General features: G+C 70.7%; 101 protein-coding genes, 4 tRNA genes and 2 pseudogenes (2 of these 107 running past the window's edge). 53 read left to right on the top strand and 54 right to left on the bottom strand.

The annotated features are described in order from the left end of the window. On the bottom strand, positions 1-815 hold the start of the coding sequence (locus ACFU97_RS02840) for a transglycosylase domain-containing protein (RefSeq protein WP_384249966.1). It extends 1,600 nt beyond the left edge of the window; only the first 815 of its 2,415 coding nucleotides appear in the window; the start codon lies at positions 813-815; its stop codon lies beyond the left edge, outside the window. 204 nt (positions 816-1,019) lie between these two features. Here ACFU97_RS02840 and ACFU97_RS02835 point away from each other — a divergent pair, with 204 nt between their 5' ends. The 4 genes from ACFU97_RS02835 to ACFU97_RS02820 all read left to right on the top strand — a co-directional run bounded on the left by ACFU97_RS02835 (position 1,020) and on the right by ACFU97_RS02820 (position 5,033). After that, positions 1,020-1,820 carry an ABC transporter permease gene (locus ACFU97_RS02835; RefSeq protein ID WP_384250299.1) on the top strand — a complete coding sequence of 267 codons (801 nt, stop codon included), beginning with the start codon at positions 1,020-1,022 and terminating at the stop codon, positions 1,818-1,820. Next, positions 1,813-2,634 carry an ABC transporter permease gene (locus ACFU97_RS02830; RefSeq protein WP_384249964.1) on the top strand — a complete coding sequence of 274 codons (822 nt, stop codon included), beginning with the start codon at positions 1,813-1,815 and terminating at the stop codon, positions 2,632-2,634. The genes ACFU97_RS02835 and ACFU97_RS02830 overlap by 8 nt, the downstream gene beginning before the upstream one ends. Before the next feature lie 74 nt (positions 2,635-2,708). Further along, on the top strand, positions 2,709-3,707 hold the full coding sequence (locus ACFU97_RS02825) for an ATP-binding cassette domain-containing protein (protein WP_384250297.1): 999 nt from the start codon (positions 2,709-2,711) through the stop codon (positions 3,705-3,707). Positions 3,708-4,160: 453 nt separating this feature from the next. Further along, complete coding sequence (locus ACFU97_RS02820) at positions 4,161-5,033, top strand: DUF1707 domain-containing protein (RefSeq protein ID WP_384249962.1); 873 nt, start codon at positions 4,161-4,163, stop codon at positions 5,031-5,033. Positions 5,034-5,049: 16 nt separating this feature from the next. On the opposite strand, the gene ACFU97_RS02815 is transcribed toward ACFU97_RS02820, so the two are convergent. Further along, on the bottom strand, positions 5,050-6,384 hold the full coding sequence (locus tag ACFU97_RS02815; protein WP_384249960.1) for an SGNH/GDSL hydrolase family protein: 1,335 nt from the start codon (positions 6,382-6,384) through the stop codon (positions 5,050-5,052). A gap of 220 nt (positions 6,385-6,604) precedes the next feature. On the opposite strand from ACFU97_RS02815, the gene ACFU97_RS02810 reads away from it, so the two are divergent. Both ACFU97_RS02810 and ACFU97_RS02805 read left to right on the top strand, forming a co-directional pair. Continuing rightward, complete coding sequence (locus tag ACFU97_RS02810; RefSeq protein WP_384249958.1) at positions 6,605-7,972, top strand: DUF445 domain-containing protein; 1,368 nt, start codon at positions 6,605-6,607, stop codon at positions 7,970-7,972. Between the two features lie 74 nt (positions 7,973-8,046). After that, positions 8,047-9,555: an MFS transporter gene (locus tag ACFU97_RS02805; protein WP_384249955.1), complete on the top strand. Its 1,509-nt coding sequence runs from the start codon at positions 8,047-8,049 to the stop codon at positions 9,553-9,555. 271 nt (positions 9,556-9,826) lie between these two features. On the opposite strand, the gene ACFU97_RS02800 is transcribed toward ACFU97_RS02805, so the two are convergent. Both ACFU97_RS02800 and ACFU97_RS02795 read right to left on the bottom strand, forming a co-directional pair. Further along, on the bottom strand, positions 9,827-10,129 hold the full coding sequence (locus ACFU97_RS02800; protein WP_384249952.1) for a hypothetical protein: 303 nt from the start codon (positions 10,127-10,129) through the stop codon (positions 9,827-9,829). Between the two features lie 111 nt (positions 10,130-10,240). Next, entirely contained in the window at positions 10,241-11,047 is an 807-nt protein-coding gene (locus ACFU97_RS02795) for an alpha/beta fold hydrolase (protein WP_384249950.1), read from the bottom strand. 62 nt (positions 11,048-11,109) lie between these two features. On the opposite strand from ACFU97_RS02795, the gene ACFU97_RS02790 reads away from it, so the two are divergent. From ACFU97_RS02790 to ACFU97_RS02775, 4 genes are all read left to right on the top strand, one after another. Next, complete coding sequence (locus tag ACFU97_RS02790) at positions 11,110-11,535, top strand: MarR family winged helix-turn-helix transcriptional regulator (RefSeq protein WP_384249948.1); 426 nt, start codon at positions 11,110-11,112, stop codon at positions 11,533-11,535. Positions 11,536-11,629: 94 nt separating this feature from the next. After that, positions 11,630-12,445: a hypothetical protein gene (locus ACFU97_RS02785; protein WP_384249946.1), complete on the top strand. Its 816-nt coding sequence runs from the start codon at positions 11,630-11,632 to the stop codon at positions 12,443-12,445. Next, positions 12,442-13,458, top strand: coding sequence for a hypothetical protein (locus ACFU97_RS02780; protein WP_384249945.1), 1,017 nt, complete (start codon positions 12,442-12,444; stop codon positions 13,456-13,458). Before ACFU97_RS02785 ends, ACFU97_RS02780 begins: the two co-directional genes overlap by 4 nt. 7 nt (positions 13,459-13,465) lie before the next feature. Beyond that, positions 13,466-13,954 (top strand): hypothetical protein, encoded by a 489-nt coding sequence (locus ACFU97_RS02775; RefSeq protein WP_384249942.1) that lies wholly within the window; start codon positions 13,466-13,468, stop codon positions 13,952-13,954. Positions 13,955-13,956: 2 nt separating this feature from the next. Here ACFU97_RS02775 and ACFU97_RS02770 read toward each other — a convergent pair whose 3' ends face one another. Next, positions 13,957-14,466, bottom strand: a complete 510-nt coding sequence (locus tag ACFU97_RS02770; RefSeq protein WP_384249940.1) for a GNAT family N-acetyltransferase — start codon at positions 14,464-14,466, stop codon at positions 13,957-13,959. A gap of 394 nt (positions 14,467-14,860) precedes the next feature. Here ACFU97_RS02770 and ACFU97_RS02765 point away from each other — a divergent pair, with 394 nt between their 5' ends. Together ACFU97_RS02765 and ACFU97_RS02760 are read left to right on the top strand one after the other, a co-directional pair. After that, entirely contained in the window at positions 14,861-15,259 is a 399-nt protein-coding gene (locus tag ACFU97_RS02765) for a hypothetical protein (protein WP_384249938.1), read from the top strand. A gap of 34 nt (positions 15,260-15,293) precedes the next feature. After that, positions 15,294-15,782: a hypothetical protein gene (locus tag ACFU97_RS02760; protein WP_384249936.1), complete on the top strand. Its 489-nt coding sequence runs from the start codon at positions 15,294-15,296 to the stop codon at positions 15,780-15,782. Here ACFU97_RS02760 and ACFU97_RS02755 read toward each other — a convergent pair. The 6 genes and pseudogenes from ACFU97_RS02755 to ACFU97_RS02730 form a co-directional block, all read right to left on the bottom strand. Then, a pseudogene (locus tag ACFU97_RS02755) lies at positions 15,774-15,968 on the bottom strand (DUF397 domain-containing protein); the annotation flags it as partial. The gene ACFU97_RS02760 and the pseudogene ACFU97_RS02755 overlap by 9 nt on opposite strands. A 6-nt stretch (positions 15,969-15,974) precedes the next feature. After that, positions 15,975-16,223 (bottom strand): annotated as a pseudogene (locus ACFU97_RS02750) (Scr1 family TA system antitoxin-like transcriptional regulator); the annotation flags it as partial. A gap of 92 nt (positions 16,224-16,315) precedes the next feature. Then, on the bottom strand, positions 16,316-19,462 hold the full coding sequence (locus ACFU97_RS02745; protein ID WP_384249934.1) for a DUF3427 domain-containing protein: 3,147 nt from the start codon (positions 19,460-19,462) through the stop codon (positions 16,316-16,318). A 202-nt stretch (positions 19,463-19,664) separates the two neighbouring features. After that, complete coding sequence (locus tag ACFU97_RS02740) at positions 19,665-20,675, bottom strand: SEC-C metal-binding domain-containing protein (protein ID WP_384249932.1); 1,011 nt, start codon at positions 20,673-20,675, stop codon at positions 19,665-19,667. Positions 20,676-20,742: 67 nt separating this feature from the next. Further along, complete coding sequence (locus ACFU97_RS02735) at positions 20,743-21,984, bottom strand: MFS transporter (RefSeq protein ID WP_384250294.1); 1,242 nt, start codon at positions 21,982-21,984, stop codon at positions 20,743-20,745. A gap of 55 nt (positions 21,985-22,039) precedes the next feature. Beyond that, positions 22,040-23,512, bottom strand: coding sequence for a beta-1,6-galactanase (locus ACFU97_RS02730; protein ID WP_384249930.1), 1,473 nt, complete (start codon positions 23,510-23,512; stop codon positions 22,040-22,042). Positions 23,513-23,810: 298 nt separating this feature from the next. On the opposite strand from ACFU97_RS02730, the gene ACFU97_RS02725 reads away from it, so the two are divergent. The 6 genes from ACFU97_RS02725 (at position 23,811) to ACFU97_RS02700 (ending at position 30,762) form a co-directional block, all read left to right on the top strand. Beyond that, the gene (locus ACFU97_RS02725) at positions 23,811-24,602 is read left to right on the top strand and encodes a class E sortase (RefSeq protein WP_384249928.1); all 792 of its coding nucleotides are present in this window, start codon (positions 23,811-23,813) and stop codon (positions 24,600-24,602) included. Positions 24,603-24,737: 135 nt separating this feature from the next. Beyond that, positions 24,738-25,049 (top strand): hypothetical protein, encoded by a 312-nt coding sequence (locus tag ACFU97_RS02720; RefSeq protein WP_384249926.1) that lies wholly within the window; start codon positions 24,738-24,740, stop codon positions 25,047-25,049. Positions 25,050-25,060: 11 nt separating this feature from the next. Then, entirely contained in the window at positions 25,061-29,446 is a 4,386-nt protein-coding gene (locus ACFU97_RS02715) for a polymorphic toxin type 28 domain-containing protein (RefSeq protein WP_384249924.1), read from the top strand. Positions 29,447-29,527: 81 nt separating this feature from the next. Next, positions 29,528-29,944: a contact-dependent growth inhibition system immunity protein gene (locus tag ACFU97_RS02710; RefSeq protein ID WP_384249922.1), complete on the top strand. Its 417-nt coding sequence runs from the start codon at positions 29,528-29,530 to the stop codon at positions 29,942-29,944. A 4-nt stretch (positions 29,945-29,948) separates the two neighbouring features. Then, complete coding sequence (locus ACFU97_RS02705; protein ID WP_384249920.1) at positions 29,949-30,446, top strand: Imm50 family immunity protein; 498 nt, start codon at positions 29,949-29,951, stop codon at positions 30,444-30,446. Continuing rightward, complete coding sequence (locus ACFU97_RS02700) at positions 30,436-30,762, top strand: hypothetical protein (protein WP_384249918.1); 327 nt, start codon at positions 30,436-30,438, stop codon at positions 30,760-30,762. Before ACFU97_RS02705 ends, ACFU97_RS02700 begins: the two co-directional genes overlap by 11 nt. 106 nt (positions 30,763-30,868) lie before the next feature. Here the strand turns inward: ACFU97_RS02700 and ACFU97_RS02695 are convergent, their stop codons facing one another. After that, entirely contained in the window at positions 30,869-32,284 is a 1,416-nt protein-coding gene (locus ACFU97_RS02695) for an MFS transporter (protein WP_384249915.1), read from the bottom strand. A gap of 70 nt (positions 32,285-32,354) precedes the next feature. On the opposite strand from ACFU97_RS02695, the gene ACFU97_RS02690 reads away from it, so the two are divergent. The 4 genes from ACFU97_RS02690 (at position 32,355) to ACFU97_RS02675 (ending at position 35,129) form a co-directional block, all read left to right on the top strand. Further along, a complete protein-coding gene (locus ACFU97_RS02690) occupies positions 32,355-32,906 on the top strand; it encodes a winged helix-turn-helix transcriptional regulator (RefSeq protein ID WP_384249913.1) in 552 nt (183 codons plus the stop codon). Between the two features lie 56 nt (positions 32,907-32,962). Then, positions 32,963-33,295 carry a DUF6412 domain-containing protein gene (locus ACFU97_RS02685; RefSeq protein WP_384249911.1) on the top strand — a complete coding sequence of 111 codons (333 nt, stop codon included), beginning with the start codon at positions 32,963-32,965 and terminating at the stop codon, positions 33,293-33,295. 114 nt (positions 33,296-33,409) lie between these two features. Continuing rightward, the gene (locus ACFU97_RS02680) at positions 33,410-34,144 is read left to right on the top strand and encodes a YidC/Oxa1 family membrane protein insertase (RefSeq protein WP_384249909.1); all 735 of its coding nucleotides are present in this window, start codon (positions 33,410-33,412) and stop codon (positions 34,142-34,144) included. 127 nt (positions 34,145-34,271) lie between these two features. Next, positions 34,272-35,129 carry a fumarylacetoacetate hydrolase family protein gene (locus ACFU97_RS02675; RefSeq protein WP_384249906.1) on the top strand — a complete coding sequence of 286 codons (858 nt, stop codon included), beginning with the start codon at positions 34,272-34,274 and terminating at the stop codon, positions 35,127-35,129. A gap of 99 nt (positions 35,130-35,228) precedes the next feature. Here ACFU97_RS02675 and ACFU97_RS02670 read toward each other — a convergent pair whose 3' ends face one another. Further along, positions 35,229-35,732, bottom strand: a complete 504-nt coding sequence (locus tag ACFU97_RS02670; RefSeq protein WP_384249905.1) for a heme-degrading domain-containing protein — start codon at positions 35,730-35,732, stop codon at positions 35,229-35,231. Further along, complete coding sequence (locus ACFU97_RS02665; protein ID WP_384249902.1) at positions 35,729-36,802, bottom strand: Gfo/Idh/MocA family oxidoreductase; 1,074 nt, start codon at positions 36,800-36,802, stop codon at positions 35,729-35,731. The genes ACFU97_RS02670 and ACFU97_RS02665 overlap by 4 nt, the downstream gene beginning before the upstream one ends. Positions 36,803-37,025: 223 nt before the next feature. On the opposite strand from ACFU97_RS02665, the gene ACFU97_RS02660 reads away from it, so the two are divergent. From ACFU97_RS02660 to ACFU97_RS02620, 9 genes are all read left to right on the top strand, one after another. Beyond that, positions 37,026-38,072, top strand: a complete 1,047-nt coding sequence (locus ACFU97_RS02660) for an ROK family protein (protein WP_384250292.1) — start codon at positions 37,026-37,028, stop codon at positions 38,070-38,072. Between the two features lie 40 nt (positions 38,073-38,112). Next, positions 38,113-38,883 carry a transposase family protein gene (locus ACFU97_RS02655; RefSeq protein ID WP_384249899.1) on the top strand — a complete coding sequence of 257 codons (771 nt, stop codon included), beginning with the start codon at positions 38,113-38,115 and terminating at the stop codon, positions 38,881-38,883. 237 nt (positions 38,884-39,120) lie between these two features. Next, positions 39,121-39,939, top strand: coding sequence for a hypothetical protein (locus ACFU97_RS02650; protein WP_384249896.1), 819 nt, complete (start codon positions 39,121-39,123; stop codon positions 39,937-39,939). A gap of 46 nt (positions 39,940-39,985) precedes the next feature. Next, the gene (locus tag ACFU97_RS02645; protein WP_384249893.1) at positions 39,986-40,741 is read left to right on the top strand and encodes a GntR family transcriptional regulator; all 756 of its coding nucleotides are present in this window, start codon (positions 39,986-39,988) and stop codon (positions 40,739-40,741) included. Positions 40,742-40,896: 155 nt separating this feature from the next. After that, the gene (locus ACFU97_RS02640; protein ID WP_384249890.1) at positions 40,897-42,021 is read left to right on the top strand and encodes a TIGR03364 family FAD-dependent oxidoreductase; all 1,125 of its coding nucleotides are present in this window, start codon (positions 40,897-40,899) and stop codon (positions 42,019-42,021) included. 17 nt (positions 42,022-42,038) lie between these two features. Continuing rightward, a complete protein-coding gene (locus ACFU97_RS02635) occupies positions 42,039-42,737 on the top strand; it encodes an HAD family hydrolase (protein WP_384249887.1) in 699 nt (232 codons plus the stop codon). A gap of 108 nt (positions 42,738-42,845) precedes the next feature. Beyond that, positions 42,846-43,625 (top strand): HAD-IIA family hydrolase, encoded by a 780-nt coding sequence (locus ACFU97_RS02630; protein ID WP_384249884.1) that lies wholly within the window; start codon positions 42,846-42,848, stop codon positions 43,623-43,625. Between the two features lie 199 nt (positions 43,626-43,824). Next, positions 43,825-44,349: a hypothetical protein gene (locus tag ACFU97_RS02625; RefSeq protein ID WP_384249882.1), complete on the top strand. Its 525-nt coding sequence runs from the start codon at positions 43,825-43,827 to the stop codon at positions 44,347-44,349. A gap of 4 nt (positions 44,350-44,353) precedes the next feature. Next, the gene (locus ACFU97_RS02620; protein WP_384249879.1) at positions 44,354-45,019 is read left to right on the top strand and encodes a class F sortase; all 666 of its coding nucleotides are present in this window, start codon (positions 44,354-44,356) and stop codon (positions 45,017-45,019) included. A 282-nt stretch (positions 45,020-45,301) separates the two neighbouring features. Here the strand turns inward: ACFU97_RS02620 and ACFU97_RS02615 are convergent, their stop codons facing one another. Beyond that, positions 45,302-46,072, bottom strand: coding sequence for a GAF and ANTAR domain-containing protein (locus ACFU97_RS02615; RefSeq protein ID WP_384249876.1), 771 nt, complete (start codon positions 46,070-46,072; stop codon positions 45,302-45,304). Between the two features lie 159 nt (positions 46,073-46,231). Here ACFU97_RS02615 and ACFU97_RS02610 point away from each other — a divergent pair, with 159 nt between their 5' ends. Continuing rightward, complete coding sequence (locus tag ACFU97_RS02610; protein WP_384249874.1) at positions 46,232-47,239, top strand: glycoside hydrolase family 6 protein; 1,008 nt, start codon at positions 46,232-46,234, stop codon at positions 47,237-47,239. Positions 47,240-47,246: 7 nt separating this feature from the next. Here the strand turns inward: ACFU97_RS02610 and ACFU97_RS02605 are convergent, their stop codons facing one another. From ACFU97_RS02605 to ACFU97_RS02590, 4 genes are all read right to left on the bottom strand, one after another. Further along, on the bottom strand, positions 47,247-49,184 hold the full coding sequence (locus tag ACFU97_RS02605; protein ID WP_384249871.1) for a galactose oxidase-like domain-containing protein: 1,938 nt from the start codon (positions 49,182-49,184) through the stop codon (positions 47,247-47,249). Continuing rightward, positions 49,181-51,187, bottom strand: coding sequence for a glycosyltransferase family 2 protein (locus tag ACFU97_RS02600; RefSeq protein ID WP_384249868.1), 2,007 nt, complete (start codon positions 51,185-51,187; stop codon positions 49,181-49,183). The genes ACFU97_RS02605 and ACFU97_RS02600 overlap by 4 nt, the downstream gene beginning before the upstream one ends. A 317-nt stretch (positions 51,188-51,504) precedes the next feature. Beyond that, positions 51,505-52,221 carry a FadR/GntR family transcriptional regulator gene (locus ACFU97_RS02595; protein ID WP_384249865.1) on the bottom strand — a complete coding sequence of 239 codons (717 nt, stop codon included), beginning with the start codon at positions 52,219-52,221 and terminating at the stop codon, positions 51,505-51,507. Between the two features lie 185 nt (positions 52,222-52,406). Further along, positions 52,407-52,480: transfer RNA gene (locus tag ACFU97_RS02590), tRNA-Lys, on the bottom strand. Between the two features lie 188 nt (positions 52,481-52,668). On the opposite strand from ACFU97_RS02590, the gene ACFU97_RS02585 reads away from it, so the two are divergent. The 5 genes from ACFU97_RS02585 (at position 52,669) to ACFU97_RS02565 (ending at position 58,169) form a co-directional block, all read left to right on the top strand. Further along, positions 52,669-53,976 (top strand): peptidoglycan-binding protein, encoded by a 1,308-nt coding sequence (locus ACFU97_RS02585; protein WP_384249862.1) that lies wholly within the window; start codon positions 52,669-52,671, stop codon positions 53,974-53,976. 99 nt (positions 53,977-54,075) lie between these two features. Next, positions 54,076-55,185 (top strand): SPFH domain-containing protein, encoded by a 1,110-nt coding sequence (locus tag ACFU97_RS02580; protein WP_384249859.1) that lies wholly within the window; start codon positions 54,076-54,078, stop codon positions 55,183-55,185. Between the two features lie 96 nt (positions 55,186-55,281). Continuing rightward, positions 55,282-55,887 carry a lytic polysaccharide monooxygenase gene (locus ACFU97_RS02575; protein WP_384249856.1) on the top strand — a complete coding sequence of 202 codons (606 nt, stop codon included), beginning with the start codon at positions 55,282-55,284 and terminating at the stop codon, positions 55,885-55,887. A gap of 151 nt (positions 55,888-56,038) precedes the next feature. Then, on the top strand, positions 56,039-56,518 hold the full coding sequence (locus tag ACFU97_RS02570; RefSeq protein ID WP_384249853.1) for a hypothetical protein: 480 nt from the start codon (positions 56,039-56,041) through the stop codon (positions 56,516-56,518). Between the two features lie 34 nt (positions 56,519-56,552). Continuing rightward, positions 56,553-58,169: an AMP-binding protein gene (locus tag ACFU97_RS02565; RefSeq protein WP_384249850.1), complete on the top strand. Its 1,617-nt coding sequence runs from the start codon at positions 56,553-56,555 to the stop codon at positions 58,167-58,169. 205 nt (positions 58,170-58,374) lie between these two features. Here the strand turns inward: ACFU97_RS02565 and ACFU97_RS02560 are convergent. The 6 genes from ACFU97_RS02560 to ehuB form a co-directional block, all read right to left on the bottom strand. Beyond that, a tRNA-Lys gene (locus ACFU97_RS02560) sits at positions 58,375-58,448 on the bottom strand. A gap of 87 nt (positions 58,449-58,535) precedes the next feature. Continuing rightward, a complete protein-coding gene (locus ACFU97_RS02555) occupies positions 58,536-59,294 on the bottom strand; it encodes an IclR family transcriptional regulator (RefSeq protein ID WP_384249847.1) in 759 nt (252 codons plus the stop codon). Between the two features lie 222 nt (positions 59,295-59,516). Further along, on the bottom strand, positions 59,517-60,293 hold the full coding sequence (ehuA, locus tag ACFU97_RS02550; protein ID WP_384249844.1) for an ectoine/hydroxyectoine ABC transporter ATP-binding protein EhuA: 777 nt from the start codon (positions 60,291-60,293) through the stop codon (positions 59,517-59,519). 10 nt (positions 60,294-60,303) lie between these two features. Next, positions 60,304-60,954 (bottom strand): ectoine/hydroxyectoine ABC transporter permease subunit EhuD, encoded by a 651-nt coding sequence (gene ehuD / locus ACFU97_RS02545; RefSeq protein ID WP_384249841.1) that lies wholly within the window; start codon positions 60,952-60,954, stop codon positions 60,304-60,306. Beyond that, positions 60,951-61,673, bottom strand: coding sequence for an ectoine/hydroxyectoine ABC transporter permease subunit EhuC (gene ehuC / locus ACFU97_RS02540; RefSeq protein ID WP_384249838.1), 723 nt, complete (start codon positions 61,671-61,673; stop codon positions 60,951-60,953). Before ehuC ends, ehuD begins: the two co-directional genes overlap by 4 nt. Beyond that, on the bottom strand, positions 61,670-62,575 hold the full coding sequence (gene ehuB / locus ACFU97_RS02535; RefSeq protein ID WP_384249835.1) for an ectoine/hydroxyectoine ABC transporter substrate-binding protein EhuB: 906 nt from the start codon (positions 62,573-62,575) through the stop codon (positions 61,670-61,672). Before ehuB ends, ehuC begins: the two co-directional genes overlap by 4 nt. 47 nt (positions 62,576-62,622) lie before the next feature. On the opposite strand from ehuB, the gene ACFU97_RS02530 reads away from it, so the two are divergent. Next, the gene (locus ACFU97_RS02530) at positions 62,623-63,117 is read left to right on the top strand and encodes a DUF3830 family protein (RefSeq protein ID WP_384249833.1); all 495 of its coding nucleotides are present in this window, start codon (positions 62,623-62,625) and stop codon (positions 63,115-63,117) included. On the opposite strand, the gene ACFU97_RS02525 is transcribed toward ACFU97_RS02530, so the two are convergent. Both ACFU97_RS02525 and ACFU97_RS02520 read right to left on the bottom strand, forming a co-directional pair. After that, entirely contained in the window at positions 63,098-64,495 is a 1,398-nt protein-coding gene (locus ACFU97_RS02525; protein WP_384249831.1) for an amidase, read from the bottom strand. The genes ACFU97_RS02530 and ACFU97_RS02525 overlap by 20 nt on opposite strands. A 22-nt stretch (positions 64,496-64,517) precedes the next feature. Continuing rightward, positions 64,518-65,471, bottom strand: coding sequence for a D-2-hydroxyacid dehydrogenase (locus ACFU97_RS02520; RefSeq protein ID WP_384249828.1), 954 nt, complete (start codon positions 65,469-65,471; stop codon positions 64,518-64,520). Between the two features lie 187 nt (positions 65,472-65,658). Between ACFU97_RS02520 and ACFU97_RS02515 the strand changes: the two genes are divergently transcribed. From ACFU97_RS02515 to ACFU97_RS02505, 3 genes are all read left to right on the top strand, one after another. After that, complete coding sequence (locus ACFU97_RS02515) at positions 65,659-66,456, top strand: aspartate/glutamate racemase family protein (RefSeq protein ID WP_384249825.1); 798 nt, start codon at positions 65,659-65,661, stop codon at positions 66,454-66,456. Then, positions 66,453-67,184, top strand: coding sequence for a decarboxylase (locus tag ACFU97_RS02510; protein WP_384249823.1), 732 nt, complete (start codon positions 66,453-66,455; stop codon positions 67,182-67,184). The genes ACFU97_RS02515 and ACFU97_RS02510 overlap by 4 nt, the downstream gene beginning before the upstream one ends. Before the next feature lie 78 nt (positions 67,185-67,262). Beyond that, positions 67,263-68,354 (top strand): LLM class flavin-dependent oxidoreductase, encoded by a 1,092-nt coding sequence (locus ACFU97_RS02505; protein ID WP_384249821.1) that lies wholly within the window; start codon positions 67,263-67,265, stop codon positions 68,352-68,354. A gap of 282 nt (positions 68,355-68,636) precedes the next feature. On the opposite strand, the gene ACFU97_RS02500 is transcribed toward ACFU97_RS02505, so the two are convergent. Further along, positions 68,637-70,502, bottom strand: coding sequence for a putative bifunctional diguanylate cyclase/phosphodiesterase (locus ACFU97_RS02500; RefSeq protein ID WP_384249818.1), 1,866 nt, complete (start codon positions 70,500-70,502; stop codon positions 68,637-68,639). Positions 70,503-70,815: 313 nt separating this feature from the next. Between ACFU97_RS02500 and ACFU97_RS02495 the strand changes: the two genes are divergently transcribed. Continuing rightward, positions 70,816-72,093: a M6 family metalloprotease domain-containing protein gene (locus ACFU97_RS02495; protein ID WP_384249816.1), complete on the top strand. Its 1,278-nt coding sequence runs from the start codon at positions 70,816-70,818 to the stop codon at positions 72,091-72,093. A 125-nt stretch (positions 72,094-72,218) separates the two neighbouring features. On the opposite strand, the gene ACFU97_RS02490 is transcribed toward ACFU97_RS02495, so the two are convergent. From ACFU97_RS02490 to ACFU97_RS02460, 7 genes are all read right to left on the bottom strand, one after another. Next, positions 72,219-72,292 (bottom strand) — tRNA-Lys (locus ACFU97_RS02490). Beyond that, a complete protein-coding gene (locus ACFU97_RS02485; RefSeq protein WP_384249813.1) occupies positions 72,283-72,876 on the bottom strand; it encodes a bifunctional DNA primase/polymerase in 594 nt (197 codons plus the stop codon). The genes ACFU97_RS02490 and ACFU97_RS02485 overlap by 10 nt, the downstream gene beginning before the upstream one ends. Before the next feature lie 121 nt (positions 72,877-72,997). After that, complete coding sequence (locus ACFU97_RS02480) at positions 72,998-73,363, bottom strand: hypothetical protein (RefSeq protein ID WP_384249811.1); 366 nt, start codon at positions 73,361-73,363, stop codon at positions 72,998-73,000. 232 nt (positions 73,364-73,595) lie between these two features. Next, positions 73,596-74,933 carry an AAA domain-containing protein gene (locus tag ACFU97_RS02475; protein ID WP_384249809.1) on the bottom strand — a complete coding sequence of 446 codons (1,338 nt, stop codon included), beginning with the start codon at positions 74,931-74,933 and terminating at the stop codon, positions 73,596-73,598. Continuing rightward, a complete protein-coding gene (locus ACFU97_RS02470) occupies positions 74,930-76,519 on the bottom strand; it encodes a hypothetical protein (protein WP_384249806.1) in 1,590 nt (529 codons plus the stop codon). The genes ACFU97_RS02475 and ACFU97_RS02470 overlap by 4 nt, the downstream gene beginning before the upstream one ends. Next, complete coding sequence (locus ACFU97_RS02465; protein WP_384249804.1) at positions 76,510-77,670, bottom strand: hypothetical protein; 1,161 nt, start codon at positions 77,668-77,670, stop codon at positions 76,510-76,512. The genes ACFU97_RS02470 and ACFU97_RS02465 overlap by 10 nt, the downstream gene beginning before the upstream one ends. Continuing rightward, complete coding sequence (locus ACFU97_RS02460) at positions 77,621-78,568, bottom strand: phosphatase PAP2 family protein (RefSeq protein WP_384249801.1); 948 nt, start codon at positions 78,566-78,568, stop codon at positions 77,621-77,623. Before ACFU97_RS02460 ends, ACFU97_RS02465 begins: the two co-directional genes overlap by 50 nt. Positions 78,569-78,777: 209 nt before the next feature. Between ACFU97_RS02460 and ACFU97_RS02455 the strand changes: the two genes are divergently transcribed. After that, the gene (locus ACFU97_RS02455; protein WP_384249799.1) at positions 78,778-79,374 is read left to right on the top strand and encodes a histidine phosphatase family protein; all 597 of its coding nucleotides are present in this window, start codon (positions 78,778-78,780) and stop codon (positions 79,372-79,374) included. A gap of 32 nt (positions 79,375-79,406) precedes the next feature. On the opposite strand, the gene ACFU97_RS02450 is transcribed toward ACFU97_RS02455, so the two are convergent. Next, positions 79,407-80,882, bottom strand: a complete 1,476-nt coding sequence (locus ACFU97_RS02450; protein ID WP_384249797.1) for a hypothetical protein — start codon at positions 80,880-80,882, stop codon at positions 79,407-79,409. 289 nt (positions 80,883-81,171) lie between these two features. Between ACFU97_RS02450 and ACFU97_RS02445 the strand changes: the two genes are divergently transcribed. Both ACFU97_RS02445 and ACFU97_RS02440 read left to right on the top strand, forming a co-directional pair. Further along, positions 81,172-81,609 carry a hypothetical protein gene (locus ACFU97_RS02445; protein ID WP_384250291.1) on the top strand — a complete coding sequence of 146 codons (438 nt, stop codon included), beginning with the start codon at positions 81,172-81,174 and terminating at the stop codon, positions 81,607-81,609. A 48-nt stretch (positions 81,610-81,657) separates the two neighbouring features. Further along, positions 81,658-82,527, top strand: a complete 870-nt coding sequence (locus ACFU97_RS02440) for a spermidine synthase (RefSeq protein ID WP_384249794.1) — start codon at positions 81,658-81,660, stop codon at positions 82,525-82,527. Positions 82,528-82,600: 73 nt separating this feature from the next. Here ACFU97_RS02440 and ACFU97_RS02435 read toward each other — a convergent pair whose 3' ends face one another. Continuing rightward, a complete protein-coding gene (locus tag ACFU97_RS02435) occupies positions 82,601-83,116 on the bottom strand; it encodes a hypothetical protein (protein WP_384249792.1) in 516 nt (171 codons plus the stop codon). A 110-nt stretch (positions 83,117-83,226) separates the two neighbouring features. Here ACFU97_RS02435 and ACFU97_RS02430 point away from each other — a divergent pair, with 110 nt between their 5' ends. From ACFU97_RS02430 to ACFU97_RS02420, 3 genes are all read left to right on the top strand, one after another. Beyond that, positions 83,227-83,931, top strand: coding sequence for a response regulator transcription factor (locus ACFU97_RS02430; RefSeq protein ID WP_384249790.1), 705 nt, complete (start codon positions 83,227-83,229; stop codon positions 83,929-83,931). After that, a complete protein-coding gene (locus tag ACFU97_RS02425; RefSeq protein WP_384249787.1) occupies positions 83,928-85,304 on the top strand; it encodes a sensor histidine kinase in 1,377 nt (458 codons plus the stop codon). Before ACFU97_RS02430 ends, ACFU97_RS02425 begins: the two co-directional genes overlap by 4 nt. A 161-nt stretch (positions 85,305-85,465) precedes the next feature. Continuing rightward, the gene (locus ACFU97_RS02420; protein WP_384249785.1) at positions 85,466-86,926 is read left to right on the top strand and encodes a cellulose binding domain-containing protein; all 1,461 of its coding nucleotides are present in this window, start codon (positions 85,466-85,468) and stop codon (positions 86,924-86,926) included. Between the two features lie 177 nt (positions 86,927-87,103). Here the strand turns inward: ACFU97_RS02420 and ACFU97_RS02415 are convergent, their stop codons facing one another. The 4 genes from ACFU97_RS02415 to ACFU97_RS02400 all read right to left on the bottom strand — a co-directional run bounded on the left by ACFU97_RS02415 (position 87,104) and on the right by ACFU97_RS02400 (position 91,894). Further along, positions 87,104-88,543, bottom strand: coding sequence for a GH1 family beta-glucosidase (locus ACFU97_RS02415; RefSeq protein WP_384249782.1), 1,440 nt, complete (start codon positions 88,541-88,543; stop codon positions 87,104-87,106). A gap of 107 nt (positions 88,544-88,650) precedes the next feature. Then, complete coding sequence (locus ACFU97_RS02410) at positions 88,651-89,550, bottom strand: carbohydrate ABC transporter permease (protein ID WP_384249780.1); 900 nt, start codon at positions 89,548-89,550, stop codon at positions 88,651-88,653. Then, complete coding sequence (locus ACFU97_RS02405; RefSeq protein ID WP_384249777.1) at positions 89,547-90,575, bottom strand: carbohydrate ABC transporter permease; 1,029 nt, start codon at positions 90,573-90,575, stop codon at positions 89,547-89,549. The genes ACFU97_RS02410 and ACFU97_RS02405 overlap by 4 nt, the downstream gene beginning before the upstream one ends. Next, the gene (locus ACFU97_RS02400; protein WP_384249775.1) at positions 90,572-91,894 is read right to left on the bottom strand and encodes an ABC transporter substrate-binding protein; all 1,323 of its coding nucleotides are present in this window, start codon (positions 91,892-91,894) and stop codon (positions 90,572-90,574) included. The genes ACFU97_RS02405 and ACFU97_RS02400 overlap by 4 nt, the downstream gene beginning before the upstream one ends. A 395-nt stretch (positions 91,895-92,289) precedes the next feature. On the opposite strand from ACFU97_RS02400, the gene ACFU97_RS02395 reads away from it, so the two are divergent. After that, positions 92,290-93,345, top strand: coding sequence for a LacI family DNA-binding transcriptional regulator (locus ACFU97_RS02395; RefSeq protein ID WP_384249773.1), 1,056 nt, complete (start codon positions 92,290-92,292; stop codon positions 93,343-93,345). A gap of 25 nt (positions 93,346-93,370) precedes the next feature. On the opposite strand, the gene ACFU97_RS02390 is transcribed toward ACFU97_RS02395, so the two are convergent. From ACFU97_RS02390 to ACFU97_RS02370, 5 genes are all read right to left on the bottom strand, one after another. Further along, on the bottom strand, positions 93,371-93,868 hold the full coding sequence (locus ACFU97_RS02390; RefSeq protein ID WP_384249770.1) for a GNAT family N-acetyltransferase: 498 nt from the start codon (positions 93,866-93,868) through the stop codon (positions 93,371-93,373). A gap of 67 nt (positions 93,869-93,935) precedes the next feature. Continuing rightward, a tRNA-His gene (locus tag ACFU97_RS02385) sits at positions 93,936-94,008 on the bottom strand. Positions 94,009-94,112: 104 nt separating this feature from the next. Then, positions 94,113-94,715, bottom strand: a complete 603-nt coding sequence (gene orn, locus ACFU97_RS02380) for an oligoribonuclease (protein WP_384249768.1) — start codon at positions 94,713-94,715, stop codon at positions 94,113-94,115. Between the two features lie 109 nt (positions 94,716-94,824). Continuing rightward, complete coding sequence (locus tag ACFU97_RS02375) at positions 94,825-96,066, bottom strand: helix-turn-helix domain-containing protein (RefSeq protein ID WP_384249765.1); 1,242 nt, start codon at positions 96,064-96,066, stop codon at positions 94,825-94,827. A 378-nt stretch (positions 96,067-96,444) separates the two neighbouring features. Continuing rightward, positions 96,445-96,777, bottom strand: a complete 333-nt coding sequence (locus ACFU97_RS02370) for a hypothetical protein (protein ID WP_384249763.1) — start codon at positions 96,775-96,777, stop codon at positions 96,445-96,447. A 369-nt stretch (positions 96,778-97,146) separates the two neighbouring features. Between ACFU97_RS02370 and ACFU97_RS02365 the strand changes: the two genes are divergently transcribed. Together ACFU97_RS02365 and ACFU97_RS02360 are read left to right on the top strand one after the other, a co-directional pair. Further along, entirely contained in the window at positions 97,147-97,674 is a 528-nt protein-coding gene (locus tag ACFU97_RS02365) for a universal stress protein (RefSeq protein ID WP_384249761.1), read from the top strand. A gap of 150 nt (positions 97,675-97,824) precedes the next feature. Further along, a complete protein-coding gene (locus ACFU97_RS02360) occupies positions 97,825-98,391 on the top strand; it encodes a GPR1/FUN34/YaaH family transporter (RefSeq protein WP_384249758.1) in 567 nt (188 codons plus the stop codon). Between the two features lie 95 nt (positions 98,392-98,486). On the opposite strand, the gene glmS is transcribed toward ACFU97_RS02360, so the two are convergent. Further along, the gene (gene glmS / locus ACFU97_RS02355) at positions 98,487-100,304 is read right to left on the bottom strand and encodes a glutamine--fructose-6-phosphate transaminase (isomerizing) (protein WP_384249756.1); all 1,818 of its coding nucleotides are present in this window, start codon (positions 100,302-100,304) and stop codon (positions 98,487-98,489) included. 30 nt (positions 100,305-100,334) lie between these two features. Continuing rightward, positions 100,335-100,592, bottom strand: a complete 258-nt coding sequence (locus ACFU97_RS02350; RefSeq protein ID WP_384249754.1) for a hypothetical protein — start codon at positions 100,590-100,592, stop codon at positions 100,335-100,337. Between the two features lie 174 nt (positions 100,593-100,766). Between ACFU97_RS02350 and ACFU97_RS02345 the strand changes: the two genes are divergently transcribed. Then, positions 100,767-102,332, top strand: coding sequence for a purple acid phosphatase family protein (locus ACFU97_RS02345; protein ID WP_384249752.1), 1,566 nt, complete (start codon positions 100,767-100,769; stop codon positions 102,330-102,332). Positions 102,333-102,379: 47 nt separating this feature from the next. On the opposite strand, the gene ACFU97_RS02340 is transcribed toward ACFU97_RS02345, so the two are convergent. Then, a complete protein-coding gene (locus tag ACFU97_RS02340) occupies positions 102,380-103,270 on the bottom strand; it encodes a DUF4429 domain-containing protein (protein WP_384249749.1) in 891 nt (296 codons plus the stop codon). 83 nt (positions 103,271-103,353) lie between these two features. Between ACFU97_RS02340 and ACFU97_RS02335 the strand changes: the two genes are divergently transcribed. After that, positions 103,354-104,961: a beta-N-acetylhexosaminidase gene (locus tag ACFU97_RS02335; protein WP_384249746.1), complete on the top strand. Its 1,608-nt coding sequence runs from the start codon at positions 103,354-103,356 to the stop codon at positions 104,959-104,961. A 77-nt stretch (positions 104,962-105,038) separates the two neighbouring features. Here the strand turns inward: ACFU97_RS02335 and ACFU97_RS02330 are convergent, their stop codons facing one another. The 5 genes from ACFU97_RS02330 to ACFU97_RS02310 all read right to left on the bottom strand — a co-directional run. Next, complete coding sequence (locus ACFU97_RS02330; RefSeq protein WP_384249744.1) at positions 105,039-106,808, bottom strand: IucA/IucC family protein; 1,770 nt, start codon at positions 106,806-106,808, stop codon at positions 105,039-105,041. Continuing rightward, positions 106,805-107,353, bottom strand: coding sequence for a GNAT family N-acetyltransferase (locus tag ACFU97_RS02325; protein ID WP_384249742.1), 549 nt, complete (start codon positions 107,351-107,353; stop codon positions 106,805-106,807). Before ACFU97_RS02325 ends, ACFU97_RS02330 begins: the two co-directional genes overlap by 4 nt. Then, positions 107,350-108,645, bottom strand: coding sequence for a lysine N(6)-hydroxylase/L-ornithine N(5)-oxygenase family protein (locus tag ACFU97_RS02320; RefSeq protein ID WP_384249739.1), 1,296 nt, complete (start codon positions 108,643-108,645; stop codon positions 107,350-107,352). The genes ACFU97_RS02325 and ACFU97_RS02320 overlap by 4 nt, the downstream gene beginning before the upstream one ends. Then, positions 108,629-110,095 (bottom strand): lysine decarboxylase DesA, encoded by a 1,467-nt coding sequence (gene desA / locus ACFU97_RS02315; RefSeq protein ID WP_384249737.1) that lies wholly within the window; start codon positions 110,093-110,095, stop codon positions 108,629-108,631. Before desA ends, ACFU97_RS02320 begins: the two co-directional genes overlap by 17 nt. A gap of 128 nt (positions 110,096-110,223) precedes the next feature. Further along, on the bottom strand, positions 110,224-110,310 hold the 3' portion of the coding sequence (locus ACFU97_RS02310; RefSeq protein ID WP_384249735.1) for a siderophore-interacting protein. It continues 747 nt past the right edge of the window; only the last 87 of its 834 coding nucleotides appear in the window; its start codon lies beyond the right edge, outside the window — the gene reads right to left on this strand; it ends in the stop codon at positions 110,224-110,226.

The following is a 110,310-nucleotide window of genomic DNA, read 5'->3' as shown; positions in this document are numbered from 1 at the left end:
CCGTCCAGGACGTAGTTCCAGCGGGCCACCGCCGAGACCTTGTTCTCGGGGTGCGCGACGACGTCGTACTCGCTGGGCGCGTTGACCAGCGCGGCGAGGTAGGCGGCGTGGGCCGCGTCGAGATCGGTGGCGTCCTGGCCGTAGTAGGCCTGGGCGGCGGCCTGGATGCCGTACGCGTTGCGGCCGAAGTAGCTGGTGTTGAGGTAGCCCTGGAGGATCTCGTCCTTGGACTTCTCCCGGTCCAGCTTGATCGAGATGAAGAACTCCTTCACCTTGCGGGTGACGGTCTGCTCCTGGCCCAGGTAGTAGTTCTTGACGTACTGCTGGGTGATCGTGGAGCCGGACTGCTTGCCCTTGCCGGTGGCGGTGTTCCAGGCGGCGCGCACCATCGCCTTGGGGTCGATCGCGGACTCGATGTAGAAGTCGCGGTCCTCGGCGGCCAGCACGGCGTGCTGGGCGGACTTGGAGACCTGCGCGAGCGAGACGTTCTCGCGGTTGACGTCGCCGTCGCGGGCGATCTGCGAACCGTCCGCGTACAGGTAGACGTTGGCCTGCTTCATGGCGAGGGCGTTGGCCGGCGGGATCTTGACCAGGGAGTAGCCGAGGTAGAACAGGCCGATCAGCAACAGGACGCCGATGACGAAGGTGCCCAGCACCATGCGCCAGGTCGGGATCAGCCGCCGCCAGCCCGTCCTCCTCGGGCGCTTCGGGCTGCCGTCCCCCGCTCCCGCCCCCGGGGCCTGGGCCTCGGCCGCCTGCGGCTCTCTCGGTGCCCAGCCCTGGGCAGGCTGCTGCGGCTGCGGCTCGTCGCTCATGTCGTGTACCGGACTCCTGTTTCGCGTCGTACGTTCCTGTACGCCCTCGTACGCCTTCTGCGCCCCCTCTTGAAGACTCTCGCACCATGCGTTCCGTTCCCGGATCGCGGCACGCGTCCGGCCCCGAAAATGCGTGGCGTGCGTCACTACCAGCGGACTAGGCTCCTGCGCTTCGGTGTCGAGAGGTCCGGGAGGTTGACTGACGTGGGCTCGGGACGGTTGTACGTGGCCGTCGCGGCGGGCGGTTTCAGACGGTACGCGACGTATCGGGCGGCCACGGCCGCAGGGGTGTTCACCAACACCGTCTTCGGACTCATCCTCGTCTACACGTATCTGGCGCTGTGGGACGAGAAGCCGCACCTCGGAGGGTACGACCAGGCGCAGGCGGTCACCTACGTGTGGCTCGGCCAGTGCCTGTACGCGACGCTCGCCATCCAGGGCGGCGGGTTCGAGAAGGACCTGATGGACCGCATCCGCACCGGGGAGATCGCGGTCGACCTGTACCGGCCGGCCGACCTTCAACTGTGGTGGCTGGCGGGCGACTTGGGGCGCTCGGTGTTCCAGATGCTGGGGCGCGGTGTGATTCCGTTCACGTTCGGCGCGCTGTTCTTTCCGATGGCGCTGCCGGCCGGCGTCACCACCTGGGCGGCGTTCGCGGTGACCCTCGTCCTGGCGATGGTCGTCAGCTTCGGCATCCGCTATCTGGCCGCTCTGAGCGTCTTCTGGCTGCTGGACGGCATGGGCGTCAGCCAGGTCCTGATGATCACCGGCATCTTCTTCTCGGGCATGGTGCTCCCGCTGAACGCCTTCCCCGGAGCGCTCGGCGAGATCGTCCGCGCGCTGCCGTGGGCGGCGCAGCTGCAGATGCCGGCCGACGTGCTGATGGGCGAGACCGATCCGCTGCGGGCGTACGCCTTCCAGGCGGTGTGGGCGGTGGTGCTGCTGGCCGCGGGCCGGCTGCTGCAGTCGGCGGCGACGCGGCGGGTGGTGGTGCAGGGTGGCTGAGACGAACCGCCTGCGCGAGGGGCTGCGGGCCTACCGGCTGATCGCTGGGATGTGGGTGCGCTCCTCCATGACGTACCGCACGTCCTTCCTGGTCACGGTGTGCGGCAACCTGTTGGTGACCGGTCTGGACTTCGTCGGCATCCTGCTGATGTTCTCGCAGGTGGACCGGCTCGGCGGCTGGACGCTGCCCGAGATCGCCTTCCTCTACGGCCTCTCGGTGACGTCGTTCGGCATCGCGGACCTGGTGCTCGGCTCGATGGACGTGCTGGGCGCCCGCATCCGCGACGGCTCCTTCGACAGCCTGCTGGTGCGGCCCGCGCCGGTCCTCGCGCAGATCGGCGCGGACCGCTTCGCGCTGCGCCGCCTGGGCCGGATCGTCCAGGGCACGCTGGTGCTGGGCTGGGCGCTGGTCTCGGTCGACGTCGGCTGGAGCGCGGCGAAGGTGCTGCTGGTGCCGGTGATGCTGGCCAGTGGTGCGCTGATCTTCTGCGCGGTGTTCGTGGCGGGTGCGTCCTTCCAGATCCTCGCGCAGGACGCGGCCGAGGTGCAGAACGCCTTCACCTACGGCGGCACCACGCTGCTGCAGTACCCGCCGACGGTGTTCGGCAAGGACTTCGTGCGCGGGGTGACGTATCTGCTGCCCCTCGCCTTCGTGAACTGGGTGCCGGCCTGCTTCGTGCTGGGGCGGCCGTACCCGCTGGAGCTGCCCTCCTGGGCGGCCTTCGCGCCGCCCCTGGTGGCGCTGTTGTGCTGTGCGCTGGCCGGCCTGGCGTGGCGGGCGGGCCTGGGGTCGTATCGGAGTACGGGGAGTTGAGCGTGACAGAGCGGGCGCTGATCGAACTCGACGGCGTCGAGAAGGTCTTCGACGTGCGCCGCAGGACGGGGTTCATGAAACGGGAGCGGCGCGAGGTGCGGGCCGTCGACTCCCTCTCCTTCACCGTCGCGCGCGGCGAGATGGTCGGCTACATCGGGCCGAACGGCGCCGGCAAGTCGACGACGATCAAGATGCTCACCGGCATCCTCACGCCGAGCGGCGGCCGGCTGCGGGTCGCGGGCATCGATCCCTCGCGTGAGCGGATGCGGCTCGCGCACCGCATCGGGGTGGTGTTCGGGCAGCGTACGACGCTGTGGTGGGACCTGCCGCTGATCGACTCGTACAAGCTGATGCACCGCATGTACCGGATCCCGGACGCCCGTTACCGCGAGAACCTCGACCGCTGCGTCGAACTCCTGGAACTGGCCGACCTGCTGGACGTCCCCGTCCGGCAGCTCTCGCTCGGCCAGCGGATGCGCGGGGACATCGCGGCGGCGCTGCTGCACGACCCGGAGGTGCTCTACCTCGACGAGCCGACGATCGGTCTGGACGTGATCTCGAAGGCCAAGGTGCGGGGTTTTCTGCGGGAGTTGAACGCCGAGCAGGGCACGACCGTCCTGCTCACCACCCACGATCTGCAGGACATCGAGCAACTGTGCTCGCGCGTGATGGTCATCGACCACGGGCGCTTGATGTACGACGGTCCGCTCGCCGGGCTGCACGAGGTGGGGGAGAGCGAGCGGATCCTGGTGGTGGACCTGGAGCGGGAGGCGGCGCCGATCGAGGCGGCGCCCGCGCGGGTGGTGAAGGTGGAGGGGCCGCGGCAGTGGCTGGCGTTCCCGTCCGGCGAGTCGGCGGCCGCACTGGTCGCCCGGATCGCGGCGGAGTACCCACTGGCGGACCTCTCGGTACGGGAGCCGGACATCGAGGACGTGATCGCCAGGATGTACGCGGGCGCGGACCCGGGGCGGGGCGAGGCGGCGGAGCCGAGGCGGGCCGGGACGGCGGAGCCGGGGCGGAGGGGGATGGGTGAAGGGGATCGGGCGGAGGCGGCGGAGCCGGGGCGGACGTAGGCGGCGGATTCGGGGCGGGCGGGGGCGGCGGAGCCGGGGCGGACGGGGATGGCGGAGCCGAGGCCGGCCGAGAGGACGGAACCGCCGCCGGGAAGGCGGATCCGAGGCCGACGGGGAAGATGGATCCGAGGCCGGCGGGGGCGGCGGAGCCGGGGCGGCTGGAGCAGGCGGATCTGAGGCCGACGGAGAGGGCGGATCCGAGGCCGGCGGAGAGGACGGAACCGGCGCCGGCGGAGCAGGCGGAGCCGAGGCGGCCGGAGAAGACGGATCCGAGGCCCGGCAGAGAGGACGGAACCGGGGCCGGCGGAGCAGGCGGATTCGGGGCGAGCGGGAATGACGGAACCGGGGCCGGCGGAGAAGTAAGGAACCGGGGCCGGGGGGGAAGTTGGATGTGGGGTGGGTGGCGATGCGGTCTCGTAGCCTCCGGCCGGGGGAACTCGTAGGCTGCTTTCCATGACCGATGACGCCGCAGTCCCCGAACTCCGGGCATCCGACGCCGACCGTGAGCGAGTCGCCGAGGTCCTGCGGGACGCCCTCGCGGAGGGCCGTCTCGACATGGAGGAGTTCGAGGAGCGGCTGGAGGCCACCTACAAGGCCCGGACGTACGGCGAGCTGACGCCGATCACCCGCGATCTGCCCGTCGGCCAGGTCGCGCCGCCGCCCGCCGTCTCGCTCACCAAGGAGCCGGTGGCGAGCGGCAGTTGGGCCGGACGGATCGTCGGCGGCGAGGGCTCCTCGACATGGGCGGTCGCGGTGATGTCCGGGTTCGAGCGCAAGGGCCGCTGGACCGTGCCCAAGCAGTTCACCTGCGTCACCTTCATGGGCGGCGGCGAGCTCGACCTGCGCGAGGCGAACTTCGCCGACCGCGAGGTCGAGATCAACTGCGTCGCGATCATGGGCGGGGTCAACATCATCGTGCCGCCCGGCGTCGAGGTCGTCGTCCGCGGCATCGGGATCATGGGCGGCTTCGACCACCGGGAGTCGGGCGTGCCCGGCGAGCCCGGGGCGCCCCGCGTGATCGTGAACGGCTTCGCCTTCTGGGGCGGCGTCGGCATCGAGCGCAAGCTGACCAGGGAGGAGCGGCGCCGCCTGAAGGAGGAGCGCCGCCAAGGGAAGCTGGACCGCAAGACCTCGATGCGGGAGCTCCAGGCGGACTACCGCGACGACCACCACGACGACCACGACGCGCACCGCGGGATGCTGGGGGGCCACCGCGATCCGCTGCGGGACCGGCACGAGGAGCGCCGGGAGCGGTACGAGGAGCGGCGCGAGCGGCACCGGGAACGCCGCGAGGAGCGGCACCGCCGCCACTACGGCGACTACTGAACCGCCGCCGCCCGCCTCAGAGTTCGGCCGGCGCCGCGCCCTTCAGATCGTCCAGGTCGAAGACGTCGGCCATCTTCGCGTACCCCTTGTCGCTCGGGTGGAGATGGTCGCCCGAGTCGTAGTCGGAGCGGAGCCTGCGCGGGTCGTACGGGTCGCGCAGCGCCCTGTCGAAGTCGACCACGGCGTCGTAGACCCGGCCGGAGCGGATCTCCGCGTTGACCCGCTGGCGTACCGCCTCACGGGCCGGGGTGTAGCCGCGGTGGCCCTCGAAGGGCATCAGGGTCGCGCCGACGACCTTGATGCCGCGGGCGTGGGCCTCGCGGACCAGGGTGCGCAGTCCGGCGAGGATCTTGTCCGGGTCGGCGAGCTGCGGGTTGCGCAGGATGTCGTTGACGCCGAGGTCTACGACGACGACCTTGACGTTCGTCCGGGAGAGCGCGTCGCGGGAGAAGCGCAGCAGGCCGCTGGGGTTGTCGGCGGGGCGGCCGAGACCGTCGGCGAGGACCTGGTTGCCGCTGATGCCCTGGTTGACGACGCTGTAGCGCGGCAGGTCCTGGCCGGACCCGATCGCCGAGCGCAGCCGCTGCGAAAGGACGTCCGTCCAGCGGTGGTTGGCGCCGAGGCTGGACGTTATGCCGTCGGTGAGGGAGTCGCCGAAGGCGACCACGGTGCCGTCCGACTCGTTGCTCAGCACGTCCAGCGCGGTGAGGTAGCGCCAGAACGGCGTCTGCTCGGTGTACCGGCTGCCGGTCACGTCCTCCGTCAGGTCGCCGGTGGCGACGTAGGACATCTGGCGGGCGTGCGGGTGGTAGGTGACCGGGCCCGAGGAGCTGGGGGAGTAGGTGGTGACCAGCACGTCGCTGCCCTGCGGGATCGCGATGCGGACCGCGTCGCTCAGCACCTGCCGGCCGGCCGGGATGACGACCGCGGTGCTGCCGCCGAAGGTCAGCCGCCGCATGGTGTCGGCGTTCGCCGCCGCGGTGCCGGAGGTGACGGCCACCGCGATCGAGGCGTGCGTGACGGTCAGCGGCGACTGGCCGTAGAGATTGGACAGCGTGATACGGGCACTCGTACCTCCCACGCTCGCGTGCACGACGTTGCGCACCGAGCGTCCCGCCATGCCGGTCGTCTCGGTGCCGGGCTCGGCGCCCGCCGGGGACGCCGACCAGGAGCCGACCCAGATGCCGGTGGAGGCGGGGGCGGCGGAGTTGTGCGGGGCGCGGCCTCCGGCGAAGGTGCTGCTGCTGTTGCTTCCGTCGTCAGCCGCTACACCGAGGTATATGGCAGCCGAAAGGCCCACGATCACGGCGATGATCGCGGAAAGCAGGGCATAACCGTGACGCCTGGTCATGCGGTGCGGGTCTCCTCGGGCGAGTGGGAGCCCGAGGCTCCGATGTGATCACCCCATGATGCGTCATGGGATGAGGGGTAGTTGAACCGGACCCCCCTACGGGCCACCGGAGTTCATGACGAACTTCCCCGTCCAGACAGACGCCGGGAACTCTCGTTCCGTTCCAGGAGTCGGTCAGGAAGGGACAATGTGTGCAGGGGATCACGAACGGGTGGAGTGGATGGAACGTACGAATCGTGAAGAAACGGGTGAGCGTGCCGTGCAGGAGGGTGCCCGCCCGGCCGCGGCGGGCCACCAGAAGGCCCCCGCCGCGGCCGCACGCGCGATGACCACCTTCAGCGCCGCCGACCAGGAGAAGCAGCGCGGGGTGCGGCGCATGAAGCTCACCGCGACCGGGCTGCTGCTCTTCGTGGCGGTGGTGTACGTCCTCGCCAAGTGGGCGGAGAACTCCGGCGCCGGCGCCTGGGCGGGCTATGTCGCCGCTGCCGCCGAGGCCGGCATGGTCGGCGCGCTCGCCGACTGGTTCGCGGTCACCGCGCTATTCCGCCACCCCCTCGGCCTGCCCATCCCGCACACGGCGATCATCCCGACGAAGAAGGATCAGCTGGGCGTCTCCCTGGGCGAGTTCGTCGGCGAGAACTTCCTCTCCGAGGACGTCGTACGGCAGCGGCTGCGCGCCGTCGGCATCGGCAGCCGGCTCGGCGCCTGGCTCGCCGAACCCGAGCACGCGGACCGGGTCACGGCCGAGTTGTCGGCCGCCCTGCGGGGCGCGCTGACCGTGCTGCGCGACTCGGACGTGCAGGCGGTGGTCGGCGAGGCGATCACCCGGCGCGCGGACGCCCAGGAGATCGCGCCCGGCATCGGGAAGATGCTGGAGAAGATCGTCGCCGACGGCGGTCACCGCCGGGTCGTCGACCTGGTCGTCACGCGGGCGCACGACTGGCTGGTCTGGCACGACACCGAGATCATGAACGCCGTACAGGGCGGCGCCCCCGGCTGGACCCCCCGTTTCGTCGACAAGAAGGTCGGCGAGCGGGTCTACCGGGAGCTGCTGCGCTTCGTCACCGAGATGCGCGACATGCCCTCCCACCCGGCCCGAGGTGCCCTGGACCGCTTCCTCGGCGACTTCGCCTCCGACCTCCAGTCCGACACGGACACGCGGACGCGGGTGGAGAGGCTGAAGGGCGAGGTGCTGGGCCGGGGCGAGGTGCAGGACCTGATCGCCTCCGCCTGGACCGCCGTACGCTCGATGATCGTCTCGGCGGCCGAGGACGAGCGCAGCGAGCTGCGGCTGCGCGTGCGGGCCTCGCTGCTGTCGCTGGGGGCGCGGATGGCCGTCGACCCCAAGCTCCAGGACAAGGTGGACCACTGGGTGGAGGGTGCCGCGGTGTACGTCGTCACCACCTACCGCAAGGAGATCACCTCCCTCATCACGGACACCGTGGCGGGCTGGGACGCCGACCACACGACGAAGAAGATCGAGGCGCACATCGGCCGCGACCTGCAGTTCATCCGGATCAACGGCACGGTGGTCGGTTCGCTGGCCGGCCTGCTCATCTACACGGTGTCGCAGGCGCTGGGAGCGTAGCGGGGGCCGGGTGGGGCGTAATCCGGCCCGCCGCGGGCACCCGATCGGGGTTCCACTCGCCGAGGAGGGAGCCCATGACGACAGCCGAGGCCGCGAGCGGCCGCACCATCACCACGAACATTCCCGCCCGCCTGGACCGTCTGCCGTGGTCGCACTGGCACTGGACGATCGTCATCGGGCTCGGCACCGTCTGGATCCTCGACGGCCTGGAGGTCACGGTCGTCGGCAACATCGCCAGCCGCCTGTCGGAGCCCGGCAGCGGTCTGCCGATCAGCTCGGGCCAGATCACCGGTATCGCGGCCGCGCTGTACGTGGCCGGCGCCTGTGTGGGCGCCCTGTTCTGGGGCCGGCTGACCGACAAGTGGGGCCGTAAAAGGCTGTTCATGATCACGCTGGCGGTCTATCTGGCCGCCACCGCGCTCACCGCGCTCTCCTTCTCCCCCTGGTGGTTCTTCACCTTCCGCTTCCTGACCGGCTTCGGCATCGGCGGTGAGTACGCGGCGATCAACTCGGCGATCGACGAGCTGATCCCCGCCAAGTACCGCGGCCGCGTCGACCTGATCATCAACGGCAGCTTCTGGCTGGGCGCGGTCGGCGGCTCGCTGCTGTCGATCGTGGCGCTGAACACCGGCATCTTCCCCAAGGACGTGGGCTGGCGGCTGACGTTCGCCCTGGGCGCCGTGCTCGCGGCGGTCATCCTCCTGGTGCGGCGGCACGTCCCGGAGAGCCCCCGGTGGCTGCTGATCCACGGCAGGGACCGGGAGGCCGAGGAGATCGTCACCTCGATCGAGGAACGGGTGGAGGCGGACAGGGGCGAGCGGCTGGCGCGGCCCGAGGGCGAGATCACCATCCACCAGCGGCGCGGCGTCAGCTTCGTGGAGATCGCCCGCACGCTGTTCGCCGACTACCGCAAGCGCTCGGTCCTCGGCTTCTCGCTCTTCATCGGCCAGGCGTTCCTCTACAACGCGATCACCTTCGGCTTCGGCGCGATCCTGACCACGTTCTTCAAGGTCCCGTCCGGCAACACCGGTTACTACTTCGCCGTCATCGCGGTCGGCAACTTCTGCGGCCCGCTGCTGCTGGGCAAGTTGTTCGACACGGTCGGGCGCCGGGTGATGATCTCCGGCACGTACCTGCTCTCGGGCCTGCTGCTGTTCGGCACGGCCTGGCTGTTCGACCGGGGTTCGCTGAACGCCACGACGATGACCGCCTGCTGGTGCGCGGTCCTGTTCTTCGCCTCGGCCGGCGCGTCCAGCGCCTACCTGACGGTCTCCGAGATCTTCCCGATGGAGACCCGGGCGATGTCCATCGCCTTCTTCTACGCCCTCGGCACGGCGGCCGGCGGCATCAGCGGCCCCCTGCTCTTCGCGGACCTCACCAGCACGGGCAAGGTGGCCGACACGGTCCTGGCCTTCGAGATCGGCGCGTCCCTGATGTGCGCGGCGGGCCTGGTGGCGGCGTTCCTCGCCGTGAACGCGGAGCGCCGCTCGCTGGAGGACATCGCGAAACCACTGACAGCCGCGGCGAGTTCCCTCCGGGGGAAGGGCCAAAGGGAACCGGGGTCCAAGCCGGCTACGGCGTAGAGGCGGAGAGTGCGCAGCCTGCGAGGTGTCTTGCCTGCCGGGTGCGGGTGCGGGTTCGGGGGGTGCCGGGGGCGGCTTCCCGCTCCCCGCACAGCCTGCGGGCATTCGTGCCGCCCACGGCGGCACGGGTGGGCGCAGGCGGCACCCCGCAAGCGCCGGGTCGGGCACCTTGCCGGTGCACTGCCGCGGGCGGCACGGACTCGGTGCCGGGCCGGGCACCCGTCCCGCCCAGTGCAGCAGACATCACCCACGCGGCGCGCCGCCGAAAAGCTCACGCGTGCCGATCAGCCACAACCCAAGCGGCCAGCGCCATCGCCCCGGCGACCCCGAACACCGCAGGCCACGCCCCCACCTTCTTGGCCAGAGGATGCGACGCCCCGAAGGCGGCCACATACCCCGCGCTCAACGCCCCCGCAGCCACCCCACCGGCCCGCTCCCGCCACTGCGAAGCCGCCGTCGCCCCGGCCACGGCCAGCACGAACCCACCCAGCTCCCGCTTCCTGGTCCAGCGGGCGACGCCGTACCCACCGACAAGCCCACCCGCGGCCACCGCCGCACTGGGAATCCTGGCCATGCCTGCCTCCTGCCGTTCTGACGGATCCGCCCCGAGGCTAATCCCCCCTCGCCCGGCCCCGCAGGCAGGGGTGGCCATCACGCCGGCCCGCCCCCACCGCTGCCACGGCTGTCAACCGACACCGCCGCCCCCACCGGTCCACCGCAGATGCTCGTCAATGAGCCCGAACGTCACCTCCGGCTGCTCGATCTGCGGAAGATGCCCGGCCTTGGGCACCACCTCCAGCCGCCCGTCCGCGAACGCCCCGGCGTAGCCGGCCCCGTACCCGGGCGTCACGATCCGATCGCTCTCCCCCCAGATCAACAGCGCGGGCACCCGCACCCGCCCCAGCCTCCGCAGCAACTTCGGATCGTGCATGTACGGCTCCCCGGCAAGGACCCGCATGGTCGCCATGTTGCCCTGCCGCACGGCGAGTTGATCGGCGGGCAACGAGGCGGGATCGACGTAGTACCGATCCGGCTCGTGCCACGACAACTCGAACGCCGCACGGGGCTCGAGCGCGAAGTAGTCCGCGATCGGCTCGCCCTCCACCCGCACACCGACGGCGTCGACGAGCACCAGCCCGCTGATCCGCCGCCCACCGTCCCGTACGGCCATCTCGGCGGCGATCCACCCCCCGAGCGAGGACCCGACGACGAGGACGTCCTCCAGCCCCCGGTCCTGAAGCAGATGCAGATACGCGAGGGCGAGATCGTCGACACCGGTGAGCCACTCGGGCCGCGGCGTGCCGTCCCAACCGGGATGGACCGGCACCAACGTATGGGCGGTAGGGGCCAGATGCTGGGCGATGCCCGCAACGGTGGCGGGCCCGCCACCACCGTGCAGCACGAGTACAGGACGGCGGCCGGTCCCGGAACCGGCCTCGGACAGGGTGAGGGGCAGGTCGGCGTACACCTGCGAGATGTGATCTGTAGGCATGCCGACCACTCTAACTAAATATGCTTATATAAGCTAGCTTAGTTTCGGGATAAGCTAGCCCCATGCACCCTGACGCCACCGCTGACCTGCAACTCCTCGGCCGCGCGGTCAAGCAGACCCAGTACCGCCAACACCGCGCCCTGGACAGCGCGTTGACGGCCATCGGCACGACCCTCGCCCAGTGGGACGCCCTGCGCGCGATCAGCCGCACCCCGGGGGCGTCGGCGCGCGACCTGGCCGCAGCCACCTTCCAGACGGAACAGGCCTTCGGCACCCTGGCCGGCCGCCTCACCGCCCAAGGCCTGATCGAACGCCGCCCCGGCCACGGCCGCCGCATCGAGCACCACCTGACCCCGTCGGGCGAACGCACCCTGAAGGCCGGCCACAAGGTGGCGGACGAGGTCCTTGCAGAACACTTCGCCCCTCTCCCCGAACAGGACCGCGCAACCCTGCTGGACCTCCTGCGACGCCTGAACGAGACGCCGTAGCCGGCGAAGAAGGCTTTCGCCCTTTGCACCCACTCCACGACAGCCCCACCGGGTCCTCCACGCCCACCACTCGGGCCACCCCCTCATCCCCGTGGTGAACACCACCAGCTACACGGTGGCGCCCTGGGTCGAAGAACTGATCAAGCTCGCCCCGCTGCTCCTGGCCGGACTGAGCCTGAAGATCCGTCGCCAGTGGGGCCTGACCGACTTCGTGCTGCTGGGCGCGGCCCTGGGTGCCGGCCTCGGCCTCCTCGAAGCCGTACTCCGCTACGGCCTCGACGCGCACCGCGCCATCCCCCGAGGGGGCGGCTGGGTGATCCCCGACAGCCTGTCCCCGCCGTATGTACCGTCCCTGGGCCAGGGGTTGACGTCGTGGCTCCCGGCGCCGTTCAGCCAACTGGACGTGGGCGGCGCACCGGCCACGGACACCTTCTCCCATCTGGTCTTCACCGCGATGACAGGCTTCGGCGCGGGCCTGCTCTGGCGCGCACGCGGCAACCTGCGCCTGCTCGCCGCAGGCCCGATCGCGGCGGCGATGGCGTACCACACGGTGAACAACTACGCCGTCCAGCACCCAACGAGCCGCGCCACAGACTGGGTTGAAACCCTGGACGGCAAAGCGTGGGCGGCCCCGCTCGTCTGCCTTGCCCTCGCGATGCTGGTCGACGTCCGCCAACTCCACCGCGGCAAGCGCACGGTGCCCGGCATCCTGCTCACCACCGAACGCACGGACGGCGACGGCCTGGCCGCCCTCCTCCGCTACGCGACATGGCGCCTGCCATGGAGCCTACGAATAGCCCTCCGCTACGTCGCCGTACGACGGGCTGTGCTCTACGCCACGGCAGGCTCGACGGAACCGGCGGACACCGCTCAACTGCGCGGCGCGATCGCCGGCTCACGTCCCGGATGAACGAGTCGGACAACCAACAGGCCTGGCAGACGGTCGATTTACGTACCCTGCTGAAGCAGGCGCGGGCCGCACACACCACCCGGCACCGATGGCTCTACCTGATCCCCTGCGTGCTCGTCCTCCCCTTCTTACTCTTCCTGGTCGTCGGCTCTTTCAAGTCCACGGCCGGCCTCCAGAAGTTCTTCAGCACCGGCGCGGGCCCGAACATCCTGCTGGGCCTCGGCATTGCGGCGCTGGCCTGGATCGCCTACCCGCTCACGACGTTGCTCCGCACCTGGCGATCGACCACGGCCCACCCCCTGGCCGAGATGGTGGCAGCGCACCGCTTCCGCCTGGCCACTGCCCTGGGCTCCGCCACCACGGGCACCTTCCTCCTCTTGCACAGCCTGGGCACCGCGGGCCCTGCCGCCCCCACGATCCGCACGTACCACCTCCTGGACGCCCTGAACAACTTCCTCACCTACCTCGGCTTCGCCCTCCTCCTCCTCTCCCTCCTGGCCTTGTTCCCCCCGGGAGGCCTGGCCCTGGCGGGCGGCGGAGCGCTCGGCACGCTGACAGCCGAGGCCGCCCTCAATGCCGGCATCCTGGGCACGGTCGGTCTGGTGCTGATGGCGGTTGGCGCGAGGGGAACGGCTGCGGGTGGCCCGAGCGGTGGGCGTGAGGGACTTCCGCAGTGGTTGCGCGACAAGTGGAATGAAGGGCGTGGGTTCAACAAGGAGAATTGGCATCGCTACCCGGCCAACGAGGTCTATCTGGAGAACGGTAAGGTGCTGGACTCGTACCGTCCCGGAAAGGAGATCGTGTCGCGTAAGCAGACCCAGATATCAAAGATCTCCAAGGATACCTTTACCGGCTACTTGCGTGAGTTCACCCAGAAATATAAAGAGGGTACGAAGGTGCCCGACACTCCCAAGGCGCGCAGAGAGTACCCGAAGCTCATCGGTAAGCCCCTGAGGGGTCGCTACCATCTGGAAGTCCCGGTGCAGTCGGAGCCTGTGCCGGGTGCGGGCTGAAGCCGTCATGATCTGGACCTACTGCGAGCGGTGGAACCGCCTCACTGAGACGCCCATGAGCCCGTTGACCCCTCAGGACGCCCAGGCTCGCCACATCTCCGGCGAACTGTACACCGCCGTGGCATCCCCGGCGGAGCACTCATCTCCTGAACTGCGCGTGCACATTCGTCTGGAGACCGGATATGCCGCGGTGATCTTTATGGACGGCCATGGTCGCGATTCCTTGGAATACACGTTCTCGCTCATCAATGAATCACTCTTCCTCGAAACCGCAACATATTACTCCTACGGAAACTCGCAAGAGCGGGGCGGATACGCCGATGCCGAGTACATGGAGTCGTACGATTTCACTCCTGACGGCGTCATGGAGAAAACGGTGGAATCCGGCGGAAACGAATCCAGCGAGAGTCGCCAGGGTGTCGACGTCTCATCCAACTGGGAGTCCGTTCCGAATTTCGGTGCCTACGATGCGCTGATTCGACGGGACCGGGCTTAGCGCTACGCCCCGGCGAGGGGCTTAACATACCGATGGCACGGAACGGGAATCGGCCCGTCGGGCCCTTCCGCCGGATAGCCGAATGCCCCCTCGTCGACCCAGCCTTGCCGCTCGTAGAACCGCCGCGCCCGAGCATTACCGGTGGCCACGGCCAGCCACACCCGCTCGTGCCCCTGCTCCCACCCGAGCCGCTCGGCGCACGCCAGCAGCGCACCCGCGACACCCGAGCCGCGATGGGCGGCCGCCACGTACAGCTGCTCCACCTCGTCCTCGACCACCATGACGAACCCCGCGACGCCCCCCTCGACAACTGCGATCGTCGTATCCGAGACCCGCTGGGCCGCCCGGACCGCGAACGACTCAGGCGTTCGCACAGCGACCAGCACATCCGGCACATGCCCGAGATGGCCGTCACGCCATCCGTCACGCCAGATCTCCGCGACGGCCACGGCGTCGCCGGGCTCCGCGGGCCGAAGGGTGATCGGCTGATGGTCGGGTTCGGGCCTGGGCATGGGCCCAGGCTAGCCAGACGCTGACCGGAAGAGTCCGGAGTATGACCTTTTCCCTCAGTTCTTCCTCAACTTCGTTGTGATCCCCACGTGCAGGTCTGCAAGATCGCTTTGCCACGGCCTGCCGTGGTGGATCGCGTCTGTCTGACCAACAGCGCAAACGAGTAAATGCACAACATCAAAGGGGAACACCGACGTGAGATCGTCGACAGCCATACGTCGTGGGGCAACGGGGGCTCTACGAGGGGGAGTGGGGCTGCGGGCCGCCGCCGTGGTGGCCACCACAGCAGTTGCTCTAGGGGTGACAGCGCCTCTGGCAGAGGCGACGGAGGCGCACAACTCAGTGTCGCCCGTGACCGTGTCCGTGCAGAGGGCCGAAGCGGCAGAAGCCTCGGACTTGACGTTCACCGCGGCCGACGTGCGCGACCTGATCCAGCGCATCAGGGCGGACGGGGGCGCGGACACCGCTCAACTCGCGCAGTTCGAGGCCTACGCCAACTCCCTGGAAGGCAAGCCGCCGAGCAGGCCGATGCAGCGCTTCGGCTGGAGCACCATCGTCCGCAAGCTGGTGGTGGCCGGCTTCCGGCACGGCGGCGTGTGGATGGGCAAGGTACTCAAGCACGTCTCGCCGAAGGCGGGCCGTTACGCCTCCAGGTACGGCAACAAGATCGCCGACGCCATCGACGCGGTCGAGAACTGGGGCGAGCACGCGCTGACACTGGCCCTGATGAGGGCCGGGCTGCCGTCGGACGTGGCCGGCGACCTGGCCAAGGCGATCATTCTCGTTGCGGCCTAGATCCCCTGGCAGGGGCCCGACGGAGGTGATGAACATGGCGTACGACGCGGACGACGAACCGTCGACCGCGGGCGAGAAGCGCCTCGCGGGAGCCGTCGTAGGCGGACTGGTCCTGCTGGTGACCGCGCTGGTGGGGCTGCTGTTCCTCCTGGTGCTGCTCGTCACGGTGGCGGTGTTCCCGGAGGCGGTCGAACTCGACGGCCTGTCCTCGCTGCTGTGGGCCCTGCTCCTGCTGGCCCCCTGCTCCGTGATCGCCACGGCCGTCACGGTGCCGGGGCGACGCCTGGTGCGCACCTGGCTGGCAACGTCCCCCATGGTGGCTCACCTCTCGGACGCGGCCTTCGCCTGGCTGTCGGCCTTTCTCGTAGGCGTGATGCTGCTCGAGTGGACGCCGGGCGTGCACGCTCACTCGGTGCTCCCGGCGGTGGCGGTGGCCACGGTCGGCCTGGCCGTGGACCCGATCGCCGAGCGACTGGGCAGGGGCAGGGCGAAGGAGCGGCGGAGCGACAGGCCCTCAAACTGAGAGGCGCACCCGCCAGCAGCCGTGGACGCGAATCGACCGCACTCTCGGCATGTTCACGGTCTCGATAAGGGTCTGCCAAGCCTCCCGGCTGATGGTCAGTATGGGCCCGCTCCGCCCCTTCGAGTCCCGTACGAGGACGTCGTCCTCGCTACTCGCGCACTCTAGACACTCGGTCCCGCTCCCACCGCTGTAGGAAGACTCAAGATCGAGTGCCTGTGCGCTGAGGTACTCGAGCGCCAACCCATAACGCTCCAGTTCTTGCCGCTTCTCCATAAACAGGCCACCACCGAGCAAGTCCACGTAGACGAGGTTGAGTTCGGGCACGGGGCCGCGAAGAACAGCGAATTTGCCCACCGTTGCGGCATGCGCGCCTGATGAGAAGGGCAGCATCTGCACGGTGATGTGGGGGCGCTCCGATAGCGCGAGCAGCTGATCAAGCTGGTTCGGCCACTGGCTGAGAGCCCATGGCTGTGATGCCGAGGAAGCCTTGGACCGAGCTCAGACGCGCTTCGAAGGGCAGGTCAAGGATGCCGCTACCCGGTCGCAATGGCCGAGTACGTCCACACGTCGGCCGGGAGTTCGTGCTTGAGATCCCATGTGATCGCCATCGGCTTGCTTCCCGTGTGCTTTACGTATGTGGCCGGGCCCAGGAACATCCAGGGCTCGGACTTGCCGATGGCGTTGGACTTGTAGCGGCGCAGGAACAGCAGGACGTGGCTGCCTCGTCGGGCGTGGTGCTGGTAGCGCAGGCCGGTGGGAGACGTCGCGGGTGTGGTGCTCTGCGACTCCCAGTGGAAGCGGGTGGGGCTGATCGCGTAGTCCTTGTAGCGGACGGTGGGGGAGAAGTCGCGTTCGTTCTTCTCCAGCGTGATCAGCAGGGCGTCCGTCTCGATCTCGTCGACCCAGGTGACGCCCTGGCTGAAGACGCCGGGCATCTGTCCGCCCAGTCGCGCCACACCGAGTGCGGAAAGGACTTCAGAGCGGTTGTAGGCGCTGTGGATCTTCAGCGGAAGATGGCCGAGTGGCCCGTCCAGCGGGATGGGGAAGTGGTCGGTCCGATCGAGGACGTACGAGAGAACCTGCTGGAGTTCGTCGCGGACCAGGCTCTGAGCACGCAGCGACTCCAGGCCCTCCCGGTAACTGGAGAAGCCGCCCGCCTTGTCCCACAGGTTGAAGAAGAGCATGCGGGCGTAGGCCTGGTCGGCCGGTGAGAGGGAGTCGTAGTCGGGGGCTTCGTCGGAGAGCAGTTGCAGGTAGGTGCGGGCGCGCTCGGGATCGTCTACATGCAGGAAAGAGTGCACTCGCTTGAGGAGGTCCTCCTCGCCAGGCTGCGGGGCCGCCTTGATGACTCCCGCTCTGCGCAGGACCTTGGTCCAGGAGTTGTCGCTCTTGTAGAGCTCCTTGATGTCTCGCCGGCTCTCGCGGAGGTAGGCGCCGAGCTTGGGCGTGCTGTAGTCCCGGACCTCTTTCGCCAGCGTGTTGATGGTGGCGTTGAGCTGGGTGCGGATGTTGTTCAGGACAAGGTCCTTGGACTTTCCCTCCAGGAGGATCTGGCAGCCGGAGGGCAGATGGGGGAAGTCCCGCTCGATGCTGTCGACCAGGCGGTTCCTGGACAGGTTCGTCAGCGCCCGGAACTGCTCCTCGAACCGGAACTCCGCCCGGTGCTGTCCGATGAAGTCCAGCACCGTCAGCACGGGTTTGTTCGGTGTGCGGCGCAGGCCGCGCCCGAGCTGCTGAAGGAAGACCGTTGCGCTGTTGGTCGGCCGCAGGAGCAGCAGCGTGTCGACGTCGGGGATGTCCAAGCCCTCGTTGAACAGGTCGACCGAGAAGATCACTTGGATCTTTCCGTCTCTGAGCTCGCGAAGCTTCAGCTCTCGCTCTGCCGGTGAGGAATCGGCGTCGAGGGCCGCGGTCTGGAACCCCGCCTTGTTGAACTGCCGGGCCATGAAGTGCGCGTGTTTCTTGGTCACGCAGAACCCCAGGGCCCGCATGGCGGCGGGATGGGAGATCTTGTCCCCGACCTGCTTGATGACGATGTGGGCCCGGGCGTCGCTCGCGGTGTAGACGTTGTCGAGTTCATCCCGGTCGTAGGAGCCGGCCCGCCAGCTGAGCTGGGTCAGATCCGTGCCGTCGGGGATGCCGAAGTAGTGGAAGGGGCACAGGAGGTCGGCTTCGAGAGCCTCCCAGAGCCGCATCTCGGCAGCGATCCGGCCGTCGAAGAACTCGTCCTGCACATTGAGGCCGTCCATCCGCTCGGGTGTCGCGGTGAGGCCCAGCAGTTCGGCCGGCTGGAGGTGCTGGAGGACACGGCGGTAGGTGTTCGCGGTGGCGTGGTGGAACTCGTCGATGACGATGACGTCGAAGTGACCGGGATCGAGTTGTTCCAGCCGCCGGAGGTTGAGGGACTGAACGCTCGCGAACACGTGGGTCCACTCGCGGGGTTCCTGGCCGTTGTAGAGCAGCTCACCGAAAGAGGCGTCCGCGAGTACCTCTTGGTAGGTGCGCAGCGACTGTTTCAGGATCTCCTTGCGATGGGCGACGAAGAGCAGCCGAGGCAGCTTTCCGCCTTGCCGGTCACGCATGGCGCGGTAGTCCAGGGCCGCCATGACCGTCTTGCCGGTACCGGTCGCGGCAACCAGGAGGTTCTCGTGGTGATCGCGGATCTCGCGCTCGACGCGGAGGCGCTCCAGCATGTCCCTTTGGTGCGGGAAGGGCTGGACCTCGAGACCGGAGAGGTTGATCTTGAGTTCGTCGCCGGTTCCGCTGCCTCCCGCACGCCTGAGGGCCTCGGAGAGTCGGTCTCCGTCCTCATCAGGGTCGTACGTCTCGAAGGCGGGGTCATCCCAGTACGCGTCGAAGGTGGCCTCGAACTTGTCCAGCACGCGCGGTGTGGCGACGGATGACAGGCGTACGTTCCACTCCAGGCCGTCGAGCAGCGCGGCCTTGGACAGGTTGGAGCTGCCCACGTAGGCCGTGTTGAAGCCGGTCTCGCGGCGGAACAGCCAAGCTTTCGCGTGCAGCCGCGTCGACCGGATCTCGTAGTTGATCCTGACGTCCGCGCCGAACTCCCGGACGAGACGATCCAGCGCGTACCGGTCGGTGGCTCCGATGTAGGTCGTCGTGATGACCCGGATGCGAACGCCCCGCTCCCTGGCCGCACGGAGTGCATCCTCCAGCACCCGTATGCCATGCCACTTGACGAACGCGCACAGCAGATCGATGCGGTCGGCCGTGGCCAGCTCCGCGCGCAGCTCGGCACCCAGGTTCGGGTCGTCCGGGGCGTTGGTGATCAACGCGGTTTCGGAGAGCGGGGTGAGGGGGCGGATCGCGTAGACGCCGGGCGCCTCCCGTTCGGCGAGGGACAGGAGCTGGCGCGGTCCGTCGGCGATGACGTGGCCGGTCTCGTCCTCGTCCGGGTCGGGCGCACTGGCGGCCAGGGACTGCATGATCTGGTTGGCGACGGTCACCTGCTTCGTGGGCGGTAGCCGAGCCAGGCGGCGTCCCACGGCCTCACCGATGTGCCGGGCCAGCACATGCGGGGCCGACTCCGCACTGACCTCCGCGTCGACGGCTTTCCAGCCCGCTGCTTCCAGTCCCTCTATCTGGTCGAGCAGATCACGTGTGACGAGCTTCTCGTAGACGCCCGCCTTCGGCTGCGTCGGGTCCCCCGATTCCGCCACGACCGCTCCTTCGATCCCTCGCGCTTGATCTTCCGCGTCGATATGGATCTGTTTTAACAGGAGCCACTGACAAACAGTTCTGGGTACCGGAATTCAAAGGGCCGCCGTTGCCCGCCCGCTTCTCGGTACGAGGGAGAAGCGGGCGGGCGGCCCGTAGGAAGCGGCGGTCTGGAGGACGCCAGCGGCAGGTTGGGCGGTGGCGCTACGCCCCGTGGCAGGCCTCGTACGCCCGGCCCGACCCGCACCAGCACACCGCCCCCCGCTGCGGCGGCCACTCCTCCGCCCGCCCCCGCGCCGCCAGGGTCGTGGCGTACTGCGGGAGGAGGTCTACCTCCGCCGGGGACGAGGCCTCCGAGGCTGCGAAGGCCTCGTACGACGGGACCGTGCCCGTCACGATGCCCAGGTTGGGGGTGCCGGAGGCGGAGAGTTCGCGCAGGGACGCCTCTATCGTCGCGAGGTGCTCCTCGTGAGAGGGGTACTCGGCCGAGAGGGTCGGGTACGCCTCCAGCAGCTCGGCCAGTTCCGGTGCCGGCCAGTGGAGGACCGCCACCGGGAACGGGCGGGACAACGCCTCGCGGTAGGCGCCCAGTTCGGCCTGCAGGCGGGAGATCTCCGCGGCCAGTTCCTGGGGGTTGTCGGAGCCCAGCGACCAGACGCGCTTGGGGTCGTGGAGCTCGTCCAGCGGGACCGGGGCGGAGTGGAGGGTGTCGGCCAGGATGTCCCAGTCGTCGTGCTCCGCGCCCAGCATGCGCCGTACGCGATGGCGGCCGAAGAGGAGCGGGTGGGTCGCGTACGGGGGCTCGGGCACGTCCGAGAGGAGGAGCGTCGCGCCCTCCGTGAACGTCTCCTGCGCCGTCTCCAGCTCGTCGTGCGCCTCCAGCGCCTCCGCCACGATCACCCAGGGCGCGGGGTCGCGCGGGGCCGCCGCGCGGACGCCGTCGATGATGGCGCGGGCCTCGGCCTCGTGGCCGTACTCCCACAGGTTCGAGGCCTTCAGGGCCCGTACCAGATAGGGCTTCTCCAGGCCGTCCGCGGAGGACAGCAGGCGGTCGTAGAGCGTGGTCGCGGCGGGGCGGTCGCCGGCCAGCTCCAGGTGGGCCGCGGCCTGGAGCAGCAGGGCCTCGGCGTCCTCGGGGTACAGGCCCGCGGTCCGCTCCAGGCGGGCCGCTTCGGCGGTGTGGTCAGCGTTCTCGGCTGGCGTGTCGGGGCGCATGAGGGAAACCGTACTGCCGATCAGTGACAAAGAAGAGGCACGTGCTGGTCAGCAGTCCGTTCGCCACTCAGCCCCCATGATCTCCGGTTCGTGCCGCGTCCCTCGCCGTGAAGGCCATCGTCACCAGGCCCGACAGGACGACGGCCGCTCCCACGTAGAGCGGGGCCGTGTAGCCGAGGCCCGCGCTGATGGCCAGGCCGCCCAGCCAGGCGCCGAGGGCGTTGCCCACGTTCGAGGCGGCCACGTTGGCGCTCGCGGCCAGCGGCACTCCCCGGGCGTGGTCGGTGACCCGGGTGATCATGCCGGGGACGGGCGCGAAGCCGAAGACGCCGGTGAGGAAGACCAGGATCACGGAGGCCGTCGGGCTGGTCGCCAGCAGGCCGAATGCCGCGAGGGTGGCGGTCAGGGCGGCCAGGGACACCAGCAGGGTGGCGTCGCGGTTGCGGTCCGCGCCCCGGCCGCCGAGCAGATTGCCGAGTACGAGACCGCTGCCGTAGACGACCAGCAGCCAGGCCACGTCCGTTTCCGAGAAGCCGGTGACCTCGGTGAAGGTGTACGCGAGGTAGCTGAACGCGCCGAACATGCCGCCGTAGCTGAGCGCCGTCGCGGCGAGGGTCAGCCAGACCTGGCGGGGACGCATGGCGCGCCATTGGGTGCGGAGTGCGCCTCGTGAGCCGGTCCGTGGTGAGCCACTGCTTCGTGAGCCGCTGCCCCGTGAGCCGGTGCCTCGTGAGCCGGTCCCGGGGGCCGCCGGATGCGTTCCCGCCCAGGCCGGGACCAGTACGGCGATCGCCGCCACGGCCATCACGCCGATCCCGGTGATCGCCCAGAACGTGGCGCGCCAGCCCCACTTGTCGCCGACGAGGGCGCCGAAGGGGACGCCCAGCACGTTCGCGACGGTGAGGCCGGCGAACATCACGGCCACCGCTCTCGACGCCCGTTCCGGGGCGACCAGACGGCGGGCGACGAGCGAGCCGATGCCGAAGAAGGAGCCGTGGCAGAGAGCGGCGACGATCCGGCCGGCGAGCATGACCTGGTAGTTCGGGGCGAGCGCGGAGAGCAGGTTGCCGAGGACGAAGAGCACGACGAGTCCGGCGAGGACCGGTTTGCGGGGCAGCCCGGCCGTCGCGGCGGTCACCGCGATCGCGCCGACCGCGACGGTCAGGGCGTAGCCGGAGATCAGCCATCCCGCCGCGGCCTCGGACACGGAGAGGCTGCGGCCCACCTGCGGGAGCAGCCCGGCGATCACGAACTCGGTCAGGCCGATCCCGAAGCCGCCGAGGGCGAGCGCGGCCAGCCCGGCGGGCATCCGTGCGGGACCGGGTGCACCGGTGACGCGCACCACCTCCGCTTCGGTGCCGATGTCAGATCACGACCCCGTCTATCTGCAGCGTCTGCACGGACTTCGCCGCGAACGGCACCGCCACCGTCTTCCCGCTCAAGTGCGTGTCGGAGTACGCCTTGTACAGGTCCCCGCCCGTCGTCACCGTGTTCCAGCGAGGCACGAGCCCGCCCGAACCGCCGCTCACCGTGGTGAAGCTGGCGAGACTGAAGGTGAACGTCTGTGCGGAGGACGAGGTGTTGGCCGCCACGATCACCAGGCGCTTCGCGCTCGCGTCGTAGGCGGCCGCCGCGTAGCTCACACCTGTGTCGAGGATCTTCATGCCAGGGCGGATGTGGCGGCTGAACTGCGCCATGACGTAGTACTTCGTCGTGATGGCGCCCGGCTGCAGCGTGTTCGCGTCGTAGGCGATCATCGCCCAGTTCGAGGACGGGTCCATCACCTGCCAGTAGACCCAGGCGGTGGGGTGCAGCCAGCGGAAGTCGTAGAGCAGGTTGCCGGCGAGTGTGAGGCCAGTGCCGTCGTTGTCGCCGGTCTCGGAGTTCCACAGGGCCTTGCCGGCCGTCGTGACGACGTCGGTGTAGAGCAGGTCTCTACGGCCGCCCGAGCCCTGGTAGCCGTGGACGTTGACGCGGTTGACGTAGCCCTTCGTGGCCGAGGAGAAGGAGCCCCACGTCGTACGGGCCAGGTCGTAACTGGTCTCGTCCGAGGCCGAGATCTTCGTGCCCGTCAGGCCGCGCTTGTCCAACTCGCTGCGCAGATAGGGGAGTACGGCCGACTGGACGGTGGCGTCCATGTGGCAGCCCTCCTGGGTGCCGGTCGCCGTCCACCACGAGGACGAGGGCTCGTTGAACGCCTCCACCGTCGCGAAGTTCACGCCCCAGTTGTTCTTGGCGTAGAGGGCCACCGCGGCGAGGTGGGAGGCGTGCTGGCGGTAGTTCCAGGACTGGAGGTTGTTGCCGCCGTCGGCGGCGCCGGACGGGTTGTGGTTCAGGCACATCCACCACATGGGGGAGTTGGCGAAGAGCTCGGTGGTGGCGCCGCGGGCCACCGCCTTCGTCAGCATCGCGCGCTGGGTGGCGTCCGCCGTCCACTTCCAGGCCGAGGAGGTGGGGTCCTCGTTGTTCCAGTCCTGCCAGTAGCCCTCGATCTGCTTGAAGGCGGGGATGTTGGGGGAGGCGGCCATGCTCTCGCCGTTCACGCTGTTCGAGCTGCACGCGCCCAGGTTGTAGCGGGCGATGTTCAGGCCGAGGCCCGGGAGTGAAGTGCCGTTGTACGTCGTGGACTTGGTGGTGAAGAAGATGTCGGCGAAGTCGTCCCGGGCGCCGAAGACGTTGGCCCACCAGGCGAGGGAGGTACCCCAGCCCTCCCAAGTGCCGTACGACGTGCCGGGGTTGACCGAGATCGTGGCGTCCGCGCGTGCGGTTCCGGTCGCCAGGGCGCTGCCGAGGAGGGTGCCGCCCGCTGCGGTGAGCAGGGTTCTGCGTCGGATCATGACTTCTCCGCTTCGCTGCAGGTCCCGTTCATGACAGTCGTGCCAGTCGTGCCAGTCGTGCCAGTCGTGCCAGCTGTTCCGGTCGTGCCAGGAGGAAGCATCGGGTGTGGTGCGTGGGGTTGTCGAGGGTTCTGACAGGGCTTTCTAAAACCAATGTACGAAGTCCCGAACGGGTGGGCCCTCACCGGCTGAGACGCGCCTGAGGGGCGTACGGGAGGCGTACGAGAGGCGTACGGGCCTGGTGACTTGAAGGCGCTGCCCTTATCGTGCGGGCGGCCTGGTGTGAGGAGGCGTACGGATGCGCGTTCCGGTCGTGCAGCACAGCAGCAGGCGGCGGCTGGCCCGGCGCCGGCGGGTGTGGTGGACCGGGGGCGAACTCCTCGTCACCGCGGGCGTCGTGCTCCTGCTCCTGGTCGTCCAGCAGCTGTGGTGGACGAACCGGGAGGCGCGGCAGGGGGCCGAACGGAAGGTGCAGTCGCTGGAGCGGCAGTGGGGTTCGGGCGGTTCCGGCGACGACGCATCCGCCGCGCCGGCACCGTCCTCGTCACCCACGTCGTCATCCGGGCAGCACGCGGACACCGCCGCCGACTCCAGTCCTCAACGGCCCGCCACCACCCGGCAGTCCCGCCCCACCTGGTCCCAGGCCTATGCGATCCTCACCATCCCCCGCCTAGGCCTCCGCGTCCCCGTCGCCGAGGGCGTCAGCAAGCCGAACGTCCTCAACAAGGGGTACGTCGGCCACTACGTCGGCACCCAACAGCCGGGCCAGGCAGGCAACTTCGCCCTCGCGGGCCACCGCAACACCCACGGCGAACCCTTCCGGTACATCAACCGGCTGCGGACGAAGGACGTCGTGCGGGTGGAGACCAGGAGCGCCACGTACACCTACGTCGTCGACAAGACGCTCCCGCAGACGTCGTCCCGCGACTCCGGCGTCGTACGCCCGATCCCGCGCTCGATCGTCAAGCCGCGGTACGGGTACAGCGAGCCGGGCTACTACATCACCCTGACGACGTGCACCCCGGAGTACACGTCGCGGTATCGGCTGGTGGTGTGGGGGAAGCTGGTGTCGATGCGGCCGCGATCCTAGTCGGCGTCGTTGTCGATCTTTACTCGCCCTTGGTGTCTGCCATACCTCTGGGATAACTGCTCTCCCTAGTGTCGTGGGGTTGGCATGTGCACAGAGTGAAGCGATGGATGTACGGGGTTCGGGGGGTGGGTTCGGGTGTCGGACCTGAAGAAGGAAGCGACGTCGATGCACAAGGCGGCGTCGGGGCTGCGTGGGGTGGGGCATCACACGGCGAAGCCGTTGCAGCAGTTCGAGGCGCAGTCGCACGACCTGGGGGCGTTGGGGGCGTTGGGCTCGCTGCTGGGGGCGAAGGGCGAGATCGAGAAGGGCATGACCACTCTGGTCAAGCTGGCCAAGCAGCTGGATGAGGAGTGGGAGGCGGAGGCGAAGCTGATCGGTGAGGTCTCCACCGCGTTCGATCTGCTGGATGTGTTGATCGCGGCCGCGGCCCGGGACGGGAAGGGCTGAGCGGCAGCGTCATGGTCGATCTCAACCCCTTGCACTACGTCAACAAGTTCAACCACATGTTCGGCGACAGTGTCGCCAGCGGCCTGGAGTTTTTGGGCATCTCGGATCCGGCGGTGGACCCGGACGGGGTGCGGGAGATCGCGAAGAAGTGGCGGCACCTGGCCAGTGGCCTGGACGACGCCGCGGAGGCTTCCCGCAAAGCGCTGGCGGATGTGGAGTGGGACGGCAAGGCGGCCAAGGCGTTCAACAAGCGCTCCAAGGCGGCCCGTAAGCAGGCCACGGAGATGGCGCATTCGCTGCGCGAGGGCGCGAAGGCGCTGGACGACTTCGCGGACAAGGCGCACGAGTTGCTGTCCGAGATCGGCGTGATGCTGGCGGAGATCGCCGAGTTCGAGATCGCCGGCCTCGCGCTGTCGATCCTCACCGCGGGTGCCTCCGAGGTGGCCTCGACTTTGATGGCGGGCGAGCGGGCGCTGAAGGTGGTGGCGCTGATCGGCCGGATCGAGGAGGAGGGCACCGCGCTGGGTTCCGTGATCCGCGGGGTCATGGAGGTCATCCGGGGCATCGAGCGGGCCCTGAAGGCGCTCAAGGAGATCCGCGGCGTCGCCGAGGTGGCCAGGATGGCCAAGGGCGGCGCGGAGTTCTCCGCCTTCGAGACGCTGCTGAAGGACCCGGGCGCGTTCAAGGACCCGGGCAAGCTGGCCGGGATCCTGGCCGAGGGCGCGGTGATGGGCGTCGGCTTCGGCGTGCTGGGCAAGGCGCTGGGCAAGGGGCTGAAGGCGCTGGGGCCGGCGGCGCTGGCCAAGCTGAGCAAGTCGCTGGGCATGGACTGCGCGGCCTTTGAGCGGCTGAAGCTGAACCCGGGCTTCGACAAGCTGCCCGCCTCGGTGCGCAACATGGTCAAGAAGTTCGTGCGGGACCCGATCGACGTGGCGACCGGCGACATGGCCCTGCCCCGCACCGACGTGTCCCTGCCGGGCGTGCTCCCGCTGATCCTGCAGCGCACCCACCTGTCCTCCTACCGCTTCGGCGGCTGGTTCGGCCCCTCCTGGGCCTCCACCCTGGACCAGCGGGTGCAGGCCGACGACGAGGGCTTCGTGTTCGCGGCGGCGGACGGCGCCCGCCTGTGCTTCCCGCCGCTGGACCCGGCCGGCAGCGACCCGGTGCGGCCGCTGACCCCGGGCTCCCGCCTGATGCTGTCCTGGGACACCGAGACCGACGGCGCGCTCCGCGTCAGCGACCCGGACAGCGGCCTGACCCACGTCTTCCACTCCCCGGTCGCGGCAGCCGGCGACACCGCCGTCGACCTGCCCCTGCAGCACATCACCGACCGCAACAACAACCGCATCACCATCGTCTACGCCGAGAGCGACATCCCCTCCGCCGTCGTCCACTCCGGCGGCTACCACCTCGCCCTCGACCACGACCCGGCCCGCTCCCGCATCACCGGCCTGCGCCTGCTCGACCCGGCCCACCCGGACCGCCCCGGCACCACCCTGCTCACCTTCGGCTACGACGAACACGGCCACCTCAGCGAGGAGTACAACTCCTCCGGCCTGCCGATGCGTTACACCTACGACGCCGACGGCCGCATCACCTCCTGGAGGGACCGCAACGACACCACCTACTGGTACCGCTACGACGACCAGGGCCGCGTCATCGCCACCGGCGGCACCGCCGGCGCCCTCGCCTCCACCCTCACCTACGACGACACCACCCGCACCACCCACGTGACCGACTCCCTCGGCCACGTCCGCATCTACGAACACAACGAACACCTGCGCCTGATCCGCGAAACCGACCCACTCGGCAACGTCACCACGCAGGAATGGAATGACAGAAACCAACTGTCGTCGGTGATCGACCAGTTGGGTAACGTCACCGAGCTCAGCCACGACGAACTCGGAAACCTCGTCAAGGTCGTGCGCGCGGACGGCCATGCGACCAGCGCCGCGTACAACGCCCTTGGACTGGTCGAAAGGGTGACGGACCAGGACGGAGCCGTCTGGCAGCAGACCTACGACGAACGCGGCAACAGAATCGCTGTGACTGACCCGAGCGGAGCGACGACTCGCTTCGCCTACAACCGCTTCGGCCATCTTGTCTCGGTCGCCGATGCGTTGGGCCACGACACCTCCGTACAGTGCGACACCGCCGGGCTTCCGCTCCAAATCCAGGACCCGCTGGGCCATGTCACCGGATTCGAGCGCGATGCCTTCGGCCGCACCATCGTGGTCAGGGATCCTCTGGGGGCCGCAACACGCTTCGAGTGGACCGTCGAAGGACTGCTGGCGCGACGCAGCATGGCCGATGGCGGCACGGAAACCTGGAACTACGACGGTGAGGGCAACTGCCTCACCCACACCAGTCCTCTGGGTGCTGTGACCCGCCTCGAGTACGGCCACTTCGACTTGCCCGTGTGCCGCATCGACCCTGACGGAGCGCGCTACGAGTACGCACACGACACGGAACTGCGCCTTGCCGCCGTCACCAACCCCGCCGGGCTCACATGGCATTACGAATTCGACGCCGGAGGCCGTCTGATCTCCGAGACGGACTTCGACGGGCGCACGCTCGCCTACAGCCACGACGCTGCGGGCCGTCTGGTCAGCCGCACCAACGCACTCGGGCAGACGACCCGCTTCGAGCACGATGCCCTCGGCCGAGTGCTCCGCAAGGACTCCGCGGGCCGGCTCACCACGTACTCCTACGAGCCCGATGGCCGGCTCTCCAGCGCCGTCGGCCCGGACGTGACGCTGCTGCGCGAGTTCGACCGGGGCGGGAATCTGACGCTCGAGACGGTCAACGGCCGGACGTCTACTTTCACGTATGACGCCCTCGGACGTAAGACGAGCCGGACCACGCCCAGTGGAGCTGTCAGTACCTATGCGTACGACGCCGCCGACAACCTTGTACATCTCGTGTCCGCGGGGCGGACCATCGCCTTCGAACACGACGGGTCGGGCCGAGAGCTCGTGCGCCGCATCGGCGGGGCGATCACCGTGACCAGCGTGTTCGATGAAGTGGGGCGTCTTACCGGCCAGGCCACGACGCGACCTGGCAGCGGCCAGACCGTGCAGGAACGCAGCTACACCTATCGCGCCGATGGCTATCTGGTGGGCATGGACGACCGCCTGAACGGCAGCCGCCAGTTCACGCTGGACGTCGGTGGCCGTGTGACCGAGGTCCGGGCGGCGGGCTGGACGGAACGCTATGCGTACGACGAGGTCGGCAACCAGATCACAGCGGAATGGCCCACCGCCCAGCCGGGGCACGAAGCCACCGGTTCGCGCACGTACCAGGGAAATCGCATCGCACGGGCCGGAAACGTGCGCTACGAACACGACGGTCAGGGGCGCACGACGCTTCGGCAGAAGACCCGGCTGTCCCGCAAGCCCGATACATGGCGCTACATCTGGGATGCCGAAGATCGCCTCAGCTCAGTCGTCACACCGGACGGCACCACATGGCGCTACCTGTACGACCCTCTGGGGCGCCGCACGGCCAAGCAAAGGCTCGGACCGGACGGCACGAGTGTGGTGGAGCAGGTCGATTTCACCTGGGATTCGAGCACCCTGTGCGAGCAGACCACGGCGGTCGAGGGGTCTCCTCAACGGATCACCCTCACCTGGAACCACGACGGGCTGCAGCCGATCGCACAGGTCGAATCGCTCACCGCCGCCGACGCGCCCCAGGAAGAGATCGACTCCCGCTTCTTCGCGATCGTCACCGATCTGGTGGGATCGCCCGCGGAACTACTCGACGAGGACGGTGCCGTCGCCTGGCGCTCTCGATCCACACTCTGGGGGAAAACATCGTGGACGACGAACAGTACGGCGTACACCCCACTTCGGTTTCCCGGCCAGTACTACGACCTCGAAACCGACCTTCACTACAACTACTTCCGGTACTACGACCCTGAGTGTGCGAGGTATCTCACTCCCGACCCGCTGGGCCTGATCCCTGCCCCGAACCCCCATACCTACGTCCACAACCCTCTTACGTGGACCGACCCTCTGGGTCTTGCTCCTGAGTGCCGTGAACTGGGGTTGCGTACAGAGGCGATGGACGCGATCAAGAAGTTGGAGAACATCAAGAAGGATCCTGTCGGCGAAATCAATTCGCAGCCGAATCACAACCATTACAGCGCTGCGCGACGCGAGGCGCGGGGTGAAGTCGTTGCGCGGAAGGCTGACGGCACGCCCTTCGATCACATTCAGGACCTCAAGCAGGCGCGGAACGGTTTGAACAATGTTCGTGAGGCTCTTGAGAGGGAGATCAAGAATCCACCGGAGTCGATGACGGAACGCGGCATGAACGTGCTGTTGAAAAAGCGAAAGGAAGCCATCGAAGAGCTTGACCGCCTCAATGGTTTCCTGCATTCCATAGGTCACTGACAACGGCGTTGTAGCGTGAGCGCATCTGTTGAGACGCAGCAACCCCCTGCGCCTGACGAGCAAAACATGAAAGGACCGACGATGCCCCAGTCCGTCGACCGCACCAAGTCCCTGGAGCAGCTGGAGGGGCAGCGGTGGCCGGACCCGCCCGCGGAGACGACGTCGCTGGTCAGGACGGTTCACGAGTGGCGACGGCGGCCCGTGGGGACCTTGGAGCCCCATGAACTCGCCCGGATGATCGGGCAGGACGTCGGCCTGCCGTGGCTGCTTCCGCTCGCGGTGGAGATCCTGCGGGAGAAAGCGCCGGCGCAGGCCGCGGGCGGGTTCTACGACGACGACCTGCTGTACGCGGTCGTGACCCGGAGCCCCGGGGTGTGGGCGGCCGACCCCGAGCTCGCCCGTGAACTCAAGGCGGCGGTCTCCATGCTGACCAACCTGTCGCGCTACGTCAGGCCGGAGGTCGACGCATTTCTCGCCGCCCTGCCCGATGGGGTGTGAGCCCGTGTCCGTCGAGAGCCGCCTGGTGAATCCGGAGATTCTTCAGGCGCTCTACGGCACCATTCCCGCGCTCAGCGGTGTCGCCGTCAGGTCCGTCAATCTGAACCCCGTCGGGCCCGGCGTCACGCTGCGCGTCGACCTGCCGTCGTTTCCGGGGTCCGCGCCCCAGGAATGGCTCGACGCGGGCGTGGACGCGGTGCAGTGCCAACTCGGCTTTCTGGACGTGCGGATGGTCTCCCTCACCCGGTGGTCCCCGCCGACGACGGGTGACGTCAGGATGGAGCCGTACGGCGGTCAGAGGCGGATGCGCGTCGGCGTCGAGGGGAGCGGGGTGGCGTTGGAGTTCGAGTGCCACGACCTCGCGACGGTCGGTCATGTCAGTGCGTTCAGGATGGGGGCGGACGGCACGGACGGTGGGCCCCACTGCTACGTCAACAAGGTGGATGCGCGACTGTACGAGTCCCTCCCGGGAACCGAGGAGTTCACGTTCTATGGACGCTGACTGGCGGCGCCTGGTGCGTTCGGCCGACTGCCGTGTCTTCTACGTGCACTTCGACGAGCGTGACAACTCGGCGACGCTGGGTGTCGAGACGCGTGATGTGGAGGCCTGTCTCGTTTTCACCGGGCTGACAGGGCTTCGGGTCACCGGCTGGGGGCACGAGGAGGCCGGGCGGATCGAGGTGGCCGCTCGGGACGGACAGTTCGTCGACGTGCTGCTCGGGTCCGAGGCTTCCGGCATCGGCTTCCGGGCCGCCGAGGTCCGTCAGGCGAAGTGGCGTGCCCGTCCGACCCACCCCGGGCAGCCCGTGAACGCCTGACCCCTGCCCCCCCTGATCCCCGATCCCTGACCCAAGACCCGAGACCCGAGACCCGAGACCCAAGGCCCAAGATCCAAGACCCCTGATCAATCCCTGACCCCTGAGGTCAGGCCCGCTCCCGCAGCACCAGCACCGCCACCGCCGCCAGGGCGGCCAGGCCCGCCGACACCACCATGGCGATGTCCGCGCCGTGCGCCAGGCCGCCGCCCGACGACGTCGCGATCGCGATCGTCAGGGCCACGCCCGCGCAGGAGCCGATGTAGCGGAAGGTCTGCTGGGCGCCGGAGCCCATGGCCGCGCGGGCCGCCGGGACCGACTCGACGGCGAGGAGCGGGAGCGCGGCGTTGAGGAGGCCGCTGCCCGTTCCGGCGATCAGGAAGCCCGGGAGGAGGCGGGTCCAGGAGTGGGCGTCCAGGGCTCCGAGCATGGTGAGGACACCGGCCGCGTGCAGGACGAAGCCGACGGCCAGCTGGTGGCGGGGCGAGACGCGGCCGGCCAGGCGCTTGGACTGCAGGGCGACCGTGAAGGACAGGCCGGACCAGAGGAGGAACAGCCAGGCCGTGTCCATCGCGGACAGGCCGAGCGTCTGCTGCAGCAGGGCCGGCAGGAAGCTGAACATGCCGATCACCGCGAGACCGGTGAACAGGCCGCCCGCGGACGACGCCAGGAAGCGGGAGTGGCGGAGCAGGCCGAGGTCGATCATCGGCGTGGCCGTGCGGCGCTCGACGAGGGCGAAGACCGCCAGGAGGATCACCGTCGCCAGGAGCAGCAGGCCCACCTGCGGTCGCAGCCAGCCGTCCCGGCCCAGGGTGAGGGCGGCGACCAATGCCACAAGCGCCAGGCCGAAGGTGAGGGCGCCCGGTACGTCCGGGCGGCCGCCGCGCGGCGAACGGGACTCCGTGAGTCTGCGGGTGCCGAGGGCCGCCACGAGCAGCGCCGCCGCGCCCAGTACGCCGTAGGCCACCCGCCAGTCGGAGAACGCGCCGGCCACGAGCGGGCCCGCGGCGATGCCGCCGCTGACGAACGCTCCCCACACACCCGTCGCGTGCAGCCGGCCGCGCGCTGTCGGGAAGGCGTGCACGATCAGGCCCAGGCTGCTCGCCAGGATCGCCGCGCTCGCCGCGCCCTGCGCGATGCGGGCCAGCGTGAACAGCCAGGTGGAGGAGGCCAGCGCACCGAGGGCCGTGGTGATGCCGAGGGTGAGCGTGCCGGCCAGGAAGATGCGCCGGCGGCCGTAGTCGTCGGCCAGGCTGCCGGCGACCAGGAGGAGCGCGGCCAGGCCGAGCGGGGTGCCGTTCAGGAGCCATGCCTGGGCGGACAGCGGGGTGTGCAGGGCGGCCGCGGTGTCCGGGAGCGTGACCACCGGCGCGGTGTACGTCATCAGTGTCACGGCGGTGGCCGCGCTGGTCAGGGCGAGGGTCGCCCGGGGATGCGCGGGCGCCTGCGTGGTGTGTGCACGGGACGCCTCGGGTGTGGACGGCGCCTCGACCTCAGTGAGGGTTCGTTCATTGAACCTAGCCATGTCCGGGACCTTACCATGTTTAGGTTCGTTCATTGAACCAAGTTCGCGAAAAATGGTTACAGTGGACGGCATGGCATTGGGCAAGGACTACGCGACACAGCAGTGCTCCATCGCTCGCGCGCTGGAGGTCGTCGGCGAGCGCTGGACGCTGCTCGTCATCCGCGACGCCCTCTACGGCGTGCGGCGCTACAACGACTTCCTCGTCCACCTCGGCATCCCGCGCGCGGTTCTCGCCGCGCGCCTGCAGACGCTGACGACGGAGGGCCTCCTCGAGAAGCGGCGCTACCAGGAGTCGCCGCCGCGGGACGAGTACGTGATCACCGAGCGCGGCATCGCCCTGTGGCCCACGCTGCGCTCACTCGGCGTGTGGGGCCGCGAGCACTTCGGCGAGACCAAGCTGCGCACCTTCCGGCACGCGGACTGCGGCACCGAGCTCGGCTCGTACGGCGAATGCCCCGTCTGCGCAACCGTCGTACCCGTCGAGGACGTCCTCATGGAGCCGGGGCCCGGACTCGACGCGGACCCGACGGATCCGGTCAGCCGGGCGCTGCTCAGGCCCAAGCGCCTGCTGGAGCCGATCGAGGCCCCCGTCGAGCGGGCGGCCGAGAAGGATCCTGTATAACCGACGGCAGGGCCCGTGCAAGCGGGCCGGCGAAACAGCGGGGAGAGGGGGCGGTCATGATCGGCAGTCGGATGTCGCGGCCGGTCCGGACGTCTCTGCGCCCCGCCGCCGTGCTGCTGCTCCTCGTCCTCCAGGCCGTGCTGCTCGCCGACACCGGCAGCCTCACGGCCACGGTCGCGCTCGCCGCGACCGCCGCGGCGGGGTCCGCGCTCGCCGTCTGCGCCCTGCTCGCCGCGCGCTGCGTTCCCGTGGTGCCGCCCACCCGCGTGCGGACGGCCATCCGCGACCGAGATCGCCGTACGGCCTTCCTGTCGCAACGCGACCCGGACGCGCGGGGCCGCACCCGCCCCCGAGCTCCTGGATCCGCCCTTCCGGCGACCGCCGCGTAAGGCACGCAGTTCAGGCAGCTCGCGCAGTTCACGCAGCCCGTCTTCCGGCCGTGCCCGCGCCGGTCGTCATGCCGCCGTCACCCCATTCCGGCATGACCCTCGGAGGGCTCACCCATGTCCGTTTTCCCGGCTTTCGCGCATCTCGTCGAGCAACTCGCCGATCTCATCCAGCCGCTGTTCGGCGCCACCGCGGCGGCCGCCGCGATCGTCCTGTTCACCGCTCTCGTACGGCTCCTCGTCCATCCCCTGTCCCGGGCGGCCGCCCGCGGGCAGAAGGCCCGCACCGCGTTGCAGCCGAGGATCACCGAGCTGCGCGCCCGGCACAAGGACGATCCGCAGAAGTTCCAGCAGGCCCTTCTCGCGCTGCACGCCGAGGAGAAGGTGTCGCCGCTGTCCGGGTGCCTGCCCGGGCTGCTCCAGCTGCCGGCGTTCTTCCTGCTGTACCACCTGTTCTCGAGCGCCACGGTCGGCGGGGAGCGCAACGGCCTCCTCGCCCATCAGCTGTTCGCCGCGCCTCTCGGCGGGCGGTGGGCGGACGCGCTGGCCGGCGGCGGGGCGTTCGGGGCGGCCGGGCTCGTCTACCTCGGGCTGTTCGCGGTCGTCGCGGCGGTGGCGGCGTTCAACTTCCTGCGGGTGAGGCGGACCATGGGCGCCACCCCCGCCACCGCCATCGTCGAGGGCGTGGCGGCCCCGGAGCAGCTCCCCGGCGCCGCGGCCATCGGGAAGATCGCGCCGTACCTGTCCTTCTTCACGCTCGTCACGGTGGCCGTAATACCGCTGGCGGCCGCACTGTATGTGGTGACGAGCACGACGTGGAGCGCGGTCGAACGGGCCGTTCTCCACGGCTAGCGGGCGCGGTTACGGTCCAGTCCGTGAACCGGGTATTGCGGACTGGACGCCGAGCTTGGAGGATCGACCAGTCCTCCGATGGCTGCACCCATCGGTCGGGCGCCCGCGATCGAGGGAGACTGTGATCATGAAGCTGCTGCGAGTCGGTACGGCGGGAACGGAGAAGCCCGCGCTGCTGGACGCCGAGGGGGTTCTGCGGGACCTCTCCGGTGTCGTGCCGGACATCGACGGAGCGCTGCTCGCCGACACCGCGGCGCTCCAGCGCATCCGTACGGCCGCCGAGGCCGGGGAGCTGCCCGCGCTGGACGCGACCGGGCTGCGGGTGGGGCCGCCGCTCGGGCGGATCGGCAAGGTCGTGTGCATCGGGCTGAACTACCACGACCACGCGCGCGAGACCGGCGCCGAGCCGCCCGCCGAGCCGGTGATCTTCTTCAAGGCCGCGGACACGGTGGTCGGGCCGAACGACACGGTGCTGGTGCCCCGGGGCTCGTCGAAGACCGACTGGGAGGTCGAGCTGGCGGTCGTCATCGGACGTACGGCGCGCTACGTGGAGTCGGCCGAGGAGGCGCTCGCGCACGTCGCCGGGTACGCGGTGGCGCACGACGTCTCCGAGCGCGAGTTCCAGATCGAGCGCGGCGGCACCTGGGACAAGGGCAAGAACTGCGAGACGTTCAACCCGCTCGGGCCGTGGCTGGTGACGGCGGACGAGGTCGCCGATCCGCAGAACCTGCCGCTGAAGCTCTGGGTCAACGGCGAGCTGAAGCAGAACGGCACGACCGCGGAGCAGATCTTCCCGGTGGCCGAAGTGGTGCGCTACGTCAGCCAGTTCATGACGCTCTACCCCGGGGACGTCATCAACACCGGTACGCCCGCGGGCGTGGCGATGGGGCAGCCCGAGCCGAAGCCGTATCTGCGGGCCGGGGACGTCGTGGAGCTGGAGATCGAGGGACTGGGACGGCAGCGGCAGGAACTGAAAGACGCGTAGGCGCTCCGCCCGGGGGAGCGGGGAACCGCGGTCGTCCGTCGACCGCGGGTCGGATGCGGCTTGTCGCGCAGTTCCCCGCGCCCCCCGAAGGCGCTGCGGTCAGGCCTTCCTGAGGAACTCCTCCAGGGCCTCCACCACGAAGCGGTGGTCCGCCAGTTGGGGCAGGCCGCTGACCGTCACCGCGCCGACGACGCCCACGCCCTCGACGTTGACCGGGAACGAGCCGCCGTGGGCCGCGTAGGTGTCGGGGTCCAGGCGGGAGGATTCCTCGAAGGTCGTGCCCTTGGCGCGGAAGCGGGCGCCGACCAGGTAGGAGGCCGAGCCGTAGCGCTCGACGACGCGGCGCTTGCGGGCGATCCAGGCGTCGTTGTCGGGCGTCGAGCCCGGCAGCGCGGCGTGGAAGAGCTGCTGGCCGGCGCGGTGGATGTCGATGGCGAGCGGCGCCTGGCGCTCCAGGGCCATCTCCACCAGGAGCGAGCCGAGGGCCCACGCGTCCTCGAAGGTGAAGCGGCTGAAGACCAGATGGCGTTCCTGGGCCTCCAGTTCCTCCACGGAAGGAGTGATCTCCGGGTGGAACTTGGGCGTGATCTCGTGGTGCGTCACAGCGTCACCGCCACTCCGTCGCGGGCCGAACGGCGGGCCGCCTCCAGGACGTCGAGGGCGGCGGCCGCCTCGAGAGCGGTCACCGGGTTGGCGCCGCCGTCGAGGAGAGCCCTGGTCACGGCCGCATAGTACGCGGGGTAGTCGCCGGGGAGCGTCGGTTCGGGACGGCCGCCGCCGGTCACCGGGGACTCCCCGGCACCGACCCGGCCCCACAACTCCTCGGCCTCCGTGCCCCAGTCGGCCGCCGTGCCGGGCCGCCGGCCCTCGCGCAGGGCCGCCTCCTGCGGATCGAGGCCGTACTTGACGTAGCCCGCCCGCGAGCCCAGCACCCGGAAGCGCGGGCCGAGTTGGGCGGTCGTCGCGGAGACGTACAGGTGGGAGCGGACGCCGCCGGCGTGCGTGAGGGCGATGAAGGTGTCGTCGTCCGCCTGCGCGCCCGGGCGGCGGACGTCCGACTCGGCGTAGACCTGGGTCGCGGGGCCGAAGAGGACCAGGGCCTGGTCCACGACGTGGCTGCCGAGGTCGTAGAGGAGACCTCCGATCTCTTCGGGGTCGCCCGACTCGCGCCAGCCGCCCTTGGGTTGCGGGCGCCACCGCTCGAAGCGGGACTCGAAGCGCCACACGTCGCCCAGCTCGCCCTCGGCGAGCAGCTTGCGCAGGGTCAGGAAGTCGTTGTCCCAGCGGCGGTTCTGGAAGACGGACAGGAGCAGACCGCGGTCCTCGGCGAGGGCGGCGAGCGCACGCGCCTCGGCCGCGGTGCCGGCGATCGGCTTGTCCACGACGACCGGGAGACCGGCCTCCAGGGCGGTGGTCGCCAGCGGGACGTGCGTCTTGTTCGGCGACGCGACGACGACGAGGTCCAGCTCGGCGGCGCGGCCGAACAGCTCGTCGGAGGTCGCCGCGACGCGTACGTCCGGGAACTCGGCCAGGGCCTGCTTCTGCCGCTCCGGGTTCGAGGTGACGACCGTGTCGAGGGCGAGGCCCTCGGTGGCGGCGATCAGCGGGGCGTGGAAGACGGAGCCCGCGAGGCCGTAGCCGACAAGGCCCACGCGCAGAGGAGTACGAGTCATGGCTCCACTTTCGCAACGCTGTTGCCAAAGTGCAAGCGCGGGGGACAATGGCGGTGTGGACAGGACGAACGCGGTGGCGGGGACAGGGGCGGGGACGGCCGCCGGGCGGGCGCGGACGGCCGCGGACCGGGCAGGGCCGGTCGCGGGGCCGGCGAGCGCGCCCGTCACGGCGGGCACGTCGGGTGCGGTCGGCGCGAATCTGCCCGCGCTGCGCAGCCACAACATGGCCCTCGTCCTCGATCTGCTGCGCACGGCCGGCGCGGAGGGGATCAGCCGGCTCGAACTCGCCGAGCGGACCGGGCTGACCCCGCAGGCCGTCAGCAAGATCACCGCCCGGCTGCGGGCCGACGGGCTGGCGGCCGAGGCGGGCCGCCGCGCCTCCACGGGCGGCAAGCCCCGCACGGTGCTGCGGCTGGTGCCCGAGGCGGGGCACGCGGTCGGGCTGCACCTGGACCGGGACGAACTGCGCGCGGTCCTGGTCGACCTCACGGGCGCCGTGGCGGGGGAGCGGCGCATCCCGCTGGACCTGGGGGCGGGGCCGCAGGCCGTGGTCGGCGCGGTCGCGGAGCAGGCGGGAGCGCTGACCGGAGAACTGCCGGGCGCGGCCTCCCCGCTGGGGATCGGGGTCGCGCTGCCCGGCCCGCTCGACCACATCCGCGGTGTCCTGCACCGCGTCACGGGGTTCCCCGAGTGGGACGGCTTCCCGCTGCGCGACGCGCTCGCGCGGCGGCTCGGCGTGCCGGTCGTCGTCGACAAGGACACCAACGCGGCCGCGCTCGGCCTGGCGGTCGGGGGCGCGGGCGGGGCCGGGGAGAGCGGGTCGTTCGCGTATCTGTACCTCGGTACGGGGCTCGGCGCCGGGCTGGTCATCGGCGGCACCGTGCACCGCGGGGCCCGGACCGGGGCGGGGGAGTTCGGCCACCAGGTCGTGCAGCTGGACGGGCCGCCGTGCGGCTGCGGCAACCGCGGCTGCGTCGAGGCGCTGTGCCTGGCGGCGGTGGCGCGCGGCGAGGTCGACGAGGCGGCGCGCGTCCTCGGCACCGCCGCAGGCAACCTCGTCGCCCTTCTCGACATCGACCGCGTCCTCCTCGGCGGCCGCACGATCACCGCGGCGCCCGAGGCCTTCGTGCGAGGGGTGACCACCGTCCTCGACGCCCGCGCCCGCCGCGCCGGCGAGCGGCCGGTACCGGTCCGCATCACCCCCGACGAGGTCGCGGAAGGGGCGGCGCAACTGGTGCTGGGGCCGCTGTTCGGACGGGCGGACGGCTAAAGGGTGTTGCACAAGGCTCTGAGCTGGGCATCTTCCTTGTATGGCTGGGGTGTTAAGGGCTGAGCGGGTGTGGGTGGAGACGTTCACGGGGCTGCGGGTGACGCAGTTTGCGGGTCTGTTGAAGGTGGTGCGGGAGCGGGGTGGCAACGGCACGCTGCGGGGTCGGCCGTGGTCGTTGCCGTTGGCCGAGCGGGTGCTGATGGTGGCGGTGTACTACCGCACGAACCTGACGATGCGGCAGCTGGGCCCGCTGTTCGGCGTCTCTTCCTCGACGGTGTGCCGTGTCATCCAGCGGCTCGGTCCGCTGCTCGCGCTCGAACCCGTGGCCCGCCCGGCGGAGGCGGCGGACCGGTTGTGGATCGTGGACGGCACCCTGGTCCCGGTCCGCGACCGGCAGGTGGGCTCATCGTCACGCAACTACCGGTTCTCCGCGAACGTGCAGGTCATCGTCGATGCCGACACCCGCCTGGTGATCGCCGCCGCCCGTCCGGTGCCGGACACCACCGCGGACGCGCACGCCTGGCGGGCCTCCGGGCTGGCCGAGCACTGCCAGGGCGTGACCGTCCTGGGTGACGGCGCCTACCTCAACTGCCAGATGGTGGTGCCGCACCGCAAACGCCCGCACCGGCCCCTGCTGCTCGGCGAGGAGGACGACAACGCCGCCCACCGCAAGGTGCGTGCACGGGTGGAGCATGTGATCGGCCGGATGAAGAACTACAAGATCCTCCGCGACTGCCGGCAGCGCGGCGACGGCCTCCACCACGCGGTCCAGGCCGTCGCCCACATGCACAACCTCGCCCTCGCATCATGACCAGAGGACTGCCTCCACGGGCCCTGACCTGCCCGAACACAACCTTCCGCAACACCCTTTAGGGCCTGTTGCGAAAGTCCGGGCCCGCGCTTCGGGCGGACGACGGGATTTTCGCAACAGGTCCTGGGTCCGGGTGGGGCGTGCGCGCGTGCACCGTGCGCGTGCGCTGATCGAGGGGACTTGCGCGGACCCCCGGAGCGGCACCGGCCGCCGGGCGGACCCGTCCGGCACAGTCCCATGATTATGCGACTGTGCACGACCGTCCCCCTCAGCCTGGCAGCAGCCGCCCTCCTCCCCCTGGCGCCCCCGGCGCACGCCGTCCCCGCCGCCGGCTGTGCCCCGGACGACCGCCACTTCCCCGTCAGCACCCGCATCCACGGCGGCCCCGACGCCTACGAGGCAGGGGGCGGATACGGCGTCTGGTACCTGGACCTCACCAACACCACCACCCGGACCTGCGCGGGCATCCACCCGGTCGTCGTGCTCGTCGACGACCAGCGAGCGCTGCGGCCCGGCCAGCCGCGGCTGGACTTCTACGAAGGCGGCCGCGCGCACCCCGTGCGCTTCGTGAGGACCGACGAGGACGAGCTGGTCGGCGCCTTCGACGCCGGCCTGCCCGGCTTCACCGTCGCGCCCGGCAGGACCGTCACCGTGAAGGTCCGTCTCGCGCTCACCTCGGACGCCGTACCCAACGAGGTCACCGCCAACGCCGCCGTCGTCCAGCGGCACAAGAACGACGGCGACTGGGTCGGGCAGTCCGGCGACTACCGCTTCCGCGTCGACGGCGACGCCGGCCCGGGCGACACGAACCAGGGCGACACGAACCCGGGCGACACGAACCAGGGCGACGCGGACCGCGGCGACGCGACCCGGACCCCGGACGGCACCCGCCCCACCGGCACCGCCTCGCCGGGCGTCGGCCCGGGCCTCCCGTTCGCCGACGAACTCGCCCGCACCGGCCTCGGCACCCCGGGCGGAGCCCTCGCGGCCACCTCGGTCCTGCTCGTCACCGCCGGAGCCGTGCTGCTGGCCCTCAGGCCGCGCAGGCGCCGCTGAGAGGCCGGGGCGGGGCCGGCGCCCGGCGTCTGCGACGATCCCTCCCGTGGACTACCCGAACGACCAGGCCCCCGGCGCCCCCGTCCGCGCAGGCATCCCGGAGCACGGCCGCGTGCCGAAGTACTACGCGGTGAAGGCGCGGATCGACCACCTCGTGGCCGACCTGGGAGAGGGCGCCGCCATCCCCACCGAGCGCGACCTGTCCGAGGAGTACGGCGTCGCGCGCGAGACCGTGCGCCAGGCGCTGCGCGAGCTGGTGCTGGAGGGCAAGCTGCGCCGGAAGGGGCGCGGCACGGTCGTCGCGGGACCCAAGCTGGCGCAGCCGCTGTCGCTCGCCAGCTACACCGAGGGCGTACGGCGCCAGGGCCGCACCCCCGGCCGCACCCTCGTCACCCTCGACCGGTTCCCCTGCCCGGACGCGCTCGCCGCCGAGACCGGCCTCGAACGCGGCGAGCCGGTCTGGCACCTGGAGCGCGTGCTGCTCGCGGACGACGAGCGGGTCGGCCTGGAGAGCACCTACGTCGCCGTGGCCCGCCTCCCCCGCCTCGACACCGACTTCGAGCCCGACTCCTCCTTCTACGGCTACCTCCACGACAGCGGCATCCTCTTCGGGGACGCCGACGAGCGGATCGAGACCGTGCTGGCGACCCCGCGCGAGGCTCTGCTCATCGGAACCCCGCCGGCCCTTCCGATGCTGCTCATCCACCGGGTCTCGCGGGACACCGGCGGCCGGCCGCTGGAGCGGGTGCGGACGCTGTACCGGGGGGACCGGTTCTCGTTCACGGCCCACCTCAAGGGCTGACGCGAAACATCCCGAAGTCGGTCTTTTTCGGCGCTCACGCCCCGTCGTTGTATCACAAGGACATAACGGGTCTAGCCCAAACGGGGATGCCTCGTACAGGCTCTTGGTGTCAGCCGGACCTCCCCGGTTCCCCATGCGCGAGGAGCGTGACCGACGTGAAAGTGGCAGTCGTCGGAGCAGGCGTGGTGGGCACCATGCACGCCTGGCAGGCAGTGGCACGCGGCCACGAGGTCGTCCAGATCGAGCGCGAGGCGGAGGCCCGCGGCGCCTCGCTGCGCAACTTCGGGCAGATCTGGGTGAGCGGACGGGCGGGTGGCGAGGAACTCGGCACCGCCCTGCGCGCACGGGAGTTGTGGGAGGAGATCGGCGCCCGGGTCCCCGGGCTGGGCTTCCGGGCCAACGGCTCTCTCACCCCGGTCCGCGGCGCCCTCGAACTCGCCGTCGCCGAGGCGGCCGTGGCCCGCGAGGACTCCGCCGCCCGCGGCCACAAGCTCCTCACGCCCGCCGAGGCCCGCGGCCTGAACCCCGCCCTGCGCGGCGAGTTCACCGCTGCGCTGCACTGCGAGCGGGACGCCGCCGTGGAGCCCCGTACCGCTCAACTCGCGCTGCGTGAACAGCTGCTGGCGTCACCGAACTACACCTTTCTGCCGGGGCGGGAGGTGCGCGAGGTGACCGGTGCGGGCACGGTCCGGGACGACCACGGCCAGGTGCACCGCGCCGACGCCGTCGTCCTGTGCACCGGCGCCTGGCTCGGCGGACTCGTCCGCGAACTCGCCGGACCGGACCTCCCGGTACGCCGTGTACGCCTCCAGATGATGCAGACCGACCCGCTCGGCGAGCCGCTCACCACGTCGGTCGCGGACGCGGACAGCTTCCGCTACTACCCGGCGTACGCGTCCTCCGCCCTCGACGCGCTCAACTCCCGGCAGCCGCAGGCCCCGGCCGCGCGCGAGCACCGGATGCAGCTGCTGATGGTCCAGCGTGCCGACGGCGGCCTGACCATCGGCGACACCCACGAGTACGAGCACCCCTTCGCCTTCGACACCGTCGAGGCCCCCTACGACCACCTCACCGCGGTCGTCGAGTCCCTCCTCGGCCGCCCGCTGCCGAAGATCCGGCGCCGGTGGGCGGGCGTGTACGCCCAGTGCACCGACGCCGGCCGCGTCGTGCACCGGCAGCGGGTCGCCGACGGCGTGTGGCTGGTCACCGGGCCCGGCGGGCGCGGCATGACCTGCTCGCCCGCGATCGCCGAAACCACCGCGAACGAACTGAACTGGTGAGGAAGTTGACCACAGACATGACCACGGACGCTCCCGACGTACGGCTCGTCGTCCTCGACATGGCCGGCACGACCGTCGCCGACGGCGGGCTCGTCGAGCGCGCCTTCGAGGCGGCCGCCACCGAGCTGGGCGTCGAGCCCGGCTCCGCCGACCACACCGAGAAGCTGGACCACGTCCGCGCCACCATGGGCGAGTCCAAGATCTCCGTCTTCCGGCACCTGTTCGGCACCGAGGACCTGGCCCGGCGCGCCAACGCGGCCTTCGAGAAGGCGTACGGCGACCTCGTCGACGCGGGGCTCGTCGCGCCGGTCCCCGGCGCCCGCGAGGCCGTCGAGGAGATCGCGGGCAGTGGCCGTACCGTCGTCCTGACCACCGGATTCGCCCGTGTCACCCAGGACGCCATCCTCGCGGCGCTCGGCTGGCAGGACCTCGTCCCGCTCACGCTGTGCCCGGCCGACGCCGGTGGCCGCGGGCGGCCGTACCCGGACATGGTCCTGGAGGCCTTCCTGCGCACCAGGGCCGCCGACGACGTACGGCAGGTCGCCGTCGTCGGCGACACCTCCTACGACGTGCTCACCGGCGTCCGCGCCGGAGCGGGCCTGGTGGCCGGCGTCCGTACCGGCGCCCACGGCGACGAGGCGTTCCGCGCGGCCGGCGCCACCCACGTCCTCGACTCCGTCGCCGCGCTGCCCGCGCTGCTCCGGGGAGCCCGGTGAGACGAGCATCCGCTTCGACTCCGTCACCGCCGGACTGGAAGCCGGCCGCCGGGAGCTGATCGATAGGGTGAGGGGCACGCATCAGCGCGTACGGCAGGAGACGGCACCATGGCAGACCGCAAGCCCATCGAATCTTGGCTCACCGACATGGACGGCGTGCTGATCCACGAGGGCGTACCGATCCCCGGCGCCGACGCCTTCCTGAAGAAGCTGCGCGAGTCCGGCAGGCCCTTCCTCGTGCTCACCAACAACTCGATCTACACCCCGCGCGACCTGCACGCCCGGCTGCGGCGCATGGGCCTGGACGTGCCGGTCGAGTCCATCTGGACCTCGGCCCTGGCCACCGCCCAGTTCCTGGACGACCAGCGGCCGGGCGGCAGCGCCTACGTCATCGGCGAGGCGGGCCTGACGACCGCGCTGCACGACATCGGCTACATCCTGACCGACCACGAGCCCGACTACGTGGTCCTCGGCGAGACCCGTACGTACTCCTTCGAGGCCATGACCAAGGCCGTACGGCTGATCGATGCCGGTGCCCGCTTCATCTGCACCAACCCCGACGAGACCGGCCCCTCCGCCGAGGGCCCGCTGCCCGCGACCGGTGCCGTCGCCGCGCTGATCACCAAGGCGACCGGCAAGAAGCCGTACTTCGCGGGCAAGCCCAACCCGCTCATGATGCGCACGGGCCTCAACGCCATCGGCGCGCACTCCGAGACCAGCGCGATGATCGGCGACCGCATGGACACCGACGTGCTGGCCGGCATGGAGGCCGGGATGCAGACGTTCCTGGTGCTCACCGGGCTGACCCGGCCCGAGCAGGTCGAGGACTTCCCGTACCGGCCGTCCCAGATCGTCGACTCCATCGCGGACCTCGTCGAGCGCATCTGAAACCCGAAGCCACCCGAACGGACCAGTGCGGGCCCCGCTGAGGATGCGGTGCCCGCACCCGCGGGGGAGCCTCCTTGTATCTGGAGGTTTCACGATGGGTTCACTGCGTCTCACTCTCTGTACCGGTCTTCTGGCCGCCTGCGCCCTCGCACCGGGGGCGGGGTACGCGGCGGAAGGAGGCGGCGGAGCGGGCCTCTCGATGACTCCGACGTCCCCCGCCGCTGGCAGCGACGTGGTGCTCCGGGCGACAGGGTGCACGCTGCGCACGGCCACCGCCACGTCCACGGCGTTCGTCGCGGACGCGCGGCTCTCGGGCGCCGGCGGCACGCTCACCGGGGACACCCGCGTCCGCGCCGCCGCCGGCCCGGGCTCCTACGACGTGCGGATCGCCTGCGGCGAGACCGTGATCAAGGGCCGCGTCACCGTCGTCGCGCAGCCCCGGCAGCAGGGTCAGGGCGAGCAGCAGTCTCAGGGCCGGCAGCAGGGCCAGGACCAGCAGCAGGTCCGGGCCCAGCGACCGCCGTCCCCGGCCGTTCCCACCGCGCCCGCCTCACCCGTCGCCCCCGTCGACGCCGGCGGCGGTGGTGCCGCGCACTTCGCCTCCGTGGACGTCCGCGGGGCCGGGCCCGGCGCGGGGCAGACGATCACCGGGCTGGTCCTCGCGGGCGCCGCCGCCGGCGCCGTAGGGCTGCTGAGCGCGCGCCGGAGGCGCGGGACGGACTGATCCGATGGCCGACCGCGAGCGCTCCTCGGGCTCCGCACGCCTGGTGACGGCGCTGTCCTGGACGGTGCTGCTGTGCGGGCTGTGGCTGTGGGGCAGGCAGGTGACCGACGTGCCGCGCGAGGTGCCGCAGACCGCGACCGGTGACCTGGCCGCGATCGGGGGACCACAGGAAGCGGAACTCCCGTCCGCGGTAAGCCCGTTGAAGCGTGCGCTGCCCCAGCGCGTCGACATTCCGGGGCTGGGCGTGCAGGCGCCCGTGATCGCCCGCGGCCTGGACGCGCGCGGCGCGGTCGAGCCGCCGCCCTTCGCGCAGGCGGGCGCCGTCGGCTGGTACGCGGGCGGGACCGCGCCCGGCGCGGACGGGGCCGCGCTGCTGGTCGGGCACGTGGACACCGAGACCCGGCCCGCCGTCTTCTACAAGCTGAGCACCGTACGGCCCGGCCAGACCGTCCGCGTCCTGCGCGACGACGGCACCGTCGCCGAGTTCACCGTCGACGGCGTCCAGGTCCAGAGCCGCGACCGCTTCGACGCCGCGCGGGCCTACGGACAGCACCGGGCGGGACGCGCCGAGCTGCGGCTGATCACCTGCGGAGGCACCTTCGACCGGGCCGGCCGCACCTACACGGCGAACGTGATCGTCTCGGCGTATCTCACCGGAACCGGCCTGTGAACCGTCCTCCCGACGGGCCACCTTTACCTGGCCCGGCCGGCGGCGTGCTCCCCCCGAAGCCGCCGACCGGGCTGGTCCTCGACCGCGCGCGCACGGGCTGCGGGAGTAACCCGGCGTCCGGCGCGGGAGGTTCAAGGGGCACGGTGATAGAACGGGGCCAGGGGCTGGGGCCGTTTGTGAAGACTCTAGAACGGATGAGCGCCCGAGCCTAGAGGCTGAATGACGCCAGGTTCCGCTACGGTGGCTCTCCGTCATATCCGCTGGTGATCCAGGGTGATACGGCTACTCTCCGGGCCCACGGGGCGCCTGGCGCCGCAGTTCGCCGTCATCGACGGTCCCCTCGATCACCGCCCGGGCCGCGTCGTGCAGTGCCAATCGGTGCCGCCGCGCGTACTGCCGCAGGAACACGAAGGCCTCGTCGGCCTCGACGCCCCAGCGCTCGGCGAGCATGCCCTTCGCCTGCTCGATGAGGATCCGGCTGGAGAGCGCCTCCTGCAACTGCTCGGCCAGCATGCGGTACCGCGTGCACGCGCGGTGGTTCTGCAGCCCGACGGCGGCGGCGTCGGCGAGGGCCTGCGCCACCGCCAGCTGCGAACCGTCGCCCTGGAAGGCGCCGTCGGGCGCAGTCCGTACGAACACGTTGAGGGCGCCGAACGGCGACCCGTGCCGGCTCAGCGGCACCGCGAAGGTCCCCGCGACGTCGTGCCGGAGGGCGCGCTCGGTGAACCGGGGCCAGCGGGCCTTCTGGTGCGCCGCCCGGATGGAGACCGCAGTGACCGCCTTGCCGGAGCAGTAGCTCTCCCAGCAGGGCCCGGCGCCACGCTGCGCCCCGAGCAGATCGAGCGCCATCGCCTCGTGCCGGCTGCTGCCCGTCATCGACACCGGCCTGCCGCCGTCGATGAGCATGACCCCGGCCGCCCGCACGCCCAGCAGCTCCACACAGCGGTCGGCCACCCGCCGCAGATGGTCCATGGCCGAGAAGTCCTCGGCGAGCGTGTCGGCCGCTTCCACCAGCGCCGTCGCCAGCCGGAGCTCCCGGTCGGTGTGGTGCATCAGGCACTCTCCTCCCCCAGTCGCACGCTGTTGTTGAAGCGCGCGCCTTCCCACCATGGGGCTGTAACAGCTGACCGACAAGACTCGGGCGACCTCGTGGGTGCCGCGGGCCGTATGTCAGGATTGAGGCTTGGACCGGTGCACCCAAGGGGGAGTTGGATGTACGGCATGAGGGGGGCCGGAATGCGGACTTCCGCGGCGGTGCTGGGGGCGGCACTGCTCGTCGCGGGATGTTCCTCCGGAGGCGGTGGCGACGACGCCGGCGCGAAGATCACCCAGCAGCCCAAGGAGAGCGACCCGTTCTGGGTCAACCCGGACGGCAACGCGGCCCGGCAGGTGGCCACCTACGAGAAGTCGGGCAAGGACGGGGACGCCGGCCAGATCCGCAAGATCGCCGAGCAGCCGACCGGCGAGTGGATCGGCCCGGAGAACCCCGAGCAGGAGGCCAAGGGCTTCACGGAGGCCGCCGACAAGGCCGGACGTACCGCGCTCCTCGTCCTCTACAACATCCCGCACCGCGACTGCGGCCAGTACTCGCAGGGCGGCGCGGCCGACGGTGACGCCTACCGCAGCTGGATCGACGGCGTCGCGGCGGGCATCGGGGACCGCTCGGCCACGGTCGTCCTCGAACCGGACGCCGTGCTGCACCTGGTGGACGGCTGCACCCAGGACGAGTTCCACGAGGAGCGCTACGACCTCCTCAAGGGAGCCGTCGCCAAGCTCAAGTCCCTGAAGAACACCAAGGTCTATCTGGATGCGGGCAACGCCGGCTGGGGCCACCCCGACCAGATCTTCGAGTCCCTGAAGTGGGCGGGCGTCGACCAGGCCGACGGCTTCGCGGTCAACGTCTCCAACTTCTACTCGACGAAGGACTCCATCGCGTACGGCAAGCAGCTGTCCGCGAAGGTGGGCGGCAAGCACTTCGTCATCGATACCAGCCGCAACGGCAACGGCCCCTATACGGGCGGCAATCCGGACGAGCGCTGGTGCAACCCGCCCGGCCGCGCCCTGGGAGACACCCCGACGAGCAGGACCGCCGACCCCCTGGTGGACGCCTACCTGTGGGTCAAGCGGCCGGGGGAGTCGGACGGCACCTGCAAGGGCGGCCCCAAGGCGGGCCAGTGGTGGGCGAGTTACGCACTCGCCCTGGCCAAGGCCAGCAAGTAGCCGCGGGCTACGGCACCTTGACCCACTGCGCCTTGCTCGGCGTCCCCTGGTCGTCGTCGACGAAGAGCATGTACCAGCCCGACTGAACGAGGTTCTTGTTCTTCGGCACGGTCACCGTGATCTTGTCGCCGGAGGTCTTGAAGTCCAGTGCGATCGACCGCTGGTCGACGTCCGTCACATGGGTCGACGCACTGGGCCTGATCAGCCGGACCTTCTTGACGGCGGAGGCCTGCGGTGAGCTGAACGTCCCCGTCCCGCCCCGCGCGATCGTCTGCGGTCCGCCCGACAGCGACGGCCGCGAGTCCCGGTACAGGTACGGCGGGGTGTAGATCTCGATCCGCTGCTCGAACTTGCCCGGCTTGGTGTTGGCCTTGTCCGCGTACAGGGAGTCCGACCCGAAGAACACCACCCGGCCGTCGGGCAGCAGGATCGAACCGGAGTGGTAGTTCCGGCCCACCAGAGGGTCGGCGACCCGCTCGAACGTGTTGGTGTCCGGGTGGTACAGCCGCGCCTGCAGGATGTTGGAGTCGCCGCGCCCGCGGTAGTCCTCGGAACCGCCGGAGACCAGCACCGAGTCGTCGGGCAGCACCGAGGACTGCGGGTAGCGCGTGCCCTTCTCCAGCGTCGGCCCGTCGGTGAACCTCGGGTTCTTGTCCTTGAGGTCGATCAGCCGCGTCCTGTTGCTGGACGCCTTGGACTCGCCGACCCCGCCGCCGCCGATCACCATGAACTTCTCGTTCTGGGCGGGCGGCAGCAGCACCGTGCCGGACGTCTCCATCTCATCGGCGTCGCTGAGTCCGGGCAGCTTGGAGAACTTGTTGGTGTCGACGTCCCAGATGCCCGGGACGCGGCCCACGTTGTCCGGCCCGTACCCCGCGTTCGACCCCGAGTAGAAGATCTTGCCGTTCTGCATCAGGAACAGCGCCGGGTAGGTGGGGAACTGGCGGATCGTCGAGGTGTACGTCCACTTCTTGGTCTTCGGGTCGAAGACCTCGTTCTTGCCCGGGACCAGCTGCCCGATGTCGTCCAGGCCGGAGACGCTGAGGATCTTGCCGTCGCCCAGGGTGGTGAGCGTCGGGTACCAGCGGGCCTCGTTCATCGGGTCGACCTTGATGTACTTCTCGGCGACCGGGTCGAACTCGTAGGCGTTCCTGATCCCCTGGAAGTCCTTCTTGTCGAGCGCGAGCTTCTGCGCGATGCCGTAGGTGTTGCGGGCCTCGGCGCCGGTCAGCCCCTGGATCCGGTAGTTGTCCTGGGTGCCGGTCTCGTACTTGGTGCCGCTCTTCTTCGCCTCGACGTAGATCCGGCCGAGTCCCGGGTCGTTGCGCAGGAACCGTCCGGTCGCCTTGTCGAAGACCTTCTTCGCGCGCGGCACGAGCACCGGGTCCTTCGAGACGAAGGTCTTGCCGTTCTCCTTGCCGGTGAACTTGGTGCCCGCGGGCAGCGTGATCGGCTTGTCCGGGTTCTCGTTGTGCACCACCATCAGGCCGCCGGCCTTGGTGACGTCGCCCTTCAGCTTCTCGTACCGCTTGGTGCCGCCGGCTATCAGCAGATTGCCGTTCGCCAGCTGGGTGTGGCCCGTGCAGAACAGGTCCGCAGGGGTCGGCACCTTCTTGATCGTGCCCTTGACCGGGTCCCAGATCCGGGAGTCGAACTTCTTCTTGTCGAAGTTGTCCTGGTTGTTGCCCGAACCGGCGATGAGCAGCACCTTGCCGGTGCGCAGCAGCGCCGCGTGGATGGTGTCCTGGCGGTACTCGGGCGGGAACTGGATGATGTCCCAGTGCCCGTTGTCCGCTTTGTACTCGGGCTTGTTGATCTGGTACTCGTGGTATTTCTCGGTGCCGAAGCGGTAGAGCCACGGACCGTTCATCCCGGCCAGCGCGAGTACCACCGCCGTACCGATCGCGAGTCGACGGGCGCGGCGGCGGCCTGCACGGTCGTTCATTCCTTACGTCCCCCAAATCCACCAAGGGCGATCTGCATCGTCTGGTCGTTTCCCACGCCCGGATCGGCGCCCGGGCCCGAGCCCGGGGCCGCCCAGCTGGGCTGGTGCGCCGAGCCGTGCGCCGCGTGCGCCGCGTGCTGCTCGGGCAGTGGCTGCGGCTGGTGGGCGGGCGCGTGCTGCGCCGGAACCGGCTGCTGCGCCGGCGGCTGCTTCTTCGCCTGCCGAAGCGAGTACCGCCAGGCGAAGATCGGCGACGCGGTGATCAGCAGGGCGAAGGTCGCCCAGATGATCATCGCCGGGTGCGAGTGCCCCAGCGTGAGACCGGCGGCGATCGAGCCGCCGAAGACCAGGATGAAGAACAGGTGGATCCGGAAGGTCCCGAACAGCGTGTCCGGGCTGGCGGAGTCGCCCTTGGGGGTCACCACGAACTTGCTCTTGCGGCGCAGCACCGTGTCCATCAGCGAGCGGGCGTAGATCGGCGCCGACAGGGCCGACATCACCATGCCCGCCACACCGCCGGAGCCCTCCGGCTCGTGCGGGGAGACGTTGTGCCGGCGGTTCCAGATGTAGAGGCCGATCTGCAGCGCGGACGCGTTGCCGTAGAGCATCAGCCAGACCGTCGGGTCGATGTTCACACCCGAGGCGCCCAGGCCCAGGAACAGGGCGCAACTGAGCGCCGCCAGGATCCAGTTGAGCGCCGACATCGGGTAGAAGATGATCATCATCGTGTAGTTGAAGAGCTTGCCCGGCGGCAGCGAGAACCAGCCCTTCCAGTACTGCTTCAGGATCGTCTCGTACGTGCCCCGCGACCAGCGCAGCTGCTGGGTGAAGAAGTCCGTCCAGGCGCCCGGGCCCTCACCGACGGCGAGCACGTCCGGCGTGTAGACCGAGCGCCACTTGCGGCCCGTGGCCGGGTTCTTGTGGCGGTGGATCTCGAAGCCGGTGGCCATGTCCTCGGTGATCGAGTCGTACAGCCCGCCGATCTGCTTGAGCGCCTTGATCCGTACGGCGTTGGAGGTGCCCACGAACATCGGGGCGCCGTACCGGTTGCCCGCCCGCTGGATCAGCGCGTGGAACAGGAACTGCTGGGACTCGGCGGCCTTGGTGATGGGGTTGTCGTAATTGCCGTACACCTGCGGGCCGATGACGAAGCCGACGTCCGGGTCGCGGAAGAAACCGAGCATCCGCTCCAGGTAGTTGGGCAGCGGCACGTGGTCGGTGTCGACGGAGGCGAAGAAGTCGTAGTCGTCGCCGTGCGCCTCGAGCCAGGCGTTGTAGTTGCCGTGCTTGGTCTTGGCGCGGTGCGGGCCCTTCTTCTGGTTCCACTGCGCGACTCCCTTGCGGGAGAAGTGGTGCACGCCGAGCCGGCCGCAGACCGCCTTCACCTCGGGGTCGTCGCCCTCGTCGAGCAGCCAGATGTGCAGAAGGCCCCGGTGCCGCAGCCGTACGGCCGCCTCCAGGGTCTTCGTGACCATCTCCAGTGGTTCCTTGCCGGGCACGTAGGTCGTGATGAACGCCACTCTCGTGCCGGTCTCCGGCACCACCGGGATCGGGTCGCGGGCGACCAGGGTGGCGTGCGCGTTGGACAGCACGTTCATGCAGCGGAAGAACTCGATCAGGCCGATCGAGACGAGCATCACGACGTCGAGCACCGGCAGGAAGTCGAAGGCCGGGTAGTCGCGTTCGGTCCAGTGCTCCGGCTGCAGCAGCCAGGCGAGCAGGACCAGTGACAGCAGCGGCGCCGCGCCCAGCATCAGGGCGGCCCGCAGGCGGTGCGGTTCCTGCGAGAGCAGCGAGCGGTACTGGACCGTGTACGGCTTGCCGGGATCGGGCTCGGTGAGGGGGCCGGCCAGCCGGCTGTAGTGCTCGTAGTCGTATCTCGGCAGGTTCTTCTTGATCCTGCGGAACTGGCCCGTCGTGCTGTTCCGGTGCGAAGGCACCCTGAGCTGGGTGGTTTCTGACGGGTCGAAGTTCGGCCGGGCGCCCTTCGGCGTCGACGTCATGAGTCATCCCCCCACACGCAGGTCACCGCGTGTCGTGTCGGTTCCTTCCGTCCGCGATCGAGTCCCCTCGCGACTCTTCACAGACGTATCAGTGGCGGGCCGCAGTCACCACACTATCCACACCTACGGACACGGAACCGCGGCCTTCCGGTTGCATGATGCCCCCCTCGGCATCGGCTCGTGCACGGGGCCCCTATCCCCGCAGAACCGGCAACCGCTTACTAGCCCCCCAACTGCCGCGTATCCGCAGCATCTTGAAAAACAGGGTTCTACAGCGTTCATCATGATCGCAAGATGCGAAACAAGGTGTTTACCGGTCATACGCGTTCATTGTGGCGCGTGTGGGGGTCTTGTGGATGCGTTGTGGACAACCGGGCGCGGATGTTGCCGAAGTGGTCCCTTATCGCCTCCTCCGCCCGCACCGAGTCGCCGGACCGCACCGCGTCGAGGATGTCCCGGTGCTGCCGGCAGGTGACCTCGGGGTCCTGCGGCGCGCCCCCGAGATCGGTCTGCACGCGGTGGAAGGCATCCCAGAACGCCTCCAGGACCTCACCCAGCAACACGTTGTCCAGACCCCGGTACAGGGTGGCGTGAAAGGTGCGGTCGGTGTCCGCGAGGCCGGCGCCTCCTTGCGCCGCCTGGTGTTCCATACGGTTCACGAGTGCGTCGAGTTCAACGAGGTCCGTCTCCGGGATCCGGCCCGCGAGCCGGGAGACCAGGCCGGTCTCCACCGCCTCGCGCAGTTCGAGCAGCTGGAGCAGGGAGTCCTCGCCCCGGTAGTGCCCGGCGACCGTGCGGAAGGCGAGGCCCTCGATCATCGGGGCCAGCGACATCGGGCCGACGTAGGTGCCGAAGCCGTGCCGGATCTCCACGATGCCCATCGCCTGGAGCGCCTTCAGCGCCTCGCGCACCGAGTTCCGGCTCGCGCCCAGGTACTCCATCAGTTCGGGCTCGGTCGGCAGCGGCGCCCCGGAGGGGAGCCTGCGGTCGACGATGAGCTTCTTGATCCGCTCCTGAAGGTCACGCGCTGCCATGGCCAGAGGGTATCCGGCCAAACACGGAGAAGGCCCCTCGCTTGCGCGAAGGGCCTTCCGGCCGGTGCGGCCGCGCTGAAGGGGGTGCGGGTGGCGGAGTCCCCGCCGCGGGCGGCGAAGCCGCGCAGACACGAAGACGGCGAGGCCGTTCGCGCTTTTGCGAACATGCCTCGCCGTCTTCGTCGTGCGCCGCCAGGGACTCGAACCCCGGACCCGCTGATTAAGAGTCAGCTGCTCTAACCAACTGAGCTAGCGGCGCCTGCTGACGTCGTAACTCTACCGGACCGCGGGCAGTGGTCCCGACCACCGCGGGGGCCGGGCGGGCCACGTCCGGACGCGGGTCTGTACATCATTCGGACCGTCAACATGCGAGTCGGGAAGACCGTTGGCAAAGTGATCGACGTGGACACGCGCGGTCTTTTCCATCGGGAGTGTGAGGGGAATCGCATGGCGGCTCCGGTATTCGAGGAATTCGATCCGGCGAGCGACTGCGACTGCCCCGGATGTGCGCACTGGCGCCGCGTCCTGCCGTATGCGCGGACGGTGCGCCACCCCGCCGCCCGGCGGGCAGTGATCGTCGCGGCGGCCGCCTCCACCGCGTTCGGCGCCGGTCAGGTGGCCCCGGCGCTCGCGGCCCCGCAGGCACCGCCCAGCCCCGGCGTTCCCGCAGGTGACGGGCACCGTTCCCCGCAGGGCAAGCAGACCCCTCTGTACGGCCGCAGCGCCAAGATCGCCCGGCCCCCGGGGGCACGGAAGGCGCCCACGACCACCCGCGCGGAGATCATCAACCGGGCCAAGAAATGGGTCGACGCCCAGGTGCCGTACAGCATGACGGACTACTGGTCCGACGGTTACCGGCAGGACTGCTCGGGATTCGTCTCGATGGCCTGGGGACTTCCCCAGAACGAATGGACGGGCAGCCTGGGGCAGTACGGGAAGCAGATTTCCAAGGAGGAACTCCAGCCCGGCGACATCCTGCTCTTCCACAATCCGCAGAACCCGGAGAAAGGCTCGCACGTCGTCATCTTCGGCGGCTGGACCGACTACACGCACAGCAGCTACATCGCCTACGAGCAGACGCCCCCGCACGCCCGCAAGCAGGCCACCCCGTACGCCTACTGGACCAACTCCGACCGGTACGTCCCCTACCGGTACACCGGGCTCGCGCCGGACCCGACGCAGGCTCAGCCGGGGGCGCCGGCCACCCCGAGCACCCGGACGCCCTACCCGGGAGCGGCGTACTTCGGCCCCGGCGCGAACAACAAGTACGTCACCCGGCTCGGCGAGATGCTCGTCGCACGCGGTGCGGGGCGCTTCTACACCTCGGGGCCCGGCCCCCGCTGGTCGGACGCGGACCGGCGGGCCACCGAGGCGTTCCAGCTGGCCCAGGGCTGGCAGGGCACGGCCGCGGACGGGCTGCCGGGGCCGCGGACCTGGGAGCTGCTGGTGTCCGGGACGGGCAAGGCGGTCCCGGCGACCGGGAAGGCGGGCGAGTCGGCGCCGACGCCCGGCGGGGTGCCCGCCTATCCGGGGCGGGCGACGTTCCGGCCGGGCGCGGTGAACGACGACGTGACCCGGCTCGGGCGGCAGCTCGTGAAGAAGGGGTTCGGCACCTACTACACGACCGGGCCGGGACCGCGCTGGAGCGAGGCGGACCGGCGCAACGTCGAGGCCTTCCAGCGCGCCCAGGGATGGCGCGGCGGCGCGGCGGACGGCTTCCCGGGGCCCGAGACGTGGAGACGGCTGTTCTCCTGAGCGGTCGCGATCTCCCCAGGGCCCCAGGGCCTTCGCCGGTGAACGGCTCTGTTCCACCCACCTGTTGTGACGCATCTGGCGCGGAGGCTGGAGGCACGCATGAGTACGACGACCACGTCACAGACGCCCGAGTCCGAGGGGCCGGGCAGGCCCGGTCGCCTCATCCAGAACGAGGCGACCACCGAGATCCCCGTCCATCTGCTGTTCCGCGACGACCCGGACCCGGTGTCCGTGCCGCTGAGACCGACGGTCGTCGGCCGCCGGCAGGGCACGGGGGAGCAGCCCCGGTTCCGCCGCCCGGCTGCGACCCCGCGGCCGGTGCCGCAGGTCGACCCCGAGCTCGGGGAGCGGCCGGCGCGCGTGCTGCCCGGAGCGGCGGGCGTGCTCGCCGGGGCCTGCGGGGCGGCCGGCTGCGTGGCCACCTCGTGGTGGGCGGGCGTCCTGCCGCCGCTCGCGGCGGCGGCGCTGCGGCTGCCCGCGTACGCGGGGGCCGGGCTCGGTCCCGCGCAATGGGCGGCCTACGCGGGCGCGGGCGCGCTCGGCGTCGTCGGGTTCGGCGGGCTGACCCGGGGCCGGGCCGGACGGGCCTGGGTGCTCGGTCTGTTCGGCCGCTACCGGGGAACCGTCCGGCGCACCGGACTGCTGTGGGTCAACCCGCTGGTGCTGCGCCGCCGGGTCGACGTACGGCTGCGGCACTGGCGCAGCGAGCCGATGCCCGCGGCCGACGGCAACGGCGTCGCCCTGCGCGTGACGGTGCTCGTGGTGTGGCGGGTGCGGGACACCGCGCGGGCGGTACTGGGCATCGAGGACCACGAGACCTATCTGCGCGAGTGCGTGGAGGCGGCCCTCGCCCGGGTGCCGGTGGAGACGCCCGACGGGACGCGGGGTCCGGCGGAGGCGGCCGGGGACGCGCTGACCCGGCTGGTCTCGGCGGACGCGGCGCCGGTCGGGCTGGAGGTGTTCTCGGTGCAGCCGGTGCGGATCGAGTACGCCCCCGAGATGGCCGCGGCGATGAACCGACGCCGTATCGCCGCGCTGGACGCGCAGCACCGGGCGAGCGTGCTCACCTCGGTGGTCGACTCCGTGGAGGACACGGTGACGCGCCTGACCGTGCGCGGACTGGTGGACCTCGACGACTACGAACGCAAGGCGCTGGTCAAGGACTTGACGGTGGCGTTCTGCGTGGGACGCGGCGAACAGGTGCCGTGATTGGTATGGACATGTTCAAGTAACCGCAATATTCTGCACTTGGTCTAGACCTGCACGCCTCATGGAACTTCCCCCACGTTCTTCAGGAGCGGCAGCATGCGCAGAAAGACCAAGTGGTACGCCGCCGCGCTCGGGCTCACCACGGCGGGAGTCTTCGTGCTCTCGGCCGGCAGCGCGAGCAGCCACGGCTACACCGACCTCCCCATCAGCAGGCAGAAGCTGTGTGCCAACGGCACTGTGACGAACTGCGGCGACATCCAGTACGAGCCGCAGAGCGTCGAGGGTCCCAAGGGCTTCCCGGCCTCCGGGCCGGCCGACGGCTCCATCTGCTCCGGCGGCAACTCCCGCTTCTCCCAACTCGACAGCTCCAAGACCCCGTCCGGCGGCGCCTGGCCCACCACCAAGGTGACGGGCGGTCAGAGCTACACGTTCCGCTGGCAGTTCACCGCCATGCACGCCACGACCGACTTCAAGTACTACGTCACCAAGCAGGGCTGGAACCAGAACCACAACCTGGCCCGCTCGGACCTCAACACCACACCGTTCCTGACGGTGCCCTACAACGGGCAGCGACCCCCGTCCACCCTCTCGCACAGCGGCACCCTGCCGTCCGGCCTGAGCGGCCACCACATGATCGTCGCCGTATGGACGATCGCGGACACGGGCAACGCGTTCTACGCATGCTCGGACGTCACCTTCTGATCCCGCCGGACGGGGTGCGTGCGCCGGGAGGCTCGGTCCCGGCGCACGTACCCGATCTCTGAGCCTTTCTTGAGCGACCTCGGCCCTACCCACGGGTACGTTCCTGGCACGCCGGCCGTACGGGCGCGGCGGACCGAGACCGGGGGACCTCATGGACGTGCTCTTCTACCTCGTACCCAGCCTGATCCTGGCGGTGGCCCTGTTCATCGCGTACCGGGTGGTGCGCCGCTGGCTGCAGCTGCGAGCCGCGTGGCACAGCGGGCTCACGGCCCAGGGTCGCTGTCTGCGGATGTTCACGACGACGCACGGCGGCGGCAACGACACCTCGGTGAGCACGACACTGCACCACGTCTACGAGTTCATGACCCACGACGGCCGCAGCGTCCGTTTCGAGGAGGAGAACGGTCCGGCGACCCGGCTGGAGGGCGACCTCGTCACCGTCTACTACACCGACGGCCCCTCGGTGGTCGCCACCGCCCATGAGCCGGGGCAGCGCGGGCAGACCGTCAGGGCCGGCTTCTTCCTCGTGTTCCTCACCGTCGTGGCGGTGTTCTGCGTCGGCTTCATGACCACGTTCCACTCGATGTCCTCCTGGTCGGACGACTCCGGGTACTCGTCCACCATGCCGTAGCAATCTGACGGTACGTCAGCTACCGTGCGCTGCCATGGAGTCCACTGGCACCGTCGCGGAGCAGGTCGCGGAGCGGTTCGGTGATCACCGGCCGGGGCTGTGGTACGAGGACCTGGTGCTCACGCACCACGAGGTGGCCGCCGGGGCCGCGGCGCGGGCCGCGCTGCTGACCGATCTGCTGCCGCCCGGTGCCGAGCCGCATGTGGGGGTGCTGCTCGACAACACCCCCGAATACCCGCTGTGGTTGGGCGCTGCGGCGCTCGCCGGCGCCGCGGTCGCCGGGATCAACCCCACCCGCCGCGGAGCGGAGCTCGCCCGCGACATCCTGCACACCGAGTGCCGGACGGTGGTCACCGAGCGCGCCCACCTCCCGTTGCTGTCCGGGCTCGAACTCCCCGGCGTACGGGTTCTGGTGACCGGCACCGGGGAGTACGAGGCGCTCCTGGCGCCGTACGCGCATGCCGAGCCGGACCCCTCCCGGGCCGTGCCCGGCGACCGGCTGCTGCTCTACTTCACCTCCGGTTCGACGGGCGCGCCCAAGGCCGCGATCTGCTCCCAGGGGCGGCTGGCCGCGGCCGGGCGCTCGCTGGTCGGCCAGTTCGGGGTGCGCCGCGACGACGTGCACTACGTCTGCATGCCGATGTTCCACGGCAACGCGGTGATCGCCGACTGGGCGCCCGCCCTCGCGGCCGGCGCGGGTGTCGCGCTGCGGCGACGCTTCTCGGCCTCCCGGTTCCTGCCCGACGTCCGCGCGTACGGGGCGACGTACTTCACCTATGTCGGCAGAGCCGTGCAGTACATCCTCGCCACCGAGGAGCGCGCCGACGACCGGGACAACCCGCTGCGGCTCGGCTTCGGCACGGAGGCGGGGGCGGTGGACGCGGCGGCCTTCGAGCGGCGGTTCGGGGTGCGGCTGGTGGAGGGGTACGGCTCGTCGGAGGGCGGCGCGGCCGTGCAGTGGTCGCCGGGGACGCCGGCCGGGGCGGTCGGACGGGCGGCGCCCGGACTCGTCGTCCTCGACGCGGACACGCGCGAGGAGTGCCCGGCCGCCGCCTTCGACGCGGCGGGGCGGCTGCTCAACGGGGACGAGGCGATAGGGGAGCTGGTGAACCGGGCGCCGAACCCCTTCGAGGGATACTGGCGCAATCCGGCGGCGGAGGCCGAACGGCGGCACGACGGCGGGTACTGGACCGGCGACCTCTTCTACCGGGACGCCGACGGCTATCTCTACTTCGCGGGCCGCACCGACGACCGCCTCCGTGTCGACAGCGAGAACCTGGCCGCCGCGACGATCGAGAACATCCTCGCCCGCTACGAGGGTGCGGCCGCCGTCGCCGTCTACGCGGTGCCGGACCCGGTCACCGGGGACCAGGTGATGGCGACGGTCGCCGGGACCTTCGACCCGGCGGGCTTCGCGCGCTTCCTCGAGACCCAGCCCGATCTCGGGACGAAGATGGCGCCGCGGTTCGTCCGGGTCGTGGACCGGATGCCGGTCACGGCCACGAACAAGATCCACCGGGCCCGGCTGCGCAAGGAGGGAGTCCGGTGCGCGGACCGGGTGTGGTGGCGCCCGCCGGGCGAGCCCGCATACCGACGCCTCACCCGAGAGGACGCCGAAGGCCCTCACGTCCCACAGCCCGGACCGCAATGACGAAGACCCCCCGCGCTTGCGAGGGGCCGTCGATGTTGTGCGCCGCCAGGGACTCGAACCCCGGACCCGCTGATGCTGCATTTACCGGGGGGCAACCCCCGGACCCCCGGCCGGCCCTGCGGAACCCGGGGGAGTCCGGGTGCCGGGGTGCGACCCGCCGTACATGACGAAGACCCCCCGCGCTTGCGAGGGGCCGTCGATGTTGTGCGCCGCCAGGGACTCGAACCCCGGACCCGCTGATTAAGAGTCAGCTGCTCTAACCAACTGAGCTAGCGGCGCATGACTCACCCCCCCCATCGGAACCGTGTCCCGTGGGTGGCGACGAAGAAAATACTACCTGGTCCGAGGGGGTGCTTCCGACCACCTTCAGATCGCCAGGGACAGCAGCACCGGGGTCGCGTTCCGGTTCAGGGCGTCCGCCGCCTGGCGCAGCCGGTGGGCGTGCTGGACCGGCAGCGAGAGGGCCAGGCAGCCGACCGAGGTGCCCGCGCTGACCGGGACGGCCGCGCAGACCGTGCCGACCGCGTACTCCTGGAGATCGAGGTGGGGCACGCTGGGCGGCTGGGCCTCGAGGTGCGAGAGCAGCAGCTTGTCGTTGGTGATGGTGCGCGAGGTCAGCCGGGCCGGCCGGTGCCGCGAGAGGTGGTCGCGCCGGCCGTTGTGGTCGAGCTGGCCGAGCAGACTCTTGCCGATCGCCGTGGCGTGCGCCGAGGAGCGGAAGTCGACCCACTCGTGGACCACCGGCGTGGTGGGCCCGTCGGCGTACTGGGCGATCTTCACCTCGCCGTCGACGTACCGGCTGAGGTACACCGCGGCGCCCACCGAGTCGCGCAGCCGGTCCAGGGTGCGCTGGAGCTTCTCGTGCAGAGCCCGGTCCCGGCCCTCGGCCGAGCCGAGCCGGGTGAGGGCGTCGCCGGTGACGTACGCACCCTCGGTGATCTGCTCGACGTAGCCCTCGCGGCGCAGCATGCGCAGGAGGGTGGTCAGCCGCTCCGGGGCGAGGTGGGTGAGACGGGCGAGTTCGGTGTCGGTGACTCCGGTCGAGTGCCGCGCCACGGCCTCCAGGACGCGCAACGCGTCCTGGGCCGAGTGGTACGGCGCGGTCGGCTCGTGCTTCAGCGCCACGGTGCATCCCCCTGCGCTTGCTCGGTCGCTCTACAACTTGGCCGTAATCCGGACAGCGGAACAGTTCCACGATAACGGTCAAGAGGCTTGTTGTGAGCGGCTGTTGACGAGATACGGACCCCGCCTCACCGCTCTCAACAGGAGCGCAGGCACTCCGGCACATGCCGGTGACAAGAACCGGCGCCCGGACCTCGGAGGTTGAACCGTGTTCAACCTCCGACGTCACAGGACCGCGCTGAGAAATTCCCGCGTGCGGTCGTTCTCGGGCTCGCTGAAGATCTTCTCCGGCGGCCCCGACTCGATGACCCGGCCGGAGTCGAACATCAGCACCTGGTCCGAGATGTCCCGCGCGAAGCTCATCTCGTGGGTCACGCAGAGCATCGTGATGTCCGTGGTGCGGGCGATGTCGCGCAGCACGTCGAGGACACCGGCGACCAGCTCCGGGTCGAGCGCGGAGGTCACCTCGTCCAGGAGCAGAACCTGCGGCCGCATCGCCAGCGCCCGGGCGATCGCCACGCGCTGCTGCTGGCCGCCGGAGAGCTGGGTGGGGCGCGCGTCGCACTTGTCGGCGAGGCCCACCATCTCCAGCAGCTCGCGGGCCCGCTCCGTCGCCTCGTCCTTGGACATGCCGAGGACGGTGACCGGGGCCTCGGTGATGTTGCGCAGCACCGACATGTTCGGGAACAGGTTGAACTGCTGGAAGACCATCCCGATCTTCTTGCGGACCTCGCGTATCTGCTTCTCCGGGGCCGGGAAGAGCTGGTCGCCGGCGACCGTGATGGTGCCCTCGTCCGGCTTGGTGAGGGTCATCAGCAGCCGCAGGATCGTCGTCTTGCCGGAGCCGGACGGGCCGATCAGCGTGACGTGCTTGCCGGAGTCGACGGAGAAGTCGAGCCCGTCGAGCACGGTGTTCGCGCCGAACCGCTTGGTGACGTGGTCGAAGCGGATCAGCTCGCCGCCGTCCACCGGCGGGTTGGCGCTCGCGTCGGGGTCTTTCATCAAAGGGGTGTCAGCGGACAAGGCGTCGCTCCAGGGCTCGTACGAGAAGGGAGGCCGGGTAGGCGATGACGATGAAGGCCACGCCGATCACCGTCAGGGGCTCGGTGAACTGGAAGTTCTGCTGCGAGAACAGCCGTGCCTGGCCGAGCATCTCCAGGACCGTGATCGTCATCAGGATCGGGGTGTCCTTCAGCATCGAGATGACGTAGTTGCCGAGCGCCGGGACCACGCGGCGGATCGCCTGCGGCAGGATCACCGCGGTCCAGGTGTGGCGCACCGGCAGGTTCAGCGCGGTGGCCGCCTCCCACTGGCCGGCCGGGACCGCCTCGATACCGGCCCGGTAGACCTGCATCGTGTACGTCGAGTAGTGCAGCCCGATCGCGACGACACCGGTGGTCAGCGCCGACCAGGTCAGGCCCCACTCGGGCAGCACGTAGAAGAAGAAGAACAGCTGCACGAGCAGCGGGGTGTTGCGGATGAACTCGGTGACCACGCCGATCGGCCAGCGCACGAAGCGCGTGGGCGTGCGCATCAGCAGCGCCCACACCAGGCCCAGCGCGAAGGAGATCAGCGAGCCGAGGACGAGGATCTGCAGGGTGACCAGCAGTCCGTCCCAGAACTTCGGCATGAAGTCGGCGACAGCGCCCCAGTCCCACTTCATCGGACAGCACCTCCCGCGCCCACGCCGGTCGTCTCAGGACGGTGCAGCTCCTGGTCGGCCGAGCGGCCGACCGGCCTGCCCAGGCCCGCCTTGAGCTTGCGCTCCAGTCCGCGCATCCCCCGCGTGAGCACGAAGGCGATGACGAAGTAGATCAGCAGCACGTACGTGTAGATCTCCGCGCTCTGCTGCAGCGCGAGGCGCACCAGGTTGGCGCTGAAGGCCAGGTCGCCCATGCCCATGATCGACACCAGTGCGGTGCCCTTGAGCAGCTCCACCAGCAGGTTGGAGAAGGACGGGATCATCTCCGGCACGGCCTGCGGCAGCAGGACCAGCCGCATCCGCTGCCACGGCGTGAAGCTGAGGGCGATGCCGCCCTCGCGCTGCGCCGGGTCGACGGAGTTCAGCGCGCCGCGCACGATCTCGGCGCCGTAGGCCCCGTAGGTCAGTCCGAGCGCGAGGGTGCCGGCCCACAGCGGGACCAGCTGCCAGCCGAAGGCGATCGGCAGCACGAAGAACACCCAGAAGATCATGATCAGCGCCGAGGTCCCGCGGAAGATCTCGGTGTAGGCGCCCGCGAGGAAGCGGACGATCCACAGCCGGTGGGTGCGGGCGATGCCGACCCCGAAGGCGACCGCCGTCGCCAGCAGCCCGGCGAGGACCAGCAGCTGGATGGTGACCCAGATGCCGTGCAGTACGAGTTCCCAGAGTCCCGAGGTCATCCGCCGCACAGCTCCTTCGCGGTGAGGTCGGTCATCTCGGCCTTGGTGAAGCCGAAGGGCTGGAGTATGCGGAACAGCTCGCCGCTCTGCTTGAGCTTGCGCAGCTCCACGTTGAAGGCATCCCGCAGACCGGTCTCGGTCGGGCGGAACGCGAAGGCGCCGCCGTCGACATGGGGCTTGCCCTTGACGAGGGGCGCGAAGGCCTTGGTCGACTCCGCCTTGCCGGACTTCTTGACCACCTCGCGGACGGTCAGCGCCGTACCGGCGAAGACGTCGACACGGCCCGCCTCGACGGCGTTCAGCCCGGCGACCTGGTCCGGCACGATCAGGATGTCGCTCTGCTTGTAGCCCGCCTCGACGGCGTACTGGATCTCGGCGTAGCCCGTGCCGGTCGCGAACTTCGCCTTCTTCGCGACGATGTCCTTGTAGTCGTGCAGCCCCTTCGGATTGCCCTTGCGGACGATGAAGGCGTCGAGCATCTGGTAGTCGGGGTCGGCGAAGATGACCTGCTGGCAGCGCTCGGGATTGACGTACATCCCGGCCGCCACGACGTCGAACTGCTGCGAGTTCAGGCCCGGGATGAGCGAGCCGAACTCGGTCGGGACCGGCTGCACCTTGTCCACGCCGAGCCGCTTGAAGATGACCTTGGCCAGCTCCGGCGCCTCGCCGGTCAGGTCGCCGTTCTTGTCGATGTATCCGAAGGGGATCTCACCGGCGATACCCAGCCGTACGACGCCTGCCCCCTTGAGCCGGTCGAGCAGATCACCGCCTTCCTTGGTCGAGGCGGTGGCCACGCGACTGCATCCGGCGGCGCCCAGCGCGCCGAGCGCCGCCACCCCCGCGAGCAGCGATCGACGGGTGGGCCCGGGTGTGTGTCTGTCGTTCCCAAAAGGTGGAGCCATGGCGGCGCGGCTACCCGAGTCCATGCGATGTATGCACCATAGGTTTTATGGCTGACCGATACATCGAAGTCTCGCTGGCCAAGCGTGGAATCACCTGCACGGCGAAACTGCTGGACGAGCGCGCGCCTCTGACCTGCGCCGCCGTGTGGGACGCCCTTCCACTGGGTAGCGACGTCTATCACGCAAAATACGCCCGAAACGAGATCTATGCCCTTTTCCCGCCGTTTGCCGAGAAAGAGCCACCTCTGGAAAACCCGACCGTCACCCCGATTCCCGGAGATCTTTGCTATTTCTCCTTCGCCGGGACGGAGCTCGGCACGAAGGCGTACGGATACGACCGCGAGGTCCGCGCGGGCACCACGGTCGTCGACCTCGCCCTCTTCTACGAGCGCAACAACCTGCTCCTGAACGCCGACGTGGGCTGGGTCCCCGGGATCGTCTGGGGCCAGATCGTGGAGGGTCTGGAGGAGATGGCCGAGGGCTGCAACGACCTGTGGCGCTCGGGTGCGGCGGGGGAGACGCTCAGCTTCCGCCGCGCGTGACCCCGGCCTCGTAGAGCGTGTGGGCCGCCCGCAGCACCAGTTCGTCCCGGTGCCGGGCGGCCACCAGTTGCAGCCCGATCGGCAGTCCGTCCCCGTCGGTCCCGACGGGGACGGTCGCCGCCGGCTGCTGGGTCATGTTGAACGGATAGGTGAACGGGGTCCACCCCGTCCAGCGCCGGTGCCCCGACTTCTTCGGCACCTCCTCGCCCGCCTCGAACGCGGTGATCGGCAGCGTCGGCGTGACGAGCAGGTCGTAGGTGTCGTGGAAGCGGCCCATCCGGCGGCCCATCTCCATCCGGACGTCCACCGCGGCGAGGTAGTCCAGCGCCGAGCGCCGGGCGCCGGCCGCGCAGATCTCCCGCAGCCCCGGGTCGAGCAACCTCCGCTGGTGCGGGCCGAGTTGCTGGGTGACCCGGGCCGCCCCGGAGAACCACAGGGTGTGGAAGGCCTCCACCGGGTCGGCGAAGTCCGGGTCGGTCTCCTCGACGTACGCGCCGAGCCCGGCCAGCCGCTCCACCGCACGCCGCACCGCCGCGGCGACCGCGGGACGCACCGCCACCTGGCCGCCCAGCGACGGCGAGTACGCCACCCGCAGGCCCTTCACCCCGCCCGCCAGCCGCGCCGAGAACGGGCCGGGCGCGGCCGGCAGCCCGGACCAGTCGCGGCTGTCGGGCGCGCCGATCACGTCGAGCAGCAGTGCCGCGTCCGCCGCGTCCCGGGTCATGGGGCCCACGTGCGCCAGCGTGCCGAACGCGCTCGCCGGATACAGCGGCACGCGCCCGTACGTCGGCTTCAGCCCGAAGATCCCGCAGAAGGAGGCCGGGATGCGGACGCTGCCGCCGCCGTCCGTGCCCAGTGCGAGAGGCCCCGCGCCGAGCGCCACGGCCGCCGCGGCGCCGCCGCTGGAGCCGCCCGAGGTGCGCGAGAAGTCGTGCGGATTGCGGGTCACGCCGGACTGCGGCGAGTCCGTGACGCCCTTCCAGCCGAACTCGGGCGTCGTGGTCTTGCCGATGAAGACGGCGCCGTGCTCGCGCAGCCGGGCGACCGAGGGGGCGTCCTCGTCCCAGCGGCCGTTCTCGGAGATCGTCCTCGACCCCTTGAGGGTGGGCGTGCCGCGCAGCAGCAGGATGTCCTTCACGGTCGTCGGGACGCCGTCGACCAGACCCTGCGGCTCGCCGCGCCGCCAGCGCTCGGTGGACGCGCGGGCCTGCGCGAGGGCCTCGTCGGGCAGCAGGCGCACGAACGCGTTCACATCCGGCTGGATCCGCTCGGCCCGCTCCAGCGCGGCCCGCGTGGCCTCCTCCGGACTGAACTCGCCCGTGCGATACCCCTCGACGAGTCGTACGGCGGTCAGCTCGGTGAGGTCGAGGTCCGTCATCTGCCCTCCAGCGCCTAGGTGTTCAGCGTCCCGGTACGTACCCGCGCTTCTTGTCGACCACGTTCAGCAGGGGTCTGCCCGTCTCCCAGCGCTCGTACAACTCCACGAACTGGGTGCCGAGCTGATCACGCCAGCCGACCGTGTCGCCGCTCATGTGCGGGGACACGATCAGCCCCGGCACGTCCCACAACGCGCTGTCCGGGGTGAGGGGTTCGTGCTCGAAGACGTCCAGCGCGGCGCCCGCGATCCACCGCTTGACGAGCGCCTCCGCGAGCGCGTCCTCGACGACCAGCGGACCGCGCCCGATGTTGATGAACCGCGCGGAGGGCTGCATCACGCCGAACCGCCGGGCGTCGAACATGCCGTAGGTCTGCGCGGTGAGCGGGGCGGCCGCGATCACCCAGTCCGCGCGGGCGATCAGCCGGTCGAGGTCCTCGGGGCCGTGCACGCCGGTGCGGGCCTCCCGGCCGACGAGCGCCGTGTTCACGTCGAGCGCCTTCAGGGTGCGCGCGATCGTCCGGCCGATGGGTCCCGATCCGACGACGCACGCGCGTGTGCCCGCGACCCGCTGGGACTCGCGGTGCCGCCAGGTCCGCTCCCGCTGGAGCTCCAGCGTCCTCGGCAGATCCTTGGCCATGGTCAGCACCAGGGCGGCGACGTACTCGGCGATGGGCTGGTCGAAGATGCCGCGCGCATTGGTCACCACCGTGTCGGAGGCGGCGAGTTCCGGACACATCAGGTGATCGACGCCGGCGCTCGCGGTGTGCACCCAGCGCGGCCGCGGGCCCTCGCCCGGCCAGGCCGAGCGCACGGCCCGGGACGCGAAGTCCCACACGAGGAGGACGTCCGCGTGCGGCAGCCGGTCGGCGAGCGAGGACTCGTCGGTGTGCTCGATACGGGCGCGTCCGGTGAGGCTGCCGAGGCGAGGCGGCGGATCGGCGTCGAGGACGAGAAGTGTGGGTGGCGCGGCGGCCATCGGAACACCTTTTTCTGCGCGGTGATCAAGGGCTGACGTGGGGCGTAACGCCGCTGTTAGCACCCCTGTGACCTGCGGGTGACATGGGCGGATTGACCACGCTCGCACCCGAACCTACCTTCGTCAACACGGTCGTTGCGTACGGTCCGTTGCCCACCCCTTTCGTACCGTGAGGGCGGTGCCCGCTATGGACGTTTCCTTCCTCGGTGGACCCCAGACGCAGCGCGGCGTCGGAGTCGTGGCCCCCTTCGACTTCGCGCTGGATCGTGAACTGTGGCGATGGGTCCCGGACGACGTCTCGCTCCATCTCACCCGTACCCCGTTCGTGCCGGTCGAGGTCAGTCTCGACCTGGCCCGCCTGGTCAGCGAGCACGAGACCCTGGAGGACGCGGTGCGCACGCTCAACGCGGTCTCGCCGGAGGTCGTCGGGTACGCCTGCACGTCCGGGAGTTTCGTCGGCGGGATCGCCGGGGAGCGGGCGATGTGCGAGGCGATGACACGCGCGGGCGCGGTCCCCTCGGTCACCACCTCCGGCGCGCTCCTGGAGGCGCTGGCGGCGCTCGGTGCGCGGCGGGTGGCGCTGGTGACGCCGTACACCGTGTCGGTGACGCGCGCGCTGGAGGAGTACGTCGCCGAGGCGGGCGTGCGGGTCACCGGGCGCGCGTACATGGGGCTGACCCGGCACATCTGGAAGGTGCCGTACCGCGAGGTCGTCGCCATGGCGCACAAGGCCGCACGGCGCCGCGCGGACGTGCTCTTCATCAGCTGTACCAACCTTCCGACCTACGACGTCATACCCCAGCTGGAGGCGGAACTGCGCATGCCGGTGATCTCGGCCAACCAGGTGACGATGTGGGCGGCACTCGCCCGACTGGGTACCCGAGCGGTGGGGCCGTATCAGGCGCTGATCGATCCGGCGGCGCGCTCCGGTCCCGTGCTGCCGGAACTCCCGGACGGTGAACAGCAGCAGGAAGGCAGGTCATGACCGCACTCGGAATCCTCTACCCGGGGCACTCCGCCGAGGACGACTACCCACGCATGGAGCAGTTGCTGGGCAGTGACATCCGCCTCGACCTCGTCCACACCGACATCGGCACGGACGCGCACCGGGTGGACGCCCTGCTCGAGATGGGCTCGGCCGACCGCCTCGCGGCCGGCGTCGCGGAACTGCGCATGTCGGGTGCGGAGTCGGTGGTGTGGGCCTGCACCAGCGGGAGCTTCGTCTACGGCTGGGAGGGCGCCCACGAGCAGGTGCGCTCCCTGGCCCGTACGGCCGGGATGCCGGCGTCCTCGACGTCCTTCGCCTTCGTGCACGCGGTGCAGGAGCTGAAGGCGCGGCGGGTGGCCGTCGGCGCGACGTACCCGAAGGACGTGGCCGGCCTGTTCGCGGACTTCCTGCGGGCGGGCGGCACGGACGTGATCTCGGTGTGCGACGCCGGGATCATCACGGCGGCGGAGGTCGGCACGTGGGGCGAGGAGGAGGTGTTCGCGCTGGCGCGGGAGGCCGACCGCCCCGACGCCCAGGCGCTGCTGCTGCCGGACACGGCCCTGCACACGGCCGCCCACATCCCGGCCCTGGAGAAGGAGCTGGGCAAGCCGGTGCTCACGGCCAACCAGGTCACGGTCTGGGAGGCGCTGCGCCTGGCCGACCGGCGCGTGAACGCGCCCACCCTGGGCGCCCTGTTCACCCGCGAGCCGGTGGTGCAGGTCTGACGGCCGGGGAATAAAACGGAGAGTGCCTCCTGTTAGCCGCGCAGGACAGCGCACGGCCGACAACAGGAGGCACCCACCGTGACGGCAGACGACGAGATCCGGGGCGGCGTACAGGGCACCGCGCCCGTACCCCTCTCCGTACTGGACCTGGTGACGGTCGGAGCGGGCCGCACCGCCTCGGACGCGCTGCGCACCAGCGTCGACCTGTCCCGTCTCGCCGAGTCCCGCGGCTTCCACCGGTACTGGGTCGCCGAGCACCACTCGATGCCGGGCGTGGCCTCGTCCTCACCCGCCGTGATCCTGGCCCATCTCGCGGCCCACACGGACCGCATCCGCCTCGGCTCGGGCGGCGTGATGCTGCCCAACCACGCGCCGCTCGTCATAGCCGAGCAGTTCGGCACGCTGGAGGCGATGGCCCCCGGGCGGATCGACCTCGGCCTCGGCCGCGCGCCCGGCACCGACGGCGCGACGGCCGCCGCGCTGCGCCGCACGGACCACCTCAACGAGGGCGCCGACGACTTCCCCCAGCAACTCGCCGAACTCACCCGCTTCCTGGACGACGACTTCCCGGACGGCCACCCCTACCGCCGTATCCACGCCGTGCCCGGCCCGGTGCAGGCGACGTCCCCCGGCGGCGTCCAGTCCCCGCACCGGCCGCCGATCTGGCTGCTCGGCTCCTCGGGCTTCAGCGCGCGCCTGGCGGGCGTCCTGGGCCTGCCTTTCGCCTTCGCGCACCACTTCTCGGCGCAGAACACCGTCCCGGCGCTGGATCTGTACCGCGAGTCCTTCCGCCCGAGCGAGGTGCTGGACGCCCCGTACGCGCTCATCGGCGTGGCCGCCCTCGCCACGGACGAGGAGGCGGAGGCCCGCCGCCAGGTCCTCGCCGCCGCCCTGAACATGGTCCGGCTGCGCACCGGCCGCCCCGGCCTCGTCCCCACCCCCGAGGAGGCCGAGGCGTACGAATTCAGCCCCATGGAGCGGGACTTCGTCTCCTCCTGGAACGCCAACGTCGTGCACGGCACCCCCGACGAGGTCCGCGCCGGCCTCGACGACCTCCAGAAGCGCACCGGCGCCGACGAGCTGATGATCACGTCGAACGCCCACAGCGGAGAGGTACGCCTACGCTCGTACGAACTCATCGCGGACGCGTACGGGTTGCCTACGGCGTGACGCCGGCCGTGGCGCCTCACCGACCGCGGACTCGTCGACCGGCGGCCGGCGGCGGAGTGACCTTGCCGGCGACGGCGGCGGCTTGGCGTGGGGGCGTCTCGTGCGAACTGACTGTGTACGCCTATGGGTTGCCTACGGCGTGACGACGGACGGGGCGACCACCGGCCGCGGACCTCCTGACCGCCCGTCTGGGGGCCGGACGGCCGTGCCGGTGACGGCCCGCGGCGCGGTGTGCGGGCGCCTCGTGTGAACCGACCGTGGGCGCGTCCGGGTTGCGCCCCGCTACGAGTTGCCCGCCACCCTCTCGCCCGGTTCGTGGAGTGGGGTGCGGAGGTCGGAGATACGATCCGGCGGGACCGGGCGGGAGTAGAGCCACCCCTGCCCGGTGTCGCAGCCGATGCGGCGCAGCCGGGTGGCCTGGGCCGAGGTCTCGACGCACTCGGCGGTGACCGTGAGGCCGAGCCGGTGGGCGAGCTGGATCATCGCCTCGACCACGACCTCGTCGGCCGGGTTCGGCGGGACGGTCCCCTCCTGGTCGCTCTCGTACTGGAAGCCGCGCACGAAGGAGCCGTCCAGCTTCAGGACCGAGACCGGCAGCCGGCTCAGGTACGCCAGGTTCGAGTAGCCCGTGCCGAAGTCGTCGATCGCGATGCCGACGCCCATGTCGCTGAGGGCCTGCAGGACCTGCAGCGGACGGCCCGCCGAGCCCATGACGGCCGACTCCGTGAGCTCCAGCTGGAGCAGGTGCGGCGCGAGACCCGTCTCGGCGAGGATCTCCGCCACGTCCGCCACCAGGTCCGAGTCCCACACCTGACGGACCGCCACGTTGACGCTCACGAACAGCGGTTGCTCGTCGGGGTGGTCCAACTGCCAGCGCCGCGCCTGCCGGCAGGCCGTGGCGAGCACCCAGCGGCCCAGCGGCACGATCGAGCCGTCCTCCTCCGCCAGTCCGATGAACCGATTCGGCGTCAGCAGGCCGAACTGCGGATGGTTCCAGCGTACGAGCGCCTCGACACCGTGCAGCCGACCGTCCTCCATCCCCACCAACGGCTGGTACTCCAGCACGAATTCACCGCGCTCGATCGCGGGCCGCAGCGTGGAGGCGAGCGCCTGGCGGGTCATGCGATGGGCGTTGCGCTCCGGGTCGAAGAGCGTCCAGCGCGACTTCCCGTCCGCCTTCGCCCAGTACAGCGTGGTGTCGGCCGCCTGCATCAGGGCGGTCGGCGTCGTGCCCGCGGCACGCCGCTCCACCACCCCGATCGACGCCGACACCGACAGTCGCCGGCCCGCGAGGTCGAAGGGCGCCTGGATCGCCTCCAGCACCGACTCGGCCAGATCGGCCAGTTGGTCCGTGCCGGTCGAGTCCTCCACCAGCAGCGCGAACTCGTCGCCGCCCAGCCGCGCCACCAGCGGGGCGCTGGCTCTGGCGTGCCCCGCCTCGTCGGCGCAGCGCGTCAGACGCTCCGCGACGGCGGCCAGCAGCCGGTCGCCGACCCGATGCCCGAGCGTGTCGTTGACGGCCTTGAAGCCGTCCAGGTCGAGATAGCACAGACCGATCCGCCCGGTGCCGCTCTCCTCGTACGACTCCGCCTCCAGCGCGGCCGTCAGGCGCTCGAAGAAGAGCGTGCGGTTGGGCAGCCGCGTCACCGGGTCGTGCATCTGCAAGTGCCGCAGTCTGCCCTGGAGTTCACGGTGGGCGCTGATGTCGGTGACGGACATCAGCACACCCTCGTCCGGCGCCGCCAGCGGTGAGACGGTGACCTCGACCCAGACCGTCTGGCCGTCGGCGTGCTTCAGCCGGCGCGTGCAGCGCAGCCGCGCCTCGCGCCCGCGCAGCACCTCGCGGTAGGAGTGCCAGGTCCGCGCGTCCGACGCCAGGTCCACGAGGTCGGCGGCGTACCGGCCGACCAGCGCGTCCGGGGGACTGTCGATCAGCTCGCCGAAGCCGCTGTTCGCGCCGACCACCAGACCCTCGCGGTCGACCACAGCCATCGCGAGCGGCGCAGCCGTGAAGACCGAGTGGTACGCCGACGGCTCCGTACGAGTCGTCAGCTGCTCGGTACGAGGAGACGCACAGGCGTCACTCTCTGTGACGGCGACCCGGTCGAGGTCAGCCGCGGGCGCCGGCCCTTCGGACGTTCCGCTCACCGCTCGCTCCCGCAGTGCACTCGATCTCTGTCCGTGCAGGAAAGTGTGCCGATCATAGAGGCAGACCCGGAGGCCTTGCAGCTACTGTCCAGTGTCCCGGATGGACCGGCACTTCTGACAGATCGTTTCTGCCCGCAGGTGGACGGCTTCTGGGGTCCCTCGATCGCTTGTGACGTTCCGTGAGCGATTCGGGGGTGTCGGTCCTGTCCGTTCTCCGGGCGCCTCACTCGTCTGGGGCAGACAAACAGGGCGTAGTACTACAAATCAACACAGGCTGGGTGCGGAGTCCCGCGAACCGCACCCGGAGGTCCCTGTGCCGCGTCAGTTTCCCCTCAGGGCATACAGGGGTCCCCGACTGCGCAGCACCGCCGCCGTGTTCAGCACGCTGTCCGCCATCGCCGCGACCTCGCTGGTGACCGGACCCTCGGTCGCCGAACCGTTCTCGGCGGTGCCGTGCGCGCTCCAGCGCACCTCGGTCCATCACTCGGAAGGCCTCGACACCTGGAACGCCGCCTACCCGCGGCCGAGCCGGGCGCTCGCCGCCGTGATGGTCTTCCTGTCGTTCCCGGACGCGGCCCCGCGGACCACGCCCGCCCAGTTGGCCGCCGACCACTTCCCGGCCACCAGCCGCTTCTTCCAGCAGGCCTCCTACGGCAGGTTCGCCCTCCGCGCGCATCCGATGAAGCACTGGATCCGGATGCCGCGGCCGTCCACGGCGTACGCGATAAAGCGCGACTGGAGCGCGGAGAGCCGTGCCGCGTATCTGCGGGACGCGCTCGCGGCCGCCGACCCCCAGGTCGACTTCTCGCGCTACGGCGTCGTCTACTTCGTCGCCGACCCGGACGCGCCCGGCGTGGACTCGGACGCGACGAAGGTGGTCAACCTCGACACCCCGCTGCGGGCCGACGGCACGGACCTGCGCCGGGTCGTCACGGTCTTCGAGAAGCACCCGCCGGACCGGCTGGTGCTGGCCCACGAGACGGGGCACGTCTTCGACCTGCCGGACCTCTACCACCGCCCCGACGACGGCAAGGGTGACTGGGACACCTACGTCGGCGACTGGGACCTGATGGGCAGTCAGTTCGGGCTGGCACCCGACCTGCTCGGCTGGCACAAGTGGAAGCTGGGGTGGCTGGATCCGCGCCAGGTGGTGTGTGTACGGGAGTCGGGCGTCACGCGCGTGACGCTGGAGCCGCTGGGCGCGGGGCCGGGGTCCGCGGTGACGGGCGCGGCGGGGCCGCCGTCCTTCGGCTTCGGCGAGGGTGTGAAGCTCGCGGTCGTGCGGACCGGCCCCGACAGCGTGCTCGCCTTCGAGGCACGCAGCCCGGTCGGCAACGACACCACGGCCTGCAAGTCGGGCATCCTCGTCTACCGCGTGCGCGGCACCACCCAGTCCGGCGGCGGCCCGATCCAGGTCCTCGACGCCCACCCGCACACCGAGGCCTGCTGGGAGAACTCCGTCTACCCGCCCCTGGCGGACGCCCCGGTCTCCCTCGGGGAGACCTTCACGGTCAAGGGCGAGGGGATCCGGGTGGAGGTCGAGGGGCGGACCGCCTCGGGGGCGTGGAACGTGAAGATCACGGCCGGCTGAACGTCGGCCCACGGTGAAGGGGGTGTGGGTGGCGGAGCCCCCACGGCGCGCGGCGCAGCCGCGCAGAAACGGCGACGGCGAGGCCGGTTCGCGTATTCCGCGAACATGCCTCGCCATCACTGTCGTGCGCCGCCAGGGACTCGAACCCCGGACCCGCTGATTAAGAGTCAGCTGCTCTAACCAACTGAGCTAGCGGCGCCTGCTGACGTCGTAGACCTTAGCATCCTGATCGGCCGGGGGAAAAATCGATATGCGCACGGCGGCGCGGGCCGCCCGGACCGCCGCCCAGAGCAGGATCTCCGGGCCCGGCAGCCAGGGGTGACGGGTGTCCGGGGCGACGAGCCAGCGGGAGTCGCAGGAGGTCGGCGGGGCGGGCGACAGTAACGGCGGGACGGTCACCGCGTCGCCGTTGCCGTGGCACAGCAGCGGCGGGATCGCGGCCGTACGGCCGAACTCCTCCCAGCGCAGCAGCGAGGGCAGCCGCTGGGCGGTGCCGGGCGCGGCGAACAGCAGCATGCGGCCCCGGAAGGTCGCCACCGGGCCCGAGCCCGGGCCCTCCTCCCACAGCCGGTCGACCATGCGGCGGCCGAAGACCGCGGGGACGCTGAGCACGTCGAAGACGGATCCGCAGGGGAGGATCACCGGGGCTCCGGGGCGCTCCCTCCACAGGGCGAGCGTGGAGCGCGGATACGTTCCTGCCGAGGCGAGCCAGGAGGCTCCGTCGGCGGTGACCCCGCAGACGTCGAAGTGGTCGGCGAACGGTTCGTTCCGTGTGCTGCTCATGGCAACTACATCTACCGGGTGTGAACGTACCGCTCCGGGGAGTTGCGGGAAATCGGGACAGCCGACAGCGGGAAGGGGTATCTTGCCCGCCTGGCATATGCCACAGCGAAACGGTCCGTGTTCACACCGGGTCGGCGGACGTGGTCCCCTCGGCGCCGCTCATCAGGCCGCGGCCGTACTCCACCATTTTCAGCGCGTAGTCCTCGGTCCACTCGGCGCGTTCCGCGATGTCCGCCGCGGTCAGGCGGTCGAACCGCCGGGGGTCCGCCAGCTGCGCGGCCGCGATCGCCTGGAACTCCACCGCGCGGTCCGCGGCGGCGCGGAACGCCTGTGCCAGCTCCGTCGCGCGGGTCAGCAGCGCCCGCGGGTCGTCGATCGACTCGAGGTCGAAGAAGTGCTCCGGGTCGGAGGCCGCTTCCGCGGGCTCGAAGAGCAGGGGCGCGGGGCGTAGCCGCGGTTCGTTCCGACGCGGCGTGGGCTCCGCCATGTCTTGTCCTCCTCATACGTCGTACGTCGCGCACGGTCCGTCCGGGACGACGGCCACCGTCCATTGTCCCGCGACCGCGCAAGTGGGCCCGGGCCGCGGCGGCGCGCCGCTCGGCACGCCCCCCTCTCAAGGCCGCCGGACGAGGCGATGTTCCCGCGGCAGTGCGAGCACGGCGTGGTTCGCCTCCCGGCCGTCCGAGCCGCAGTCGCCGGCCGGTCGTCCGGTGTGCCGGTCACGGGTGCCAGGACACCCGGTGTCCCGACCAGTGGTCCCACGTGGACATCACGGCCTCCCAGCCGTCCGGGAACTTCACGAGGGTGCCCAGCTGGACCGGTTCCGTCGACGGGTAGTCGTCCAGCAGGTCGCTCACGCCCGCCCGGCAGACCACGATGCAGGCGTGCCGGTGGCGGGAGGCGAGGACGCACAGGCGGCCCGTCTCCAGGTGGAAGGCGGTGGCGTCCGGGCGGCCGGAGAGCGGGTGCAGGACGACCGTGACGTCGTACTCGCGGCCCTGCAGGCGGTTCGCCGTGTCGACCGTGACCTCCGTGACGCCCCGCTCCGCGAGCGCCGCGCGGACGGCCGCCGCCTGGTCGCGGTGGGCGGTGCCGACGGCGACGCGGTCGGGGGTCAGCGGCACGGGCTCCGCGGGAGCACGCTCCGACGTCGCCGCTCCGCCGCGCTCCAGCAGCCTCGTCACGATCGCCGCCACCGCGCCCACCGCCTCCGGGTCCGTGCGCGGGGTGAGCCTCGCGGGCAGCTCCAGCAGGCCCCAGCCGGACTCGGCGGCCTCGTCGATCACCCGGTCGGGGCCCGAGCCGTCGGACGGGACGGCGAAGGAGAGGGAGCGGTCGCCGTGGTCGGTGCCGCTGCGGAAGGGCGTGTACGGGTAGAAGGCGTCGGAGACCAGCGGTGCCGCGGAGGCCGGCAGACGCCAGGACACCGGCAGGCGGTGCTGCGGAAGATCGGGGTTGTGGGCCAGAAGAGTGGTCACGGCGGAGGCCGAGGGGTCGTACGACAGGCCCGCCCACTGCTCGCCGCCCACGATCGAGAAGGGGTCGAGCTGGCCCGGGTCGCCCACGAACAGCGCCCGCTCGAACAGCCCGGCCACGGTGAGCAGCGCGTCCGAGCGCATCTGGTACGCCTCGTCGACGATCGCGTGCCGCCAGGGCTCGTCCACCTTCACATGCGCCCACTTCGCGGCCGTGGAGACGACGACCGGGAGGCCGGTCAGCTCCGCCGCCTTCGCCGACGTGCGCACCTGCGGCAGGTCGTCGAGCGCCTTGTCGTACGCGTCGGCGTCGCTGCTGTGCAGCCGGCCGACCGGCAGTCCGGGGCTCTTCTCCGCGAGCCGCAGCACCAGGTCGTCCACCTGCGCGTTCGTCTGGGCGACGATCATCAACGGGCGGCCCGCGTCGGCCAGTTCGAGCGCCGCGCGGACGACCAGCGTGGACTTCCCGGCGCCGGGCGGGGAGTCGACGACCACGCCGCGGTGGTCGCCGTGCAGGGTGTCGCGCAGGATCGCGTCGGTGGCCTCGGCGGCCGCGGCACCGGGGTCGACAACGGTGCTCACAGGACGTCCTCCGCGGTCACGGGATCGGCGCTCTCATGGACGGCTTCGCCCGGCGGCCCGCCGTGGGTCCACGGCGTCTGCTCCGGGTCGGGCAGCTTCGGGCCGCCGCGCTGCTCGTGCTCGAAGGTCGTGAAGCAGAGCAGGTCGCCCTTCTCCGGCACCGAGCCGGCCTCGGGCACCTTGCCGCGGCCCATCTTGTCGACGATCCGCAGCACGAACAGGTCGTCCGCCTCCTGCCCGGCGAACTCCGCCGTCTGGGGCTTGCCGCCCAGCGAGCGGTACACCTTGGCCCGCTCGCCCAGGTGCGGGCGGTCCTCCGTCCGCACGGTGACCAGCGGGCGCGGGCGCGGCTGCTTGCCCTCGCTGTACGCCATCACGACGTCCGTGACCTCTCCGGTGAACGCCTCGCCGGACAGCCGCCGGCCCGCCATCACCAGCGGATCGTCGAGCGCCTCCTGGGCCTCCAGACGGGCCTGTTCGCGCTCGCGCGAGGCCAGCTTGCTCGCCGCGGTGACCGCGTCGTCCCGGCGCGGCTGCGGGGGCTCGCCCGCGACGACCCGGTCGCGGTGGGAGGTGAACGACCAGCGGTCGCGCGTCCACCGCTGCTCGACGTGCGCGGCGGCCGGCAGCGCCCGCAGCAGGTCCAGGCCCCGCCACACCTTCTCCCAGGTGGGCAGCGTGCACCGGAGCACCAGCTCGCGGATGTCCCGCTCGGCGGCGGTGAGTTCACCGAGCCGGTCGTCCGCCTCCAGGCCGTCCTCGGCGGCGGCGAGGGCGGTACGCGCGCGGTCGTAGCGCTCGATGGCCGGGGCGAGCAGCTTGTTGTCGAAGGCCGGGTCGGTGGCCGGACCGGCTGGCGGGCACTCCAGCTGGCCCTTCGCGTCCCGGGCGAGCTCGGCCGCCGACGCCGCCTCCGCCCCCGAGACGCCCTCGGGCGGGTCGATCCAGGCGAGCAGTGCGCCCAGGTGCTGGTCCTCCAGGCTGGACTGCCCGGTCGCCCAGTGCCGGGACAGCACGTCCGTCGCCGCCAGCAGCAGCGAGGAGCCGGGCACGCGGGCGCGCTCCCCGAAGTGCGTCAGCCAGCGGCCGAGCAGCGGCACGCGCGGGGGCGCCGGATACGGGGTCTCCGGGTCCTGCTCCGCCGTGCGGCGAAAGCGCATGGAGCGGCCGAGCAGTCGTACGAAATCGATGCCCGCGCGGCTCGGCACGATCAACTGCGGTGCGTTCGCGCACAGTTCGACCTCGACCTTGACGCGCTTGCCGGTCTCCGGGTCGGTGTCGGTGCGCTCCGCGGCCTCCACCTCGTCCGCGTACCCCTCCAGATACGGCAGGACGACGTCGGCCAGCTCGGCCAGGAACGCGAACCTGAGGTCGCGGTCGCGTGGCTGCGGCACGGCCAGCAGCCGCGGGGCCTCGCGGTCGGTGCCCACGAGCGCGCCGAGCGGGGCGCCGGCCTCACCGGCGGTGGTGAGCGGCACGAAGACGAGGGGGTGTTCGGACAGGTGCCGGTGCCGGACGGTGGCGGTGGGCCGGGCGCGTCCGGTGCTGACGGCTTCGAGTCGGGCGAGGGTGGCGATCAGCGACACGGGGCGCCCTCCTCGGCGGGCGCGGCCGCGGTGTGCCGGGCGGCCGCCAGGGCCTCCTCGCGCAGCCGCGCCGCCCTGCGCAGCGCCGCCACGGCCGGGTCGTCCGGGTCGCCGCTCGCGCCGCGCGCCGCCGACAGGACCTCCTCGACCGTGGTCAGACCGCCCAGTTCGGCGCGGACCGGGCGGCCCAAGGAGGTCACGGCCCCTTCCGCGCGTGCCCGGTCACGGCAGTGGAAGGCCAGCTCGCAGGCGGACAGGCACTCGGGCGCGTACGCCGCCGGGACCGACTCGACGGCGGCCGTCAGCTCGGCCGCGGGCAGCTCGGGGGAGAAGCAGGTGTCTTCGGGGAGCGTGTCGGCGATGTCCTCGATACGGGTCAGCCGGGCCAGCTGCCGGTCGGTGACGGCGCGCTGCTTGCGCACGTCGACCGCCGAGGCGGTGGGGAGGTTGGAGAAGTCCTTGGGGCAGACCAGCAGAATCCGGTGCCGCATCACGGGGGCCGGGTCGAGCCGGGCGGCGACCTGCTCCAGGGCCAGCACGTAGACCGCCGCCTGGCGCGCGGCCGCGCCCACCTTCGACGGGTCGGCCGAACCGTCAAGCATCGGGAAGGACTTGATCTCGACGACCGTCCAGCTGCCGTCGGGGTGCACCACCACCGCGTCCGGCTCCAGGAACGCGGGGGAGCCGGCCACCTCGAGCGCGAGCATCGGGTGGTCCAGCAGGGTCCAGGTGCCCGGGGTCCCGGTGGCCTCGCGCAGCGCCAGGCCTGTACGAGCCGCACGCCCCTCGGGGCCGGTCGCCGTGAGGTCGGGCACCCGCGCCCCGGCGGGCGGCCGCGCGCGCGGGTCCAGCTTCTCGTGGACCAGGCGCAGCAGTTCCGCGCCGCCGTCCGCCTTGACCTTCGCCTCGAACGCGTTGCCCCGGGTGAAGGCGAACTGCGACTGCCCGAAGACCGAAGGGGAGCCCAGCCTGCTCGCCACCGCCGCCTTGTCCACCCCGGCGCCGTCCAGGATCGCGCGCCGCTCGCAGCCCGGGTTGGCGGCGAGTGCCGCGAGGGCCCGGGCGTCCAGCGCCTTGGCCGCCACCTCCGGGCCGCGCAGCTCAGCGAGCCGCTGCCGGAGCGCCTTCCCCCGCGTCCGTGGGAGAGGCACTCGGCTCGGCTCCGGATCCGTCCCGGGACTCGCGCTGCCGTGGAAATCGCTCACCTGCGGAAGTCTGGCATCCGCCACTGACAATTGAGGAGCCCGTGGGGCGGGAGTGCCCCGCGGGGGACGTGAACTGCGCCCACAGCCGGTCCGCGCCCCGCATCACGTGCGGCGCCAGGAACAGGCCGAGGCCCATCACGGCCACGCCCGCGACCGCGTCGAGGAAGTAGTGGTTCGCGGTGCCCATGACCACGATCGTGGTCAGCAGCGGGTAGGCGACGCCGGCGGCCTTCGCCACGGGCGTCCTGCCGTGGCGCCACAGCATGACACCGCACCACAGCGCCCAGCCCACGTGCAGGCTCGGCATGGCCGCGTACTGGTTCGTCATGCCCCCGAGGCCCTTCGGGGCGCTGGCCGCACCGCCCCACCAGCCGTACGAGCTGTACTGGGCCATCGTGTCCACGAAGCCGTGACCGGCCGACAGCAGGCGCGGCGGGCACGTCGGCAGCAGCGTGAAGCCGATCAGGCCGATGAAGGTGGACGTCATCAGCCAGGTGCGGGCGGCGCGGTAGTGCACGGCCCGCGACCGGAACAGCCAGATCAGGATGGCCGGCGTGACCAGGTAGTGCAGCGAGGCGTACCAGAAGTCGGCCGGGACACCGAGCCACGTCTCGCGCGTGAAGAGCCGGTTGAGCGGGTGCTCGGCGTTGAGGTGCAGGAACTTCTCGATGCGCAGGATCGCCAGGCCGTGGTCGACGGCGCCGGCGGTGTCGCCGCGGGCGAGGAGCCGGCCTGCCGAGTAGCAGCCGTACACCAGGAGGATCAGCGGCAGTTCGGTCCACCAGCGCAGGCGCGTGCGCGGGGCTGCTGCCTCGATGCCTGGTGTCGTCTCGGTCCTCGGCATCCGATCGCCTCCCCCTTCATTCTCGCGCGGCGCCCGCCGGCCGGTCGGGTCGTGCCACTTTACGGCGTACGTGCGGGCCCCGGTCGGGCGCCCCCGGCCCTCAAAGACGCAGAGATCGCCCGTCGGGTTGCCCCAGGCAGACCACGGTCCAGGGTGGGCGATGATGGAGGGGTTCCGCCTGTTGTTTGTTACGGAAGGTCCCGCTCCCCATGGCACCGCGCATCCTGCTCGCCCGGCACGGACAGACCGAGTGGTCCCTGTCCGGAAAGCACACCGGGAGGACCGACGTGCCGCTGCTGGAGGAGGGCCGGCGCGGCGCCAAGCTGCTCGGCGAGCGGCTGCACCGGCCGCCCTTCGACGGACTTCCGGACGCGGAGGTGCGCACCAGCCCGCTGCGGCGCGCGCGTGAGACGTGCGAGCTGGCCGGCTTCGGCGAGCGGGCGGCCGACTGGGACGCGCTCATGGAGTGGGACTACGGCGCGTACGAGGGCATGACGCCGGACGACATCCAGGCCGTACGACCGGGGTGGCTGATCTGGCGGGACGGCGTCCCCGGGGGCGAGTCGCTCGCGGAGGTGACCGCCCGCGCCGACGAGGTGGTGGCCTGGGCGCGCTCCGCCGACCGGGACGTGCTGGTCTTCGCCCACGGGCATGTACTGCGGTCGATCGGGGCGCGATGGCTGGGCCTGCCGATCGACTTCGCGGCACGGATCCGGCTGAATCCGACATCGCTCTCGGTGCTGGGCTGGGCCTACGGTGAGCCGGCCCTCGAGAGCTGGAACGACCTGGGGCACCTCGCGGTCTGACCGCGCCGTCCCGTACGGCCGGGGCGGTCGGCTCAGGCGGTGCGCGGCAGCGACGAGTGCCGCTCCAGGAAGCCCGAGACCCCCGACGCCCGCCGGTGCGGCAGCAGCACCCGTGCCGTGCCCGCCAGCATCGTCTGGATCCGGGACGACTGGACCTGGTCGAGCAGGTCCAGCACCCGCATCCCCGCCGCCGCGGCCTCGTCCGGGCGGCCGCCGCGCGCGAGGTCGTCGGCCAGTTCCGCCGTGTACAGGGCGATGTTGCGGGTGAAGTGCGGGTCCTGGAGACGGGCCGCACGGCGCGCGTGGCGGGCCGCCCGCGTCCAGTCGCCCAGCGTCGACCAGCACTGCGCCTCCAGGCCCTCCAGTTCGGCCTCCCCGTAGAAGCTCATCCACTCGGGGTCGGCCTCCGAGCGGCCTCGCTCGTAGAGGGTCTGCGCGCGGACGAGTGCCTGTTCGCAGCCGGTGCGGTCGGCGAGGCCCGCCCAGCCGCCCGCCTCGCGCAGGGCGAGCAGCGACATCAGGCGCGCCGAGCCGAGTGAACGCCCGACGCGCTGCGCGGCCTGCGCGGCCCGCACCGCCTCGCGCGGACGCCCGGCGTCGCGCGCGAGGAAGGCGGTGTTGCAGAAGGCGTGCGCCTCCAGGCCGTCGTCGCCCGTCATCCGCGCGGTCGCCAGCGCCTCCGCGTAGTGCGAGCGGGCGTCGTCGAAGCGGCCGGAGTCGTGCGCCAGCCAGCCGACGGAGATGGCGAGTTCACCGGCGCCCGAGTGCAGCCGGTCGGCGGTCGTCTGCCGGGTCGCGCCCGCGTCCAGCAGCGCGTAGGCGGCGCGCAGCGGAGTCGACGCACGCCGGTAGAGCCCGTCCGCGCCGTGCCGGTCGTCGAGCAGCCTGATTCTGCGTACGGCCTCCTCGACCGCGTAGACATCGCTCGTCCCGGGGCGGCGGACGGGTCGCCCCGCTGCCGCCGCGTCGAAGGCGAGCCCCATCTGGCCCATCGAGGCGGCGGCCACCGTGGCGCCACCGCCGGTCATGAATGCGCGACGTAGCACGTCGCTCTCCTCGCAGGTTTCGTGAAGCGCATGGATCTCGTGATGCCCGAGCAGGTCGTGCGGGTCGTGCGGATTGTTCGGGTCGTGCAGATTGTTCGGGTCGTGCGGGTTCTGTGTCTCATACGGCTCATGGCCCCCGGGCGTCTCATCGGGGGCCTGCGCCCGGCGCCCGCGCACGGACGCGCGCGACGCGAAGCCCAGGTCGGTGAGCGCCCGCCCGGGGAACATGTGCAGGAACACCCGTTCGTAGGCGTAGTTGGGGCAGCGGATCTCGCCCGCCTCGACCCGGCCCACGTAGCGCGCGTCGCAGCTGACCCGCTCGCCGATCTCGCGCGCGGCCCGTCGTACCGCCGCGGCGAACTCGGCCGGTGAGCGCTGACCGCGCAGCTCCCGGAAGACGAGGTTCGGCCGCGGTGGCCGTGCGGGCATGGGCTGGGACGAGGTCACCTTTGACGACGCCATGGCCGGGTCCTCTCGTACGAACCGTCGAACCATGCCGGATCCAGGGTGAGTTGTCCGTGCAGCTTCCCCGCTCCCGGCGGGCATGAACGTACCGGCTGTGCCGGACCCGCCACGCAGGGTTTGGCTACAAACCGGATATCTCATACCGGATCTGCCATGAAGTGCCATCCTTTGTGGCTGACTTGCGCCGTAGCCGTTGACGCGCCGCCGCGTTGAACCCTGCGGACCGGGAGCCGCCCGACTCCCGACCCGCTTCGTTCTAAGGAGGGGTTCCGTGGTGGAGGCCGGGATGGAGACCAGCCAGAGCGGCGTCGCTCGCACGCCGTCAGCGGCCGGGGGCCGTGCCCCGTCGGCCGAGTGCGGCGCACCACCCGGCGACGGCGGCCCGTGCGACCTGGTCACCGTGGGCTCGCGACAGGGCCTGGAGGCGGTCGACATCCTGCGGCGCGGGGCGGGCGACGCGGTCGGACCCGTCCTGCACGACGACGGCGGCCACACCCTGGGCTTCGTGGTGCCGCCCGGCACGGCCGCCGCCTGGGACCTGCCCGGCAGCACCTGTACGGAGACCGACGGACGCGGTATGCGCCTGAATCCCGAGCCGCCGGTGGAGGGCTCGGACTGGCTGCTGCCGCCCGGCGAGGCCGATCTCGCGACCGACCCGGCGGTGCTGCGCGCCGCGCTCGGCGAGGCGGCCCGCATCATCGAGGCCGCGGACTCCTGTCGCTGACCGCACCCCGCGCAGGCGTCCCCGCCGGGGGCCGCCGATAATGGCGCCATGGGAAGGTCCAGGAACCCCGACCGCCCGCGCGGCGGTGTGGAAGCCGTCGTCGAGACCGTCGACGGCGGGCTCGCCGAGCTCCTGCCGGACCGGGACCGGCCCCGGGCCTGGACGCTGCTGATCGACGGGGCGCCGCAGTCGTACGTCGACCTGGACGACCCCGCGTACCTCTCCTTCGAGTACCAGCGCAGGCTCGGTCACGTCATCGACCTCGTCGCGCCGGCCGGCCGGCCCGTGCACGCCGTTCACCTCGGCGGAGGCGCCTTCACCCTCGCCCGCTACACAGCCGCCACCCGGCCGCGCACCACCCAGCAGGTCGTCGAGCGGGACGCGGCACTGGTCCAACTGGTCCGCCGGGAACTGCCGTTGGACACGAACGCCCGGATCAGGGTGCGTGCCGTGGACGCCCGCGAAGGGCTCGCCAAGGTGCTCGACGGCTGGGCCGACCTGGTCATCGCCGACGTGTTCAGCGGGGCCCGCACACCTGCCCACCTCACCTCGACCGAGTTCCTCGACGAGGTCCGCCGGGTGCTGAAGCCGGGCGGCTGCTACGCCGCGAACGTCGCCGACGGCCCGCCGCTCGCCCACCTGCGCCGCCAGATCGCCACCGCCGCCGCCCGCTTCGCCGAGGTCGCGCTGATCGCCGACCCGGCCGTGCTGCGCGGCAAGCGCTTCGGCAACGCGGTCCTCGTCGCCTCCGACGCGCCCCTCCCGATCGCCGAACTGACCCGGCGCGCCGCCTCCGACCCGCACCCGGGCCGGGTCGAACACGGCCGTGCGCTCCTGGACTTCACCGGCGGGGCGGCCGTGGTGACGGACAGCGCGGCGACCGCGTCACCGGCGCCGCCACCCTCCGTGTTCCGCTAGCGGGCAGCCGGCAGCCGGCGAGCAGCCGGCGGGCGGCGGGGAGTAGGGAGCAGAGAGCGAGCAGTGGTCAGTATCAGTACGTGCCGATCTCGACGTGCGGCGGCCCGTCGTGCCAGGTGCAGAAGACCGACACCCGGTCCGCTCCCGAGCTGAACTCCACCCGGATCCACGACTCCGTCTTCCACACCTGCATCGACCAGCCCGCGCCCGGCGTCGCCGACACCAGCGTCGCGTCCGCCGCGCCGAGCGAGAACACCGCCCGCCCGCCGTCCGTGTCGTAGGCCTTGACCTGGCCGGACGCGGTGGACGAGGGGGTCGGGTTCGGCGTCGGCTTCAGCGACGGCGTGGGGGTCGCGGAGGGCCTGGCCGACGCCTTCCTGGACGGCGAGGGCGACGGGGAGGGGTTTCTCGTGGACGACGCCAGCGGCTTCGAGTCCTGGGTGGTCGCGTCGGCCGCCGTGATCGGCAGGGCGCGCGGCGGGTCGTACGCCGTGCCCGCCATCACCGTGTGGACACCCCACCACGACAGCGTGACCGCCGCGCCCGTGGCGAGCGACCAAGCCAGTACGTGTACGAGTCCTCTGCGCATCGCGGGCCATACTGCCTCACGCGTCCCACCAGTGTCCCGCCCGTGTCCACAAGAGCGGAGTTGTCCACAGCCCCGGACCCCGTTCCGCCGCATGGCGTACGGTGCGGCGCATGGCAAGTGTGCTCGTGGTCGAGGACGACCAGTTCGTGCGCTCGGCGCTGATCCGGCACCTGACCGATGCCGCGCACACCGTGCGCAGCGTCGGGACGGCGCTGGAGGCGCTGCGCGAGGTCGCCCATTTCTCCTTCGACGTCGTCATCCTCGACCTCGGACTGCCCGATCTGGACGGGTCCGAGGCGCTGAAGATGCTGCGCGGCATCACCGACGTACCGGTGATCATCGCCACCGCGCGGGACGACGAGACGGAGATCGTCCGCCTGCTCAACGCGGGCGCGGACGACTACCTGACCAAGCCCTTCTCGGTCGAGCACCTGTCCGCGCGGATGGCCGCGGTCCTGCGCCGGGCCCGCTCCGCGCCCGCGGACGCCCCGCCGTCGGCCGTGCTGCGCGTCGGCGGCCTCACCGTGGACCCGCTGCGCCGCCAGGCCGAGCTGGACGGGGTGCGCCTCGACCTCACCCGCCGCGAGTTCGACCTGCTCGCCTTCCTGGCCGGCCGCCCCGGCCTGGTCGTCCCGCGCAAGGAGCTGCTCGCCGAGGTCTGGCAGCAGTCGTACGGCGACGACCAGACCATCGACGTCCATCTGTCCTGGCTGCGGCGGAAGTTGGGCGAGACCGCGGCCCGGCCGCGCTATCTGCACACGCTGCGCGGGGTCGGCGTGAAGCTGGAGCCGCCGGGTGGGGAGCCGCCGCGATGAGATGGGCACTGGTCAAGGTCTGCCTGGCGGTCACCGCCATGGTCGTGGTCGCCTTCGCGGTGCCGCTCGGGCTCGTCATCAAGGAGATGGCCCGGGACCGCGCGTTCTCCAACGCCGAGCGCCAGGCCGCCGCGGTCGCCCCGGCGCTGTCCATCACCACCGAGCGCGACCAGCTGGAGCGGGTCGTGGCCTCGGCCGGCTCGGACTCCGGCATGGCCGTGCACATCCCCGCCGCCGCCGGGCAGCCGGCCGTCGACATCGGCCGGCGGCGCGCCGCCGCCAAGGACATCGCCACCGTGCGCAAGCTGGGCCGCGCCTCCACCACCGAGGTCTCCGGCGGATCCACGCTGCTCCAGCCGGTCGCGCTGAGCTCCGGCTCGATCGCCGTCGTCGAGGTCTACGTCCCCGAGTCCGAGGTCAGCAACGGCGTCGGGACGGCGTGGGCGGTGCTCGCCGGGGTCGGCGTCGCGCTGATCGTCGGCTCGGTCGCGGTCGCCGACCGGCTCGGGATACGGATGGTGCAGCCCGCGCAGCGACTGGTCGAGGGCGCGCATGAGCTGGGGGAGGGGAAGCTGGGGGCGCGGGTTCCGGAGGAGGGGCCGACCGAACTGCGCCTGGCCGCCGTCGCGTTCAACTCCATGGCCGACCAGGTCGTCCAGCTCCTGGCGAACGAGCGCGAGCTGGCGGCCGACCTGTCCCACCGCCTGCGCACCCCGCTGACGGTGCTGCGGCTGAACGCCGCCTCGCTGGGCGAGGGCCCCGCCGCCGACCAGACCCGGGCCGCCGTCGCCCAGCTGGAGCGCGAGGTCGACACCATCATCCGTACCGCCCGGGACGCCAAGCCGCAGACCGCGGCGGCCGGGCCCGGCGCCGGGTGCGACGCGGCCGAGGTGGTCCGCGAGCGCATGGCGTTCTGGTCGGCGCTCGCGGAGGACGAGGGCCGCAAGTGGCGGGTGGCGGGCGCGGACCGGCCGGTGCGCATCCCCGTGGCCCGGGCGGACCTCGCCGCGGCCCTCGACGCCCTGCTCGGCAACGTCTTCCGGCACACCGCCGAGGGCACGGCCTTCGCGGTCGACCTGCACAACGGCGAGGACGCGGTGATCGTGCTCGTCTCGGACGCGGGCCCGGGCATACCCGACCCCGAGGCGGCGATGGCGCGCGGCCGCGGGTCGGGCAGCGACGGCTCCACGGGCCTCGGGCTGGACATCGTGCGACGGCTCGCGGAGTCGACCGGCGGTGACGTACGGCTCGGTTCGTCTGTGCTCGGCGGGACCGAGGTGCGCATCTGGATCCAGCTGGACGGACGGGTGCGCACGCCCGCCGGGCGGGGGCACAGGCTGGCGCGCAGACGGCGGAAGGCGTTCGCCAGGTGACCCGCCGTAGCCGGATTGGTCTCGACCTTTAACCGTCTCCGATGCCTTCCTTAAGCGCACCCTAAGATCCTCAACCCCCGCCCGGATCAGGCACTTTGCCCGATTCCGGATCGCTAGCGTGCTGCCGCACCCCCACCCGTAACAGCGAAGGCAGGCACGCGATGAGCACCCATCGGCGCAAGGTCAGCGGCAGAAGCAAGGCGATAGGCGGTCTGGTCGCCGCGGCCGTCGTGGGCGGCGGCGCCCTCGCGCTGACGGGCACCGCGCAGGCGGCGGGCGTGGGCGCGGCGTACACCAGGACCAGCGACTGGTCGACGGGCTACACCGCGCAGTACGTCGTCACCAACAACACCACCGGCACCGAGAAGAACTGGAAGCTGGAGTTCGACCTGCCCTCCGGCGCCAAGCTGAGCTCGCTGTGGAACGCCGAGTCGAGTGTGAGCGGGCAGCACGTCACCGTGACGCCGGCCAAGTGGGACACCGACGGCCTCGCGCCCGGCAAGTCCGTCACCGTCGGCTTCGTCGTCAACGGCAGCGCAGATCCGAAGAGTTGTCTCGTCGACGGCGCCCAGTGCTCCGCCGACGACGGTGCCACGCCCGAGCCGAGCGGCCGCCCGACCGGGTCCGCGACGCCGACGCCGACGCCCACCGCGACCCCCACGCCCACCAAGACGGCGACGCCCACGCCCACACCCACCCCCACACAGAGCTCGGGCACCGGCACCAAGGCGAGCGCCGGCTTCTCGCCCTACGTCGACACCTCGCTCTACCCCGCCTTCGACCTGGTCGCGAGCGCCGACGCGACCGGCGTGAAGAACTACAACCTCGCCTTCATCACCGACGGCGGCGGCTGCACGCCCAAGTGGGGCGGCGTCACCGACCTCGGCAGCGACGGCGTCGCCTCGCAGATCGGTGCGCTGCGCGCAAAGGGCGGCGACGTGCGCGTCTCCTTCGGCGGCGCCTCCGGCTCGGAACTGGCGACGACGTGCTCCTCGGCGGACGCGCTGGCGGCGGCGTACGGCAAGGCCGTGGACCAGTTCAAGCTCACCAAGGTCGACTTCGACATCGAGGGCGGCGCGCTGCCGAACACCGCGGCCAACACCAACCGCGCGAAGGCCATCGCCAAGCTCCAGCAGCAGCACCCGGACCTGGACGTCTCCTTCACCCTCCCGGTCATGCCCGAGGGCCTGACCCAGGACGGCGTGAACCTGCTGTCCAACGCCAAGTCCAACGGTGTGGAGATCTCCGCGGTCAACATCATGGCGATGGACTACGGCGCCTCGTACAGCGGCGACATGGGCACCTACGCCGAGCAGGCCGCCACCGCCACCCAGGCGCAGGTCAAGAGCGTGCTGGGGCTGTCCGACGCGGACGCCTGGAAGACGGTCGCCGTCACCCCGATGCTCGGCGTCAACGACGTCTCGTCGGAGGTCTTCAAGGTCGACGACGCCACCCAGCTGGTGAACTTCGCCAAGTCCAAGGGCCTCGGCTGGCTGTCCATGTGGTCGGCCACCCGTGACAAGCAGTGCGACGGCGGCGCCAAGCCCACCGCGGACGCCACCTGCAGCTCGATCGTCCAGGACAAGTTCGCCTTCTCGAAGGCCTTCGGCGCCTTCAACTGACCTCCGCGCAACGGGGGCGGATGCGTCCCGGCCGGCTCTCCCCCCACCCGGCCGGGACGCATTTCCCGTTCTCCCGTTCTCCCGTTCTCCCGGACTCCGGGTGGCCGGGGCCGGACGAAGTTCGGGGCGCGGCGCTCCCCTAGGGCGCCGCGCCCCGCCCCCCGCCTGTGGTTCCCCCTAGTCGGTCGCCACCTCGGGCAGCGTCCCCGTCCGGGCCGCCTGCCCGTACCAGTGGGCGCTCGACTTCGGCGTGCGGGCCAGCGTCGCGTAGTCCACGTAGACGGCGCCGAACCGCTTCTCGTAGCCGTACGCCCACTCGAAGTTGTCCATCAGGGACCACAGGTAGTAGCCCCGCACGTCCGCGCCGTCGGTGATGGCGCGGCGGACCGCCGCGAGGTGGCCGTGCAGGTAGGCGACGCGCTCCGGGTCGTGGACGCGGCCGTCGGGGTCCGGCTTGTCGTCGTAGGCGGCGCCGTTCTCCGTGATGTAGAGGGGCAGGCCCGGGGCCTCGCGCGTGTAGCGCATGATCAGGTCGTGCAGGCCGGTCGGGTCGATGGTCCAGCCCATCTCCGTGCGCTCGCCCGGCGTCTGGTGGAAGCGGACGTCGTCCGCGCCCGGCCAGGGGGAGTGCTCGCTCGCGCCGTGGCCGTCGGTGCGCGGGCCGGTCATCGGGCCGTCGGCCGAGGAGACCAGCGCCGGCGTGTAGTAGTTGAGGCCCAGCGCGTCCAGCGGCTGGTGGATCGCCCGCAGATCGCCCTCGAGGACGTACGACCAGTCGGTGATCGACGCGGTCGCGGCGAACAGCGACTCCGGGTAGGCGCCGTGCAGGATCGGGCCGTGGAAGACACCGTTGGCCAGGTCGTCGATCTTCCGCACCGCCGCCAGATCGCCGGGGTTCTGCGGTGAAAGGGGCCTGACGACCGAGGAGTTGAGGCTGATGGCGACCGAGTTGCGGGAGGGCATCACCGAACGCAGGGCCGTGGTGCCCAGTCCGTGCGCCAGGTTGAGGTGGTGGGCCGCCCGCAGCGACGCCTCCGGGTCCGTGCGGCCCGGGGCGTGCACGCCGGAGCCGTAGCCCAGGAAGGCGCTGCACCACGGCTCGTTGAGCGTGATCCACTGCTCCACCCGGTCGCCGAGCGCCTCGCCGACGATCTGCGCGTACTCGGCGAACCGGTAGGCCGTGTCCCGCTCCGGCCAGCCGCCCGCGTCCTCCAGCTCCTGCGGCAGGTCCCAGTGGTAAAGGGTGATCGCCGGCTTGATGTCGTGCGCGAGCAGCTCGTCCACCAGGCGCCGGTAGAAGTCCAGGCCCCGCTGCACGGCCGGGCCCCGGCCGGTCGGCTGCACCCGCGGCCAGGAGACCGAGAAGCGGTAGCCGCCCAGCCCCAACCCGGCCATCATCGCCACGTCTTCGCGGTACCGGTGGTAGTGGTCGACAGCGATGTCACCGTGCTCGCCGCCGACCGTCTTGCCCGGGGTGTGGCTGAAGGTGTCCCAGATCGATGGCGTGCGGCCGTCCTCCCGCACCGCACCCTCGATCTGGTACGCGGAGGTCGCGGCGCCCCAGAGGAAGGCGGGAGGAAAGGTCACCGGGGTCGCAGATTGTGCGGACTCAAGCATGGAAGCGCTCCCATAAATGGTCGTTCTGACCTAAGAGTTGAGGAGGAAGGGGGCCGAGGCGGTGACCCGGCCCCTGCGTACGTACGACGGGAACGAGGTGCCGGGCCTCAGCCCTTGATCGCGCCCTGCATGATGCCGCCCACGATCTGCTTGCCGAACAGGATGAAGGCGATCAGCAGCGGCAGCGTGCCCAGCAGCGCGCCCGCCATGATCACGGCCTGGTCGGGGACGTAGCCGGTACCGAGCGAGTTCAGGGCGACCTGCACGGTCGGGTTCTGCTGGTTCAGGGCGATGATCGGCCACAGGAAGTCGTTCCAGGCGAACACGAAGGTCAGCAGGCCGAGCACGGCCATCGCCGGCCGCGCCGCCGGGAAGACCACGTGCCACACCACCCGCAGACTGCTCGCGCCGTCCACCCGGGCCGCCTCGATCAGCTCCGTCGGCAGCGCCTGCACCAGGTACTGCCGCATGAAGAACGTGCCGAAGGCCGTCACCAGGGTCGGCAGGATGACCGTCTGCAGCTGGTTGGACCAGCCGAGGTCGCTCATCCACAGATACAGCGGTACGACGGCCAGCTGCGGCGGGATCATCATCGTGCCGATCGTCAGCAGCAGCAGGACACCGGAGAACCTGAACCGCAGCTTGGCGAAGGCGAATCCGGCGAGCGTGGAGAAGACCACCGTGCTGATGGTGATGGTGCCCGCGACGATCACGCTGTTGACCATGGCGGTGCCGAGACCCGCCTGGTCCCAGGCGGCCTGGAGGTTCTTGAACAGGTTCCCGCCGAACCACAGCGGCGGCGGGGTCTGCGCCAGCCGGCGGTCGGTGCGCGAGGCGGCGATCGCCGTCCACACCAGGGGCGCCAGCGAGACCAGCGCGAAGACCGTCAGGACGATGTACGTCACCGGGCCGGCGTGCAGCTGCTTGCCCGCGCCCATCACCCGGCGGCCCGGGCCCTTCTTCGGCCGCGCCTGCGCCTGAGGCAAGGTCAGTTCACTGGTGGTCATTGGGACTTCCTCAGGCGTCGGGTGAACAGCATGTTGATCACGGCGACGATCAGCAGGATCAGGAACATCGACCAGGCGATCGCGGACGCCTTGCCGAGGTTGCCGATGATCCAGCCCTGGTCGTACATGTAGAGGCCGAGCGTCTGGTACTGGTGCTCCGAGCCGCCCTTGGAACCGCTGACCCCGCCGAACAGCAGGGGCTCGCCGAAGAGCTGGGTCGCGCCGATGGTGGAGACCACCACGGTGAACAGGATCGTCGGCCGCAGCTGCGGGATCGTCACATGCCGGAACTGCTGCCAGCGGTTGGCGCCGTCGATGGCCGCCGACTCGTACAGGTCGGCCGGGATCGCCTGCATCGCCGCCAGATAGATCAGCGCGTTGTAACCGGTCCACCGCCAGATCACGATCGAGGACACGGCGAACTGCGAACCCCAGTCGGACTCACGCCAGTTGATCGGGTCGATCCCCACGAAGTGCAGGAACCAGTTGATCATGCCGCCGTCCCAGGAGTACAGCAGCGTGAAGACCAGCGTGGCGGCCGCCACCGAGGTGGCGTACGGGGTGAGCATCACGACCCGCCACACGGTCGAGCCGCGCAGCCGGTAGTTGAGCAGATGCGCCAGGCCGATCGCCGCCATCAGCTGCGGGACGGTCGAGATCACACCGATGGTGAAGGTGTTCTTGAGCGCGTTCCAGAAGAAGTCCGAGCTGAGCAGGTTCTGGTAGTTGTCCAGGCCCGCCCAGGTCTGGTGGTTCAGGTCGGACAGCTGCACGTTGTGCAGCGAGTACCAGGCCGTGTAGAGGAGCGGGATCAGGGAGAACGCCCCGAAGATGATGAAGAAGGGGGAGATGAACGCGTACGGCGACGCCTTCATGTCCCAGCGGTACAGCCGGCTGCGCCAGGAGCCGTGGTCCGGCGGCTGGGTACCGCGACCGTGAGCGCCCCGGGCCGCGCCCGGCTGGGAGCCGGACGCGGCCTCGGCGCTCGACGCGGTGTGCGCGAGAGCCTGCTTGGAGCTGGTCACTGGCCGAGCACGTCCTTGATCTCCTTGCTCGCCGCATCCCAGCCCTGAGCGGGCGTCTTGCCCTTCTGCTCGACCTGGAGGATGCCGACGTCGGTGATGGCCGTGTTGATCGGCTGGTCCTTGATACCGAAGTACTGGACCGGGATCGTCTTCGCCGAGTCACCGAAGATCTGCGTGATCGGGGCGTTCGAGAAGTACGCCGTGGTGTCCGCCGCGGGCTTCAGGGTCGAGAACGCCGACGGGGTCGACGGGAAGCTGGCCTGCTTGGCGAAGACCTTCGCCTGCTGCGCGGGCGCGGTCAGCCACTTCGCCAGGGCGATGGCCTCCTTCTGGTGCTTGCCCGCGGTCGGCACGCCGAGGAAGGAGCCGCCCCAGTTGGCCGCGGTCGGGGCCGCCGCCACGTCCCAGTTGCCCTTGCCGGAGTCACCGGACTTCTGCTCGATGTAGCCGATCATCCAGGCCGGGCAGGCCACCGTGGCGAAGGTGGCGTTGGCGAAGCCCTGGTCCCACGGCTTGTCGAACTGCTTGAGCTTGGCCGACATGTTGCTGGTCGCCACCGTCATCGAGACGTCCCAGGCCTTGCTCACGCCCTCGGACTTGTCCCAGATGACGTTGCCGTCCTTGTCGTAGTAACGCTCGCTGCCACCACCGAGGGCGGCGTTGTAGACGGAGGACGCGGAATCCACGAACTTGGTGCCCTTGGGCGCCTTCTTCATGTAGTCCTTGCCGACGTCGACGTACTTCGCCCAGTCGCCCTTCCACATCGAGGCGAGCTTGTCGCGGTCGGTCGGCAGGCCGGCCTTCTGGAACAGGTCCTTGCGGTAGCAGATGGCCATCGGGCCGGTGTCGGTGCCGAGCCCGATCAGCTTGCCGTCCTTGGTGGTGGCCTGGGCGTTCTTCCAGTCCAGCCACTGGGACTTGTCGACCTCCTTGCCCAGGTCGACGAACTTGCCGGCCTGCGTCTGCACGGCCTCGGTGATGTTGCCGACCTCGATCGCCTGGATGTCGTCGGTGCCGGAACCGGCCTGCAGCCGGGTGAGAACCTTCGGCCAGTACACGTCGGTACGGGTGGTGACGTTCTCCTTGATGCTGATGTCGGGGTGCAGCTTCATGTACTCGTCGTAGAGGCCGGCCTGCTTGTAGCCGAAGACTCCGAAGGTGCCGACGGTCAACGTGGTCTTGCCCTTGGCGTTTCCGCCGCCGTTGTCCGAGCTCGACGAGTTGTCGTCACTGGCGCAGCCGGCCAGTAGCCCCGAGGCCAGCGCGGCGACGGCCGCGAGGGCCACCACCCGGTGGGACCGGCGGGTACTCGTGCGCATTGGGTCCTCCTGTTGCCTGACGTGCCGACCCCCCGGCCAACTGCACTGGTTGGGCCCGTTCGTACTCGCTGCGGCTCGGGCGGGGAACGTGCGGGATGTGTATGTGTCAGGTACTGTGGGAGCGCTCCCACAGATGATGTGTTGAAGGTTCGCCGGTTCGGGCGGGGGTGTCAAGGGCGGAAGCGGGGCGAGATGTGTTCAGTTATCGGGCTGTTAAGTGGATGCGACGACTCCGCTGCCGGTCAATGCTTTTAACCCGTCCGGCACCTGAGGGCAAGCCTCTCGAGACGCCCGGGCCGGGGCCGGCGAGCGGCGGCGCCCGGGCCGGTCACCTGAGCGGACAGGACTGTTAGATTCCAGGCCAGCAGCAACAACGGCGGAAGGCGGCGGAGCCCATGGCAGGCCACGGAGCGCGGAGCCGGAGTGGTGGCCGGCCCACCCTCGAAGAGGTCGCTGCGCGCGCCGGCGTCGGCCGCGGCACCGTCTCCCGGGTGATCAACGGCTCGCCCCGGGTCAGCGAGGCGACCCGCGCCGCGGTCGAGGCGGCCGTCGCCGAACTCGGCTACGTCCCCAACACCGCGGCCCGCGCCCTGGCGGCCAACCGCACGGACGCGATCGCGCTGGTCGTCCCCGAGCCGGAGACCCGCTTCTTCGCGGAGCCGTACTTCTCGGACATGCTCAAGGGCGTCGGCGCCGAGCTGTCCGAGACCGAGATGCAGCTCCTGCTGATCTTCGCGGGCAGCGACCGCGAACGCCGCCGGCTGGCCCAGTACCTGGCCGCCCACCGTGTGGACGGCGTCCTGCTGGTCTCGGTGCACGCCGACGATCCGCTGCCCGACCTGCTGGCCCAGCTGGAGATCCCGGCGGTGATCAGCGGCCCCCGGTCCGCCGCGGAGACGCTCACCTCGGTCGACTCGGACAACTACGGCGGCGGCCGCTCGGCGGTCGAGCACCTGCTCGGCCGGGGCCGCCGGAGCATCGCGCACATCACCGGCCGCCTCGACGTCTATGGTGCGCAGCGCCGCGTCGAGGGCTACCGGGACGCCCTGCGGGACGCGGGCCACACCGTGGACGAGAAGCTGATCGAGCCGGGCGACTTCACCGAGGAGGGCGGCCGCCGGGCGATGACGAACCTGCTCGCCCGCCGCCCCGGCCTGGACGCGGTCTTCGCCGGATCTGACGTGATGGCGGCCGGCGCCCGCCAGGTCCTGCGCGAGAAGGGCCACCGCATCCCCGACGACGTGGCGCTGGTCGGCTACGACGACTCGGCCATCGCCCGTCACATGGACCCGCCGCTCACCAGCGTCCGCCAGCCCATCGAGGAGATGGGCCGCCGCATGATCGACCTCCTGCTCGGCGAGATCGCCGACCGCCGCCCGCCGGCCTCCCGCGACCTGGATCGCCGCCAGGTCGTGCTGGCGACGGAACTGGTGACGCGTACGTCGTCCTGACCGGACGGGCCCCGCTGACGTTCCGTCAGCCTGGCAGGTCGAGCCGCCACCTCACTTCGCCGTCCTGCTCCTCGCCGGTCGGTGCGAGCCCGGCGGCGCGGGCCACCGCCGCCGAGGCGAGATGGCCGGGGTGGATGTGGGCGACGACCGTGCGCACGGATCGCCGCCGCAGCAGGTCGACGAGGGCGCGGGCCGCCTCGGAGGCGTAGCCGCGTCCCTGCCAGGGGGTGCCGACGACCCAGGCGATCTCCGCGGCCGCACCCGTCACCGTGGCCTGCACCGTGCCGACGAACCGGGACTCCTCCCTCTCCCGCAGCACCCAGTTGCACCAGGAGACGGACGGGTCGGGGGAGCCGGCGACGAGATGCTCGTAGCGCAGGCGCAGGGCCTCGGGCGTGCTGGGACGGCCGCCGATATAGGTGTGCAGGGCGGGGTCGGAGAGGACGGCGGCCATCTCGGCGGCGTGCGCGACGCGCAGCGGGAGGAGGTCGAGGCGCCGGGAACGGACGGGCTCGGTGCGCATGGGCCGCCTCATTCGGAAACGACTCAGCCGGTGACCCTGTTTCCAGGGGCACCGGCTGATCGCACAGGGTGAGTGACGGGACTCGAACCCGCGGCATCCTGGACCACAACCAGGTGCTCTACCAGCTGAGCTACACCCACCATGACCGGTGATGGACTTTGTGTTCTCCCCACCGGCCGAGAAAAAGTGTACAGGGTCCGAAGGGGTGCTCGCGCACGGCTTTTACGGCGCCCCTCCCGGCCCCCTACCTGGCAGGCAGGACGTGCTTCGCCGCGATCGTCCTGGCCGTCTCCGAGTCGGGCCCGGGCTGCGGCACGAAGATCGCCTCGCGGTAGTAGCGGAGTTCCGCGATGGACTCGCGGATGTCGGCGAGCGCGCGGTGGTTGCCGTTCTTCTCCGGGCTGTTGAAGTACGCCCGCGGGTACCAGCGCCGGGCCAGCTCCTTGATGCTGGAGACGTCGACGATGCGGTAGTGGAGGTAGCCCTCCAGCGTCGCCATGTCCCGGAGCAGGAAGCCGCGGTCGGTGCCGACCGAGTTGCCGCACAGCGGGGCCTTGCCGGCTTCCTTGACGTGCTCGCGGATGTAGGAGAGGACCTGCTCCTCGGCGTCCGCCAGCGTCGTGCCGCCGGCGAGCTCCTCCAGCAGGCCGGACGCGGTGTGCATCTGACGCACCACCTCCGGCATCGTCTCCAGCGCCCTCTCCGGCGGGCGGATGACGATGTCCACACCGTCGCCGAGCACGTTCAGCTCGGAGTCGGTGACGAGGGCGGCCACCTCGATGAGCGCGTCGTCCGACAGCGAGAGGCCGGTCATCTCGCAGTCGATCCACACCATGCGATCGTTCATGCGACCACCCTAAGGCGGGCTACCGCTTTTGGGTGCCCCGCGGTGCAGGAGGCGTCTCGGCGTACAGGAGGCGTATCAGGGAGCCGTCGCTCCCTGATACGCCTGCTGTTCATGCGCCGCTGCGCTGCCCCGGCACGCTCGCCCGGCCGGCGGCGTAGGACTCGCGGCCGTTCTCCGCGGCGGCGGCCGCCGCCGTCGACAGCGGGGTGCCCGAGCCGATCGCCGAGGCGGCCGCGCGGCGGCTCTGCAGCGGGACCGGGCTCTCCGGATGCAGCGGCGGGCCCGCCAGGGCGGGGCCCGCCGGCCCCTCCAGGTCGGCCGGCCTGTCGCTCTGCGGCCGGCGGGCCCGGTACGCGGCGCGGTAGGCGGCCGGCGACGAGCCCAGCTGGCGCCGGAAGTGGCCGCGCAGGGCCACCGGCGAGCGGAAGCCGCAGCGGCCCGCGACCTCGTCCACCGAGTAGTCCGACGTCTCCAGCAGCCGCTGCGCCTGCAGCACCCGCTGGGTGATCAGCCACTGCAGGGGAGCACTACCGGTCAGCGAGCGGAAGCGGCGGTCGAAGGTGCGGCGGCTCATGTACGCGCGTGCCGCCAGCGTCTCGACGTCGAACTGCTCGTGCAGGTGCTCCAGCGCCCAGGCGACGACCTCGGCGAGCGGGTCGGCGCCGATCTCCTCCGGTAAAGAACGGTCCAGGTAGCGTTCCTGGCCTCCCGTCCGGCGCGGTGGGACGACCAGGCGGCGGGCCAGCGCACCGGCCGCCTCGTTGCCGTGGTCGGTCCGCACGATGTGCAGGCACAGGTCGATTCCGGCCGCCGTGCCGGCGGACGTGAGCACGTCGCCGTCGTCGACGAAGAGCTCTCTCGGATCGACGTGCACCGACGGATAGCGCTTGGCCAGCGTCGGTGCGTACATCCAGTGCGTGGTCGCGGGCCGGCCGTCCAGCAGGCCGGCCGCCGCCAGGACGAAGGCGCCGGTGCACAGCCCGACGATGCGGGCGCCCTCCTCGTGCGCCCGGCGCAGTGCGTCGAGCGCCTCCTCCGGTGGCGGCGAGGTGATCGAGCGCCAGGCCGGCACGACGACCGTGCCTGCGCGTGAGATCGCCTCCAGGCCATGTGGCGCGGTGAGTTCCAGGCCCCCTGTGGTCCGCAGCGGGCCTTCCTCGCCACCGCACACCAGCAGTCGGTAGCGCGGTACGCCGGCGTCCTGGCGGTCGATCCCGAACACCGACAGCGGTATGGAACTCTCGAAGATGGGGCCGCCGCTGAACAGCAGCACCGCGACGATCTCCTTGCGGCGTCGCCCGGAAAGCTTCCGGGCCGCGGCTTCCGGCGCGGCAGTGGAGTCGTGGCTCATACTGCTAAGCCCCCCTCGGTGGTCGCGGCTCCTCGGTTGTGTCGCTCCTGCACGTTTCCCCTCGGTCCTGCACGAGTCCCCCGCCGTAAGACGTCAAGATCGAATCTACTGTGTCCCGTGGTGCCGGGGTGACCCAGTTCGGGAACCGGCACATTGTCGACATGGCAACTTGGCGTGAAGCATTCGATCACGAAGCGTTGCACTCACGGGCCGTGCAGGGAAGTGCGCCTTGTGGCAGTGGCCAATCCACATAGGGTGCGCGGGCCCCCGGAGCCCCTGTTCGTGCAGGTGGAACGGGGGTTGGGGGGTGGTTGGGGCAAGGAATGCACGAGGTCCGGAAGTTGGCTGAAAAGCGCCGTGCGCGTGCGCGGAAACCGGTCAGCCGACCGGTGTGTTTCCACCGGTCCGTCGTCCGCCTCTGTGAGCACCCGTGCCGTTTCTGTGACGACGGCCGCGGCCCGGCGCGGGCTCCTCGGAGGGCCGGCGCGCCGCGCCGCGTTCGGACTGGCGCAGCAGCAGCCGGCAGACGGCGGTGACGGCGGCGAGACCGAGCGCCGTGCCCGCGGCGCCTGCGAGCGAGGAGCCGTACCAGACGAGTACCACGGGAACCAGGACGCAGCTGAACGCGGCCCACCGGACGACGTCGGTCGCGGTCTCCTGGGACGGATTGGTCGCTCGGGGAGTGTCGGGGGTGGGGCGCGGTCCGGACATACGTACTCCCTGGGGCCTGGGTCACGGTGTTCAACGCCTGTTCGACCGGTCGGTCACTGGGCGCGGCCGTCTTCCGGACCGGTGCGTTGTCCTGTTCCGGGCCCCCCGGGCGACTGAATCCTGTGCAAAGCGCCTGTACAGCGCAGCAACCATTGCGTTACGGGCGCCCCCTCGTGCATGCTCCCTGGAACCCCCACGACGGGGGTGCCCCTGCCCGAGCGAGCAGCGAGCGGGGGAGCGGGCGGGATCTGGGCTAAGGAGGCGTGCCGCCGTACCCTTGGGGGTATGGGGTTGGGAAGATGATTCCCGGACACAGCTCCGCCGCACACTGTCGTCCCTCCCAAAAAGGATCAAAACGCCGAGACAGCCATGGCCGGTCACGAATTCTTCGAACCCGCGGACCGCAAGCGGCCCGTCGCCGATCCCACGGCGGCCGAGCCCGAGGCGGCGGAAGAGCCACGCCACTCCTGCGATCCAGCCTTCAAGCACGGCGTCGTCGTCGGATTCGACGGCTCCACGTCCAGTGAGCGCGCCCTCGCCTATGCGATCGGGATGGCCCATCGCACCCGCTCGGGCCTGATCATCGTCCACGTCGCCAACCGGCTGCCCACCACGGTGTGGGCCGGCTGCGAGCCACCGGTCTTCGTCGACGTCCCCGACCACCGCACCGAGGTTCTCGGTCTCGAGCTGGCCTGTGCGGAGTACCTCTCCGAGGTGCCCTGGATCCTGGTCGAGCGCGGCGGCGACATCTGCCACGAACTGGAAGAGGTCGGGCGGGAGTACGAGGCGGACGCGATCGTCGTCGGTTCCACGCACGGAATCGTCGGGCGCATCTTCGGCTCCGTCGCGGGGCGGCTCGCCAAGCGGGCCAAGCGTCCCGTCGTTGTCATTCCGTAACGCGCCGTTCTCCCTGGTGAGATGCGATCCGGGAACGGCCGGTCTCCTTTGCGCAAAGTGCCAACCTACTGGCGCGTAGAGGTGTTTGTGCTTTTGTGAAGGGCATATATCGCTCACCGCACAACTGCACATGCATGAAGGGAGCCCGCCGTGGACAACGACGTCTCTGCGGGAAGCGGAACCACTACCGTGGTCGGCCGACTCGCCCTGGGAATCACCCTGTTGGCGTTCGGACTCGGATACACCGACGTGATCAACGGCGTGTCGGCCGCTGACGCCGTCTCACTGGCCCACTACGTAGGCGGCGTTGCACTGTTCGTCGCCGGACTCTTCGCCTTCCGCGACCGTGACACGACGACCGGTACGGCCTACGCGGCGCTCGGCGCCCTGTGGTTCACCTGGGCCGTCACCGCCGGCAATGCGATGTCCGCCAACGCGGCAGGGCTGTTCCTGCTGCTCTTCGCCTTGGTGGCGCTCACCCTGACCCTCGCGGGCGGCGACCAACTCGCCCAGGGGACCTACGGGTTGTTCTTCGTCTCCCTCGTGCTCCTCGCCATCGCGCAGTTCGGCACCAGCGACTCCCTGACGAAGGTCGGCGGCTGGTTCGCCGTGGCGGCGGGGGCGGTCGCCTGGTACGCGGCGACCGCGGCGCTGGCCCACTGGCCGACGGTTCTACCTCGACGTGCTGCCGGCCGGGGGGTGACGGCCACCGGCTGAATGGCAGCCGTCGCCGGGGTATTGGGCGGCCCCGGCGATCCGAATGGACCCCCGCGTGTCTGGTGGCAGCACGTGGGGGTCCCTTCTGCGGTCCTCTACTCGACCGTCACCGACTTCGCCAGGTTCCTCGGCTTGTCGATGTCCCGGCCCAGGGCCAGGGCCGTGTGGTAGGCGAGGAGTTGGAGGGGGATGCCCATCAGGATGGGGTCGAGCTCGTCCTCGTTCTTCGGGACGACGATCGTCTCGTCGGCCTTCGCCTCGTGCTGGTGGGCGACCGCGAGGATGCGGCCGCTGCGGGCCTTGATCTCCTCCATGGCCGCGCGGTTCTTCTCCAGCAGGTCGTCGTCGGGGACGATCGCGACCGTGGGCAGCGCCGGCTCGATCAGGGCCAGGGGGCCGTGCTTGAGCTCGGAGGCCGGGTAGGCCTCGGCGTGGATGTACGAGACCTCCTTCAGCTTCAGCGAGGCCTCGCGGGCCACCGGGTAGCCCCGGACACGGCCGATGAAGAGCATCGAGCGGGCCTCGGCGAACTGCTCGGCCAGGCGCTTGATCTCGTCCTCCTGCTTGAGGACCTCGGTGATCTGCGCGGGCAGCTTCCGCAGGCCCTCGATGATCCGCTTGCCGTCGCGGACCGAGAGGTCGCGGGTGCGGCCCAGGTGCAGGGCGAGCAGCGCGAAGGCGACCGTGGTGTTGGTGAAGCACTTGGTGGAGACGACGCAGACCTCGGGGCCCGCGTGGACGTAGATGCCCGCGTCGGCCTCGCGCGCGATCGCCGAACCGACCACGTTGACGATGCCGAAGACCCGCGCGCCCTTGCGCTTGAGCTCCTGGACGGCGGCGAGGACGTCGTAGGTCTCGCCGGACTGGGAGACGGCGACGTAGAGGGTGTCGGGGTCCACGACCGCGTTGCGGTAGCGGAACTCGGAGGCCGGCTCGGCGTCCGCGGGGATACGGGCCAGCTCCTCGATCATCTGGGCGCCGATCATGCCCGCGTGGTAGCTGGTGCCGCAGCCGAGGATCTTCACGCGCCGGATCTGGCGCGCCTCGCGGGCGTCCAGGTTGAGGCCGCCGAGGTGCACGGTGGAGAAGCGGTCGTCGATGCGGCCGCGCAGCACGCGGTCCACGGCGTCGGCCTGCTCGTGGATCTCCTTGTGCATGTAGGTGTCGTGGCCGCCCATGTCGTACGAGGCCGCCTCCCACTCCACGGTGGTGGGCTCGGCCGTCGTACGGGTGCCCTCGGTGGTGTAGGTGCGGAAGTCGTCGGCCTTGAGGGTGGCCATCTCGCCGTCGTCGAGGGTCACTATCTGCCGCGTGTGGGTGACCAGCGCGGCGATGTCCGAGGCGACGAACATCTCCTTCTCGCCGATGCCGAGGACCACCGGGGAGCCGTTGCGGGCGACCACGATGCGGTCCGGGAAGCCGGCGTGCATGACCGCGATGCCGTAGGTGCCCTCGATGACCCGCAGGGTCTCGCGGACCTTCTCCTCCAGCGTCTCGGCCTGGGAGCGGGAGATGAGGTGGACGAGGACCTCGGTGTCGGTCTCCGAGAGGAACTCGACGCCGTCCGCCTCCAGCTTGCGGCGCAGGTCGGCGGCGTTGTCGATGATGCCGTTGTGGACGACGGCGACCTTGCCCTCGGCGTCCATGTGCGGGTGGGCGTTCGCGTCGGACGGGGCGCCGTGGGTGGCCCAGCGGGTGTGGGCGATGCCGGTCGTGCCCTTGAAGCGGGCCGGGACCCTGGCCTCCAGGTCGCGGACGCGCCCCTTGGCCTTGACCATCTTCAGACCGGCCGTCTTCGGGGAGGTGACGACGATGCCGGCCGAGTCGTAGCCGCGGTACTCCAGGCGCTGCAGGCCCTCCAGGAGGAGGGGCGCCACGTCACGCTTCCCGATGTATCCGACGATTCCGCACATATATGTGTATCCCGTTCCCGGCTCTGCGACTCAGCCGTAGACGATGCGGCGCAGCTGCCTGAGCGTGAGCTCCGGCGGTGCCACCGCCCGGTATTTCAGGTCCGCCTCGATCCGTTCGAAGATCGTCGCGTTCACCAGGCCCTGCGCCTGGAGCTCGCGGTGGCGGCGACGGACGTACTGCTCGGTCGTCTCGTCGAAGTAGGCGAGCACGTCCTGGATCACCCGCAGCGCCTCGCCCCTGCTGAGGGGTGAGGACCGGGTCAGGTGATCAACAAGGTCGTCGTGCACCCGATGATCCTGGGGTACGAAAGACCGTTTCGCAAGAATCCTGCCCGATTTCGGGCAAGCCCCTGCGGGCGATCTTTGGTGTTCTCATGGACACCTGTTTACAGTCCGTCCACTCCGAGTCCGGAGGGCCGTCGCCCATGTGGACGAGTTTCAGACGTCATGGACATACCTCGTATGGGAGTACCGGAGCAGCTGGCCGAGCGCATGAGCCTGGCCGAGCAGCACGAGTACCTGCGCGCGAGATTCTCGCGGCGCAACCTGATGAGAGGCGGCGCCGTGACCCTCGGCGCCGTCGCCGGTGGCGCGTTCGTGCCGGGAGCGGTGGCCCAGGCCGCCGTGCCCACGCAGCACACCGCCCCCGCGACCGAGGCCGTCGACGGGGCGTACGTCGCCCCCTTCGGCCGCCACCTCGCCTACGGCAACGACCCGCGCACCGAGATGACCGTCTCCTGGCAGGTCCCGGTCGCGGTGAAGAAGCCCTTCATCCGCGTCGGCGCCCACCCCTGGGACCTCTCGCGCAAGATCGAGGCCGAGGTGCGCTCGCTCTACACGCCGGCCGGCGTCGGCGCGAGCGGCGACCACACGCAGTACTACGTCCACGCCAAGCTGACCCATCTGCGCCCGGGCAGGACGTACTACTACGGCGTCGGGCACCAGGGCTTCGACCCCGCCGAGCCGCACCTGCTCGGCACCCTGGGCACGTTCACCACCGCGCCCGCGCACAAGGAGCCGTTCACCTTCACGGCCTTCGGCGACCAGGGCGTCAGCTACCACGCGCTGGCCAACGACAGCCTGATCCTCGGCCAGAACCCGGTCTTCCACCTGCACGCCGGCGACATCGCCTACGGCGACCCGTCCGGCGCGGGCAAGACCTCCGACACCGGCTTCGACTCGCGCACCTGGGACCAGTTCCTCGCGCAGACCGAGTCCGTCGCCAAGTCCGTGCCGTGGATGGTCAGTTACGGCAACCACGACATGGAAGCCTGGTACTCGCCCAACGGCTACGGCGGCGAGGAGGCGCGCTTCACGCTCCCCGACAACGGGCCTGACAAGGCGCACCTGCCCGGCGTCTACTCCTTCGTCTACGGCAACACCGCGGTCATCTCGCTGGACCCGAACGACGTCTCCTTCGAGATCCCGGCCAACCTCGGCATCTCCGGCGGCACCCAGACCACCTGGTTCGAGGGCCAGCTGAAGAAGTTCCGTGCCGCGAAGGACATCGACTTCATCGTCGTGTTCTTCCACCACTGTGCCTACTGCACCTCCACGGCGCACGCCTCGGAGGGGGGCGTGCGACAGGAGTGGGTGCCGCTGTTCGAGAAGTACACGGTGGACCTGGTCATCAACGGCCACAACCACCAGTACGAGCGCACCGACGTCATCAAGGGCGACAAGGTCGTCAAGAAGCTGCCGATCGGCGAGACGGCGTACCCCGAGACCGAGGGCGTCGTCTACGTGACGGCGGGCGCCGCGGGCCGCAGCCTCTACGCCTTCTCCGCGCCGGACTCCTACGAGGGGCACCTGAACGAGCGCGACTCCGTCGCCTCCTTCGTCAACACCAAGGACGGCAAGGTCAACGAGACCGTCGCCTGGTCCCGGGTGCGCTACCTCAACTACTCGTTCCTGCGCGTGGACGTGGAGCCCGCCGCCCGCGGCCACTACGCCAGGCTGAAGGTGTCGGGCATCGCCGAGACCGGCGACCGCATCGACCACTTCACGGTGGCCCGCAAGGCCAAGTAGCCCCGGCCCACGGGCCGGACGGGTGACCGGCAGGCGGTCCTCGCGCGCTACATGCGCTTGAGGATCGCCTGCTTGGCCAGCGTGAACTCCTCGTCGGTCAGCACGCCCGTGCGGTGCAGATCACCCAGCTCGCGCAGCCGCCGCAGCAGCGCGTCGTGGTCGTCCTCGCGCGGTTCGGCGGACGCGAGCTGCGGGCGGCCGCGCGGCTCCTCGGGCGCCTCGTCCGTCACGGGCGGGGCCGTGGGATGCGGGAGGCGAGCCTGCACGGCGGCCGCGAGCAGCGCCATCAGCGGATCCTTCTTGAAGCCCCACAGCTCCACGGAGTTGGGGTCGTACTTGGGCGGCGCCTTGGTCGGCGCGCCCTGCACGGTGAAGCGCAGATGCCCGTTCTCCAGGCCGGCCGCGGGCTGCCACTCCACCGCGATCAGCTCCGCGACGGCCAGGGTGCGGGTGCCGGCGGCGGCCTTGGCGTCCTCCGTCTTCCAGTTCCACTCCAGGCGGATGAACTCGCCGTCGAAACTCGCGGTGCCGTCCCCGGCCGAGACCGACAGCGGCAAAGGCGGCCCCGGCAGCAGGAACTCGCTCACCGGGTCCGCCGGAACCCCGTCCAGCAGCAGGGCGTTGCGCACCTCGTCCACGAAGTACTCGGCGACGCCGTAGCGGTCGGACTCCACGATCAGCTGATAGGGGTCGTTGGGCTCGGTGAGCCGGCCCCCGGAGGCGTGCAGCAGCGGGTCGGCGCCGTCGCGCAGCCGCAGGCGCAGCCGTCCCGACTTGCGGCCCTGCTCGAACGAGATCCCCGCCAACGCCCCCAGAGGGACGACGAGTTCACCCAGTGTGCGGCGGAGCAGGCTGACGTTTCTGTCCCGCCCCGGCGTCAGTCGAAGGGCATCGCCGTCGAAGGCCCAGGTGCCGTCCTTCTGGATGATTTCCGCCATGGGGTGATTGTTTCACCGGAACTGCGAGAGAGTGGTCTCTACCACTCGTGGTCCCTCAGGGGCCGCTGTCGAAGGGAGCGCATGTGAGACGGCACCACAGAACGACTCCCCGTACGGCCCGCGTCCTCGGGTCCCTGCTGCTGGTCGCGGCGGCCGGCGCCTTCACCGCCGGCGCGGCACCCGCGGCACCCGCGGCGACGACCGGGGCGACCCCGCTCGACCGGGTGGTTCCGGCACCCGCGTCGGTCACCCCGGGCGGATCCCCGTACCGTATCAGCCGCGACACCCGCATCCGCGTCGACGGCTCACCGGAGGCCCGAAGGGTCGGCGAGTACCTCGCCGGCATCCTGCGGCCCTCCACCGGCTACCGGCTGCCGGTCACCACCCAGGGCGCGGCAGGCATCCAACTCCGCCTCCACAAAGGCCCCTTCGGCGCCGAGGGCTACCGCCTCGACAGCGGCGGCAAGGGCGTCACCATCACCGCCGCCGAGCCCGCCGGCCTCTTCCACGGCGTCCAGACCCTGCGCCAGCTCCTCCCGGCGGCCGTGGAGAAGAAGGCCGTCCAGCCCGGACCGTGGCCGGTGGCGGGCGGCACCGTCAAGGACAGCCCGCGCTACGCCTACCGCGGGGCGATGCTCGACGTCTCTCGGCACTTCTTCACCGTCGGCCAGGTCAAGCGCTACATCGACGAGTTGGCCCTCTACAAGGTCAACAAGCTGCATCTGCACCTCAGCGACGACCAGGGCTGGCGCATCGCCATCGACTCCTGGCCGCGGCTCGCGACCTACGGCGGCTCGACGCAGGTCGGCGGCGGCAAGGGCGGCCACTACACCAAGGCCGACTACAAGGAGATCGTCCGCTACGCCGCCTCCCGCTACCTGGAGGTCGTCCCCGAGATCGACATGCCCGGCCACACCAACGCGGCCCTCGCCTCGTACGCCGAACTGAACTGCGACGGCAAGGCGCCCCCGCTCTACACGGGCACCGAGGTCGGCTTCAGCTCGCTGTGCGCCGGCAAGGACATCACGTACGCCTTCGCCGACGGCGTGATCCGCGAGCTGGCCGCGATCACCCCCGGCCGCTATCTGCACATCGGCGGCGACGAGGCGCACTCCACCAGCCACGAGGACTACGTCACGTTCATGGACCGGGTGCAGCCCATCGTCGCCAAGTACGGCAAGACGGTGATCGGCTGGCACCAGCTGACCGGCGCGCACCCGGTGAAGGGCGCCGTCGCGCAGTACTGGGGCCTGGACGACACCGACGCCGCCGAGAAGGCACAGGTCGCCAAGGCCGCGCAGAACGGGACCGGGCTCGTCCTCTCGCCCGCCGACCGGCTCTACCTCGACATGAAGTACACCGAGGACACCCCGCTCGGCCAGGACTGGGCCGGGCTGGTGGAGGTACGCCGGTCCTACGACTGGGATCCCGGCAACTACCTCGCCGGAGCACCGAGTTCGGCGATCAAGGGCGTCGAGGCGCCGCTGTGGACCGAGACCATCGTGACCGGCGCCGACATCGACTACATGGCGTTCCCGCGGCTGCCCGGTGCCGCCGAGCTCGGCTGGTCGCCCGCGGCCACGCACGACTGGGACACCTACAAGGTGCGGCTCGCGGCGCAGGCGCCGCGCTGGGACGCGCTCGGGATCGGCTACTACCGCTCGCCGCAGGTCCCCTGGCCCGCGCGGTAGGCCGGAGGCGGCAGCAGGCCGGACATGACGGACGGGCACCGCGCAGGACCGTACTGCGGGGTGCCCGTCCGCCGTGATCAGAACCCCGCGACGGGATTTCTCAGGGTCCCGACCAGCTGGAGGGCGCCCGCCGGATCGGCCAGGTCGACCATCTGCCGGTTGTTGCGCAGCTGGAGCCGGTTGAGGCAGGACAGCGCGAACTCCGGCGCGAACATGTCGTACTGCCCGAACTTGTCGGCCAGTTCGGGCACCGACTCCTGGTACTCCCGCACGACCTCCGCGACCGTGCGCCAGAAGTCGTCCTCCTCCAGGATTCCCTCGCCGGCCAGGTTCGCGGCCAGGAAGCGGAAGAAGCAGTCGAAGACGTCCGTGAAGATCGACAGGAGCTTCTTGTCCTCCGGGACCTGCACACGCAGCCGCTCGACCGCCGGCGGCAGCACCGCGTCCGGGTCCATGACGGCGATCTCCTCGGCGATGTCCTTGTAGATCGCGCGCTGGACCACGCCGTCCTTCAGGACCAGGATCACGTTCTCGCCGTGCGGCATGAACACCAGGTCGTAGGCGTAGAAGCTGTGCAGCAGCGGGGTGAAGTACGCCCGCAGATAGCGGCGCAGCCACTCGGTGGGAGCCAGACCCGACTGCTCGATCAGGGCGCCGGCGAAGGACGCGCCCTCGTGGTCGACATGGACGAGGGAGGCCATGGTGGCCAGGGACTCGCCGTCCCCGAGCGAGGCGACCGGGCTCTCGCGCCACAGCGCCGCGAGCATCTTGCGGTACGGCGAGTAGCGGTCCGTCGCCTTCTCGTACTCCAGGTGCCGGTAGCCGACGGCGGCCCGCTCGCGGATGATCGACAGACCGGTCGACCGCAGCACGGGGTCGCCCTCGACGAGCTGGGCCAGCCAGTCGTTGATGGCCGGCGTCGCTTCCATGTACGCGGCCGAAAGCCCGCGCATGAAGCCCATGTTGAGCACGGACAGGGCCGTCTTCACATAGTGCTTCTCGGGGTGCGAGCGGTTGAAGAAGGTCCGGATCGACTGCTGGGCCAGGTACTCGTCCTCGCCCTCGCCCAGGCACACGAGGTGCCCGCGGGCCACCTCGGCGGCGAACGTCACCGTGAGCTTGTTCCACCACTGCCACGGGTGGACGGGGATGAGGAGGTGGTCCGCCGGGTCCAGGTCCCGTGCACGCAGCACGCCGTGGAAGCGCTCGACGGTGTCCTCGCCCAGCTCCTGCCGTACGAAGTCCTCGTACTCGATGCCCACACCCGCCGTGAACGCGGCGCGCGAGCGATGGGCCGCCAGCCACACCAGGCGGACCGGGCTCGCGGTCTCGGGGGCGTACGACAGGTACTCGTGGATGCCGAAGCCGAGCCGTCCGTTGTTGGCGACGAAGCAGGGGTGGCCCTCGGTCATGCCGGTCTCGATCTCCTGGAAACCGGAGCGGGCGAGCTCCGCGGAGGGGATCTGCGGCTTGGTGAGCTTGTAGCAGGTGCCGGAGAGGGTGGAGGAGATCTCCTCCAGATAGACGGGCAGGACCTCGTCGCTCAGGCCCAGGGACTTCTGCAGCTCGACGAAGAAGTCCAGCGCGGAGAGCGGGAGTTCGGCGCCGTCGCGGTGGCGGGTGACGGAGCCGGCGTCCACCTGCCAGTGGTCGAGGGCGCGCAGCACGGCCGTGAAGGTGTACCGGGTCAGGCCGTCGTCGCTGCGCACGACGTAGTGGTCGCCCTGCCGCTCCGGGGTGATCAGCCGCTCGTGGGCGAACTCGGCGAGCGCCTTGCGGATCAGCAGACGGTTGGCCTTCTCCCAGCGGTCCGGGGAGAGATGGGCGACGGCGTGGGCGAGGCTCATGCGGTCACCCCCGTGGCGGCGAGGCTGTCCTGGATGTCGAAGAAGCGTTCCCGCGTGCAGAAGCTCAGCAGCGCCCTCTTCTCCGGCTTCTGTATCTCGCGGTCGGGCACGAACCCGACGGCCTCGTTGAGCGCGTGCACCGCCGTGTTGGCCACGTCCGGCTCGACGACGACGCGCCGCACCGCCGGGTCCTCGAAGAGCCGCGCCATCACGGCGGTGATGACGGCCTTGGTGAAGCCGTGGACGGGCGCGTCGGTGGCGGGCGTGAGGAAGTGCATGCCGATGTCACCGGGCTGCGCCTCGTACAGCCCGGCCAGCTCGCGGTGGGCGGGGTCGTAGTACTCCATCAGGAAGGCCGGCTCACCGTCCCGCAGCCCGAGCAGCGCGTGGTGGTACGCGTCGGCCGCGATCTCCATGTAGGCCCGCTCGACATCCACCAGCCGCGCGTCCTGCATCATCCAGAAGGCCGCCTTGGGATGGGTGACCCAGGAGTGCAGCAACTCGGCGTCCTTGAGGGGGTCGAGGGGGCGGAAGGTGAAGGTCATACGGCGAACTCCTGGAACGCGATCGTCTTTTCGACCGGGTAGTACGCGGTGCCGAGCAGTTCGCGGATGATGCTGCTGTTGCGGTACGCGCCCATGCCCAGGTCGGGGCTGGTGATGCTGTGGGTGTGCACGCCGGCGTTCTGCAGGAAGACGCCGCGGCCGGTGACGTCGATGGCGTAGTTGCGGCCCACGTCGAAGTGGCCGTGGCCGTCGAGGCGCAGGCGGTCCTTGACCGGGGCGAGGAAGGCCGGGGGCTCGTAGTGGTATCCGGTCGCCAGGACGAGGCCCTCCGTTCGGATCTCGAACTCCTTGCCCTGCTCGTCCTGGTGGAAGCCGAGCTGGTACGCCCCGTCGGCGTAACGGGCGCTCACCAGGGAGGAGTTGGTCAGCAGACGGGTGGGGACCGGGCGGCCGCCGCTCTCGACGTTCTTCTGGTAGAGCAGGTCGAAGATCGAGTCGATGAGGTCGGAGTTGATGCCCTTGAAGAGGCCCTTCTGCTGCTTCTCCAGCCGGTAGCGGGTCTCCTCGGGCAGCGCCCGGAAGTAGTCGATGTAGTCCGGAGAGGTCATCTCCAGGGTCAGTTTGGTGTACTCCAGCGGGAAGAACCGCGGGGAGCGGGTGATCCAGTTGAGCTGGTAGCCGTGGACGTCCATCTCGGCGAGGAGCTCGTGGTAGATCTCGGCGGCGCTCTGGCCGCTGCCGACGACGGTGATCGACTTCTTCGCCTGCAGCTCGCTCTTGCGGTGCATGTACTGCGAGTTGTGGAACAGACCGCCGTCGAGCCCCCGGCACGCCTCGGGCACGAAGGGGACCGTCCCGGTGCCGAGGACGAGGTGCCGGGCCCGGTGGACGTACCCGGCGTCGGTGCGCACGAGGTAGTGGCCGTCCTCGTACGTAACCTCCGTGACCGTCGTGCCGAACCGGACGCTGCCGAGCTGGTGCGCGGCCCAGCGGCAGTAGTCGTCGTACTCGACGCGCAGCGGATAGAAGTTCTCGCGGATGTAGAAGGAGTACAGCCGGCCCTTCTCCTTCAGGTAGTTGAGGAAGGAGTACGGCGACGTCGGGTCGGCGAGCGTGACCAGGTCCGACATGAACGGGGTCTGGAGGTGGGCGCCGTCCAGGAACATGCCCGCGTGCCACTCGAAGTCCGGCTTCGACTCCAGGAAGAGGCCGTCGAGTTCGGCGATCGGCTCGGTCAGGCAGGCCAGGCCGAGGTTGAAGGGGCCGAGCCCGATGCCCACGAAGTCGTAGGTCCTCGGGGCGGATTCGGTGGGCTCAGGAAGCGCGGTCAAGGGATTCTCCCAGGTACTGCTCGGCGTGGCCGGCGATCAGGTCGAGTACGGCGGCGATGTCGTCGGTCGTCGTCTCGGGGTTGAGCAGGGTGAACTTCAGGTAGTGGCGGCCGCCCACCTTGGTGCCGGCGACGACCGCGTCGCCGGAGGCGAACAGGGCCTTGCGGGCGTAGAGGTTGGCGCGGTCGATCTCGGCCGGGTCGGTGACGGCGGCCGGGATGTGGCGGAAGACGAGGGTGGAGAGCGTCGGTTCGACCACGACGTCGAAGCGGGGGTCGGCGGCGAGCAGCCGCCAGCCTTCGGCCGCCAGGTCGCAGACCTGGTCGAAGAGCTCGCCGATGCCGTCGGCGCCCATCACCCGCAGCGTCATCCACAGCTTGAGGGCGTCGAAGCGGCGGGTGGTCTGCAGGGACTTGTCGACCTGGTTGGGGATGCGCTCGGTGACCATGCGGCGCGGGTTGAGGTACTCGGCGTGGTAGGTCGCGTGCCGCAGCGTGGAGGCGTCCCGCACCAGGACGGCGGACGAACTCACGGGCTGGAAGAAGGACTTGTGGTAGTCGACGGTGACGGAGTCGGCGCGCTCGATGCCGTTGATGCGGTCCCGGTACTTGAGCGAGGCGAGCAGGCCGCAGCCGTAGGCGGCGTCCACGTGCAGCCAGGCGCCGTACTGGGCGCACAGTTCGGCGATCTCGGGCAGCGGGTCGATGGAGCCGAAGTCGGTGGTGCCGGCGGTGGCGACGACGGCCATGGGGATCAGGCCGCCGTCGCGGCAGCGCTCCAGCTCGTGGGCGAGGGCGACGGTCTGCATCCGCTTGTCGTGGCCGACGGGGATGGGCACCACCGCGTCCTGGCCGAGGCCGAGGAGTTTCGCCGACTTCTGCACGCTGAAGTGGCCCACCTCGGAGGCGAAGATGCGCAGCCGGGCGAGGGAGGGTCCCTGTTCCCGCCCGGCCCACCCTGGCTTGGCCTCCTCCCTCGCCAGCAGCAGGGCCTGGAGGTTGGACTGGGTGCCGCCCGAGGTGAACACGCCGTCTGCGTTGTCGCCGAGGCCGATGCGGGCGGCCGTCCAGTCGATGAGCTTGCGCTCGATCAGGGTGGCGCCGGCCGACTGGTCCCAGGTGTCGAGGGAGGAGTTGACGGCGGACAGGACGGCCTCGCCGAGTACCGCCGGGATGACGACGGGGCAGTTGAGGTGGGCGAGGTAGCGCGGGTGGTGGAAGTAGATCGCGTCGCGGAGGTAGACGTCCTCCAGCTCGTCCAGGACGGCGTCGGTGTCGCCGAGCGGCCGGTCGAGGTCGATCGAGGCGATGCGGGGAGCGAGGGTGTCGACGGTGACACCGGTGAACGGACGGTCGGTGGTGGCGAGTTTGGCCGCCACCCGCTCGACTCCTTCGGTCACGGAGCTGCGGTACTGCTCCGCGGTCAGGTCATTGAGCAGGTGCGAGCGCATGTGGGGGTCCTCCGGTGGGGACAGTCCGTGCGGGGTGGGAGAGCGGGAAGCCCGGAGCTTCCGGCTTCAACTTAGGTTAGCCTAACCTAAGTTTCTTGCCTCTGATCCTGTCCCTCCAGTGACCGCCGTCACTCCGTCTCGCGCAGCTGCTCCTCGCTCAGGCCCTGCCGCCAGTAGCCGACGAAGGTGACGCGCCGCCGGTCGATCCCGCGTTC

The sequence above is a fragment of the Streptomyces sp. NPDC057616 genome (assembly GCF_042800575.1).
Classification (GTDB): Bacteria; Actinomycetota; Actinomycetes; order Streptomycetales; family Streptomycetaceae; genus Streptomyces.
The sequence above is the reverse complement of the archived record's forward strand: the minus strand, read 5'-3'. Positions and strand labels throughout refer to the sequence as shown.

Excerpts from the sequence above, each read along its gene's own strand:
- ACFU97_RS02610 (WP_384249874.1), top strand. The coding sequence starts at position 46,232 with ATGTACGGCATGAGGGGGGCCGGAATGCGGACTTCCGCGGCGGTGCTG.
- ACFU97_RS02425 (WP_384249787.1), top strand. The coding sequence starts at position 83,928 with ATGAGATGGGCACTGGTCAAGGTCTGCCTGGCGGTCACCGCCATGGTC.
- ACFU97_RS02625 (WP_384249882.1), top strand. The coding sequence starts at position 43,825 with ATGACTCCGACGTCCCCCGCCGCTGGCAGCGACGTGGTGCTCCGGGCG.
- ACFU97_RS02530 (WP_384249833.1), top strand. The coding sequence starts at position 62,623 with ATGGCTGACCGATACATCGAAGTCTCGCTGGCCAAGCGTGGAATCACC.
- ACFU97_RS02445 (WP_384250291.1), top strand. The coding sequence starts at position 81,172 with ATGGAGACCAGCCAGAGCGGCGTCGCTCGCACGCCGTCAGCGGCCGGG.
- ACFU97_RS02760 (WP_384249936.1), top strand. The coding sequence starts at position 15,294 with ATGGCGTACGACGCGGACGACGAACCGTCGACCGCGGGCGAGAAGCGC.
- ACFU97_RS02435 (WP_384249792.1), bottom strand. The coding sequence starts at position 83,116 with ATGCGCAGAGGACTCGTACACGTACTGGCTTGGTCGCTCGCCACGGGC.
- ACFU97_RS02735 (WP_384250294.1), bottom strand. The coding sequence starts at position 21,984 with ATGCCCGCCGGGCTGGCCGCGCTCGCCCTCGGCGGCTTCGGGATCGGC.
- ACFU97_RS02420 (WP_384249785.1), top strand. The coding sequence starts at position 85,466 with ATGAGCACCCATCGGCGCAAGGTCAGCGGCAGAAGCAAGGCGATAGGC.
- ehuA (WP_384249844.1), bottom strand. The coding sequence starts at position 60,293 with ATGAAAGACCCCGACGCGAGCGCCAACCCGCCGGTGGACGGCGGCGAG.
- ACFU97_RS02770 (WP_384249940.1), bottom strand. The coding sequence starts at position 14,466 with ATGCCCAGGCCCGAACCCGACCATCAGCCGATCACCCTTCGGCCCGCG.
- ACFU97_RS02815 (WP_384249960.1), bottom strand. The coding sequence starts at position 6,384 with ATGACCAGGCGTCACGGTTATGCCCTGCTTTCCGCGATCATCGCCGTG.
- ACFU97_RS02635 (WP_384249887.1), top strand. The coding sequence starts at position 42,039 with ATGACCACGGACGCTCCCGACGTACGGCTCGTCGTCCTCGACATGGCC.
- orn (WP_384249768.1), bottom strand. The coding sequence starts at position 94,715 with ATGAACGATCGCATGGTGTGGATCGACTGCGAGATGACCGGCCTCTCG.
- ACFU97_RS02395 (WP_384249773.1), top strand. The coding sequence starts at position 92,290 with ATGGCAGGCCACGGAGCGCGGAGCCGGAGTGGTGGCCGGCCCACCCTC.
- ACFU97_RS02575 (WP_384249856.1), top strand. The coding sequence starts at position 55,282 with ATGCGCAGAAAGACCAAGTGGTACGCCGCCGCGCTCGGGCTCACCACG.
- ACFU97_RS02390 (WP_384249770.1), bottom strand. The coding sequence starts at position 93,868 with ATGCGCACCGAGCCCGTCCGTTCCCGGCGCCTCGACCTCCTCCCGCTG.
- ACFU97_RS02400 (WP_384249775.1), bottom strand. The coding sequence starts at position 91,894 with ATGCGCACGAGTACCCGCCGGTCCCACCGGGTGGTGGCCCTCGCGGCC.
- ACFU97_RS02685 (WP_384249911.1), top strand. The coding sequence starts at position 32,963 with ATGATCGGCAGTCGGATGTCGCGGCCGGTCCGGACGTCTCTGCGCCCC.
- ACFU97_RS02620 (WP_384249879.1), top strand. The coding sequence starts at position 44,354 with ATGGCCGACCGCGAGCGCTCCTCGGGCTCCGCACGCCTGGTGACGGCG.
- ACFU97_RS02520 (WP_384249828.1), bottom strand. The coding sequence starts at position 65,471 with ATGGCCGCCGCGCCACCCACACTTCTCGTCCTCGACGCCGATCCGCCG.
- ACFU97_RS02630 (WP_384249884.1), top strand. The coding sequence starts at position 42,846 with ATGGCAGACCGCAAGCCCATCGAATCTTGGCTCACCGACATGGACGGC.
- ehuC (WP_384249838.1), bottom strand. The coding sequence starts at position 61,673 with ATGACCTCGGGACTCTGGGAACTCGTACTGCACGGCATCTGGGTCACC.
- ACFU97_RS02510 (WP_384249823.1), top strand. The coding sequence starts at position 66,453 with ATGACCGCACTCGGAATCCTCTACCCGGGGCACTCCGCCGAGGACGAC.
- ACFU97_RS02665 (WP_384249902.1), bottom strand. The coding sequence starts at position 36,802 with ATGACTCGTACTCCTCTGCGCGTGGGCCTTGTCGGCTACGGCCTCGCG.
- desA (WP_384249737.1), bottom strand. The coding sequence starts at position 110,095 with ATGCGCTCGCACCTGCTCAATGACCTGACCGCGGAGCAGTACCGCAGC.
- ACFU97_RS02825 (WP_384250297.1), top strand. The coding sequence starts at position 2,709 with ATGAAACGGGAGCGGCGCGAGGTGCGGGCCGTCGACTCCCTCTCCTTC.
- ACFU97_RS02820 (WP_384249962.1), top strand. The coding sequence starts at position 4,161 with ATGACCGATGACGCCGCAGTCCCCGAACTCCGGGCATCCGACGCCGAC.
- ACFU97_RS02740 (WP_384249932.1), bottom strand. The coding sequence starts at position 20,675 with ATGCGCCCCGACACGCCAGCCGAGAACGCTGACCACACCGCCGAAGCG.
- ACFU97_RS02340 (WP_384249749.1), bottom strand. The coding sequence starts at position 103,270 with ATGGCGGAAATCATCCAGAAGGACGGCACCTGGGCCTTCGACGGCGAT.
- ACFU97_RS02525 (WP_384249831.1), bottom strand. The coding sequence starts at position 64,495 with ATGACGGACCTCGACCTCACCGAGCTGACCGCCGTACGACTCGTCGAG.
- ACFU97_RS02580 (WP_384249859.1), top strand. The coding sequence starts at position 54,076 with ATGAGTACGACGACCACGTCACAGACGCCCGAGTCCGAGGGGCCGGGC.
- ACFU97_RS02585 (WP_384249862.1), top strand. The coding sequence starts at position 52,669 with ATGGCGGCTCCGGTATTCGAGGAATTCGATCCGGCGAGCGACTGCGAC.
- ACFU97_RS02725 (WP_384249928.1), top strand. The coding sequence starts at position 23,811 with ATGCGCGTTCCGGTCGTGCAGCACAGCAGCAGGCGGCGGCTGGCCCGG.
- ACFU97_RS02790 (WP_384249948.1), top strand. The coding sequence starts at position 11,110 with ATGCACCCTGACGCCACCGCTGACCTGCAACTCCTCGGCCGCGCGGTC.
- ACFU97_RS02730 (WP_384249930.1), bottom strand. The coding sequence starts at position 23,512 with ATGATCCGACGCAGAACCCTGCTCACCGCAGCGGGCGGCACCCTCCTC.
- ACFU97_RS02795 (WP_384249950.1), bottom strand. The coding sequence starts at position 11,047 with ATGCCTACAGATCACATCTCGCAGGTGTACGCCGACCTGCCCCTCACC.
- ACFU97_RS02455 (WP_384249799.1), top strand. The coding sequence starts at position 78,778 with ATGGCACCGCGCATCCTGCTCGCCCGGCACGGACAGACCGAGTGGTCC.
- ACFU97_RS02365 (WP_384249761.1), top strand. The coding sequence starts at position 97,147 with ATGGCCGGTCACGAATTCTTCGAACCCGCGGACCGCAAGCGGCCCGTC.
- ACFU97_RS02565 (WP_384249850.1), top strand. The coding sequence starts at position 56,553 with ATGGAGTCCACTGGCACCGTCGCGGAGCAGGTCGCGGAGCGGTTCGGT.
- ACFU97_RS02515 (WP_384249825.1), top strand. The coding sequence starts at position 65,659 with ATGGACGTTTCCTTCCTCGGTGGACCCCAGACGCAGCGCGGCGTCGGA.
- ACFU97_RS02375 (WP_384249765.1), bottom strand. The coding sequence starts at position 96,066 with ATGAGCCACGACTCCACTGCCGCGCCGGAAGCCGCGGCCCGGAAGCTT.
- ACFU97_RS02810 (WP_384249958.1), top strand. The coding sequence starts at position 6,605 with ATGGAACGTACGAATCGTGAAGAAACGGGTGAGCGTGCCGTGCAGGAG.
- ACFU97_RS02605 (WP_384249871.1), bottom strand. The coding sequence starts at position 49,184 with ATGAACGACCGTGCAGGCCGCCGCCGCGCCCGTCGACTCGCGATCGGT.
- ehuD (WP_384249841.1), bottom strand. The coding sequence starts at position 60,954 with ATGAAGTGGGACTGGGGCGCTGTCGCCGACTTCATGCCGAAGTTCTGG.
- ACFU97_RS02700 (WP_384249918.1), top strand. The coding sequence starts at position 30,436 with ATGGACGCTGACTGGCGGCGCCTGGTGCGTTCGGCCGACTGCCGTGTC.
- ACFU97_RS02330 (WP_384249744.1), bottom strand. The coding sequence starts at position 106,808 with ATGAGCCTCGCCCACGCCGTCGCCCATCTCTCCCCGGACCGCTGGGAG.
- ACFU97_RS02370 (WP_384249763.1), bottom strand. The coding sequence starts at position 96,777 with ATGTCCGGACCGCGCCCCACCCCCGACACTCCCCGAGCGACCAATCCG.
- ACFU97_RS02675 (WP_384249906.1), top strand. The coding sequence starts at position 34,272 with ATGAAGCTGCTGCGAGTCGGTACGGCGGGAACGGAGAAGCCCGCGCTG.
- ACFU97_RS02345 (WP_384249752.1), top strand. The coding sequence starts at position 100,767 with ATGGGAGTACCGGAGCAGCTGGCCGAGCGCATGAGCCTGGCCGAGCAG.
- ACFU97_RS02805 (WP_384249955.1), top strand. The coding sequence starts at position 8,047 with ATGACGACAGCCGAGGCCGCGAGCGGCCGCACCATCACCACGAACATT.
- ACFU97_RS02655 (WP_384249899.1), top strand. The coding sequence starts at position 38,113 with ATGGCTGGGGTGTTAAGGGCTGAGCGGGTGTGGGTGGAGACGTTCACG.
- ACFU97_RS02410 (WP_384249780.1), bottom strand. The coding sequence starts at position 89,550 with ATGACCACCAGTGAACTGACCTTGCCTCAGGCGCAGGCGCGGCCGAAG.
- glmS (WP_384249756.1), bottom strand. The coding sequence starts at position 100,304 with ATGTGCGGAATCGTCGGATACATCGGGAAGCGTGACGTGGCGCCCCTC.
- ACFU97_RS02650 (WP_384249896.1), top strand. The coding sequence starts at position 39,121 with ATGATTATGCGACTGTGCACGACCGTCCCCCTCAGCCTGGCAGCAGCC.
- ACFU97_RS02450 (WP_384249797.1), bottom strand. The coding sequence starts at position 80,882 with ATGGCGTCGTCAAAGGTGACCTCGTCCCAGCCCATGCCCGCACGGCCA.
- ACFU97_RS02680 (WP_384249909.1), top strand. The coding sequence starts at position 33,410 with ATGTCCGTTTTCCCGGCTTTCGCGCATCTCGTCGAGCAACTCGCCGAT.
- ACFU97_RS02570 (WP_384249853.1), top strand. The coding sequence starts at position 56,039 with ATGGACGTGCTCTTCTACCTCGTACCCAGCCTGATCCTGGCGGTGGCC.
- ACFU97_RS02430 (WP_384249790.1), top strand. The coding sequence starts at position 83,227 with ATGGCAAGTGTGCTCGTGGTCGAGGACGACCAGTTCGTGCGCTCGGCG.
- ACFU97_RS02695 (WP_384249915.1), bottom strand. The coding sequence starts at position 32,284 with ATGGCTAGGTTCAATGAACGAACCCTCACTGAGGTCGAGGCGCCGTCC.
- ACFU97_RS02615 (WP_384249876.1), bottom strand. The coding sequence starts at position 46,072 with ATGCACCACACCGACCGGGAGCTCCGGCTGGCGACGGCGCTGGTGGAA.
- ACFU97_RS02780 (WP_384249945.1), top strand. The coding sequence starts at position 12,442 with ATGAACGAGTCGGACAACCAACAGGCCTGGCAGACGGTCGATTTACGT.
- ACFU97_RS02485 (WP_384249813.1), bottom strand. The coding sequence starts at position 72,876 with ATGAGCAGCACACGGAACGAACCGTTCGCCGACCACTTCGACGTCTGC.
- ACFU97_RS02775 (WP_384249942.1), top strand. The coding sequence starts at position 13,466 with ATGATCTGGACCTACTGCGAGCGGTGGAACCGCCTCACTGAGACGCCC.
- ACFU97_RS02600 (WP_384249868.1), bottom strand. The coding sequence starts at position 51,187 with ATGACGTCGACGCCGAAGGGCGCCCGGCCGAACTTCGACCCGTCAGAA.
- ehuB (WP_384249835.1), bottom strand. The coding sequence starts at position 62,575 with ATGGCTCCACCTTTTGGGAACGACAGACACACACCCGGGCCCACCCGT.
- ACFU97_RS02595 (WP_384249865.1), bottom strand. The coding sequence starts at position 52,221 with ATGGCAGCGCGTGACCTTCAGGAGCGGATCAAGAAGCTCATCGTCGAC.
- ACFU97_RS02480 (WP_384249811.1), bottom strand. The coding sequence starts at position 73,363 with ATGGCGGAGCCCACGCCGCGTCGGAACGAACCGCGGCTACGCCCCGCG.
- ACFU97_RS02415 (WP_384249782.1), bottom strand. The coding sequence starts at position 88,543 with ATGCTTGAGTCCGCACAATCTGCGACCCCGGTGACCTTTCCTCCCGCC.
- ACFU97_RS02460 (WP_384249801.1), bottom strand. The coding sequence starts at position 78,568 with ATGCCGAGGACCGAGACGACACCAGGCATCGAGGCAGCAGCCCCGCGC.
- ACFU97_RS02710 (WP_384249922.1), top strand. The coding sequence starts at position 29,528 with ATGCCCCAGTCCGTCGACCGCACCAAGTCCCTGGAGCAGCTGGAGGGG.
- ACFU97_RS02800 (WP_384249952.1), bottom strand. The coding sequence starts at position 10,129 with ATGGCCAGGATTCCCAGTGCGGCGGTGGCCGCGGGTGGGCTTGTCGGT.
- ACFU97_RS02715 (WP_384249924.1), top strand. The coding sequence starts at position 25,061 with ATGGTCGATCTCAACCCCTTGCACTACGTCAACAAGTTCAACCACATG.
- ACFU97_RS02660 (WP_384250292.1), top strand. The coding sequence starts at position 37,026 with ATGGCCCTCGTCCTCGATCTGCTGCGCACGGCCGGCGCGGAGGGGATC.
- ACFU97_RS02690 (WP_384249913.1), top strand. The coding sequence starts at position 32,355 with ATGGCATTGGGCAAGGACTACGCGACACAGCAGTGCTCCATCGCTCGC.
- ACFU97_RS02325 (WP_384249742.1), bottom strand. The coding sequence starts at position 107,353 with ATGACCTTCACCTTCCGCCCCCTCGACCCCCTCAAGGACGCCGAGTTG.
- ACFU97_RS02440 (WP_384249794.1), top strand. The coding sequence starts at position 81,658 with ATGGGAAGGTCCAGGAACCCCGACCGCCCGCGCGGCGGTGTGGAAGCC.